The following is a 114,674-nucleotide window of genomic DNA, read 5'->3' on the forward strand; positions in this document are numbered from 1 at the left end:
TTTGATCGCAGCAGATAGACCCGCAGGGCCTGCGCCGACGATGACGACGTCAAACTCCATCGATTCACGTTCGATGTGTTCCATGTAGGACTCCTCATATTACTATTCGGTGGCAACCATAATCGGATGATTGGGTGCTGCCATAAGTGTTCTTGGTTCCTAGACACAAAAATACTGGTGTCTTTGATAATCTGGGCTAGTATAGTTTTAAACCGAGTTTTAGCCAATTGGCTGAAACATATTATTTTTCCGTCATTAAGGTCTTCTTTTATGGATAAGCCAGTACCCAGCAAACATCTGACGAAAAAAGTAACTTCTCCTGATGATAAAAATTTAATGGATATCGCGCAATACTTAAAAGATGCACAGGGCGGTCACAAAAGGTCAATTCCCCCTTTGGAGCAATGGCAGCCAAAGCATTGTGGCACAATGGATCTGAAGGTTTTGGCCAATGGAGAATGGTGGCACGAAGGTCAATTGATCAAACGCCAAGCCATGATTGACCTGTTTGCAACCGTCCTTTGGAAAGAGCAGGGAAAATTCTACCTAAAAACACCGGTAGAAATGATTGAAATTGAAGTGGAAGATGAACCTTTATTGGTCAATCAGGTCGATCAGGTCGAGATTAATGGACTGAGCTATTTGCAACTGGGCACCACAACCCAAGACCTGATTATTGTGGATGCCGAACATCCGATCTTTATGCGTGAATATAAAGATGAGTTGCGACCTTATGTGCATGTACGTTTTGGAATCAATGCCCTGATCCAGCGTGCCGCATTTTTGCATCTGGTCGAGATGGGAGAGCTTGATGAAAATCCGGCAGGTGAAGCTGTTTTAAGTTTGAAAAGTGGCGATTTAGACTTGCATTTGAGCACCTGAGGTTTAAGCTTGGTCGCTAGAGTTTTTGACACCGCAATTCAGACCGTTATGAGCGCCATTCAACCCATTTCCCCGCTATTAGACCCGATGCCCAACGCAACAGCAGATGCGCCGATTGGTATTTTTGACTCGGGCGTAGGCGGCTTGTCGGTGGCTCTGGAAATTGCCCGCCATCTGCCGAATGAACGCTTTGTCTATTATGCCGATACTGCACATGTGCCTTATGGCCCGAGAGATGATCAGGAAATCCGTAGCCTGACTGCTCAGGCGATTGAATGGCTGTATCGTCAGGGCTGTAAAGTGGCAGTCGTGGCTTGTAATACGGCTTCTGCCTTTAGTCTGGATTATTTGCGTGACTATTATGGCGAGAACTTTCCAATTATCGGTTTGGTGCCAGCACTTAAACCTGCAGTCTTGAATACCCGGTCGAAAACAGTTGCGGTCTTGGCAACACCGGCCACTTTTCGCGGGCAGCTGATTAAAGATGTGATCTCCCGTTTTGCCGAACCGGCTCAGGTTAAAGTCCTGCCTGTGACCAGTCTGGAACTGGTACCTTTTGTTGAGGCTGGAGAGCAGATGAGTGAAGCCTGTTTACAGACATTAATAGAGATTTTACAACCGGTTGTGGATCAAGGCGCTGATTATTTAGTGCTGGGATGTACGCATTACCCCTTCCTAAAAGCGTCAATTCAGTATATTTTTGGTCAAAAGCTGACATTAATTGACTCAGGATTCGCAGTTGCGAGACAAACGGCCCGAATTTTAATTAAAAATGAGTTATTATTTGAGCATGAGTGTAAAGAAAGCATGAAAATTGAATTGGTGGTGAGTGGGCAGAATGCTGAACAGCTCCGGCCGGTTTTGCAGCACCTGATTCCTGCCGGTTTAAAATGGCAGATCAGTAATATGAGTGCAGTTTAAAACTCATTTTTATAATTTTAAAAGAACGATATTTTTTCATTTTGGGGTGGTCATATTGTGTCAAAATGCATGAATTCATGCATTTTTTATGCAAATGTACAGGAGAAGAGGATAGCCCATGCTGGATAAACGATACCAAGTGTTCATCTCAACCTCTGGGGCAGAAATGCAGCCGGAACGTATCATTTTGTCTCAAACATTAGTGGGTATGGGGTTCTTCTCTTGGGGACTGGAACAGCGTACGCCGCTGAATACTGCTTTTTCACGCCGCCAGATTGATGATTGTGACTATGTAGTGATTTTGCTAGGCAGTCAGTATGGGGAACAGTCTGTCTCGGGTGTCGGTTATATGCACCTCGAATACATCTATGCAGTGACCAAGCAAAAACCGATTATTGTGTTTATGCATGACGATCCGGCATCACGTGAAAGCTCATTACATGATACCAAGCCGGAATTACGGGAAAAGTTTAAGGAATTTCGTCAATTACTGCAGCAGGAAGTAGACCAGGTCTTTACTTATCGCAGCTTGCGCGATCTGGAAATGGCAGTACGTTTTAATATGCCGCAAATGCTGGAGCGTTATCCGGTGACCGGATGGGTGCGTCCGCAAAATACCCAGGCGCTGCATGACGAGATTGATCAGCTTAAGGCTAAAGTGAGCCAACTGGAGCGTGATGGTGGAACGGCGGAAATAGATCCGTTCCTGAGCCTGCCTAAAGTATCCATGCATGAAGTTTTTTCTTTTGAATACCGGATGCAGGCTTATCAGGATGGAAACTTTAAGGAAATTAAAGTTCAGAAGAAGCTGACTTGGGCGCAATTATTGGCCCTGCTGGGCTCTACCTTTGTCAATCCGACACCGGAAGAGTTTTTCTCCAAGCGGATGAATGAATATTTAAATGAAAACGGTCTGGAAGATGCACGGGCAGAAATGCCACGTGCACATGCCGTGGCTCGTGCCCAGATGAATATTCGTGCCTTGCATAGCTTGAAAATTCAGATGCGCCAGAATGACTGGATTGTGCCATCAGGTCGGGATGACCGCCAGCGCATGCTCTGGCAGATTACGCCGAAAGCTCAAAAATTACTGGACAGCAGTTTGCTGGATTTAGATCGTACTTTTCAATCTAAGTCAGTGTATTAATCCATATAGAGAATCAATCAAAAACTGTTAAAGTACAGGGGTTGATACCATGACGGATAAACTGAATGTCTTCTCCTGCTAAAGCTAAAGTGACGATTATATTGGCCAACTTGGGTACGCCAGATGCGCCCACGATTCCAGCAGTACGCCGTTTCCTGAAGCAGTTTTTGTCTGATCAGCGGGTGATTGAAATTCCGAAACCCATTTGGCAAATAATCCTGCGTTTATTCATTTTGCCATTTCGGCCTAAGCGGGTTTCACAGGCCTATGCACAGGTCTGGGGAGAGGATTCACCGATGCGTGAAATCCTGTTGCAGCAGGTCAATACAGTCAAAACCCATTTGACCCAGCTCTATCCGCAGTTTGAGTTGAATGTGGTGCCAGCAATGACTTATGGCAATCCGAATATTCAGCAGGTTTTGGCCAGAGTGTCTGAACAGCCGCAGGACCATGTGATCTTATTTCCACTATTTCCCCAATATTCTGCTACTTCGACTGCACCTCTCTATGATGCCCTGGCAAAATGGGTGGTGAAGCAACGCAATTTGCCTGGTTTGAGCATCATTCGGGATTATTATCAACATCCTTTATTTATTCAGGCTCTGGCGCAAAGCGTGCGTGACTATCAGGCAGTACATGGTCAGCCGGAAAAACTGTTAATGTCTTTTCATGGTATTCCGCAGCCTTATGCCGACAAAGGCGATCCTTATGCCGATCGTTGTCGTATTACCGGACAACTGGTTGCACAGGCGTTAGGGCTGAGTGCAGAGCAATATGCGATTAGCTTTCAGTCACGTTTTGGCAAACAGGAATGGATTAAGCCCTATACCGATGTTGTGCTGGAAGACTGGGCCAAACAGGGGGTGAAATCCGTGCAGGTGATGAGCCCGGCATTCTCGGCTGACTGTCTGGAAACGCTTGAAGAGCTGGCCATAGAAAATGCCGAAACTTTTAAATCTCTGGGGGGAGGCAGTTATCGTTATATTCCTGCTTTAAATAGCCGTGAAGATCATTTGCGATTGCTGAACAGTTTGCTACAGGCTAATCTGGATGCATTGACACAAACGCTTGCTCATTAATTTTTCCGAGGTTTTTTGCCCTATGTTACAAGTCAAAATTGTTCCGGTTACTGCCTTTCAGCAAAACTGTTCGATCATTTGGGATACGGACACGAAAGAAGCCATTTTGATTGATGCAGGGGGCGAAGCTGAAAAACTCAAAACTGAGGTCGAAGCTCTGGGCTTAACCGTAAAAGCTTTGTGGCTGACCCATGGACATCTGGATCATGCAGGTGCAGTAGGCGCCTTGAAAAAAGCCTGGAATGTACCAGTAATTGGGCCACATAAGGAAGATGCTTTCTGGCTGGACATGATTCAGGAGGTTTCAGCACGTTATGGTTTTCCGATTCCAGAAAAAGTTGAAGTGACACAATGGCTGGAAGGGGGGGAAATACTGAAGCTCGGTGATGAAGAATTTGAAGTGCGTTTCGCGCCAGGGCATACCCCGGGCCATGTGATGTTTTATAATAGCAATCATGCCCTGTTATGGACGGGCGATGTGCTGTTTAAAGGCTCGATTGGCCGTACGGATTTCCCGCGTGGCGATCATCAGCAGCTCTTGGATTCAATTCAGCGTGAATGTTTTAGCCTGCCGGATGAAACCCAGTTTATTTCAGGACATGGACCGATCAGCACCATTGGTTTTGAAAAGCAGCATAATCCCTTTGTTGCAGGCAAAGCGGGTTAAATATCGACGTGAATCAAAGACCAAGTATCCTTGGTCTTTTATTTTGAAAATGGATCACTGCTAAATTGACGGGTTTGCATGTGAATTAGCCAAGCCATAAAAGCAAAAAGCACACCCAGTACAATAAACAAGCTATCTTGTTGGAAAATACCGACTCCCAGAGAGAGAAGTGCCAGTAGACCCACCCCAACTAATATGACTTTTAAAATAATATAGCTCATATTATTGCTCTAAAAATAATGTGAAGATTTAAAGTAGAACAATAATGCTAAGGCACGATGAATGGTGTTAATTCGTGTTGGCTTTTCAGGGTGATTTTATAAACTTTATGTGATTTTTGGCTAATTTTCTACATAGTCTTCAGTTCAGAAATATTTTTTTACTGCACAGAACTTCTAATCCTCAGAAGTGTCCGCCTGCGGTGCATCTTGAGTGGGCAAGCTATATTCTTCATTGGCCCATGCGCCCAGGTCAATCATCTTGCAGCGTTCTGAACAGAAAGGACGGAAATCATTCTCTTCCCAGGTCGTCAGTTTGCCACAGCGCGGACAGTTTAAAGTAGTGGGCATGAGATCAACTCCAAAGAAAAATAAAGCTTCGATTAGGCAAATATAGCCGCACTTGGTAGACTTATGCGGTTTTTATTAGTTTGATCTGATTATGCCGATTCGTCAATTTCAAGCACAGCGTATGCATGCACCCCGTGATTTTCAAAGCATCAGTCCTGAAGCGGTCTGCATCGAAGTCGGGGCGGGTAAAGGCAAACATGCTTTGTTATTTACCAAGACCCACCCCGATACTCAACTGATTGCGATTGAACGTACCCGCGAAAAATTCCTGGCCATGCAAAAACAGCACGGGATTGAAGGTCAGGCCAATTTACAGACCGTTCATGCCGATGCTTTGCCGTGGATCGTGCATGCATTGTATCCAGAGCAGGTAGAACAATTCTTTATTTTGTATCCAAATCCGGAACCGCATAATCCGGCGCAGCGCTGGGTCAATATGCCATTTTTTGAGTTTTTACTTTCCCGTTTAAAGACGGGTGGAACCATTACACTGGCCAGTAATATTCCTGCCTATATCGAAGAAGCGGAACAGCAGGCAGAACAACTGTGGAAATTACCTTTTATTAAAGAAGTCATTGCCCAGGATTCAGCACGCACCCATTTTGAAATTAAATATCTGGAACGTGGGGAATTGTGTCAGCAACTTATTATTACTAAACCTGAAGCTTATGTGACACGGTTTGATGATTTCCAGCCTTTGCAAGGGCAGAATGCTAGCGTCGCGGAATAATCAGATGAGCAAACGTATTGCCATTGTTGGCGCTGGCCCTGCCGGGTTAATGGCCGCAGAAGTCCTTAGTCAGTTTGATTATGAGCTGCACGTCTATGAGCAAAAACCGTCTGCTGCACGTAAATTTTTGATGGCAGGCAAAACCGGCCTGAATATCTCTCATGCAGAACCGGTTGAGCAATTTGTGCAGCGTTATGATCAGGTGGACTGGTTGTCGCCATGGGTCAAACAGTGGGATGCTGTCTGGATTCAAAACTGGATGCAGGAACTAGGCATTGAGCCTTATATTGGTTCATCCGGCCGGGTATTTCCCACAGAGATGAAAGCTGCTCCCTTGCTGCGTGCTTGGCTCAAGCGCTTGGCCAGTCATGGCATCCAGTTTCATTACCGGCATAAAGTCAGCCGACTGCATCAGCAACAGCTTGAGCTGCACGATCTAAAAAATAATGAACTTCGCACTGAAAAATTTGATGCAATTATTTTGGCCTGTGGCGCAATATCCTGGTCAGAACTGGGCAGTGACGGCGCATGGCAAGCCTGGTTAAAACCCGATGAGATTGAGGCTTTTCAGGCCAGTAATGCCGGGGTGGAATATCCATGGTCCAAGTTCATGCAGCCAGTCTTTGGTCAGCCTTTAAAACGTGTAGAAGCCTGGGTCGGGCAAGGTGAAAAAACCACGGGTGACATTGTGATCAGTCATTATGGGCTTGAAAGTGGTTTGATTTATAAGCAGGGAAGAGGTTTACGCGAACAGCTAAAACAAGGTCAGCAAGTGCAACTGAGTCTGGATTTATTTCCTGACCAAAGTGTGGGGCAATTGGCGAAAAAATTACAGCCGACTAAGAAGCAGTCTTTAAGCAATGTTTGGCGTAAAGCCGGATTGGATGGTGCCAAAGCGGCTTTGGTGCGTGAACTGGTGGCCAAGACTTGGTGGCAAGATGCTGCTGAATTAGCCAAGCAGATAAAACATTTGACCATTCCACTTACAGGCTTTCGTCCGATTGAAGAAGCGATTAGCTGTGCAGGTGGCGTCAAGCGTGAAGTGCTGTCGGAACAGCTGCAACTTAAATCCAATCCGTATGTATTTCTTTGTGGGGAAATGCTGGACTGGGATGCACCGACTGGAGGTTATCTGCTGACAGCCTGTTTTGCTACAGGCCGGGCGGCAGGTCAAGGGGTGCATCAGTTCCTAAAGGCCAGCTAAGTCATTTTATGCTGAGGGAGAAAAAGCCCTTATTCTGAAATGCAGACCAAGCCTGGACAGTATCATGCTTATTCAAGGTGCCTGTATGCACCCATTGAGCTTAGATATTCGCTGTGTATTTTAGTCAAGCTGGGTGCAAGCAATGAGCTCCATGGAATTAACTGGCTGGGCGGGCAGGTGCTGTGTTGGCATTCAGATCCGGATATTGCGAACGCCAGCGTTCTAGTTGCTCTTGCGCATGCAGATATTTCCCTAAACCTTTGACACTTTCACTGGCCTCATTCACTGTTTTGGTTTGAGTCTCAGGACTATTTACCAATTTGTCCTGATGTTGCCAATATTGATACATCATGCCCTGAATATAACGGCCCTGTTCGGTTTTCAGTTCTAAATCCTTCAGCATATTCAGGGCTGACTGTACATGATCGCGCTGGCGTTGCTGAATAAACTCCGGACTCAAGCTATCTTCATCACGCATGCTGTTTAATTCTTTTTCCAGCTCTGCACTCATTTCCTGAAAACGTTGCTCATAATCGGTCAGTACTGCAATATCATGTGGATCCTCAGTGGTTTTGGGAAAGTCTTTCAGCGGCTCGGTTTTCAATTCCTGCATCACCTGATCTGAAGCCGTGCTGTCTGCAGCCGGTTCGGTACTTTCCGATGTTTTCTGGTCACATGCCATGAGCAGCATGACTGCTGCAAACAGGGCAGTGCGTGTCATTCCTGATATTTTATGCATGATTGACTCCTGTTTTTAATTAGTTTTTTTAAATACGTATATATGGGTAATATAAGGAAAATCAATCATTTCCTCTATACCTTTGGCTGTATAGTCCCAGATAATCTGTTCAAACTGTTGTTTGAGCTGTGCTTGCCGGGATGCCGGCATGGCTGCAATAAAGCTGGTCGAGAGTAGCCGTTTTGATACTACCTGCTCCACACTGCCATGGTGTTGCCGGGTCATGCTGGTTTCTGCATACGGCTGAAACAGGGTTTGTTGTTCAAACACCTTGCGCCACGCTCCGCTATGATAACGCGGGGTATCACCTTCTAAGGGGGCGATACAATCTGCCAGTGCCTGAACCCAGTCTACCCGGGTATCCCGCTGATTCCAGACCAGAACCAGATAAGCATCGGGTTTTAGGACTCGATTGAGTTCCTGTAAGGTCTCTGCATTCGCAAACCAGTGAAATGACTGTGCACAAAATACCGCATTCAGGCTATGATCAGGCAAGGGGAGTTGATGGCTCAGGCCTTCAACAGCCTCAATGTCCGGATGGGCCAGTTTTAATTGTGCCAGCATTTCCGCAACCGGATCGACAGCGATGATGTTTTTACTGAGCGGGCGTAAATAAGGAATAAACTTGCCGGTCCCACTGCCCAAATCCAAAAGACGCGCATCGACAGGCAAAGTCAAAGTATCGGCCAGCCACTGACTGATCTCTGCCGGATAATCGGGACGCACTTGCTGATACAGCTCGGCAGATGCACTAAAACCCCGTTTTGCTGCCGGATGTAATGATTGTGTCATATTTTGCGCTTTTTAATCTTTTTGATCGATATAAAATAGCATATTCACTTTTTTGACAGCATTCATTGATTGAATTGTTGTGGAAGGGTTCGATTTACCAGCACGGGAAAGTTATGGACAAGCAGATTGTTTTTGAAGATGAGCATATACGCGCGATTTTTATGCCGGGGTCATCTTCAGAATTGATTTTTTCATTTGGCGATTTGATTACCCGTGCCAAGGGCCTCAACATCAATGCAGAAAAGTCGCTACAGAAATTTGAATTCAATGTTCTGGGTATTATGCCCAAGCACAAATCCTGGTTCCCGCAAGGTTCCATGTGGAACATGTTAAAGGCAGTGGCTGAACTGATTGCGCCGTTTCAGCAGCGGGTTGCCTATGGTGGCTCGATGGGTGGCTATGCCGCGATCAAGTATTCCCGCGCCTTAGGCGTGCAGCGCGTGGTGGCGATGGTGCCGCAATATTCGATCAATCCGGATGATGTACACGATGCCCGCTACAATATGTTCTATCAACCAGAGCTGAATGCAGGAATGCGGGTTGAAGCCGAAGATATCGATAGCACGTGCGAATATATTATTGTTTATGATCCGTATTGTGCCGAAGACCGTGCGCATTATCTGAAATTACAGGCCCTGATTCCGCAGCATCATGTGCTGCATTTGCCATTTACCGGACATGATGCCATTGCCGTTCTGGCCAGTTCCGAATTGCTGTATGACTTTTTGGTACATGATTACGAACCGAGTTATTTTTACCAGAAAATGCGTCGGGTCAAGAAAAACAGCAAGTTCTATTATCGCAAAGTCATTGAAAATGTTTTGCCACGCCATCGTATGGCCTTGGGGCGTATCCTGAAAAATAATGATCTGCAACTGGATAATCAGTTTTTTGATGCCAGCCAGAAACAGGTGATCTTAAGAGAATTATTGCAAAATAAACAGGTCGATCAGCATGACCTGCTCAAGCTCGGCATTCATGTCAATTTGCCGCAGGAAAATCGTCAGTTGCTTCTGGATCAATATGGACATGGTCTGGTATTTAATGTCATCAGTCATAAAATCGAAAGTTATGCAGAAGGCGCGATTGCCCTGAACCATAAATTCCTGATTCCGATTTATGCCAAAGGCAATGGCCTATTGAGCATCAGCTTGAATGATGAGCGTTATCTGGTGGTGATGAATGACCGGCATGTCATGAAACTGATCAAGGAGCAGGATGAACTCAGTCTGGGCATGCACCCGATTCTCATGAAACGTTATAGCGATTATTATATGTTCAGCTATAAGCACTTGAATTTAAGTACCAATGAGTATGGCGCTGCGGCCTTTATCGATGAAAGTGACAAAAATACGCAGTTTGTGACGCACAATGAGATAAACTAGCTTTATTTTTTAATAAAAAACAATTACTTGACATGTGATTGGCTAGGCATAATATAGAGATAGGCGGTACAAATAATATCCACCCGTACTGCTCCCGATAGTTGAAACGAACCAGGGGGTCTCTATATGATGCAATCTGCCCAGATGATACAAGTCTGTTTCATGGTCGGTTTAGCGCTGCCCAATCTGGCACATGCAGAAAGTGTACATCCAGCCGTGATTATGATGAGTGCATCGATTATTTTCATGATCATTCTGGCGGTGTATGTGATCTATAAAATCCGGCGTTCATTGCGCAATCATCTCGATAAACCGCTAGATTAAGATTGGCAGAGCGGAAACTGCTTGAAAAGCCTCAATGACTTGTTTTAAATGATAAAGATCAATGGTTCAACAGGATTGAGGGAACAGCCATGAAAGCCGTTTATTTAGACTATGCTTCTCTAGACCAACAGGATTTGGACTTTCAGGCACTGCATGCAGCCTTTGATCCGCTTGTGTTGTATCCAACGACTTCGGCTGCCGAGATTGCTTCCCGCGTGGCCGAGGTTGAGGTCATTATTAGCAATAAAGTACTGATTGATGCTGCGACCATTCAGCAATCTCCTGAACTGAAACTAATCCTGATTTCTGCGACCGGCAGCAATAATGTCGATCTGGCAGCAGCCAAAGCACACGGCATTGTGGTCTGTAACTGTCAGGCTTATGGTACTTCTGCGGTTGCACAACATACTTTAATGTTAATGCTCAATCTGGCCACTTCATTTCTGTCTTATCAACATGCGCTACAACAAGGCCAGTGGCAAAAATCTTCACAATTCTGTTTGCTGGATGCGCCAATTGTCGAGCTGGCCGGAAAAACACTGGGCATTGTCGGTTATGGTGAACTGGGCCATGCGGTGGCGAAACTGGCTGAAGCTTTTGGCATGAAAGTTCTGATTGCGGCGCTGCCAAACCGTCCAGCAGATGCATCCCGTGTAGCATTTGCCGAGTTGCTTGCTCAAGTTGATTTTCTCAGTCTGCATTGTCCACTCACTGAAGACACCCGGCATTTGATCAGTCATGCTGAACTCGAAGCCATGAAGCCAAGCGCATTTTTAATTAACTGTGCGCGTGGCGGAATTGTCGATGAAGCAGCCTTGGCGCAGGCGCTGCGTGAGGGTCAGATTGCCGGTGCAGCGACCGATGTTTTAACGGTGGAGCCACCGAAAGAAGGCAATGTCCTACTCGATGCAACAATCCCAAACCTGATTGTGACGCCGCATAATGCCTGGGGCAGTGTTGATGCACGGCAGCGCATTGTGAATCAGATGGTCGAAAATATTGAAGCTTTTAAAAATGGCCAGCCGATACGGCAGGTGAATTGATTTTTAACCCTTCTCTTGAAGTGAGTATTTTTTGCTGAAAGATAAATAAAAAGCCCATGACGGGCTTTTCTTATAAATCAGTCACTGCATAGCTGGTGGCAGTGCCGGAACCGGATTGAGGTTGCATCTGTGGTGTTGTGGTTTGCTGAGGCGCAGAGGATTCACTCAAAGGCTGTTGCACAATCGGTGCTGCTTGTTGAGGGTTGGCGCGCCACACTTCTTTGGTTTGCTGGATTTTCTGATTGGTTTGTTGGGCTGCCTGTGTGGTTACCTGATCGACTTTCTGCGCGGTTTCTGAAGCCGCTGCCTTGGTATTTCCCCAAGCACGATCTACACCTGGTTTTACTTTAGCAATGCCTTTTTCAGTTACTTCACCGACTTTTTCTGCGGTATTGATGACGCCTTCCTGAGCTTTATAGGCAAAGACATGCAAAAGATTTGGATTGGTGCCATATGGAGCAATTGGCTTACTGGTTTGTGTTTCTGATTCGGTTGCAGCTTGTGCCAGTGCTGGAATGCAGATTAAAAATGCAGTGCCGAAAATAATAGCTTTTTTCATCATCATAATGTGATCGACCTCGAAGTAGTCAAATAGCGATCTTTTGTTTGATTTTGAGTGTAGCGGATAATTTCACGAAAACAATGAAGATCTGATGGATTCGCGAGCGCTTCCAAGAAGTACAATTTAGCTTTTTTGTAATGAAAGACGGCGCGGTGAGATATGAAACCGGTTTTTATTTATTTTAGATAAAGAATTGCCCCATTTTCTGAATAAAAACAGGGCAGGATGCTTAGTCACATTGAGTTAATGCATCTTTGGCAAAGTGATGGCGAAGTGAAATAAAGTTTTTTTGTACATTTTCAGCATGTAGATCAAACTTTTGTGCAGTGCTGGTGCCGTCGCGCTGGAAAGTTGCTGAACCTGCATCCATCAGGGTAAGGCCTTTAAATGACCATTGTTCAACGACACGGTTATTGCCAAGATCGCCGGTAAATTCAATCACGCATTTGTCGAGGAACTTGGTCAGTTTTGCCTTGTTGTTGGTGGTTTCTGGAGATACTTCGAGGTTTTGTACTTCCTGTAAGACGCCAACTTCAAGCTGCGGGATTTTTGGTGCAGATGTACAAGCTGTAACTGCGATACTCGCAAGACCCGTCAAAATAAGAGCTTTAAATTTCATATGATTCTTTCTTGTTGAGTGTTGTTAGGTTGAGTATAGGGAATCTATAGAGAAAAGCATATAGTTTCCCATCATTACAACAAGGTAAGCTAAATTGTATTCATAGGTGTAATAGAAGAAAAAGGCATAACACATTCTTTTTCTAATAATATTGAGCATAGTTGATACAAAAATTGATTAGGAGAGAGATTTACAAACTCACTTACAATTGGCCTTAATGTACCCTGCAATAGTTCATTAGCTTCACTAGGTCTATATCGAGCAACAGTACCAAGATAGAACATACATAATAAAGTATAGGATAAGTGTGGTAATTCGGCCGTTTTTAAATCAACGTAATAACGATATCCAGTATTTGTAAGAATAGGTGCAATATCAAATTTACAATATTCTTTTAGGATATTCTGATAAATCGTATTCATATTTTCTCTAGTATAAGGCTTTCGAGACTTGGATCTGTATACTATTTTCCCTTCACGAGGGAGGCCTTCTTTGAAATAATTTAATCTTTCATTTTTAAGAAATCTGTTTATATCAACTTTGGTTTTTTGTTCATTATCAATAAGAATTTCGGTAAATAATTTATTATGTTCAGGGTTAGTTAAGATTTCTATCTGAATAGGTAGTAATTTTCTTTTAGGTAGAAGTCCTAAGCCATGACATAGACTATGAATTTCGGGAATATTAGTTACGGCTTGGCGAAAATTAATATTAAAAGGATGAGTGATTTTCTTACCTAGAATTTCAGAAAAAGTAGCAAATATATTTACTCCTTCGTTAGATTTTGGCTTTACCTGAATAGTACTGTCTGTGCCAAGCGGTAAATTTAAACCATGATGCTCATGTACGGTTTCTAATTCAATTTTATTATAGGACAAAAAGCATTTTACAAGGTTCAGCATCCCATAATAAAGTAATGTTGCTCGAGTTGGTAAAAGAATACTGTTAGCGGCTTTATAAAAAGATTCAGCTAAAGATGAGAAATATAAAGAACGCTCTAAGAAAATTTTATTATCACCTCTACTTCTTGAAATTTTTTGTTGAAGGTGTGAATTAATTAGAGACCAAGGATCACTTGTTAATATCTGTTGATCTCCAGCTTTTAAATTAGCGAAGGAGAATCTTAATTTATTATATTTAAATAATGCTATTTCACCCTGTTCTAATTTACTCATTTTAAACTCAATAAAAAACCCCACTAATTTATAGCGGGGTTTTGTTTAAACTTCAAGCAATTAAAGCTTAGTGCTGTAACACCGAAATATCAGCCACTTTCGTAAACAAGTCACGAAGCTGAGCAAGCATACGTAAACGGTTTGCTTTCAAGTCAGCATCATCAGCCATCACCATTACACCGTCAAAGAAAGCATCGACTGGCGCACGAAGTGCAGCAAGTGCAGATAACGCAGCAGTGTAGTCTTTGGCAGCGAATAACGGCTCAACCACAGGCGTGATTTTCGCAAGTTCAGCGAACAATGCTTTTTCAGCATCTTCAACCAGGTTTGCTTCAACCACAGCACCTTCAGGTGCAGCTTCTTTGGCAAGAATGTTGGCAACACGTTTGTTGGCAGCAGCAAGTGCAGCAGCTTCAGGAAGCGCGCGGAAGTGATTGACCGCATTTACACGCTTGTCAAAATCAAGTGGAGATTTTGGAGACAAAGCTTGAACTGCTTGAATCACATCAACAGCTACGCCTTGGTCTTCGTATTTCGCACGGTAACGGCCTTCAAGGAATGCAACTGCATCATTTAAAGTCTTGTCGTGATCTTTCAATACATCGCCATAAGCAGCTAAAGCAAGTTTGATTAGGTCTTCAATTGATACATCAAGCTCGTTTTCTGTCACAAGACGCAAAATACCAATCGCAGAACGACGAAGTGCAAACGGGTCTTTCGAACCTGTAGGCGCTTGACCAATACCGAAAATACCCGTCAAAGTATCTAAACGGTCTGCAAGGGCAATGGTTGTACCTGTCTTAGTCTTAGGTAGAACGTCACCTGCGAATTTAGGTAAATACTGCTCACCTAAAGATTCAGCAACTTCATCATTTTCGCCTTCAAGACGTGCGTAGTATGTCCCCGCGATCCCTTGAAGTTCAGGGAACTCACCCACAAGTTCAGAGGTTAAGTCACATTTTGCCAGAAGGGCCGCTTTTTCAGCGTCTTGAGCATTTGCACCTGTAATTGGCGCTAAAGCAACAGCCAATTTTGCAATACGTTCCGACTTGTTCCAAAGCGTACCCAATTCTGCTTGGAAGACCATATTCGCCAATTTCTCTTTACGCGATGCAAGCGGTTGCTTTTGATCTTGCAAGAAGAAGAATTCAGCATCCGACAAACGTGGACGAACGACTTTCTCGTTACCTTCAATAATTTGTGTCGGGTCTTTCGACTCAATGTTAGACACCGTAATGAAGTACGGTTGCAGTTTATTGTCAGCATTCACTAAACAGAAGTACTTTTGGTTGTCCTGCATGGTGGTGATCAATGCTTCTTGAGGAACAGCAAGGAAGCGTTCTTCGAAGCTTGCACGAAGCGCAACAGGCCATTCAACCAATGCTGTTACTTCGTCACGAAGGTCACTTGGTACAATTGCAATGGCATTGACTTCATCAGCCAACGCTTTCACTTGTTGGTCGATAATGGCTTGACGTTCTTCAAAAGAAGCTACAACGTGCGCTGCTTTTAATTTTGCTAAGTATTCGTCAGCATGCGTTAAAGTGATTGCTTCAGGTGCATGGAAACGATGACCGAAAGTCACGTTAGCTGCTTTGTGATCCTGAATGGTTGCATCAACAATATCGTTGTCTTTAAGCAATACCACCCATTTTACCGGACGTACAAATTCAGTACGGCTCGCCGCAGAACGCATGCGTTTTGCAATTGGCAGGTTGTCCAAGGCATTTTGTAAAATTTGCGGGAGTAAAGCGTCTAGGCTTTGACCTTTCACGTCTTTCAAGTAGCACACTTTTTCAACTTTACCGGCTTGGAAAGTCGATACTTGATCAACCGTGATGCCTTGACCACGCATAAAGCCTTCTAAAGCTTTGGTTGGGTTGCCTTCCGCATCAAAGGCTGCTTGCTTTGCAGGGCCGTCGAAACGTTTTTGCGTGTCAGCTTGCGCGCCGTCAACATTTTTAATTTTTAATGCCAAACGACGTGGTGCTGCATAGGCTTCGATAGAATCAAAAGCAAGACCAGCATCTTTTAAGCCTTTTACGGTTTCTGCTCGCAATGCATCACGTAATTTTTTTAAGCTTTTCGGTGGAAGTTCTTCACAGCCTAATTCGAACAAAACGGTATGTTTAGACATTATTTGCTCTCCTTAGATTCAACTTTTGCTTCCGCTTCAACTTGTGCTTTTAACTGCGCTAACACTTCATCACGAAGCTCAGGTTCAGCCATCGGGAAGCCCAATTTCGCACGCGCTGCCACATAGCTGTTTGCAATGGCACGTGCCAAAGTACGCACACGTAAAATATAACGTTGACGTTCAGTCACCGAAATCGCACCACGTGCATCTAATAAGTTAAAGCAGTGTGAGGCTTTAATCACTTGCTCATAAGCAGGCAATGGCAGTTCAGCTTCGATTAAACGTGTTGCTTCAGCTTCGTAGAAATCGAACAACTCAAACATTTTTTCAACGTTTGCATATTCAAAGTTATAAGTTGACTGCTCAACTTCATTTTGATGGAACACATCGCCATAAGTAACCGTACCGAACTGACCTTTGGTCCAAACTAAATCGTAAACCGAGTCTACACCTTGCAAGTACATGGCAAGACGCTCAAGACCATAGGTGATTTCACCTGTTACCGGGTAGCATTCAACACCGCCCACTTGCTGGAAATAAGTAAACTGAGTCACTTCCATACCGTTGAGCCAGACTTCCCAGCCTAGACCCCAAGCGCCGAGGGTTGGCGATTCCCAGTTGTCTTCGACAAAACGAATGTCGTGTACCAGTGGGTCGATCCCAATCGCTTTAAGCGAGTCAAGGTAGAGCTGTTGGATGTTGTCCGGGTTTGGCTTCAGTACCACCTGGAATTGGTAATAATGTTGCAGACGGTTGGGGTTTTCGCCATAACGGCCATCTTTCGGACGACGTGACGGCTGAACGTAGGCTGCGTTCCAGGTTTCAGGCCCTAAAGCACGAAGGAAAGTCGCTGTATGGAATGTTCCTGCGCCCATTTCCATGTCGTAAGGCTGCAAAATTACACAGCCTTGCTCCGCCCAGTAAGTTTGTAAGGCAAGAATTAAGCCTTGGAAGGTATCAATATGCGATATGGCGCGACTCATGGTCATCCACTTAAAATTAGAGAAAAATTGTGCTCAATTATAAGGACTTTGCAGGGGAGTGGCAAAGGGTTAATGTGTGGAACCTTTTTTGAAAAAATCCAGAATACCTTTAAACAAGAAGAGTCATCTATGCATCTGTCGTGATTTCAGCTTTACTGGCCGATTGAGGCTAACTTAAAAATCAAGAATAAATCAGATATATGGCATCCGATTAACCGGAGCATTATAAAGCTCAACTGATCTTATACGATTAGCATCCTAAAATTAGTTTAATATTCACACAATATAATAATGCTTAAAAATAAGGAAATTCATGACCACTTATCAAATTCAATGTCATTTAAAATATAAGGTTGTCCAGACCACAGAATTTGTTTTTCTGATTCAGGCGGCACATCATTCCGATCAAACTATTCTTGAACAACAACTGACATTTAATATGCCTGTCGTATGGCGTGAATTCCAGGATTTAAATCATCAAAATCGTTATATACGTCTGCATGTCCAACCTTGTGATGTCTTTGAAGTGCATTATAACGCGACAGTTGAACGTCATCCGGTGATCAATGCAGATGCGCAGCATAATCTGAATGAAGTGCTGATTCCGGATTTGCCTGATGCGGTGCTGCCTTATTTGCTGGCCAGCCGTTATTGTAATTCGGATTTATTTGCAGAAATGGCCAATCGGTCCTTTGGCTGGATGACGCCGGGTTATGCGCGGGTCAAAGCGATTGAACAATGGATTTATAACAATATATTTTATGTTTCTGGCAGCACGGATCAGTTTAGTACTGCAACAGATGTGCTCATCCATCGGGCGGGCGTCTGTCGTGACTTTGCTCATTTAGGTATTGCGCTGTGTCGCGCTTTAGGCATTCCAGCACGCATGGTGGTCGGTTATGTCGAAATCGAAAAGTTTTTACCCGATTTTCACGCCATTTTTGAAGCTTATTTAGAGGGTGGGTGGGTACTGTTTGATCCGACCCGTTTGGCGCCTGTAGAAAATTTAATTCGGATTGGCACTGGCATCGATGCCGGAGATGTGGCATTTTCGACCTTCTATGGTGAGGTCGAGCTGATTAAAATCGAGCCGATTATTCGATCTGAATCAGATGAAAATCCGTTATCAAAGCCCACTGAAATTACTGCAAAATAACATGATTTTAAACAGTTTTATCAGCTTCATTGTAAGTCACGATGTTGTTGGAATATGCATGAAGTATAAAGCCTCAGCCCTTCAAAACCATTTTGATGATGAGCAATCATGCCGACATTTTTTTTCTAAAAAGTAGGCATACCTGCAGCATTAAAAGATATAAAACAAATATACCTTTAAGGCTGCTTGGTTCTATAATGCGGAAAATCGATAAAAAGTAAATCAGGTAGACTGTGTTTCACTCAAACCTAGACTGGCTCAATACCTTAAAACCAAACTTCAAAGTCCTTCCGCTCAAAGACCGTCTGTTATGCGGCATCGGTGCCCTGATCGGCTTGGCCGTATCCTCATTGCTGAGTTTGTGGATTCTGGGTGATTTTAAGGCCTGGTATATTGCACCGATGGGGGCGTCTTCGGTGTTGCTGTTTGCAGTGCCGGCCAGTCCTCTGGCACAGCCCTGGAATATTATGGTGGGGAATACCATTGCGGCTGTGGTCGGCGTAACCTGCGCATTATTCATGGCCAATCCGACTGAAGCTTTTAGTGTCGCCGTCGCTCTGTCGATTATGCTGATGATGACCACAGATTCCTTGCATCCCCCGAGTGGTGCGGTCGCGATTACTGCGGTCTTGGGCGGAAATGCGGTACATGATCTGGGCTATGCCTTTGTGTTTTATCCGGTGCTCTTAAATTCACTGCTGCTGATGATCATCGCCATTGTATTTAACCGCATGATTGGCAAGAGCTATCCGCAGCAGGCGCAACTGAATACCCGTTCTAAAGATCCAACCCCGACCCAGAAAGTTACCATTCAGCCGCAGGATATTCAGGACGTGCTAGACCAGCAAACAGAATTGCTGGATATCAGTGAATATGACCTGCAAAAGATTATTCTGGAAGCACAGGATATTGCCAATGCGCGGGCGGTGCATGAATTTACTTGTCAGGATATTATGACCAAAGATGTGGTCACGCTGCATGAAAATGACAATATTCATCATGCGCTGGACAAGTTTAAACAGATGAACCTGATGAGCCTGCCCGTGGTCAATGCAGAAGAAAAACTGGTCGGCACTTTGGCCATGTATGACGTGGTGGAATGGTTTAAGCGTGCTTCGGATATTCGCAGCAGTTGGGAAGATCAGGTCAGGCATATTATGAGCTTAAAAGTCGTCACGGTGCAGCCGACCCAGCCGATTCAGGATCTGGTGCCTTATTTTGTTGAACGTTCTTTTAATTATATTCCGGTGGTCAGTCAACAACAGCTGGTGGGAATTATCAGTCGTGCCGATATCATTGCTGCACTGAATCAGGAACTCAATCAACTTAAGATCAAAAGCAGAACTGAATAAGATGATTTTAGAGAAATTATCTGAGTTTAATGCATCTGCTTTGAGCAAGGATTTTGCTTAAAAAGCAGCGATACTTGCCAATAAAAAAGCACGCCAAAACGTGCTTTTTTATTGGACTTGGTTTAGAGGAAGAACCAGTAAATAAACAGTGAAATAATAAAGATACACATAATATTCAGTACAAAACCGACTTTCATCATTTCGCTTTGCTGGATATGACCGGTTCCAAAAACAATCGCATTGGGCGGGGTAGCTACCGGCAGCATAAAGGCACATGAGGCACCAATACCAATGACAATCACCAGAATTTCTTTGGGCATGCCCATCTGATCCGCAATTGCGGCAAATACTGGTACCAGCAGGGCAGCCGAAGCGGTATTACTGGTAAATTCAGTCAGGAAGATAATAAAAGTGGCGACTACAAAAATAATCATCAGCGGGGAGGCATCACCAAAGGCATTGGCCAGAGTTTGCCCCAGTACCAGCGAACTGCCTGAATCCTTCAGAATGGCACTCAAGGTCAGACCACCACCAAATAGGTACAAGACCCCCCAGTCGGTATTTTCTGCAATCTGTTTCCAGCTTGCGGTACCTAGAATTACCACCATACAGGCAGCCGAAATTGCAATCCAGGTATCCGGCTGAGAAATACCAAAAATTTCGGTGAATTTTTTACTGAAAATCCAGGCAATTGCAGTACAGAGAAAGAGGATCATGGTGGCTATACGGGTGCCGGTCCAGGGAATATCTTCGGTCACAAATTGTACTTTGTGATTTAGTTTTGGACGTAGTACCAGATATAAACTGACTAGCATGGCGGGGAGAATAATGAACATCATCGGCAAGCCGATTTTCATCCAGTCGGCAAAATCATAGCCGAGTGCCTTGGCGGCAATGGCATTCGGAGGGGAACCGACCATGGTGCCCAGCCCGCCAATACTGGCCGAATAGGCAATGCCGAGCAGGATAAAGACAAAAGTTTTACGATCCTTGCTGACATCCAGATGTGAAAGCAAGCCTAAGGCCAAAGGCAGCATCATGGCAGCAGTGGCCGTATTGGAAATCCACATGGACAGCAGCCCCGTCACCACAAAAATCGCCAGTACAGAAATACCCAAATGCCCACCAGACATGGAGATAATCCACATGGCAATTTTCCGGTCCAGCTTCTGGATATGCAATGCCGTTGCCAGCGCAAAACCACCAAAAAACAGGAAAATGACAGGATCGGCAAAAGTGGCCAAAGCGGCTTGTGTGGTGATGGGAACCAGTCCCCCGTCAGAGGCCATTGGCATGGCGAGTAACACCGCCATCACTGGAACTAAAAGTGCGGTAATGGTGATATGAATCGCTTCAGTCAGCCAGAGAATACCGATAAAAGCCAGCAGAGCCAGACCCTTATTGGCATTCTGGTCATAGGGCAGATAAAGATAGAGGCTATAGGCCACAATAGCTGCAACAACAATAAGGATCCAGCCTTTGAGCAGCCCTTTAGGCATCGCATTGGTTGGGGTGGCTAGATTGGTCTGAGTCATATGCTCTCCTTGCAAGGTTTTTATTTACGTCATTTTTTTATATCAGCTTTGAATTTGTAATTTTGCTTTGTTTAAAAAATACCCTATTTAAAGATACTATAACCAGATTGTTGCAATAATCCAGCACTTTGCCAGAGGGCATACAGGCCCAAGCCAAAAAGTAAAGCCAGGACAATCCATTTGAAGTGCTGCTGAGATAAACGATGGCGTATTTTGCCTCCGATCCAGACACCAGCAAGGGCGAATAAGCTGATCCCGATCAGAATATGCTGTTGATGGGTTTCCAGTGTGATCAGAATTGGAAATAGTAAAATCAGCTGGATCAGTTTACCGGCAATAAAATTGAGATTACTGATAATAACAATATCTATCTTTGAGAGCTGGCAACTCATCAGATACATCATCAGAAAAGGTGCCATAGCATTGGTCGCACCTCCAATAATGCCGGCCAGTAAACCAAAACAGAGCATGCTGGAAATATGCGGACTAACTTGTAAGGGTCGTGCCCGTAACTGGTCCAAGACATAAAATACAATTACCAGACCCAATAACAGTTTTAAATAAGCCTCATTTAGCCAAAGTAACAGCTTGACCCCGAGTACACTGCCGATCAGGCTACTAAGCATTAATGGCCAATAGCGTTTTATATAATAGCCAATACTATTCAACAGACTATGTGCAGGATCGGCATTCAGCATGATCAGATTCAGCAGCAAACAGGGCAGAATGACAAGGGTAACCGCGATGCTAAGCGGATATGCGCTGGACAGAACAGCCGTACTCATCATGGGAAAGCCAAAGCCGCTTAAACCATGCAGCAGGGCTGCTACGGCACAGAGCCACAGCATCATCCATTCTGCCTGAGTCATCTGACATCCATTTCAAACATTAGAATATTGAATTTATCGCTAATTGAGCTAAAAGATAAAGTAAAAAGCTGTCATACAGCATAGAAATAACAAAAATATAGGCAAAAAAAAGCCACGATAATCTAGGGGAATTATCGTGGCATCAAAATCTCACCCCATTAGACTGGGTGAAGGAGGAAGCACTTCAATACATCTTGCTATAAATTAGGATGCAGATTAATAGCGTTTATCCTGATTGACGGTGCGCACAGGATTTTGATAGTCCTGAACTTGCTGAACCTTGTCCTGTTCAATGCTGTACTGCTTTTTTGGCATGATTAACCACAGAACCAGATAGACCAGAATACCCGGAAATGCAGCACTCATGACCGAAATCACCACAAAGATAAGGCGTAATAAATTTGCGTTCCAACCAAAACGTTCAGCAATACCACCCATCACACCTGCAATCATGTTTGAGCGGTTAGAGCGATATAAACCAACATTGGCCATTAAAATCTCCTGATTAAAAATAGGGTTGAATCCTAAAACAGATCCATACTTCAAAAATGGAGTTGGATCAAATTTTTTAAAGTGCTGATTGCAAATAAATTCGTTAAGTAATGTTAATAAAGATTAAATCCAGCTCTAAGAGCCACTAACATAGTGAAAATTCTATTGAACTCTTGTGTAAAGTTCATTGGCTTGCAATGTGCTCTGTACGTGCTGTGTTTCCTAATTTAGGTATGCTTTAAAATGAAATTGGATGTATCAAGTTGTACATTAAGCAGTTTTTTTAAATTCGGCCTAATGTTGGGGGGGATGGGCATACTACAGGCTTGTGATCGCCATCAAGTCAAGCCTGAGCAGGAGCTTCAGGCAGAATCAGGACAGGAGGGGGTGAAAATTTCCGCTGCGAATGCACAGCCTGATGTCGTGCCGGTGAGTGCAAAATCTTTAACTCAGGTAGCAGGGCAAGCTACCCTTCGGGCAGAAACCGAGTCAAATCTGGCCGTCGTACCAGATTATGCCAAAGATTTTATCGGCCGCTATTATACCGAGATCGACTGTGATGGTAACTTTGCGCCCTGCAATGAGGGTAAGGCAGAATTTATTTTGACCTTAATGCCGGATGGTACGGTGCATCGCAGCATTTTGCAGTATGGCAAAGTGTTTATTGATAATGCCAAAAGTAGCACTGCCAGCAATATCACCTATCGCAAAGACCGTTGGTTTATCAATCCGGAGCGTACCGAGGTGGTGGTGAGTCGTAAAGAAGGGGCGAGCTTTTATTATACGATTAAGGATTCGAACCATCTGGTGATGAATCTGGACAAAATCTATAGTGAAAAGGAAAGAATCAATCGTGAATTATTTGATCGCGGCTATCCTGCACCCTCTAAAGCTTATGAACTGGTAAAAGACACCACATTTGATATTAGAAAATAATGCGATAAGAAACGGCGCTGCTCTTTTTTTTAGAATTGGATTAAAGAAAACTATTTATAACTGTTTAAAAATCAAAACAAGTTTTGAAGACAAATCAGCCTAAAATCCAAGCGTGAACATATAATAGCAGCTGATAGAAAGCAAATCAAAATAGTGTAAGGGATGTTTCAGAAAACATTCTAAGCAAAGAATGGTGGGCCGTCCGCGACTCGAACGCGGGACCAATGGATTAAAAGTCCACTGCTCTACCAACTGAGCTAACGGCCCATTCTGGGTAATCAAAATGAATTTGATTGAGATTTCTAAAACTGATGTTTTAGAATGATGGTGGGCCGTCCGCGACTCGAACGCGGGACCAATGGATTAAAAGTCCACTGCTCTACCAACTGAGCTAACGGCCCATCAAGGGATATCAAAGAAATGGTGGGCCGTCCGCGACTCGAACGCGGGACCAATGGATTAAAAGTCCACTGCTCTACCAACTGAGCTAACGGCCCTGAACCGGCATTCAAACTAGGTTTGAATGTATAGTGCAAGTCAAGCGAAATAGCTTAAAGCACCACTTTGTTTGATGGAGCGTATTGTAGCAAGATCTCATTTCAGCGCAAGCAAAAAATAACAAAGTTGCCCATGTTTGATTATAAATAGAACAATTGTGCTTTATCTAAACAAAAAATAGGCAACTTCAGTACTTAGAAGCGATATTGGTAGGCCTGAATGTTGGCAAAAATCTCTGCTGTGAGCTCAGAATAGGCCGTTGCACCTGGTAAGAGAACCAACAGGCGTTCATCGGTTTTATTCGGATCAAATGCTTGCTCTTTCAACCTGTTTTTCTGGTATTTAAAGGTGCCTGTCGTTTCGACTTGCTGCTGGATACGTAAAAACACCGGAACGGCATAAGCAGGCAAGCACTGTTTAAAGGTGCTGACCATCTGTTGCAGGTCTTCTTGATCCAGTTGCATGTCTGGTTTTAAGGTCAGCGCTGCCATCCCGGCACGACCATTGGTATTGGGGATTTCCACGCCATACACCACCGCTTCAACGATTTTGTCATACTCGGTCAGCATGTTTTCAACTTCAGTCGTGGAAACATTTTCACCTTTCCAGCGGAAAGTATCACCTAAGCGGTCGACAAACTGGGCATGACGAAAGCCGATATTACGTACCAGATCGCCCGTATTGAAATAAGCATCACCTTTGCCAAATACATCCTGCATGATCACGGACTTGTTTTTTTCCGGGTCGGTATAACCATCAAAGGGTGAGCGACGGGTAATTTTACCAATCAGTAAACCTGTTTCACCTTTTTTCACCCGTTTGCAGTGACCCTTGTTATCCCGAACCGGTTCATTTTTATCTTTATCAAAGGCAATAATGGCATAGGGTGTCGGGGAGAAACCGACGGTATTGTCAAAATTGAAAATATTGCTAAAACCGACATTGCCTTCACTGGACGCATACAATTCCAGCACTTCCTGAATCCCAAAACGGGATTTGAACTTGTCCCAGATATTCGGGCGCATGCCATTTCCAATCATTCGGGTGACCCGATGGTCTTTTTCCAGTTCAGAGGGAGGGGCATCCATCAGATAGCGGCACAACTCACCGACATAGCCAATCGCAGAGGCATCAAATTTCTTTACATCTTTCCAGAAGGAGGAGGTCGAGAATTTACGTCGAATCGCAAGCGTTCCTGCACCTGCAATCACGCCACACCAGCACACCACCATGCCTGTGGCATGATAAAGCGGCAGGGTGCAGTACATCACATCATCTTTCTTCAGGTTTAGCACATGGCCATAGGTGCCATAAGCCAGCGTCCAGCGCCCGTTGGTAAAGATGACTGCCTTAGGCAGGCCGGTGGTGCCCGACGTATAAATGTAGAACAGCCCATCTTTGCCTTGCACCGAATGGGTGGTCGGTGGATTGAATTTCGGGGAGAGATCGATTTTTTCAGCCAGATTGATAAAGCCCGCAGGCGCCTGACCCGGATCGGCTTGAGTATTTTGATCGGCAAACCAATGCAGGCGATCACTGCTAATATTGAGGTCATCACGAATCTCGTTGACCGCGTTCCGGCACTCTTCACCGACAATCACCGCAATTGGTTTGACCAGGTTGATACTGTGGGTCAGCACCTTACCCACTTGCGAGGTATTGACCAGTGCCGTGGTGACACCAAGTTTGGCCAGACCGAGCACGCTGGCAATGAGTTCAGGGCGGTTCTCGACCATCAGCGCCACGACATCACCTTTCTTGGCACCCAAGGAAAGATAAAAATGTGCAATCTGGTTGGCCCAGGCATTAAGAGCGGTATAACTATAGCTTTGATCTTCAAAACGCAAAGCGATACCTTCCGGATTACGCTGTGAAGCTTTTTCAAAAGCCAGACCCAGACCGGCCGGTGTATTCGGAGTACGTAAATAGGCCTGTCTTAGCCCAGTCAGCAAATTAGGCACTTTGATTAAGAAGGCCGGGATTTTGGCAGCGACATCTGCAATACCAATAAGATCGTGCGGTTTCATTTGGGTCATGAGAATCCTATTTGTTTTTCGTATCCGATAGGTTTAATTTATATACAGCAGACAAGCTATCCATCTTTTAACGTTAAAAAGCTAGTGCAATCTACCTATTTTGACCAAATCTAGCAAAAAAAACCTAGTCATCGAAATGACTAGGTTTTTTTATGTGACTGCAATTGGGCAAATTATGACTCAGTTGCAGTATTGGCTTTTTTCGGTGGACGGCCACGTGGACGACGCGGGCGAGCAGCTTGCTTCTCGGCTTTTTCCGCTTCGCTGGCTTCAGCTTCCTCTACGGTCGCTTCTGCCACATCTTTGCTTTTTGCCACAGGCGCTTCTGTTTCAGCACTTGCTTCAGCTGGAGCCGCTTCTTCGACCTGAACTTCAGCTGGTGCTGCGGTTTCAGTTGCTGGTTCCGTCGGCTGAGTATTTTCCGTCGTTTCAACCACTGCTTCCGATGCTACAGGTGCTTCAGTTACAGCTGCTTCAACAGGTTCAGCTGGTGCTTCTACTGCTACAGGTTCTGGCACAGTTTCAACCGCCGGCGCGGCTTCTACTTTTGCCTGCTGTTTGGCTTGTTGCAAAGCCTGTTCCGCAGCCTGTTTGGCCAAACGGCGACGCTCACGTGGATCGTTGGCAACACGCTTGTCTGAGACCGGTTTTGGTGGGTTCAGGTCCAGGACTGGAGCAGGCTCTGCTTCAACCTTGGCTACCGTTACTTCAACATCACGGGTGACCGGTTTTTTCTCTGCAGCAGCAGGTGCTGCGGCAGCCACCAGACTCGCGTTGTACTCTTTCGTGAACTTTTCTAAAGCACGGTTGAAGGTTGGTAATAAACCAAACTGTTCAATCAGCACTGAGCAGTCTTCACCATAGACATGACGAATCAGGCTACCAATGGTGAACTGGCCCAAAGTTGGCACTTGTGACGGTGTTAACTGCTGAGCTGCAGGTTGTTGCGACTGTGCTGCACGCTGCTGGCGACGACGCTGACGCGGATCGTTGCTGGCCCGTGTTTTTTCAGACGTTGCTTCAGTCGCTACAATTTCTTCCACAGGAGCTGTCAAGGTGGCTTCAACCACATTTTCAGCTGCAGCCGCTTCAACTGGCGCATCTGCCGGTGCAGTGACTTCAACTGCTGGCGTTGCAACTGTAGCATTGTCATTCAATGCCACGATTTCGCTTTTTGCCTGGTCAATATTTACGACCATTGCTGTTGGCATCACATCCGTACGGGGTGCATCGACCAATTCAACACGAAGCTGCTTGTCATTGACGGCCGGCGCTTCAACAACTGCAGGAGCTGCCTGAGGCGCTTGTTCGTTCAGAACACTTGGATCGCGGTGGCGATTTGGGCGTTCCGGACGTTGCTGGTTGCGGCGGTCACGGCGCGGCATTGCCTGTTGTGGCTGTTGTTCATTGTTCTGAACATCATTTTGCTGCGCTGGCTCGTTGTGATGCTGACGGCGAGAATGACGCTTGTTTTCACGTGCTTCATGGCGTTGTTCTTGACGAGACACCTGAACCACTTCTTCATGCACTTGATGTTGCTGAGGTGCAGGAGCTTCAGACTGAACCTGCTCGCGCGGTTCTTTGTGCTTCGGGTTCGGGTTGCGCGGTTTCTTGTTGTGACGTGGTGCCCTTTCTTCACGCTCTGCCGGTTTTTCTGCCGCATCACGTTCCTGTTTTTGTGCAACAGTCGATGGTGCCAGGTAAGCATTATTGTTGCTTGATACAGCAGCAGGTTGTGCTACGTGCTGTGGCGCTGGCTGTGCAACCGGTGCAGCCACCTGACCGAACTGGCCACGACTTACCGCACCGCCATTGATCATTTGTTCAATCGCTGCTGCAGCATTATTGGCAGTACGTGATGGATCAACAGTCGCTGCCTGTTTTTGTACAAACAGGTTTTCTAACCATGCACATGGGCTGCTTGAAGCTACTGGAGCTGCTGCCTGTACAGGTGTTTGCTGTGCCACTTGCGGTTGAGCCGGCTGGTTTTGTGGATTGCGGCGTTTATTGTTATTACGGCCGTTGTTTTGTTGCGGCTGTGAAGGCGCTGGTGCTGCGTGTTGCGCATGCTGCTCTTCTTCTAGATGCCATTCAGAAGACTCATAGCCCAATTCTTTTTCACTTGAACGGGTCGCTTCGGTACGTTCATAGCTGGTTGGGGCAAAGCCTTCGGCATTATAGGTAATTTCATAATGCGGTGTTTCTAGATGCGGATGCGGCAATACTGTCACACGTACATTCGAGGTCTGTTCCAGATATACCAAGGTATGACGCTTTTCATTCAACATGAATGCAGCAATTTCGACCGGAACTTCGACCTGAACTTCACCTTGACGTTCACGCAGCGCAATCTCTTCCACTTTACGCATGATTGAAAGTGAAAGTGAACGCAAGTCACGTACCATGCCAGTACCATGACAGCGTGGGCAGACATAGCCAGTCGCTTCTTCAAGAGAAGGACGTAGACGCTGACGGCTCATTTCCATCAGGCCAAAACGTGACAATTGACCGAATTGAATACGGGCACGGTCACTCTGGGTCGCTTCACGAAGTTTCGCTTCCACCATACGCTGGTTGCGATCTTTGGTCATGTCGATAAAGTCGATCACCACTAGGCCGCCGATATCGCGTAAACGGAGTTGACGCGCAATTTCTTCTGCAGCTTCAATATTGGTGTTCAGCGCAGTATCTTCAACATCGCTACCGCGGGTCGATTTTGCTGAGTTGATGTCAATCGACACCAAAGCTTCAGTTTGATCGATGACGATCGAACCGCCAGAAGGCAGTTTTACTTCACGTTCATAGGCAGTCTGAATCTGGCTTTCAATCGCGAAATGAGCAAATAAAGGCTCATTTAAGGTATAGGTTTTCAGTTTGTCGAGTTGACGTGGCATCACTGCTTTTACGAAGTTATAAGCTTCGTTATAGGCTTGCTCAGAGTCAATTAGAATTTCCGCAACATCATCACGCAGGTAGTCACGAATGGCACGTGTCACCACACCCGCTTCCTGATGCACCAACATTGGAGATGGGCCAGAACTTGCTGTTTTCTGGATTTGTGCCCAAAGGTCAAGCAGATGTTGCAGATCAAGTTGCAGCTCTTCTTGTGAACGGCCGATGCCGGCAGTACGCACAATCACGCTCATGCCACGTGGTACGTTAAGCGTCGCCAGCATTTCTTTCAGTTCTTCACGCACAGCACCAGAAATTTGACGGCTGATACCACCACCTTTCGGGTTGTTTGGCATTAAAACCAGGTAACGGCCAGCAAGTGAAATAAACGTAGACAGGGCAGCGCCTTTATTGCCACGCTCTTCTTTTTCCACCTGAACCAAAAGCTCGGTACCTTCCGTAATCAGTTCACGGATATTTGAGGTCTGGCGAGGGTCGGCTTTGTAATATGAGTTTGCAATTTCACGCATCGACAGGAAGCCTTGACGACCTGCACCATATTCGACGAATACAGCTTCTAAAGAAGGCTCAACGCGAGTCACGTGACCTTTATAGATATTGGATTTTTTTTGTTCACGGGTACGATTCTCTAAATCAAAATCGTAAAGACGCTGACCAGTGACAAGTGCAACGCGAATTTCTTCGGCATGTGTTGCATTAATCAACATACGTTTCATGGGTGTAACACCTTATAGTGATACACAGCAAAAAATCGCTATACACGTAGCGAACATCACACATCACGGATCAATGGCTCAAATCTGCAATGAATTTCATTGTGGTCTGAGTCTTTTCTTACCGGCTTCTACTTGTATAGATAGGCTTCGGTTTTGATTCACGTATTGATGATGGCAATACGGCTTCAATCTTTAAACGGATTAAAGTCACCTGAACGCTTCACTGGCGGACGAGCGGTGCATTGGATGTATGTAACTTTCACTGTCACATTGCTCGAAGATCATCCCTTCTTTATAGAAAGTGTCTTGATACGGAATTGTCGTCGTATCTTTACAAACTGTGCAGATCCAATGCATCGACGCTGTAGCCTGAAGTCGTCTTCAGGGTGCGACTAATCTGATGTGTATCAGTTTACGTTTAAAAACCAACGAAAGTTGGCGACATATTTTTTAAGACAAACTGATTTATGTACCTGAGGTACAATTAAACGCAACAGTTTGCTTTGTTTGCCGATATAATAAGCCTTCGGCGTCGGCATAATTCTTTGGGGACCTTCCCGTATCATGTGAGTCTTTAATTGAACAATCAAGTTCAGAAAAATCTGAAATGATTCAACTTTTACCCACAAACGATGGTTTCCGTGCGCTGACTATATCAAACCTTGCATCATCTGCCTATGGGCTAAGCTTATGTTTCTTGTGTAAAGCATAACCTAAGTGATCAGTTTTTAATCAATTTTAGTATTTTTTGGGTCATAGTAACTGTATGAATTCTACGCAACAATGGCAAAACGTCACTTGGTTTGAAGTGGATGAACATCAAGATGGACAACGCATCGATAATTTCCTGTTTAGTCGTTTGAAAGGTGTGCCAAAAAGCCGTATCTATCGCCTGATTCGTGAAGGCCAGGTGCGCGTCAATAAAAAACGCATCAAGGCGGAAACCAAACTGGCGATTGCTGATCAGATTCGTGTTGCACCGATCCGTTATGAGCAAAAAGATGAATCTGCTGCGCCCATTTCTGACAAGGTTGCCAATGGTTTGTTGGCCCGCGTGATCTATGAAGATGAAGGTCTGATGGTGGTGAATAAACCTTCGGGCATCGCGGTACATGGCGGTAGTGGTGTCGCATATGGTCTGATCGAAGGCTTACGTGCAGCGACTGGGAAAAAATATCTGGAACTGATTCATCGTATTGACCGTGACACGTCTGGTCTGGTGATGATCTCGAAAAAACGTAGCGTACTGAAAAGCTTACAGGACATGCTGCGTGAACATAAAATTAAAAAAACCTATGCTGCTGTGGTCAAAGGTAACGTAGCACTTGACCGTCAGTTGATTGATGCGCCTTTACATCGCTATGAGCTGGCCAATGGCGAGCGTCGTGTCTGTGTATCGCCGAAAGAAGGTAAAGAGTCGAAGACGCAGTGGAATGTGCAGGAACGCTTTATGCATGCCACACTGGTCTATGCCTCTCCACTTTCGGGTCGTACCCATCAGATTCGTGTACATGGTCTCAGTATTGGTCATCCGCTGGTGGGCGATGAAAAATATGGTCATGAAACTGGTTATAACGGGCCGAAACCGCGCCGCTTGTGTCTGCATGCCATGCGTCTGGAGATTCCGGGTTATGCCATGATTGAAGCACCTTTGCCGGAAGATATGCAGAGTCTGGTGGCGCAGTTAAGAGCACAGAAAGCGGATAAGCCGACGGCTCAGTAAAGACTTATTTTTTTCTTTTAATAAATTCAATCCACCCTAACCCTCCTTTGAAAAAGGAGGGAATTCCCCTCTTTCTTAAAGAGGGGCTAGGGGAGATTTTAGGCATTAAACCTCTCTCTAGCCCTCTTCTACAAGGAGAGGGCTAGAGAGAGGTGGTAAAGCTACCTAACCTTGAATCAAATCTAGGAAATCTTTATGAACTCATCTGTAAAACTGGTCATTTTTGATTGGGATGGCACTTTATTTGATTCGGTCAGTCAAATCGTGGCGAGTTTGCAGTTTGCAGCACAACAGTTTCAACAGCCCTTAAGCGATGAAGACGCGAAAAGCATTATTGGCTTAGGTTTGCCTGAAGTGGCACAGCGTTTATTTCCGAATGTGCCTGAATTGCATGCCAATATTTTACAAAGTTATTCCGAACACTATGTGGCAAACTCTTCCGGAGATTCCTGGTTTGAAGGGGTGGCGCATATGCTTGCGGATTTGCAGCAACACGGCGTGAAATTGGCTGTGGCGACGGGTAAAAGCCGTAAAGGTCTGGATCGTGTCTTGAAGCAGACCAACAGTGAGCAGCTGTTTGTGACCACGCGTGCTGCCAGTGAAACCCGTTCCAAACCAGATCCACTCATGTTAGAAGAAATACTGGCAGAAACAGGTGTGCAGGCCAAACATGCGCTTATGGTCGGTGACACTTCTTATGATCTGGAAATGGCACAAAATATGGCCATGCCAAGTGTCGGTGTCAGCTATGGCGTGCATGAACCTGAGCTTTTGGCGCAATTCAATCCGGTCTGTATCGTGGATGATGTGACCGCTTTACATGCGGCATTGTTGGCTAAAGTCCAATGGAAACAAGTGATTTAATCTATTATCTTGGTTACAGTAAAAAATGGTATTTCCCCGGTTTAAAACTGCCGGGGAGCGCTACAGATTTAAGCATTTGCTCTTATCTTTTAGTCTAAAGTCACAATTATGTTGATTTTATTCGGTCGGATTAGCAGAGTTTTTCTGCTAAATAATGATGTATTTTAAATACTAAGATTTTGTTTTGTCTTGGTTTTTATGGATTTTCTTTATAGATAATAGCTATAGCAAAAAATAAAATAACTATTGGCATAAAAGCCGTATTTTTCCCATTCTAAAACTGTTTATTCCTATGCTCGCTCTGAGAAAGGTAATCCTGACGGATTATCGGCCTGATCATGTCCATATTTTCTGTCCATCTTAGATCTCAGCATAAGCCTAATTTTTGCAGTTTAAGGAAACATTGATGTCGAATTCTGCTGTTGTTGAATCAGTTGCACAAGCCCTTCGTAGCGCTGAATTATCACAAACTGCGATCGCGCCGATTCGCCCAGAACTGGGTGGTGAAAGTGCTGACGTAGATATTGCCTATGCCGTTCAAGAAGTGAATACCGAGCGCGCTTTGTCTGAAGGTCGCCGTCTGGTCGGCCGTAAAATTGGTTTAACCTCTAAAGTGGTTCAAGCGCAACTCGGCGTAGATCAGCCTGACTTCGGTATGTTGTTTGCTGACATGGCCTATGGCGATGGTGAAGTAATTCCTGCAGGTCTGCTGATTCAACCTAAGGTTGAAGCGGAAATCGCATTGGTGATTAACCAGGATTTGACCAAAGAAAAACATACCTATGCTGACATCATCAGCGCGACTGAGTATGCCCTGCCTGCAGTTGAAGTGGTCGATAGCCGGATCGAAAACTGGAAAATCAGTTTAATTGATACAGTTGCAGATAATGCATCTTCCGCAGCATTCGTTTTAGGTTCTCAACCTGTAAAACTTGAAAACCTTGATCTGGTGAACTGCAAAATGGTCATGACCCGTGGTGACGAAGTTGTGTCTCAAGGTGTGGGTAAAGCATGTCTGGCCAATCCACTCAATGCTGCAGTTTGGCTGGCAGATGAAATGGTACGCCGTGGTCGTCCATTACTTGCAGGCGACATTATCTTAACAGGTGCCTTAGGGCCTATGGTTGTGGCTCAACCAGGCGATGAATTCAAAGTTGAAATTGAAGGCTTCGGTTCTGTTACAGCTGCATTTGCTGCTGAATAATCGAGATTCCAAGAGAGTACATTCATGAAAAAGATTAAATGTGCAATGATCGGTCCAGGTAATATTGGTACGGATTTGCTTTACAAGTTACAACGCAGCGAATGGTTAGAGCCAGTGTGGATGGTGGGGATTGACCCGACCTCTGAAGGTCTGGCACGTGCTGCAAAAATGGGTTTAAAAACCACCGCTGAAGGTGTGGATGGTCTTCTGCCTCACGTGATTGCAGATGATATTAAAATTGCATTCGATGCAACGTCTGCTTATGTACATGCTGAAAACAGCCGCAAGCTCAATGAACTTGGCGTACTGATGATTGACTTAACGCCTGCTGCGATCGGTCCATTCTGTGTACCACCGGTCAACCTTGAAGCATTGCTTGCGGGTGGCGAAGTACCAAACGTAAACATGGTCACCTGTGGTGGTCAGGCAACGATTCCGATGGTTGCTGCAGTTTCTCGCGTTCAACCGGTTGAATATGGTGAGATCATTGCAACGGTATCGACTAAATCAGTAGGTCCAGGTACACGTAAAAACATTGATGAATTTACCCGTACCACTGCCGGTGCCATTGAGAAAGTGGGCGGCGCGAAACAGGGTAAAGCGATTATCATCATCAACCCGGCTGAGCCACCACTGATGATGCGTGACACGGTTCACTGTCTGGTAGAAGGTGAACCGGATCAAGCAGCGATCACTGAATCTGTACACGCAATGATTAAAGAAGTTCAAAAATATGTACCGGGTTACAAGCTTGTCAATGGTCCAGTTTTTGATGGCAACCGCGTGTCAATTTACTTAGAAGTTGAAGGGCTTGGTGATTTCCTGCCGAAATATGCGGGTAACCTTGACATCATGACTGCTGCTGCAGCACGTACTGCAGAGATGTTTGCAGAACACGTATTCAATAAAGACGCTTAAGGAGCAACCACATGTCTAAGATTATTGTTCATGATATGACTTTGCGTGATGGTATGCACCCACAGCGCCATCAAACCACTGTTGAGCAAATGATTGCGATTTCAACAGCACTTGATGATGCAGGCGTACCTTTAATTGAAGTCACGCACGGTGACGGCCTTGGCGGTTCATCCGTCAACTACGGTTTTGCTGCTGCGACTGACGAAGAATATTTAACAGCTGTTGTACCACGTATGAAGAATGCAAAAATTTCTGCATTACTTCTACCTGGTATCGGTACGGTTGACCATTTAAAAATGGCGCATGAAATTGGTGTTTCTACTATTCGTGTTGCAACGCACTGTACAGAAGCGGATTGCTCAGAACAGCACATCACTGCTGCGCGTAAGTTAGACATGGACACAGTGGGCTTCCTAATGCTTGCTCACATGGCGACTCCTGAAAAACTGCTTGAAGAAGCAAACAAGATGGTGTCTTACGGTGCAAACTGTATCTATGTCACTGACTCAGCAGGCTATATGCTTCCTCAAGATGTCATCGATCGTGTTGGTCATTTACGTCAACACTTGGACCCAAGCATTGAGCTCGGTTTCCACGGTCACCATAACTTGGGTATGGGTGTATCGAATACGGTTGCTGCGGTACAAGCCGGTGCAGTACGTGTTGACTTGGCATCTGCAGGTTTGGGTGCGGGTGCGGGTAATACACCACTTGAGTTGTTCATTGCGGTTGCAAACCGTATGGGCATGGACACTGGCGTTGACTTGTTCAAAGTACAAGACGTTGCTGAAGATCTGGTCATTCCAATGATGCACAACCCGATCCGTGCCGATCGTGATGCAGCAACTTTGGGTTATGCGGGTGTGTATTCTTCATTCCTGCTGTTTGCTAAACGCGCTGAAGCAAAATATGGCGTTTCTGCACGTGAAATCCTGATGGAGCTTGGTCGTCGTGGTACGGTCGGTGGTCAGGAAGACATGATTGAAGATTTAGCATTAACCATGTCTAAAGCGCGTGAGTTACAAGCTTAACTTTTAATCGCTCAGTATTAAAATAAGTTTGATAAAAAAGCATCCAAATTGGGTGCTTTTTTATTTTAAATGAGACTGATTAATATATTAAAACTCTGGGGTGAGATGTTTTAGTGATAATATTGTAGGGCGATTATTTTGGCTTTATATTTTCCTTAAACATAAAAACGATAAATAAAAAATGGCTGCTGAAAGATTTTAAAAAATTTACTCTTATTAATAGAAGAAACAAAAGTTTGAATTAAATATCTGGTCAATTTTTTATTTTAATTAATCGTTTTAAAATCTAAGCGATTGGTTGCTTGAGGAGAGGTCTGAAATATCGGCCGATGAAAGCAGAAAATCTTAATACTGTGGTCGGATTTTTTATTTAAATCGACTTGCGCATGATGGCGACATAGATTTTATCTGTTAAATGGGGAACTCATGATGCGTCGTCAAAACTTATGGATAGCAATGTTTGCTGCGATAGCAACTTTAGGAACAACTGCAGCGAATGCAGATTTTATTGACGACAGTAATGTGCAATTAAAATTTAAAAATTTCTATTTAGATCGCCAGTATCAAGATGATGCTTCATCACGTAACTGGGGTTCTTGGTCACAAGGGGTGACTCTGGATGCCAAGTCGGGTTATCACGATATTGGCGGTGGGATAAAGGTCGGTGCTGATGTGCTAGTTCAACATGCAGTTAAACTCAAAGGTCGTGATAAGAATCCGGACTGGGTTTTACCGCATGATGGCAAGCAATCAAAAGACCATTTCGGTAAAGTCGGCGCAACCTTAAAAGCCAAGGTTTCAGAAACCGAATTAAAAGTTGGTGAATTACTCCCAGTGTCGCCAGTTTTAGTGTTTGATCCATCGCGTCAGTTGTTAACAACTTATAGCGGTGCATGGTTAGAGTCGAAAGAGCTTAAAGATACTAAGCTTACACTGGCTTATATTGACAGGATTAACAACCGTTATGACAACCAGTTCCGTGATTTAACCAAATTTAATCCACCACAATTTGATAATGGTGCAGAAGCGGATGGGATGTGGATTGCCGGTATAGATCACCAGCTGACAAAAGAGTTGGGTGCAAGTTATTGGTATGCCGATGTTCAAGACATTTACCAGCAGCATTATCTGGGTGTGAATTACAAAATCGGGTTAGGTGAAAAAACCAAATTAGATAGTCATGTGCGTTATTTCAATAACTCCGAATCTGGCGATAAATTATATGGTGAGATCGACAACCAGGCATTATCGGTAGCTGCAAAAATCAATCATGGTGCACATACGGTAGGCGTGGGTTATCAGCAAATGTTTGGTGACAGTGCATTCCCGACATTGGGAGGCTGGGTGCCACAGCCTTATTTGGCGAACTGGGGAGTCTCAACTTTCACAGCGCCGGAAGAAAAGTCATGGCATGTGTCTTATGGTTATGACTTTTCTGAAGTCGGCTTGAAGGGACTAAATGCAACAGCGATTTATTTCAAAGGCTATGATCAGCAAGGTACCGGAGTATATCAAAGTCAAAACTTCAATACGGATGAAGTGAATGCAATCGTCAATTACACTGTGCCAGAAGGTAAATTAAAAGGTTTAGGCGTACAGGGCATGTATATTGATGTGAATTTTGCAAATCCAGCAAAACCAGACCTTCAGGAATACCGTGTAGCAACCACTTATACCTATAAATTCTAATTCTGCTGCCTTGATCAAGAGCGCTATCCGGTGTAGCGCTGTTTTTCTATCTGCACATAAACTAAATCCTGAAAATAAATAAGGGTTTTGATATTAAAATAACCATATAAAACATAAACTTAAATTATATATATTTTGTAGTGTGCAATCGTAATTTTGTATCAGTTGACCCGTCTTGAGCGGTTAAGATAAGGATGTAAAAAAGTCATTTTAATGAGTCAACTTGACGTCGAATTCTTGAAAAGAGAGGGACACGCAAGCGAAAGACTGTAAGAGGAAGTAATATGAGCACTGTTCAAATCCCTGACTATCAAACAGATCCGTTCTTTGGTTTGGAAGACAAATGGATTGAAACTGCTGAAGGTGAGTTGACCCATTACCACGAAATTGGTGAAGGTACACCTATTCTATTTTTACACGGTTCAGGCACAGGTGTATCTGCTGCGGCAAACTGGTGGTTAAACCTGCCACAAATTGGTGAGCAAGCACGTTGTATCGCGATTGATACCATTGGTTATGGCCAAACTGTGGTTGCGCCAAACACTGAATATGGTATTCGTGCCTGGGTAGACCATGCGATCCGTACGCTAGATGCTTTGGGTATCGAAAAAACCTGGTTAGTGGGTAACTCTTTAGGTGGCTGGTTGGCATTCCAGTTGGCACTGGATTATCCAGAGCGCGTTTTGGGTATCGTGTCTATGGGGACAGGCGGTGCGAAACAAACTGCTGCACTCAAAGCGCATGCAAACCCGGTGTTGACTGAAGAAGGCATCAAGAAAACCTTGTCAATGTTTGTGGTAAATAAAGACTTGATCACGGATGAACTGGTTAAAGTTCGCTTTGCTTCTGCTGCAAATGACTATGCATCAAATCGTTTGATGGATGTAGTTGGCGCACGTGACCGTGACCGTTTCGAATTCCCGCTTGATTTCGAAAAAATGAAAGATATTACTGTGCCAGTGTTATTGATTCATGGTACGCAAGACGTGGTCATTCCAGTATCACGTACTTGGGACATCCTGAATGTGGTTCCAAATGCTGATGCGCACATCTTCAGCCAATGTGGTCACTGGTCTCAAGTTGAGAAAGCAGACGAATTCAATACTGTGATCAAAAACTATCTTGCTGTTCACGGCGTAAAATAATTTTACCGTGTTTTAAAAAGGGATGGCTTCGGTCATCCTTTTTTTGTGGGCAAAATATTGAACAGAATGTATTTAAGTGCATATGATTCTCATTTGTATAGGTTGATGTAAAAATCTAATTATTTTTAGCAAGTTATTAAATTTAAGCCGAGAAAAAACTGACTTAACTTTTATTAGACTTAAGTTGTAAATGAAGGGAGTTTAGGGTGAAAAACAGGCAGTATTAGCCTAGATCAGGCGACCAATTAAGGAGCTACAGATTGATCCTTTATCAAAAAATAGAATTTAAAATAAATTTTTTAGCAAAAAATGATAAAACAAAAAAGCACATGCTACTCAAAAGTTGAATGGCATATGCTTGATCGGGGATGGAGCGGGATTAGTCCTGTTCGTCGCGGTTAATGTCCAGATAAAACACCCGAGTTAATAGCTCAAGGAATTTGGTTACCGCATAGGATTTGTTGTTTTTGTGGTAACTGACATACAGATCCAGATATGGCAGTTCCACGTCCAGAGGGCGAATTACGGTATTGTCCATGGTCAGCGGTACAATATAGCCCGGTAATATGGTGCAGCCCAAGCCAATACCAATCGAGTTGATATTGAACAGGATATTATCCGCTTTCTGTACGATGTTGAGCTCAACGTTATTGGCTTTGGCAAAGTCCAGAATGGCATGATGCAAAGTATGTGACTGCTCTGCTGATGGAATAATAAAATCAATACCATTCAATGCTTTAACTGGAATTCTCTCGTATTTTGCCAGAGGGTGATCTTTAGGTAATATAAAAATCAAAGGTTCGCGAATTACAAACTGGCTTTCAATTTCATCACTATTGAAGTTATGACGGGTAAAAGTCAGATCCAGATCGCCTTTTTTTAACAGACGCATTTGTTCATTATTGTTCAGGCTGAGCAATTCAATTTTTAAATCCGGATTTTGCACACGCAGATTTGGCAAGATATACGGGAAGATTTTCATCTCGGCCACCGGAACAAAACCAATCCGTAGCATTTGCTGCTTGGCTTGTGACACCTGACGTGCCATGGCAACGGCCTTGTCTGCTTGTGCCAAGGTCAGGCGCGCCTGTTCCAGAAATACGGCACCTTCTTCGGTCAGCTCCACTTTACGTTTGGTCCGGTTGAGTAGCTTGACGCCGACATCTTCTTCCAGGTCTTTGATTTGCTGGCTAAGTGAGGGTTGAGCCGTATAAAGTTTAAGTGCTGCCTTACTAAAGTTCAGTTCTTCAGCAACGGTGATAAAGTAGCGAAGGTGTCGTAATTCCATGTCATCAGCCCGAAGAGTAATCCAAAAAATGTCTTACTATAATTTCATAGAAGTATAATCTATAAACAACTATGTCGTGAAGGTTATTTTGATATTTAGAAAGTAAATACTCTTGAGATATTTATTAATGTTTTAATATCAGAACAAGCACGTGGAATAATTGCTTAAAGCTATTAATTGAAACAAAAAAAATATTTCCCCAAAATCAATCCAAAATCCATTATCCATTCGAATTGAGTCTATTTACTTTGTGCCTTGATGGGTCACAGGAGAGCTTTTCATGAGTGGAAAAATTGATGTGCGTGAAATCGACGCTTTAGTCGATGCACAAAATGGGCGTATCACTCCATCTATCTATACAGATCCAGATATTTACGAATTAGAACTTGAACGCGTTTTTGGCCGTACTTGGTTGTTCCTTTGTCATGAAAGCCAGATTCCAAAGGCGGGTGACTTCTTCAATACCTATATGGGTGAAGATCCGATCATCGTGGCACGTCAAAAAGATGGCTCAATCAAAGCATTCTTAAACCAGTGCCGTCACCGTTCTATGCGTGTGAGTTTCGCAGACTGTGGTAATACCCGTGCATTCACTTGCCCATACCACGGCTGGTCTTATGGCATTGACGGTTCTTTAAAAGACATTCCGCTTGAAGAACGTGCTTACCCACAAGGTGCATGTAAAGAGCAATGGGGCTTGGTCGAAGTGAATCGTGTCAAGTCTTACAAAGGCCTGGTATTTGCTTGTTGGGATGAAACCACACCTGATCTTGAAGAATACATGGGCGATATCGCCTGGTATCTAGATGGTGTACTTGACCGTCGTCCAGGTGGTACAGAAATTATCGGTGGTGTACACAAATGGGAAATCGAGTGTAACTGGAAATTTGCAGCGGAACAGTTTGCATCTGACCAGTATCATGCCTTGTTCTCTCATGCATCTGCGATCCAAGTCCTTGGCGCAAAACCAGATGATGAAGCATCGAAAAAACTTGGTGCTGCACAAACGGCTCGTCCAGTCTGGGAAACGGCTAAAGATGCACTTCAGTACGGTTCACGTGGTCACGGTTCAGGCTTCTTCTTTACAGAAAAACCAGATGCAAACGTATGGGTCGACGGTGAAGTAGCCAACTACTTCCGCGAAACTTATGAAGAAGTAAAAGAGCGTTTAGGTGAAGTCCGTGCCCTGCGTCTTGCAGGTCATAACACCATGTTCCCGACCTTGTCTTGGTTGAACGGTACGGCAACGCTTCGTGTATGGCACCCACGTGGTCCAAACAAAACTGAAGTATGGGCATTCTGTATTGCGGATGCTGAAGCATCGCAAGAAGTCAAAGAAGCATTTGAACGTTCTGCAACGCGTGCTTTCGGTCCTGCTGGTTTCCTAGAGCAAGATGACTCTGAAAACTGGATCGAAATCCAAAAAGTTTTACGTGGTTATAAAGCCCGTCAAAACAAACTCATTATGGAAATGGGTAAAGGCAACGAGAAAATCCGTGAAGACGGTATTCCGGGGATCACCAACTATATTTTCTCTGAAACTGCAGCACGTGGCATGTACCGCCGCTGGGCAGATTTATTGATCCATGAAAAATGGGAAGACGTTGAAGCAGCAGCTGACGCATACGAGAAGGAGCTTATGAAATGAGTCAAGTGAGTTTAGAACTTCATCATCAAATCAGTCAGTTCTTGTATCGCGAAGCAAAATTGCTGGACGACTGGAAATTCCGCGATTGGTTGGATACCTTGGCTGAAGATATTTCTTATACGCTACGTACCACACCAAACGCGCAAACCCGTGACCGTCGCCGTTCAGTTGAGCCACCGACGACTTGGGTATTCAACGATACCAAAGACCTTTTAGAGCGTCGTGTCGCACGTCTTGAAACTGGTATGGCTTGGGCTGAAGAGCCTCCATCACGTACCACTCACATGGTGAGCAACGTGATCGTAGAGCCAGCTGAAGTTGAAGGCGAATACGACGTATATGTAACCTATTTGCTATATCGTACGCAAAAAGAGAAAGACATTGTCATTTACTGCGGTAAACGCCATGACAAGATCCGTAAAGTTGAAGGCGGCCTCGGCTTCCAGATCTTCAACCGTAAGATCATGCTGGATCAAGCGACCTATAGCTCACATAACCTGAGTGTATTCTTCTAATGAATAAGATTTTTGTTTGCCAAGTTGACGAATTAGACGAAGGCGAAGCGCTAAAAGTAGATTGCGGCGTGAATGGTATTGATGCATTGGCAGTATTCAATAACGGTGGTGAGTTCTTCGCAATGAACGACCGCTGTTCACACGGCAATGCGTCTATGTCTGAAGGTTATCTGGAAGACGACGGTACAGTGGAATGTCCACTTCATGCTGCACGTTTCTGTTTGAAAACAGGTGAGGCACTTTGCTTGCCAGCAACTGATCCAATTCAAACATTCCCAGTAGTGGTTGAAGACGGCGCATTATATGTAGAGATGGCAGGAGAGTAATCATGGGTTGGCTACAAGGCGAAGTTGCACTTATTACCGGTGGTGGTTCAGGCTTAGGCTGGGCGCTAGTGGAACGTTTCCTGGAAGAGGGTGCACAAGTTGCCGTTCTTCAACGTTCAAAAGCAAAAGTGGAGGCATTAAACGAACACTTTGGCGGTAAAGTTCTTGCGATTGAAGGCGATGTAGCCAGCTATGCAGACAACGTTCGTGCAGTGAATGCCACTGTAGAGCGTTTCGGCAAACTCGACTGTTTCGTTGGTAATGCCGGGATCTGGGATCATTATGCCGATATCGTCAATACCTCTGGTGAGCAGCTGGAAAAAGCCTTTGACGAGATTATGGGGATTAATACCAAGTCGCTCATTCTCGGCGCGAAGGCTGCACTGGATGCATTGATCGCTTCTGAAGGTTCTATCATATTTACTTTGTCTAATTCGGCACTGTACTCCGCTGGCGGAGGCCCTGTATATACTGCATCTAAGCATGCAGGGGTGGGTATTATGAAAGAATTGGCCTATGAGCTTGCGCCTAAAGTACGAGTGAATGCGGTTGCACCGTCAGGTATGAATGTGAATATCAAAGGCGCAGCGTCGCTTGGTCAGGAAAATGTTGGCCTGCTCGATGCACGTGATCCTGAGAAAATTGCACGTGGTATGCCACTGAATTTCTTGCCTGAACCGGAAGATATGACAGGTTCATACGTACTCTTGGCATCTCGTCAAAATAACCGTCCTTTGACTGGCGTTCTGATCAATGCAGAATGCGGTCTGGGAATTCGTGGCTTACGTCAGCCCCGTGCCGGTTTCTTTGACGAATAAAAATCTGCTTTTAAAAATCTCCCCTTACCCCTCTTTATAAAAGAGGGGGAAAGAATCTCCCTCCTTTTAAAGGAAGGATGGGGAGGATTTAAGTCTTCCTTTTTGGAGTCTCTCATGGCCGTTAAACTTATTTGTGCATCGCACAGTCCTTTAATGGAATTTGCTTCACCACAGGAAAAGCGTAAAGAACAAGCCGTTCGTGATGCTTTTGAAAAACTCTCTGCTGAAGTAAAAGCTTACGACCCAACCCTGATTATTACCTTTGGTCCTGACCATTTTAATGGTTTCTTCTATGACCTGATGCCAAGTTTCTGTGTCGGTATTCGTGCCAAAGCTGCGGGTGACTGGGATTATGGTAAAGACAATGATCACATTGATGTACCTGAAGACAAAGCATTAGGCTTGGTTCGACGTGTACTCGATGAAGGTGTAGACGTTGCATATTCTTACCGTATGCAGGCGGATCATGGGGTGACTCAGCCATTACACTTCCTGTGTGACGGCAAACTCGATCGTTATCCAACGATTCCAATTTTTATTAATGGCGCTGCAGCACCGATGCCAACCCCCAAGCGTACCATTGCTTTGGGCCGTGCTGTAGGTCAGTTTATTAAATCTTTAAACCTTGAAAATGAGCGTGTCCTTGTTTTAGGTACAGGTGGTCTGTCGCATGATCCACCCACACCGCAAATGGGTTCGGTTCCACCACAAGTAGAAGAATTCCTGATTGCAGGTCGTAATCCAACGCCTGAAGCACGTGAAGCACGTCAGGGCAAAGTCATTGCAGTCGGTCAGAAACTGGCAGCAGGCGATACTTCGGTTGCAGTTCCTTTAAATGCTGAATGGGATCGTGCACTGCTTGAAACCTTCAAGAACGCTGATTTTGCGACCTTAGAAGCCATGACAGAAGATGAAATTCGTCGTGACGGCGGTCGTGGTGGTCAGGAAGTCCGTTCCTGGATGGCCGCATTTGCAGCCTTAAGCGAAATGGGCGAATACGACATGACAACACACTGCTATGAAGATATCAGTGAATGGATTGCGGGCTTCGGCATCGTATCTGCAGAGTTAAAAGGTTAATTGACATGAGCAACATCGAAACCATCGTAATTGTAGGGGCTGGCCAGGCAGGTGCAAGCGCGATTTTAGAACTTCGTGGCAACAAGTACGCAGGTAAAATCATTCTGATTGGTGATGAAACGCATCTTCCTTATGAGCGTCCGCCACTGTCGAAAGATGTGATTCTAAAACCTGAGGACACCAAGATTGAAATTCTGTCAGCAGAAAAACTGGCTGATCTTGGCGTGACCACCATTCGTGGCAATGGCGTGACTCAAATCAACGCGACCGCGAAAACGGTTGAACTTCAAAATGGTGATGTTGTTGCTTATGACAAATTGCTTCTCGCAACAGGCGGTGCCGCGCGCCGTCTGCCAAACTTCGATGCGTTAGGCAAACATGTTTATACGCTTCGTAACCTTGAAGATTCACAAGCCTTGGTTCCTGTATTGCAAGCAGGTCAACGTATTCTGCTGATCGGTGGCGGTGTGATCGGTCTTGAACTGGCATCCTCTGCGCGTTACAAAGACTGTCAGGTGACTGTGCTTGAGCAGGGACCAATGGTAATGGGTCGTTGTTCACCGCGTATTTTAAGTGAATTTCTGCTTGAACAACACCGTCTGGCAGGCGTAGATGTTCGCTTAAATACTCAAGTTGCAGCTTGCCGTTTAGATGGTGAAGAAATTGTGGTGACTTTAGCTGATGGCGAAGAGTTACGTGCTGATGCTGTAGTTTATGGAATCGGAATTGTGCCAAACGCACAGCTTGCCATTGCAGCCGGTTTAGATGCTGATCTAGCGATCAAGGTCAATGAAAACTGCCAGACTTCAAATGCCGATATTTATGCAGCAGGCGATGTCGCGACACAACTTCGTGAAGACGGCGAATTCCGCCGTGTCGAGACTTGGGAAAATGCCAATCTTCAGGCAGGCATTTTTGCGCGTCATGTCATGGGTGTCGAACATCCAAAAGCCAATCCGGCCTGGTTCTGGACCGATCAGCTCAATATCAACTTCCAGTTTGTCGGTGATATGGCAGCGACCCAATGGCTGGTTCGTGGTGACATGGATGCAGCCAAAGGCGCAGACAATTCATTTGTGATGTATGGTGTGACCGATGGTCAAATCGTTGCCGGTATTACCGTCAATGCGGCCAAAGAAATGCGTCATCTGAAAAAAATGATCAGCAAGAATACGGCTTTTGAAGCTGAAAAACATTTGGATCCGGCACAAGACTTACGCAAAATTGCTTAAGTTGTATTGAGATATCTTGGAACAGACCTATGTTTTGCATAGGTCTGTTTTTTTATATTGATCGAATACTCTCTATATGATCACTACCTCAAGTTTCAGTTTTGGTTTGTATTACTTTGCGTAGGTAATGCCTCACTTTTGAGAGATGAGCCATACATGGCGCAAGGTGACAAAAATCTTTTTCTAAACTGAGGATATGTCCATATATCCCAGTTTAGCGGCGGCATCCATGCCGCAATCAGTATTGTCGATTGTGGATTTGAACGAGAAGTTAGTTCAACTCTTTCTGATTAACTTTAATTGAGTCTTTTATGAATTCAAATTCATCTCCCATGCTGGTGACGGCAAGTATTTATGCTTTACTGGTGCTGATTTGGGCCGCAACGCCTTTGGCGATTGTCTGGAGCGTGGCCGAGATTCACCCGATGTGGGTACTGATCATTCGCTATTTTGGCGCATCGATTATTGCGCTATTCCTGCTAAAAATCATGCGTGATCCTTTGCCTTTTGACAGCACCTCAATGAAAAGCTATCTGGCCGGCAGTCTGAATTTAATCGGTGCACAGCTGTTTATTTATCTGGCAGCCAATTATCTGACCTCAGGTCTGATGGCCCTGATTTTTGGTTTTTCGCCGCTGATTGCCGGTCTGATCGGGCATGTGATCTTAAAAACTCATCAGTTAGTGTGGCTGCAATGGTCGGGTATGGCTGTTGCCATTGCCGGACTGAGTTTTGTATTTTTAGATTCGGCAGACAGCAAGGTGAATCCTTGGGGTGTGGTGCTGATGCTGATCAGTATGGTGTCCTATATCAGTTCAATCTTCTGGGTCAAACAGATCAACGCACCTTTAAGCCCAATGTCACAAGCGACAGGTTCATTGCTGCTATCAGCAGCCGGTTCACTGCTCTTGATTCCATTTATCTGGCAGCATATGCCGACCCAGTTGCCTGGCACACAGGCGCTGATCGGGTTTGTATTTACCATGATCATGTCCTCGATTGTGGCGATGCTGTGTTATTTCTGGCTGATTCGGCGTTTAAATGCTTCAACAGTATCTTTGAGTAATGTCATGACGCCAGTCATCGCACTGGTACTTGGTGCGACTCTGAATCATGAAATCATCAGCAGTCATGCCTTTGCAGGAATTGCCGTGGTGATGTTCGGCATCATTATGTACTTTTGGAAAGAGTGGCGTGAGCAATACTTTTCCAAGCGCTAAATCTGTAGCAAATCAAAAGGGCGAAAGCCCTTTTTTATGCTTTAAATTTTTTAGATGAAAGAAGTCTATGGCTACATCCGTTCACAAGAGTTTAAGCAAGTTTATTTAGCAGATTGGCCAAATGTTAAAAATAGTAGATTTCATCGTCCGCACTCTCAATCGTTGCATAACTCAGGCATGCACGATCAAATCAGCACATTATGAGGATAAAATTTTGGCTGAAATCAGCAGAGTAGGGCTTGGTATGATTTTGTATTTTTTAAAAAACTGCATGCATCATGTCTTTCTCGATAGTACCCCTAGTCCGGCCAGCCAGCAGGCTATCAGAGCGCTATTTTTTTGCTAAAATAACAAAAACATACATGATTGTCTGTGATGGATTTCATACTATACTCAAGTGCGCCTGTTTTTAGTTTGTATGCTCATTAAAAGATGCGTCGCCTGACCATTTCAAGCGGTTGCTGTCTTGCATATAGCGAATAATAAATAGTGGATGTTTATGCAAGATCTTCTCAAAACTAAAAAATTTCAGTTAACCACGGAGTCCAGCTGGAAACATCTCTGGTCTAAGCCGGTATTTGAGTATCTGCATTCAGATCATTTCAATGGACAACAGTTTCGTAATCTCGAGCATCCTGCTCGGGCGCACAGTCGTTTTGACTTATATAAATGGCTCATTACCCGAAAATCCAAAAACTGGAATATCAATCTCGATGCAGAACGTGCCGAGTTTTTTGCGCGACCGCGTGCATTGCCACAGCAGCGTCCCGATGCGCCTTTAGATGACTGGCAAATCTGGTTTATTGGTCACGCCACTGTACTCATTCAAATCGGGCCTTATAATTTCCTGACCGATCCGGTCTGGGCTGAATATGCCAGTCCTTCTGCATCCACTGGCCCGCAGCGGGTCATTCCTGCCGGTATTGCGCTAGATGAACTGCCACATATTGATGCTGTGTTGCTCAGCCATAACCACTATGATCATATGGATCTGGCCACACTGGAATGGTTGCATAGCACATTTGAAATGCCAATTTATACCGGACTGGGCAATGCCTGGTATTTGCCAAAGCACTATACCGTGCATGAGATGGACTGGTGGGAAAATGCATTTTTTGAAGAAATCCGCATTGTCTATACGCCGGCACAGCATGCCTCGGGGCGCGGTATGCGTGATCAGAATTGTGCTTTGTGGGGTGGCTTTTCCTTATTGCATGGTCAGGAACATTGTTTCTTTGCCGGAGATAGTGGTTATGCCTCGCATTTTAAAGAGGTTCGCAAGCGTCTGGGTGCGCCCCGAATTGCCTTGCTGCCCATCGGTGCCTATGAGCCGCGTGCACTGATGCGTGCGATTCATATGAATCCGGAAGATGCATTTCATGCACATCAGGACTTGCAGGCCAAATGCTCACTGGCGATTCATTACCGTACTTTCCAGCTCACTGATGAAGATCGGGATGCACCAGAGCATGAATTGCATGAAATTATCAAACATTCTTCCAAGCTGATTAATCCGTTTTACTGCGTACATGAAGGCAAACGGATTATTGTCTAATGGCTTCACGCTGTTCTTGCTTGATGAGTTGAATGGCAAGCACAGAAAGCATCAGCCAAACAGCATTTCACCTATGCCAGAAAATCCAACCAAGACTTTGGCCAGTACCCGCTCAAAGCCCAGGTTTTGCCAGATTGTGATTTCAGCAGGGGACTGAAACAGTATTTTTGGAATCAGTCCTTGATAGAATCAGCGCATTGCCAAGCTTAGCTGAATGTTGCGAAGTGTTTGGGTGAAAACAGGCTCAGAATTCACGAATAGCATTTTCCAGAAAATGGTGTTTATTTTCGCTAGATGGAATCAGGCAATAATCAGTTTTACCAAATAGTTGGTAGCGCTTTAAAGCAACGCCACGATACAGAAAGTCGCGGATAAAACGCGGCACTAAATAGCCTGTACTCATTAAATTCAACGGAAAACCGAGATGCTGCATGACTTTTAACAGGGCAGTGGATTCGGTATAAAGTGTGCCAGCTTGGATGACGAGCATCGTGCTGTAATGTGCAGTGGACATCTGGTAATGCTCGAGCAGGGCAACACCTAAAGGGGATTGGGCAGAGACCAGTTTAAACTGTATCTTGTTATCGTATTGAATCAAAAATCGTGCCCAGCCATTACAGATCACACAAACAGCATCAAATAAAATGATGTCGTGTTGTTGAATGATGTCTTCAATATCTTTGCTCATCGTTATATTTTTTCTAGTGACGTATTATTTGTATACTGCTTGATATCACACTAAAAAACCACCCGAGGGTGGTTTTTTATATATCGCTAAGGCAGCTTAAAGCAAGCTGGCTAAGCCTTTGGCTGGATCGGTTTCACGAGCAGCCTGTGCATCTGCCACTGTCATGCCGAGTGCTTGTGCTACGCCTTCGCCATAGGCCGGATCGCAACTATAACAATTGCGGATGTGACGGTATTTAATGAAATCTAGTGCATCACCCATCGCGCCAGCCGTGTTATTAAACAAGGCCTGCTTTTGTTCATCATTCATCAGGTTAAACAGGGCACGTGGCTGGCTGAAGTAATCGTTATCATCTTCACGAAAATCCCAGAAATCGGCAGCACCGGTGATTTTTAGTGGTGGCTCTCTGAATTCCGGTTGCTCCTGCCATTGGCTGAAACTGTTCGGCTCATAATGTGGCAAGGAACCGTAGTTGCCATCCATACGACCCTGACCATCACGACGGTTAGAATTGACCGGACAGCGTGCAGCATTGACCGGAACCTGTGAGTGATTCACGCCGACACGGTAACGCGCGGCATCGGCATAGTTAAATAAACGTGCTTGTAACATCCGGTCCGGCGAGTAGCTGATGCCCGGTACCAGATTGCTGGGTGCAAAAGCCGCCTGTTCCACATCCTGGAAATAGTTTTCCGGATTGCGGTTCAGTTCGAATTCACCGACTTCAATCAGCGGATAATCACCTTTCGGCCAGACTTTGGTCAGGTCAAATGGATGATAAGGAACGGTTTCAGCTTCCAGTTCCGGCATCACCTGGACATACATTTTCCATTTTGGATAATCACCACGTTCGATGGCATCAAACAGGTCAGTCTGGCTGCTTTCACGGTCTTTAGCGATTAATGCTTCAGCTTCAGCATCGGTGAGGTTCTGGATGCCTTGCTGGGTACGCATATGGAATTTCACCCAGAAGCGTTCATTATTGGCATTGATAAAGCTAAAGGTATGGCTGCCAAAACCATGCATGTGACGATAACCGTCTGGAATACCACGATCCGACATGACAATCGTAACCTGATGCAAGGCTTCAGGCAGCAGCGTCCAGAAATCCCAGTTATTGGTGGCACTGCGCTTGTTGGTTTTCGGGTCGCGTTTAACGGCTTTGTTCAGATCTGGAAACTTGCGCGCATCCCGCAGGAAAAATACCGGGGTGTTATTGCCGACCAGATCCCAGTTGCCTTCTTCAGTATAGAATTTCAGGGCAAAACCACGAATATCGCGTTCTGCATCGGCCGCACCACGTTCACCTGCGACGGTCGAGAAACGCGCAAACATGTCGGTTTTCTTGCCCACTTCCGAGAAAATTTTTGCGCGGGTATATTGGGTAATATCGTTGGTCACGGTAAAGGTTCCAAAAGCACCTGAACCTTTGGCGTGCATACGACGCTCTGGAATCACTTCACGGACAAAGTTGGCCAGTTTTTCATTCAGCCATAAATCCTGAGCGAGTAAAGGTCCACGCGCACCTGCCGTCATACTGTTCTGGTTGTCGACCACAGGCGCACCCGCTTCAGTGGTCAGGTGGGTAACAGGGCATTTTTTAAAATCTTGGCTCATTTTTCCTCTCCAAGTTTTGAATATCTTGTAGCGTTTATCCAGTATTTATAAAATATTGAGTTATCTGCGAAGGGCATCAGGTTTTACTCTATTTTCAATATCTTGATATAAATACTGTTAGCGCACAAAGTGGAATTCACAGGATATAATTGAGTGATGTCACTCAAAAAATATTTTTAAAGTTAATAAAGTCTAAAATATTGAAAATTAAATGGTTACTTTTTAAAAGTAGCCGGTTTTCTACTCTTTGACAATATCAAATTCTCTATATTTTAGATAACTCAAATAATGAATCGGATTAAACGAAAATAACAATCTTCAAGTCCCTCATATGTTTTTATCCAAGGATCAAACTAATAGATGAATCGTGCTGTTTAAAATAAATATTATAACTGATTTATTTTAAATGCTTTTTTTGATCAGGTTTTGTCTGTGTGAAAAACATCATGAAATGCTGAATGTAATCAGCATGTTTTCCGGCCATAGCGCTCATTTTTGTAATACAGAATATCCTGCTTAAATGGTCTTTATTTTTAAAAAAAGCATTGGCAAATATGCTTGAAAATTGTCCAAAATGGCGTATCATTATTTTCCCACTCGCGTGGAAACTCACTAAAATCTAGTTAAAAGGCGAAAGTACAACATGGCCAAGAAGAAAACAGTCGAGCATGTGGTGATCCATAATTTTGTGGCAAAACACATGCATGAAGTCAACAAAAGTCAGGTTTTTGTAGACCGAAAGAAAAATGCAAAACGTGGCTACAACAAGCACAGACAAGGGCGATATTCCATGGAAGATCGCCCTTTTTTAATGGCAGCTTAAGATCTGTAAGGTGGTTGAGGATGACGCGTTGGCTGTTTGGGGTTGGTTCCAAGTGGAGAGAGCGGGGCAACGGGGCGGTTGCTACGATTTTGTGTATTTTGAGTGGAGCGCCGCGATGAATTTGTTGGCTCATCTCGTATAAAATCATTAAATAATTTATTCAGTCTTCCCTGATTTGGCTGTCCATAATGTGCAGGGTGAGGTTCAGTTCTGGCCTGCTGAAAACTGGCAAATTGATCTTTTTGCTGACGATAGAGTTTGGCCGCTATCACAGAGGGATCATTTCGGCCTAAACGCCGTCGCTGGGATGCTGAAATTTCGATGCCCAATAGAGGGGACATTTTAGGCCGATCGGCATAGCCGCTGGCAGGACGTGTATAAGATGAACCGGAATAATCCGCATTTTTCCGGGCCCGCAAGGCAGGTGCAATAATAACAATATAGAACACCGCAATGAGCATGAACAGGATAACCAGAAATTCCATAACCACCTCTACACTCGTCGAGGGACTGGAAAAGTCCCGGATTAGGCACTCACCATACGCGTGGCTGATTTCACCATATCACCCAAACCATGGGTTCTGAAATAATATTCCAGCCAGCTTTTTACCATCAGTGGATTGTCCATTTTTAACACATGCTGTAGCAATTCCTGTGCATCACTCATCGGCACGTGACAAATGGTTTTACGTACCTTCAGGATATTACTCGAACTCATCGACAGGGTATTAAAGCCCATGGCCATGAGCAAAACCGCAGACAGCGGATCACCTGCCATTTCACCGCAGATACTGACCGGTTTTTCATTACGATGACAGTCCTGCACCAGACGGGTCAGGGCACGCAGTACGGCAGGATGTAAATGTGAATAGACATTGGCAACCCGCGGATTATTGCGATCGACTGCCAAAAGATATTGAGTCAAATCGTTAGAGCCAACCGAGAAGAAATCGACCAGTTCGGAAAACTCATCAATCTGATGCAGCACACTCGGCACTTCCACCATGATGCCGAGTTTTGGCTTGTTCACTTTGACCTGTTCTTCTTCCTGAATCGCCGCATGATCACGTTCCAGTAAATAGAGAGCTTCTTCGACCTCACTGACACTGGTCACCATCGGCAGCAGAATATGCAGGTTATTCAGTCCGATACTGGCTTTAAGCATGGCGCGAATTTGTGAAGAAAAAATTTCTGGATGGTCCAGGGTAAAACGAATACCACGCCAGCCCAGTGCCGAATTTTCTTCTTCAATCGAGAAATACGGCAGGTCTTTGTCTGCCCCAATGTCCAGGGTACGCATCACTACCGGTTTATTGGCAAAGTGAGTGAGTTGCTGGCGATAAATCGCGCGCTGTTCTTCTTCGCCCGGGAAGCGGTCGCGTAGCATAAATGGAATTTCAGAACGGTATAAACCAACGCCTTTGGCACCACGTTGCACGCCACGGACCACATCGATCATCAGGCCGGTGTTGACGTACAGTTTTACCGCTACCCCATCTGGGGTAATCGCATCTTTGGTTTCGTACTGACGCAGATCTTTGGCGATCTGTTCTTCTTCTTTTTGAATTTCTTTATAGCGACTGCGCAAACGCCGTGGCGGATTGATGAAGACCCGGCCTTGATGCGCATCAACGATCATTTCTACATCATCCAGGGTATTAATTGGCAGTTCAGTCACACCGACCACAGTCGGAATGCCGAGGGCACGTGCCACAATTACCATATGCGAGTTCATGGCACCTTCAGTGGTGACAATCGCAGCAATTTTATCCACTGGCAGTTCAACCAGAGCTGCAGTGGAAATCTCTTCCCCTATCAGAATACTCTCATCGGTCAGCTCACGATGACTGGCATCAGCTTCCTGTAAACGCGCCAGAATACGGCGGCCCAAGTCTTTTAAGTCTGCCACCCGTTCACGTAAATAATCATCCTGCATCTGGGCAAACTGTGCCACATGACTATCAATCACGATGCGCACTGCACCCTGTGCCCAATGGCCTTCGCGAATGAGCGCCTTGATTTCTGCCGGCAGGGCATTTTCATCCAGCATCCGCAAGAATACGCTAAAGAGGGCGCGTTCTTCGGCCATCAGCGCATCCTGCATCTTGTCATCGAGCGACTGGATTTCTTCACGGACGGAGTTGAGGGCGCTGTCTAATAATTGTAGTTCTTCGCTGATGTCATCGGCTTCACGATCGGGAACGGCGGCCAGATCTGCTGGCGGGTAGAGAATCACGGCCCGGCCCAGGGCAATCCCGCCTGAACCGGACACCCCCTGAAAGGTTTTATAGGCAGGCAGGTTACTTGGCTTGCGGAAGACATCAATATTGCCCACCGCATGGGCATGGGCAATTACGCCAGAGAGCTGCGCGCACAGTGTGACCAGAAATGATTCGGCGGCTTCAGAGAAATCTTGAGATTCTTTATTCTGAACCACCAACACACCCATCACCTTACGGCGGTACATCACCGGGACGCCCAGAAAAGAGTTATACAGCTCTTCACCGGTTTCAGGCAGGAACAGGAAGCGTTCATGTTTGGGTGCATTGTCCAGATTGACAATTTCTTCACGCTGGCCGACCAGACCCACCAAACCTTCGCCAGTCTGTAACGATACGTGACCTACGGACTCAGCCTTCAGGCCCTTGGAAGCCATCAGCAGATAACGCTGGTTACGTTCATCCAGAAGGTAAATAGAGCAGACATCGACATGCATGGCGTCCGCGACATGCTTGACCATGATATCGAGGGATTCATGCAAACTGGCAGATGCATTGATCTCTTGAACAATACGTCTCAACGTGTCCAGTTGCATATTCGACATAAGGTCTGCTCCGTCTATTCAGAATTTCAGTGATACGTTTATTTATAACAATAGCCGACCAAAAAATCTGCATGATTTATGCGATTTTTTAAGGTTTTTGCTGGGGCAGCTGCTGACACAACTCCACCAGAGCTTTGCGATAAACATCACGTTTGAAATTCACGACTTGACCTAATGGATACCAGTAACTGACCCATTGCCATTGATCAAATTCCGGCGGATCAGACAGATTCAACTGAATATGCTGAACGGGGGCCGTGAGTTTGAGTAAAAACCACTTTTGTTTTTGACCGATGCACACCGGATCGGAGTCCGGTCGTATGTATCGATGCGGCAAACGATAGCGCAACCAGCCTTTGGTTTGCGCGATGATCTGGACGTGTTCGGGCAATAAGCCAACTTCTTCTCTCAGCTCACGATAGAGTGCCTGCTCAGGGGTTTCTCCATATTGGATACCTCCTTGTGGAAATTGCCATGCATTATGACCAATGCGTTTTGCCCATAAAACTTGTCCAGCATCGTTTGCCAAAATGATCCCGACATTTGGTCGGAAACCCTCAGAGTCGATCATTTGGCTACCTAAAAATTGTTTAATTTATACCTTTGCCATCGGGGAGCGTTATTTCTTTATCCAACTCGAAAAAAGCAAAGTTTAAAAATGTTAAAATTGCTATGATCTTAACGAATTTCTATCGACTAGCGGAGATAGATTTACAATTTTTTTCTTAAATTTCAGTTTTTACGAGTATTTTCATGAAATTGGCGCTATTTGATCTCGATCACACCTTGTTAAACACGGATTCGGATCATTCTTGGGGAGAGTTTCTGGTCAGCGAGGGCCTGGTCGATCCGGTGCAGCATCGTGCCATGAATGACAAGTTCTATGACGACTATAAAAAAGGTCAGTTAGACCCCTATGCCTATAATGAATTTGTGTTCCAGTTTCTGACCCAACATGAGCATGCTTATTTAACCGAGTTGCACCAGCTGTTTATGCAAAAGGTGATTCGCCCGCAAATGCGTCCAGAAGGTTTTAAGGCCATTCAACGGCATAAAGACGCCGGTCATGCTCTGGTCGGGATTACCGCGACTTCGGATTTTATTACTGCACCAATTTTTCGTGAATTCGGCATTACTGAAATTATTGCCACCAATGCTGAAGTACTCGATGGCAAATATACCGGAAAAGTGATCAATACCGCGTGTTATCAACAAGGCAAGCTGGTGCGTCTGGAACAGTGGCTGCAAGGTCGCGATGTGACCGAGTCTTGGGCCTATTCAGATTCGATTAATGACCGTTTCTTGCTGGAATATGCCGATCATGCCATTGCGGTGAATCCGGATGACCGCCTTGAGGTTTTAGCCAAAGCGCAGGGCTGGAACATACAGGACTGGTCGATTTAACTGATTGCCTTTTATCCATCTGATTGATCCAGCACAACTTCGGTTGTGCTTTTTTATCTGCCCGAATTCAATGTAAGTGTTAATGTTTTTTCACAGTCCGCTTGCCTCGGACATGTTATGCTCAAAAAACAGGACATGAAAATAATGGAAAAGTTTGAGGTGTAATGCTATGACTCACGTTCGACCGCGTATGACACATCTGTTTCAGCAGCTTGGCTTGGATGCCACTCAGGAAGGCATTGAAAAGTTTATTCACGAACATCAACTGCATAAAGATCTGACTTTGCTCGATGCACCGTACTGGTCAGAAGCACAACGTCAGTTTCTAACCGAAAAAATTGCATCTGATGGTTCATGGGCCATTGTGGTGGATCAACTCAATGAATCCCTGCATGAAAACTCAACCAGTGAAGGATGAAATAAAAGCCAATCGAATGATTTAATGCCAGTCAGTTAAGAAATTGACTGGCATTTTCTTTTTTAAATTCATGATCATATTTGACAATTAGAAAAGTTATCCGCAACTGTTTGAGGCAGGGCTAGATTTAAAAATGATTGTTTCTGCGACAAATTTACTAGTCGATGGTGGCTGACGAGTTTTGCGGTGAGGAGTGTTGCTCCGCAAGATGCCTTGCTTGCGAAGCTTCGCTTCTCATTTGGGCGAAACCAAAGTAACAAATAATTTACAAGAATTTGATTTATAAAGTTAAGACTCCGCCGTGAATGACTAAAAAGTTAAAGAGTCTATTTCTAAACTCCTTAACTGATCAGCATTAAATCGAATGATTGGCTTTTTTAGCTTGAAGGCTTTAGTGAGTGCGTCGCCAGATGCTGACTTGCGACAAGCTATGTTGATATTTTCTGGCGGTTTCACGAATAACAAAAGGCACATCCTGAGGCTGGGTCACCAGCTCAAAATGAGCCTTTAATATTTCCGAGATACCCTCCAGTGTAGTGACCTCTCTGTCTGCCTGCTTGAAGCCGCCCAGCCATTCATCACGTGCAGTATGTTCTTCCAGCCAGGTATAAGGCGAACTAAGCAGTAAAATTCCACCCATATTTATCCGTTGATGGATCTGCGTCAAAAAGTCTTTGGGATGATGCAGCCGGTCAATCAGATTGGCCGCCAGAATAAAATCATAGCCACTAAAATGTGCTTTCAGATTACAGGCATCGGCCTGAAAAAATTCCACTTTAGAGGCAAGCTGATCCAAAGCGAAATCCTCAAGCGAGCAGATTTTCTCTTCGCTTAATTCACCTTCTACAGGGAGCTGATAACGGATTCGGTGACCTTGGGCCAGAAAGACGGCTTGCTGAATAAAGCGTGCAGAAAAATCCAGACCGGTGACCTGATCAAAATAGTGTGCCAGTTCAAAGCTGGCGCGGCCAGTAGCACAGCCAATATCCAGAGCACTTTTACATGCAGTTTCCCGGAAATACGGCTGCGCCAGCTGCACCAATGTTTTGGCAAAATTGGCGATGCCAAAGTATTCGGCGCCGTACTGAAACTCCAGATATTGAGACACCAACTGGTCACTTTCATACTGTGAAGGAAACTGTTGCAAGGCTTGATCAGAGGCGACATAGCGGAAGCCAGCGTGTTGAAAGAAATGCCGTCTAAAAGCATAACGTGAACTGTGCAGGGCTTCATTGCCTGCTGAAATCCAGGAGCCACCTTTAATAATATTATGCCGTCCATCAAAGGTCGGGGTGCTAAAATCATCATAAAGAGGATGCACCTGAAAGCCATGAAACGGATAGATTGGCGTTTCAGTCCATTGCCAGACATTGCCCTGAATATCATAGAAATCGCCCTGCTGAAAATGATCGACCGGGCAGGAACTGGTGCCATATTTCAATTCGATATTGGCCTGTTCAGGACTGGGTAAATCTGGATCCAGGTCTGAAACCGCATACAGGCGATACCATTCATCTTCGGTGGGCAGGCGGATGGTTTTTTCAAGCTGTTGCGATTTCCACTGACAAAAGGCTTTGGCTTCATGATAATTTACGTCTACCGGCCAATCCCAGGGCATGGGGACTTCTTCCAGCATCAGGCGCAGTGACCAGCCGAGTTCAGTCTTGCACCAAAAACACGGATGAGTCGCTTGTGAAAATTGTAGCCAGCCTAAGCCTTCTTCACTCCAGTAGTGTCCGGTCTGGTAGCCATCTGCTTCGACAAAGGCCAGAAACTCCTGATTCGACACCAGATATTTTGCAGCTTCAAAGGCTGCAACTTCGGCTTCATGCTGGCCGTATTCATTGTCCCAGCCATAAAAAGGATGGTTAAAATCTTTCTGTAGATGTATCTGGCCTTCAGGCACAGCAATCAAACTATTTTCCGGGGCAATGCCGGTAATGATATTGGCACGCCACTGCGGATGCTGGTGTACATGTTCTAAAGCATGCTGACGAATCAGCACCGATGACGTTTCCAGATGAATCCGTTCATGTTCGATGCCCATAATCAGCGTCCACCACGGATTGTGCCAGTTTAAGGGCAGATTCAGCGGGGCATGCTCAACAATGTTCAGAATCAGCGCGCGTACCTGATGTCGATAATCCCGGACTGCCTGCACAGTCGGCCAGTCATAATGCACTTCATCCAGATCATCCCAACTCATTTCATCAACCCCGATCGCAAAAATACTTTCAAAATGCGGATTCAGACGTTCAGTAATGAGTTTGCTCAGCAGCAGTTTATTGACAAAAAAAGTCGCGGTATGACCAAAATAAAAAATCAGCGGATGACGCAAGTTAATCGGCTTGATAAAAAAAGCATCTTCATGCTTGAGGCATTCAAATAACTGCTCATAGGTATCAAAGGTATTCAGGAAGTAATCACGTAGGCTGTGTCGCGCTGTCTGTTCGTCGGCAAAATCAAGCGCAGGTGTAGGCAACAGCATCGGTTTGGCCGAAAGCCATAGGCTGCTGGCATTTGTTTTATCTTGAGAGAGGGGTTTTAGGGGAGAATCGAGCTGCATCCGTCAGGCTCCATCGAATAATTTTAAGTATTCCTCTGCATCGCAAAAGAATAGATTTATCTTAAAAATACGCGAAAGAAATCCCCAGATGGGTGTATTTAGGTAACAAAATGCTGCACTGTTTTGAATGCAGCATTTTTAGAAATGAATTAAAGAGGCAGGGAACTACTTTGCATAAGTTGAACCAGAGCTTGCGCCGCTTTGGACTGAGTACGACCCGGATGCCAGACCATGCCTAGCCGGCGGTTCATTTCCAGATTGATATCCAGCTGATGCAGATCGTGATTGACCAGAGTTTTTGGCAGCACAGACCAGCCGAGACCAATGGATACCAGCATGCGGATTGATTCCAGCGGATTATTGCTCATGCTGACTTTTGGTTTAATGCCCTGTTTTTCAAACTCGGCCAAAGTAATCTGTGAGGTATAGGTTTGTGAAGACGGTAGCAGGCTCGGGTAATTCAGCAAATCTTCCAGGCACAGATTTTTTTGCTGGGCCAGTGGATGAAAGGGTGCAACTACAAAGACCAGAGGATCATTCCAGATGGTGACATAATTCAGACGTGCATCGCCCCGTGGCGGCAAGGTTAAAAATGCCAGTTCCAGATCGCCGGCAATGACTTGTTCGTGCGCCTGCTCGGAATCGACAAAATGTACATCCAGCCTTACATCCGGATATTCCTGTACATAACGGCGCAAATGACTCGGAAGATGATGCAGGCCAATATGATGACTGGTGCCGATTTTCAATTTTCCCTGTACCTGACCCTGTTCATGGCTCAAGGTATAATGAATATCACCGAGTTCATTCAGCCAGTTTTTCACTTTAGGCAATAGCGAATGCGCGGCATGGGTGGCTTGTACACCACGTCCGGCGGATTCAAACAGTTTGACCCCAAAATATTCTTCCAGACTGTGAATACGTTTGGTGACGGCAGGTTGAGTAATAAAAAGCTGATCTGCGGCCAGAGAAATCGAACCAGTTTCCATGACTTTTACGAAGGCTTCAAAAGCTGCGAGATTCATCTTAATCACCTATAAAGAATTTTTATGTGTAGTTATATTATTGTTATTTTTTAAGAATAAATCAAAGCATAATTCGCTTGCTTCTATTGCATTGCTGCATTACTAAACATTTTCAAAGCCTTGGGATTTAAATAGCGCCAAAAAAAGACCCTCTTGGATGAGATGGTCTTTGGTCAGGAACATCGACAGAAAAGATCAGGCGGTGATGTCCTCATTCTGCTGTTCGATATTGCGCTCCCAAATTTTTTCGTGGAAGAAGAACGCAACTGCCTGTACGGTGGGTTCCAATAAACTTAAGGCAATTGCCATGGCCAAACTGCCAGTCACCAAATAACCGACAATCATCGCCACCGTGATGTGCATAATGTAATAGCTGAAGGTCTTTTTAAACATACGCTGATTATTGTCTACAAAACGTTGGATATGTGCCATGTCGAAGTTCCTCAAAATATAAATCTCTGTCTATGCAGGAATAATAATAATTCTCATTTGATTTGTAAAAACGAATATTTTTAATAAATTGATCGGAAAAGTAGATTTATAGGAATGCAGCGAAAGCATGATTTTATTCAGCTTTTGAAAGATTCCAAAAAGTTTTTTAACTAATAAAAATGATAAATTAGATTTATGTGACAGCAGCGATATAATCAAAATCAGAGCAAGAATTTACCCAGTCCAGTGGAGTACATCGACATGGCAGGCGCAACCCAAACAGCAAAAACATTATATGATAAATTGTGGGATGACCATTTAGTAACACAACGTGATGATGGTTCTGCCTTACTGTACATCGACCGTCACTTATTACATGAAGTAACGTCGCCACAGGCATTTGAAGGTTTACAACTCGCCGGGCGCAAGCCATGGCGTTTAAGCGCAAACATTGCTACACCAGATCATAACGTACCCACCTCGAAAAAAGAGCGTGAACAGGGTGTTGCCGGCATTGAAGATGAAACTTCGCGCATTCAGGTACAAACCTTGGACGACAACTGCAAGACCTTTAATATTGTTGAATTTGATATTAATGATATCCGTCAGGGGATTGCGCATGTGGTTGGGCCTGAGCAAGGTTTAACCTTGCCGGGCATGACCGTGGTCTGTGGTGACTCACATACTGCGACCCATGGTGCTTTCGGTTGTTTGGCGCATGGTATCGGTACTTCAGAAGTTGAACATGTATTGGCGACCCAATGCCTGGTTCAAAAGAAGATGAAAAACATGTTGGTACGCGTTGACGGTCAGTTGGGTCAGGGCGTGACACCGAAAGATGTGGTCTTGGCGATTATCGGCAAGATTGGTACAGCAGGGGGTACTGGTCACGCGATTGAATTTGGCGGTCAGGTGTTCCGTGACATGTCGATCGAAGGTCGTATGACCGTTTGTAATATGGCAATCGAAGCCGGTGCACGCGTAGGTATGGTCGCTGTCGATGACAAAACCATCGAATATGTTAAAGGCCGTCCTTATGCACCGACTGCAGAACAGTGGGATCAGGCCGTAGTGTATTGGAATACCTTACATTCGGATGAAGATGCACACTTTGATACAGTTGTGGTCTTGCAAGGCGAAGAGATCGAGCCGCAAGTGTCTTGGGGAACCTCTCCTGAAATGGTGATTCCAGTGTCTCAGGCAGTACCAACTTTGCAACAAGCCAAAGACGAAGTACAACGCAATGACTGGAACCGTGCTTATCAATATATGGGTTTAAATGCCGGGCAGGCCTTGGCTGAAATTCAATTAGACCGTGTCTTTATTGGCTCATGCACCAACTCGCGTATTGAAGATATTCGTGCTGCGGCTGAAGTGATCAAAGGTCGTAAAGTCGCGGCAAGCATCAAGCAGGCGATGGTGGTTCCGGGTTCGGGTCTGGTCAAGGCCCAGGCAGAAGCTGAAGGCCTGGATAAAGTGTTTGTAGAAGCCGGCTTTGAATGGCGTGAACCAGGTTGTTCAATGTGTCTGGCAATGAATGCTGACAAGTTACAACCGGGCGAGCATTGTGCATCGACGTCTAACCGTAACTTTGAAGGTCGTCAGGGCAATGGCGGTCGTACGCATCTGGTCAGCCCTGCAATGGCAGCCGCCGCGGCAATTGCCGGTCACTTTGTTGACGTGCGTAGTTTCTAAAATCCCCCTCTTGCGAAGCAATGCTTCTCACCTTTTAGAAAAGGGGGAGGTTCCCCTCTTTCATAAAGAGGGGTTAGGGGTGATTTAAAGTGATGATATTCTTTAGGAATAAAGACATGAAAAAATATACCGTTGAACAAGGTATCGTTGCACCATTAGACCGTGCCAATGTCGATACCGATTTAATTATTCCAAAACAGTTTTTGAAATCGATCAAACGTACTGGTTTCGGCGAAAACCTGTTTGATGAATTGCGTTATTTAGATGAAGGCTATTTGGGTCAAGACAACTCAAAACGTCCTTTGAACAAAGATTTCGCATTAAATCAACCACGTTATCAAGGTGCGAGCATTTTGATTTCACGTGCCAACTTTGGTTGTGGTTCCAGCCGTGAACATGCGCCATGGGCCCTGGAAGAATACGGTTTCCGTACCGTGATTGCACCAAGCTATGCCGACATTTTCTATAACAACAGCTTTAAGAATGGCATGTTGCCCGTGATCTTGTCTGAAGAGATTGTGGATCAGTTATTCAAAGAATGCTTTGCAACAGAAGGCTATCAATTAACTATTGATCTGGAAGCGCAAGAAGTACGCACACCAAATGGTGAAAGCTTTCAATTTGAAGTCGATCCATTTCGTAAGCATTGCCTGTTAAATGGTCTGGATGATATTGGTTTAACTTTACAAGCTGCGGATGACATTCGTGCTTATGAGGAAAAAACCAAACAATCACGTCCATGGGTATTTGCCGAAATTCAGGGCTAAATCAGCGAAAATTGTCATAGCATGACTGCGATGCCCTTGCTAATATCGGAAGATTATTGGGTTTTTTGATTGGGTAAGACAGACATTATGGCGAATTATTGGAAACAGTGGCTTGCTTTAAGTACGGTGTCGGTGCTGATGACTGCATGTCAAAGCATCGATACCATGAAGCTCAAACATGCCAAAGAAAATGCCGAAAGCAAAAACAATGCGCTGATTTACTGTAAAGGAACATCGGATTGCCAGTTCGAGCGCTTAAACCAGACCATCATTGTCAATAACGACAATGGCCGCCTCAGTGATGCGGCGCGAAAGCAAAAACTGGTACGTTTGCAGGCTAAGAATTTGAATCAGGCCAATCCGATTTACTTGTCAGTACCCGCAGGACAGCATGAACTGGTGGTGCGCTTTTATCCGATCAGTAAGGATAAGGCAGAAACCTTGCATGTGTTTCACCGCTTTCAGGCCAATAAAGCCTATACCTTAAAAATGTTCCGTGACCGTAGTGCGCGTAGCAGCAGTTTATTAAATGTTTCTGCACCTGATCCACTGTGTGTGGACCTGTTGCAAGAGCAAAAAACCATTCGTCGTTTTTGCAAACCCTATAATGTGGTCAATGGCATTGCAGAGTTTGTAGAAAAGAAAATTTAATCTTTGTCAGATTTGAATCTGGCGCTTTAAACGGAAAATCTCATGTCTAAACAAATTTTGATTTTAGCTGGTGATGGCATCGGTCCTGAAATTGTCAAAGCGGCAGAGCAGGTACTGGATCGTGTAAATGAAAAATTTAATCTCGATTTGACATGGGAACAGGGTTTACTTGGTGGTGCGGCAATTGATGCCCACGGTTCGCCATATCCTGAAGTGACCTCTGAACAGGCCAAAAAAGCCGATGCAATTTTACTGGGTGCAGTCGGCGGTCCAAAATGGGATACGATCGAGCGTGCCATCCGTCCGGAACGCGGTTTATTAAAATTACGTAGTGAACTGAACCTGTTTGCCAACTTGCGCCCGGCGATTCTGTATCCGCAATTGGCTGACGCATCAAGCTTGAAAGCTGAAATCGTGGCCGGTCTGGATATCCTGATCGTGCGCGAATTGACAGGTGGTATTTACTTCGGTCAGCCACGTGGTATCCGTGAACTGGAAAACGGTGAAAAACAGGGCTATAACACCGACGTTTATTCAGAATCTGAAATCAAACGCATTGCCAAAGTTGCCTTTGAAATGGCGAAGCTGCGCGGTGCCAAGGTCTGTTCAGTGGATAAAGCCAACGTACTTGAAGTCACTGAGTTGTGGAAACAAACCGTTACTGCGTTGAAAGAAGAACAGTATCCAGAAATTAACTTGTCACATATGTATGTCGACAATGCTGCGATGCAACTGGTGCGCGCGCCAAAACAGTTTGATGTGATTGTCACCTCTAACCTGTTCGGTGATATCTTGTCTGACGAAGCAGCGATGCTTACCGGTTCAATCGGCATGTTGCCATCAGCCTCGCTAGATGAAAATGCTAAAGGCATGTATGAGCCTTGTCATGGTTCAGCCCCTGATATTGCGGGTCAAAACCTGGCGAACCCATTGGCCACAATTTTGTCTGTTGCGATGATGCTACGCTACACTTTCCGTGAAGAAGCTGCAGCCAAAGCGATTGAAGATGCCGTAGGCAATGTTTTGGATCAAGGCTTGCGTACAGCAGATATTATGTCTGAAGGCATGCAGAAAGTCGGTACAGTTGAAATGGGTCAGGCAGTGGTTGCTGCATTGAACTAAGTCTGTTTTGATTAAAAAAATGATTAAAAAACGCAGCTTTGGGCTGCGTTTTTTTATGTCAGATTTCTCGTATCTGGCTCAGGTTAACAGGTTCGACCTGTAGTACGAACTGCGGTTGCAATATTATCTTTGAGTAAGAAGGTGATCTTACATTGCAGATTGACGTCATAGCCACCTGAAGGACTCACAGGAACCGGAATAGGTACAGCACCGCCTGCTGCCGGAAACTGTGCTACAGGCAAAGGAATTGCAACAGGGCGCTGTACCACATAGCTTAATTGCTGGGCACTGAGTTCAGGCCCACTGACCTGCTGATAACCTAAACGTTTTAGATCTAGAGTTTGATCGATCAGCTGGCTACTTTGTCCAATAAACTGCTGCAAATAGGCTTCGCGGTCAGATTGGCCCATATTGGGGGAATGTGCACAGCCCGCTATTAAAACACTGGCCAAAATACCGAGCGATAGTTGGAGATAGGAAAATCGCATCATTTCACTCCTGCACAGGAACGACTCATCAATAGTGTAGGCAGGAAGTGTGATTAGTATTGTTGTAATTTGACACGCGGTACAGATGGGAGCGAGAGCTAACTCAACATCAATCCATCAAAGAAATTGGACTACAGGATGACAGCTTAACAAGCCCTGCCGGTATAGCGAACGGATTGGACAATTTCATCTTTCAACTCAAACCGGATTTGGCATTTCATCTCGATGCTATAACCGCCATTTGAGGGCGTAGGCATTGGTGCACCGATCGAAATACTCTGACTAATATTCGGTGTGCCCATCGGAATATTCATGTCCCGGAAAATAGTATAGCTGAGAAACTCTGCTGTCTGAATCGGTTGCTGGGCGGTTTTAAATCCCATTGCACTCAGATCAAGCTGGCTGCGAACTTGTGCGGCAGTTTGACCGACATAGTGTTGTAGCGACTGATTTAGGTGATGTTTGCCGCCTGTGGCACAGGCGACGAGGATTAAGCTGCACAGCAGGACCAAGCACTTCATATTCATGGTTTTTAGACATGTTATTTTAATTAAATGAATAGTCATGAGTTTACAGTTCAGTGTCAAATTATTTTATTGTTCAATAAAAAATTAAAGCAATAAAAAAGCCACTAAAAGTGGCTTTTGCTTGCGCTAAAACTTAGCGTGCACGATAGGTGATACGACCTTTGGTCAAATCATAAGGTGTCATTTCAACCTTTACACTGTCGCCAGTTAAAATACGGATATAGTGTTTACGCATTTTACCAGAGATGTGGGCAATCACTTCGTGACCGTTCTCTAAACGTACACGGAACATAGTATTAGGAAGCGTCTCGGTGACAACGCCTTCGAACTCGATGAGTTCCTCTTTATTGGCCATAGCCTACCTGAATGAATAAATTGGAAAGGCGCAAATTATAGTCAATTTTTTTGCAAAATACAAGGTGAAACGGGCGTTAGACTGATCATCTGTCAGTAAAATAAGCGAACGATCAGGATAAACTTTTTAACTAAAAAAATGTCGGTTTCTGTTGTCAGTTTGGTCAATCGCAGTTAATCTAAAATTAATCTTTTTAAGTATAAATGAAGTACATACAAGGAAGGCTTTTGAGTGAGTCAGCTAACGGATGCATCAGTCGTATTGCGTTTGGGCTATCAGGCGATTCGTCGTGCGGGTTTGCCGACAGAAGAACTTTTGACCAAAGCAGGAGTTGCTTTAAATCAGGTCGAGGCCAATGACCGTACGCCGCTGAGTGCCCAGTATGCCTTTTGGGTGGCAGCTGAAGAAGTCAGTAAGGACCCGGATATTGGTTTGCATCTGGGCGAACATTTACCACTGTATCGTGGTCAGGTGATTGAACACCTGTTTGTTTCATCTGAAAATTTTGGTGAGGGACTGAAACGTGCCTTGGCCTATCAACGACTGATCAGCGATGCCTTTGCTGCCAAGTTGGTGATCGAAGATGATCGCTGCTATTTAACCAATGGCGAGCAGCCTTTTGCTGAAAGTCTGGTCAATCGTCATTTTACCGAGTGTGCCATGTCGGGTGTACTGCGTTTCTTTAAATTTATTACCGAAGGACGTTTTGAACCGATTTATATCGATTTTAATTTTTCCAAAGGTGCTCCTGACGAGGAATATTTCCGGGTTTATGAGTGTCCGGTCAGCTTAGGTCAAAAAGAAACCCGACTTTATTTCGATCCAAGTATTTTAGAGTTTCCGCTGTGGCAGGCTGAACCAGAGCTTTTACAATTACATGAGCAGCTTGCAATTGAAAAACTGCAGGAACTGGCGCGTTATGATCTGGTCGGTGAAGTTCGTCGTGCGATTGGCTCTACTTTGGAAAGTGGCGAAACCACACTGGAAACTGTAGCTGCACAGCTAAACATCACGCCACGCCGCCTAAGAACACAACTGAGTGAAGCACATACCAGCTTTCAACAGATTCTGTCGGATTATCGCTGTCGTCTGGCCAAGCGTTTGCTGGCGAGTACCACTGAAAGTGTTGAAAGAATTGTCTATCTGACCGGATTCTCGGAACCAAGTACGTTTTATCGTGCCTTTAAACGCTGGACCAATGAAACGCCAGTGGAATATCGGAAACGCAAGCAGCGTTAAAAATCCCTCCTAACCTCCCTTTAAAAAGGGAGGAATTCTCCTCCTTTCAGAAGGAGTTAGGGGAGGTAAATATTCTAAAAAATTTAAAAATTATTCCGGCAGATTCAGCCAATGCGGCCCCAACGGTAATTTAGGCAATTCAAACTGCTCCGGATAGTCGGCATGAATAAAATATAAACCATCGGCAGGCGCAGTCACGCCAGCAGCTTTGCGGTCTTCGGCCGCGAAAATACTATCAATATGATCGGCAGCATACATGCCCTGACCAATTTCCAGTAGGCAGCCCATGATATTACGCACCATATGATGCAGAAAGCCATCGGCCTGAATATCCAGTACCAGATATTGACCATGCTGAATCAGACGGCAGTGGCTGACATGGCGCACCGGTTGATTGGATTGGCAGGCTGCAGCACGGAAGCTTTCAAAATTATGTGTACCTTCAAACTTTTTCGCAGCCAGCATCATCTGTTCAATATCGAGTGGAGCATAGACATGTGTGACCTGTTTATGCAGCAAGGCAGGTCGCACAGGATGATTATAGACCACATAGCGGTAACGGCGTGCCTGAGCCTTAAAGCGGGCATGGAAGCTGTGATCCATCTCTTTGATCCACTGAATCGAGATATCTTTGGGCAACTGGCTATTGCAACCCATCAGCCAGCCACGTTCAGAACGAATGGCATCGCTATCAAAATGTGCCACCATATTGGTCGCATGTACCCCCGCATCGGTACGTCCGGCACCATGTAGGCTAATCGGTTGATCGGCAACCCGGCTCAGTACCTTTTCAATGGTTTCCTGCACACTTGCAACACCCGGCTGTTGAGTCTGCCATCCCCGATAATGCATCCCACAAAACTCAATTCCCACCGCAAAACGCTGCATAATGACCTCAAAACCTTATTGATCGTACCAATGACGATGCCATTGCTCTACAGTGTCGTATTGTAAATACATTTTCAGTGCTTTTGCATACAGATCCGCATGGCCATAACTTTCATTCAGCAGAATTTTGCAGTGATTGACCCATTCTGCAATGGCATAGCGCTGATCTGTCGCGCCAAAAGGCACCTGGGTGGTCAGTACAGAGAGACAGCCTTGGTCATAGAGTTGATCAATGAGTGCGATCAGGGCCTCATTGACAGCGAGATTACCCGTGCCAAAACCTTGCAGAAATAAAAAATGCGGTGGTCTGGCTAATAAGCTGTGCAGGTTGTTCAGTTGCTGGGCCAGATCAATCGGTTGCATCATGATACTCATGCAGTTAAATCCAGCGGCTTTCCTAATATCTTCAGCTTTGACTTGATAACACTGCTGACTGGCCTGGATTGTAATGTTGGCCTCAAGACCTGAGAAGGCATTTAACTCGGTGGTATGCTGTTTGAGTGCCGTCTGGGCATGCATTAGTTGATGATGAAAAGCCAGATAGACCCCTGCGGTACACATGCTGACAGAATCTAGGGCGAATCTCAGATTATCCAGCGCATCACTAAATTCGCGCTGCTTATTGCCCTGAGCATTCAGCAGCGGATATTGACTACCAGTCAGTACCACATGTGCCGAGTTGCCGAGAAAATGTGCCAGGACTGCACTGGCATAACTCAGCGTATCTGTACCGTGAATAATCACAAAATATTGGATCTTTCGAGATTGTAGTTCTTGAATAAACTGCACCAATTGCAGCCAGTCCGCGGCTGTACAGGCACTACTGTCTTTAATGGCTGGTGCGCGGTGGCATTCAACGAAATATTGGTCTGCGAGTATCTGTTCGAGCTTGGGAATAAATAAATCCGCAGACATCGGGGCAAGTGGATCGCCGACACAGCCGAATGTGCCACCCATATAAATTAATGCAATATTTTTCATCATAAAAAAAGCAGCCAACCCTTGACTGCTTTAGTGTAAATCGAAATGCATCAAGATGCGATTTGATTCAGTAATTGCTCTGCGCGTTGCTGTTGCTCGGCCGTATATTCAGCTTCTCGCTCTGCAATGATCTCACGTGCGGCAACATAGGCACCGAGCTGAATATATTGCTGCGCAAGATCCAGATTCAGACTGGCCTCATTGATGTCCAGTAATTCCGGGAAAGATTGTACCAGTGGATCATGCTGGTCTGTGGCTGTTTGAACTGATGTAGCAGGAATGTCGAAAGTAACACCTGTTGCAGCAGGTTTAGTTTCTGCATGATCTAATTTAAAGTCTAGGCCTGATGAAAGGTCTGTCTGTGTCGCAGATTCACTCACAGGTGCAGCAGCAGAAAGACTAGACAGATCAAACTCAATTGCTGGTTCTGAGGTTTTTTCGGCGACAGGCGCTGGAGTTCCTATAGAAAATGAGAAATCCAGAGGCTTGATCTCTTCAGATACAGCAGCCGCTGTTTCTACTGGAGCAGCCTGCTGCAATTCCAGTTTAAAATCTAAAACAGGTGCGGTTTCTGTTGCTGCCGTAGGTGTAGTTTGCACAACAGCAGATGAAGTATCTTGAAATTCAAAATCTACAGCAGGTACCGGAGTTTCTTCAGATTTTGGCGCTATGACCGGCGTAGTTGTCGGTTCAAAATTAAATTCAAGTGGCTGAATATCCGCAACAGGCTCAATTGCTGGAGCTGGCTTGCTTGGTTGAAACTCTTGTTGCAACTGTTCAAATGCCTGCTCATTTGAAGGAGCGGGAGCGACCAGATCAGCAAAGGCATCGGAAGATGCCGAGGTTTCCTGTACAGATGAAGTTTTAAGCTGTGCACTTGGGAAATCAATCGTATCTTGAACAGCAGATAAAGATTGATCAAATTCACGCTGTTTGGCTTCAGCTTGCGCCAGAATCTCATCTAAATTTAAAGAACGGATATGGTTGAGCAGTTGTGAAATCGCAAACTCATCTTTTTGTAAGATATGAATATCTAATAGCAAAAGATAGAGCTCATGCTGGGAATTGTCGCGATTCAGTGCCTGGTTAATCTGGGCCTCAGCCGCGAAGAAATTGCTTTCCTGAATCAGGCCTTCAATTTTTTTACGCGTTTCTGCGGATAATGGCGTTGCTGATTTTTTTGCGACCCCGACTGGCTCAACTACTTTGGTTTTTTGTGGGGCAGTTTTTGAAGCAGAGCCAGGTTTTTTCGCTTTTACAGTTTTAGTTTTTGCTTTATCTGATTCTTGAGCATCTTGTCGTTTTTTGACGACAATTAATACGATGATCAATATCACTAATGGAATCACATAAATCAGCATGTTTTACCCCTTGAGGATAGAGTGTATTCAATGTTCACTCATCCCAATAAATCGTCATGTGTAACTTTTAATTAACTGGCTTCTTATCTGCTTGTTGGGCTTTAAGCTGTTGTTGCAGCTGGGCCAGACGCGCATTTAATAATTGAATTCTGTGATCCTTCTGATTGAGTGCCAATTCTAATTCGGTTACGTTTCTCTGTAATTTAACGGTTTTTTCTCGGGCTGTCATAACTTTTAATGACAATTCCTTCGATGTTTGATTGTGTTCTGTGTTCTGGTTTGCAGAAAGCTGTCCGGAATCGTGCTGGTTCTCAGCAACCAGACTCATTTCAGCCTGATTCAGACGGTATTTAGTTTTGGTAGCAGGCTGAGAAGGTGTCTGTGCCTGCTTGGCGGCGGTGACTTTGATCGGAGCAGTTACACTACTCATCATAGCTAAATTCAGTGCTGCACCTTTGCGTAAACGATTGGCATTTCCTCCGATAAAGGCATGTTCATTGTTTTGCTTGATTTGCTGCATCACTTCATTAACCGAACGTTGCTGTTCTGCTGCAATTCGTGATGCGATTCCCCACAGCGACTCATTGGACTGAACCATATAAGTGGGTTGAGCTTGGGCTGAGGCACTCTTGGCTGGTGTAACTTTTGTTGTAATTGGAGCTGGGGTCTGTACAGGAGGAGTTGAGCCAGCCGATTTTCTGGCCTGTTCCTCGGCAAATTTCATGACCAATGGATCGCTGGAAGCGCTTTGATGTTCAGAACCAGTCTCAGCCGGTTTTTGCATAGATACTTTATTTTGCTCTGGAGAAACATGATCTGCTGATAACCTGCTCGCTGGCGTATTTGCAGATACAGACTGTGCCGGCGTTGGTTTTACTGTAATAACAGGCGAGGATGGAATCGGCTGCGAAGTATGATGCGTTGAATCTGAAGTGGCCGATGCTGGAGTTTTAACCGTAGTTTGAGTATTGGCAGCAGTTACAGACTCGCTTTTAATTGTAGGAGCGATAGATTGCGCCGGAATCGATGGTGCTGCTGGCGCGAGTGTAGCTTGAGGAATTGAACTGCTAGACAATGTCGGCGGACTAACATGTTGCACAGCCAGCGGCTTTTCTAAAACCGGTTGCTTATTTGAAGTGGCTGGAGAGCTGTTGTAATGGGTAGTCACTGGCAGGTTTAAAGCAATATCTTTTTCACTGACCATGACAACTGGCGCAAGTGGGCGTTCATTCTGTTTTAGACTGGCTTTTAATAAATCGGTTTTCGCTTGCAAAGGCGTGCGGATATGTTGCAAACGTGCAGCATTGCCTTCCTTAATTTTGACAATGATATTCAGTTCCCGATCGGTTATTGGTCGAGACGATGTAATGGTAATGACTCCGGTGCCATTACTACTACGCCGGGTGAAAAAGTTCAGATGACCAGGCGGTTGATGTGATGCACCCATCGAGATTAAATCTTCAGGCGAAGCCAGACTCACCTCAATCGGTAAATTCATATCAGATTGTCGAAAGGTCATTTCAGCATAGAGTAACTCTCCAGGCGCAGACTGGATCTGAACCGGATCTACGTTAATCGCATAAATATTCTGTGAAGCAACAATGGCTAAAATGGCAAGCTTTAATTTGTTATATACAGTCATCTTAATTGTGAGCTCAGTCATTATCGCATAGCGAAAATTATAGATTAACGGGATGTTTCTTTTTTGTAAAATACTTACGCAATAGTTACATAAAAAAGCCGATCAATAAAGATCGGCTTTTTGTTTTATATCCATCTCGGGATATTAAACGTTTTTATAATCAATCAGGATGCGCAGCATACGGCGTAATGGTTCAGCAGCGCCCCAAAGCAATTGGTCACCGACAGTGAATGCACCCAAGTATTCTTTACCCATGTTGAGCTTGCGCAGACGACCCACTGGAACCGATAACGTACCTGTCACTGCAACTGGAGTCAGGTCAGTCATCGAGGCTTCACGGGTATTCGGAACCACTTTAGACCAGTCATTGGCACGTGCAATGATGTCTTCGATTTCATCCAGAGGCACGTCTTTACGCAGTTTTAGCGTCAATGCCTGAGAGTGGCAACGCATGGCACCAATACGCACACAGTGACCATCAATCGGCACGATCTGCTGGTTGCCCAGAATCTTGTTGGTTTCAACCTGGCCTTTCCACTCTTCTTTCGACTGGCCGCTTTCCAGTTGCTTGTCGATATAAGGAATCAGTGAACCGGCCAAAGGCACACCGAAGTTGCTGGATGGGAAGCCTTCACCGCGTTGTAATTCAGCAATTCTCGAATCGATATCCAGAATTGGAGAGCGTGGATCATCGAGTAATTCTTTGGTGTTATTGTATAAATAACCCATACCGCTGATCAGTTCACGCATGTTTTGCGCACCCGCACCAGACGCTGCCTGATAGGTCATAGACGTTGCCCATTCCACCAGATTGTTCTGGAACAGACCACCTAGACCCATCAACATCAAGGAAACCGTACAGTTACCGCCAACAAAAGTTTTGGTGCCTTTTACCAAACCGTCTTTGATCACATGCATATTGACCGGATCAAGTACGATGATGGCTTCATCATCCATACGTAAGGTCGATGCTGCATCAATCCAGTAACCATTCCAGCCTTCAGCTTTCAGTTTCGGGAAAACCTCAGAGGTATAGTCGCCACCTTGACAGGTAATAATGACATCCATCTGCTTCAGACTGTTAATATCTGATGCATCCATAAGTGCTGGGGCAGTCTTACCACCAAATGCTGGCGCTTCACCGCCTGCATTACTGGTAGAGAAATAAAATGGCTCAAAATGAGCAAAATCATTCTCTTCAACCATACGTTGCATTAGGACGGAACCGACCATCCCGCGCCAACCGACCAGACCTACTCTCATGTCACTTTGCCTCGGTGCGTTAAAAATTCTAAAGGGATTCGAGTGTATCAAAAAGGGACTCAACTGCAAGTGCTACACAATCAAAACATCAATATTCTTGAGCGAAATATCTGCTTTATGATACATACAAAATTGATAACGTCATTTTTCTTTCAGAAAAAATAATAACTTAATTAAGAGCACGCTTTATGATATGGGTTATCCAAATTGTGGCAATCATTGTCATTTGGTTAAGTTTCTGGTCACTGATCCCACGCGATGAATGGTGGATTCGAGGTGCGGATTTTCCACGCTTACAAATTCTGGTCTTGGGCTTTATTGCCTTTGTGCTGTTTTTGGTGGTGGAGCATCCCTGGACTGTCTTGAATCAGCTGATTTTTGTGGCCCTGATTGCGGCTTTGGCTTATCAGCTAAAAATGGTATTGCCCTATACCTTTATCTGGAAAAAACAGGTCAAGCAGGTCAAACAGGATCAACTGGATCCGCAGCGGCAAATCTCCCTGATTGTTTCGAACGTACTGACCACCAATACTCAATATCATCGACTGATTGAACAGATCCAGACCCATCAGCCAGACTTGGTGTTAACGCTGGAAACGGATCAAACCTGGCAAAATGAACTGTCGGTGATTGAAGCAGATTATCCTTATCGTGTGCCTGTGCCTTTGGATAACCTGTATGGCATGCACCTGTATAGTAAACTGGAACTTCGCAATACCCAGGTCAAGTTTATTTTAAGCGACGAGATTCCGTCCATTCATACCACAGTGATTTTAGGCTCGGGACAGCCGGTGCAGCTGCACTGTCTGCACCCGAAACCACCGAGCCCAACTGAAGCCAAGGATTCTACTTTACGTGATGCGGAATTGTTAATTGTCGGGGATCAGATCAAAGATTTAGATGAAAGTTGCATCGTCATGGGGGATCTGAATGATGTGGCCTGGTCTCGTACTACGCGGCTGTTTCAGCGCATTAGCGGACTGCTGGATCCACGCGTCGGACGTCATTATGTAAACACCTTTCATGCAGATTATCCTTTTTTTCGCTGGTCGCTCGATCACGTATTTCACAGTACCGATTTTGCTCTGGTCCATATGGAGCGTCTGCCCCATATCGGTTCTGATCATTTTCCGGTTTTTCTGGTTTTACAAACCGGTCGGGTCTTTGAGCATATTCAGGAAGAATTGGAGCAAACCGATGAAGATGAGCAGGAAGCACAAGAGGCCATAGAAGAGGGGATTCAGAAAGCAGAGAAAGAGGAAAAAATAGTGACCGATGAAATTGCCATGGCTTATAAAGATGGCGGCAAAATCTCTTAACTTTTTAAGAGAAAAGTGTAAGAGATTGCTTACATCAGTTTGCGCTTCTTGCGGATGGGCAATCATGAGCAATCCAGGTATTCTAGGTTTATCAGCACAGGGAGTCGAGAAAGGATATTCTCATAAGGAAGACGAAGCTGAATGAAAACATCATGGATATGATGCTGAAAGGGAAATCACAAAAAATAGAACCAATTATAATAGATGAAAGCACAACCTCATTAACCCGGGTTTTACAGGATGTAGAACCCGGGTTAAATTATTTTCAGAGTGAATTTTTTTAAATATTTAATTGATTATTAAAGATAATTTTAGGTTTAAAGCTATATTTTTACAGTGCAGAATGGAAAATGTTATTGCCAGTGATGACTCAGTGAATGGATCAGAAATACTTCAGCTCTATCGTGCCAATCCATGGTCTGGTCACTGCACGTATAAATGGTCAGCTGGTCGGACTGGCGAATGCGATTTCAGATGGCTCTCTGGGGGTGTATTTCCCACACTTATTGATTGATCCGGACTGGCAACGACAAGGCATTGGTCGGCGGATCATGTAAAATATGTGGTAATGTTATTCAGGATTTCATCAGCAGATTTTAGTGGCCGATCAGCAGACAATAGGATTTTATCAGGTCTTAGGCTTCATGCGTGCGGGACTAACGAAAGCTATGTAGATCTATCAAGGTACAGATCATCAACAGGATTTTAAACTATAGGAGCTGTAGCGATTTAAAGTCTAGGATCAAACAGATTTAGTAAATTTCCTTATAACCTTCAGGGCGAGTTTTAAAACGGCGGTGGAACCACATATATTGGGTCGGTGCGATGCGTAGCTGCTGTTCAATTATCAGATTCACGCGAGTAGCATCCTCGACTTCATTCTCACTAGGGAAATTCTCCAGTGCCGGTTCAATCAGTACATGGTAGCGTGGATTTTTGATATCGCCATGACGATAGAAATATAAAGGAATCGCAGCAGCTTTGGTCATTTTCAGTAAACGACGGTGCGCGGTGACGGTTGCCGCCGGTACACCAAAGAAAGGTGCCATCACCCCTTGTTTTAAACCATAATCCTGATCCGGACTGTACCAGATTGCATGGCCTTTTTTCAGATTACGTACCAGACCGCGCATATCATCATGATCAATTTGATGGGCATAAATCGTGGCGCGACAACGGTAAATCAGCATGTCCAAAAGTGGATTATTCTGTGGGCGATACACCACATCCGGTTCAAAATATTGTGCACACAGATATCCACCAGCATCCAGTAAGGTCGAATGCGTGCCTAGTAACAGCATACCCCGGCCTTCGGCTTGAGCATTCTGAATATGTTCCAGTCCTTCAATACTGACGCGATCCTGAAACCATTTCGGACTGTACCAGGCATTTAAGGTTTCAAAAACCCCCAGCATTTGATCGATAAAAACCTGACGCGCATTGTCCTGTATTTGCTCGGCAGACCATTCAGGAAAACAGACTTCCAGATTGCGCAGTGTGGTGTCGCGACGTGAGGGCAGATACTTAAAAGACAGATGGCCCAGCAGATAGGCCAGACGATACTGAATGGCCCATGGTAAAATCGCCAAAATCATCAGGAAAATAATACCCAGCCAATTGCCCCAGTATCGAGGTAACAGGAATGACCATTGAAATTCGCCGGGTTGATATGCAGGCTGGGTACTCATAGAACAATATAGGGCTAAAAGATTAAGTGCAGTCTAACAGAGAAGATTCTTGAAATAAAAAAAAGCATCTGTACGAATACAGATGCTTGAGCAAATACTCGTGGAATATTTAGCCGTTGCTAAGGTTATCCAGCTCTTCCCAACGTTCTAATTTTTCCAGTAACAGTTCATCAATTTCTGATAAACGCTGAGACAGTTGCATGGCTTTATCGGAATCACTGACAAATAAAGAGCCATCAGCCAGTTGTGTATTGATCTCGGCTTGCTCTTTTTCCAGCGCTTCCATTTCAGCCGGAAGTTGCTCGAGCGCGCGTTGATCTTTGTAGCTGAGTTTGACTTTTTTGGCAGCAACGGGTGCGGCTTCAGCTTTGGCCATGGCTTTTTTCACGGCACTTTTTTGATCGACCACGGTTTGATCCGGACGCTGTTCAAGATAATCCTGATAACCACCGACATATTCGTCGATATTGCCTTTACCATCAAAGACCCAAGTGGAGGTCACCACGTTGTCCATAAAGGCACGGTCATGCGAGATCAATAACAAGGTGCCTTTGTAGCCACCGAGCATTTCTTCCAGTAACTCTAGGGTCACCATATCCAGATCGTTGGTTGGTTCATCCATCACAATCAGATTCGATGGTTTCAGCAACAGTTTCGCCAGCAAGATACGGTTGCGTTCACCACCAGACAACGCTTTGACTGGGGTACGTGCACGTTCTGGCGAGAACAGGAAGTCTTGTAAATAGCTATAGATATGACGACGGTTACCATTCACATCCACGTGGTCAGAGCCTTCAGAAACGTTATCTTTGACCGACTTTTCCAGATCCAGTGCATTACGCAGTTGGTCGAAATAGGCTACTTCCAGCTGTGTACCGGTTTTCACCGTGCCGCCATGCTCAAGCTCGCCCAGAATGGCTTTAATCAGTGTGGTTTTACCGACACCGTTATCACCGACCAGACCGATACGGTCACCGCGTAAAACCAGTGCCGAGAAGTTGTTAATGATCGGTGCATTGTCACCGAATTTCACACTCAGGTTCTCAATCTCAAAGACCAGTTTGCCGGAACGGTTGGCATCCTGAGTCGCCATCGCCACTTTACCTTGTTGCGAACGGCGCGCTTTGGATTCTTCACGCAGTGCTTTTAGAGCGCGAACACGACCTTCGTTACGGGTACGGCGTGCTTTGATGCCCTGACGGATCCAGACTTCTTCTTCCGCCAGCTTTTTATCAAACAGCGCATTCTGCTTTTCTTCAGCTTCCATTTGCATGGCTTTGAGTTCTAAGTAACGTGAATAGTTACCTTCATAACTGCGCAATTGACCACGATCCAGTTCCACAATACGGGTGGCGATGCTATCGACAAAGGCACGGTCATGCGAAATGAACAACAGAGTTAAATTGTTTTGATCGAGCAGGAATTTTTCCAGCCACTCGATACTTTCAACATCTAAATGGTTGGTCGGTTCATCCAGTAATAAGACATCTGGCTGAGTCAGCAAGGCACGTGCCAATAGGACACGACGCTTACGACCACCCGACAAATCGGCAAGATCTGCATCTGGGTCCAGACCCATTTTGCTTAAAATCGAATTGACCTTGGTTTCCAGCGCCCAGCCATCGAGCTGGTCCATTTTGTGTTGCAGATTGCCCATGCGGTCACAAGCGTCCATATCGCCCAGTACACAGGCTTCACTGGCTGCATGGTAGGCACGCAAAACTTCCGACGCTTCACCGGCACCGTCAGCCACGATATCCGCCACTCGGCCTGAGTCCATCGGTACATCTTGCGCCAGCATCGAAATCGTGATGCCATTTTGTAATGAAACTTCGCCGCTATCCGGCAGTAAACTTCCTTCAATCAGCTTAAGTAAGGTAGACTTACCCTCACCATTACGGCCAATCAAACACACTCGTTCGCCGCGCTCCAAGTTAAAATTCGCGCCGTTGAGCAGGGCGGGTCCACCAAACGCAAGTTGGACATCCCTAAGGGTAATATAGGCCATAATGTTTCCTGAAATCCCCAATGAGGACTTTAAATGACTAAACAACAAAATCTAAATGATCAGGCGTCATTTTCCGCACCCATTGAAGATTTGCAAGTGCGAATTGCATTTTTAGACGATTTAGTTGAACAGTTGAATGATCAGGTGGCTAAACAGACTCTGGAAGTTGCCGATCTGAAAAAGCAAATGAGCCTGTTATATCAACGTGTTGAGTCCTCAGACCGCTCTGAAGGAATTGCGGATTTTGATCCAGTTGCTGATCGTCCGCCACATTATTAATTTGCAAGCAATCATTTAATAAAACCCTTATATTTGATAAGGGTTTTTTATTGCAGCTGCTATTTCACCGATGATTCGATTCATTTAATCAGCTCTCAGCCTGGAATCTAGCGATTTCTGACCTGCTTGCAGCAAGATCAAATATGTAATCTTCCACTCGGTTGGAATCTGGTAAATCCGCTGCAACCCGAATATTCACCATGAAATTATTTGACCTTTCACTCACTTCCTACTCTAATACTGGCTTTCAGGTACATTTCAGAAGCTTGTCCCATGCATCCAAAAGTTGTTCTACTCGACCTCGAAAATAATTTTCCGACGGCCAAGTTACTGCGTGAAATTGTGACGCATTATTCCAGCCTGTATCTGTTTAATTGTGCCGGAACATTTGAATTTTCATTAGAAGATTTAACCGAGCTGGCCGGCTGGATTGCGAGTGGACAGATCATCATTCTGGATACACCTGAATCGCCCCAGAAAGAATATGAATATGCGGTCATTGTCGGTCAGCTGATGGCGCTGTTGGAGCCGGAAACCGAAGTCGAGTTGATCTCGGCGATGGACCGCAGCGAGATGTTGCAGCAGATGCTGCAAGCCTCTGATATTAAATGTAGCCTGATTCAGATTCAGCCCGATGAAGTCTCTATTCCAGCAGAGTATGTTAAAAATTACCTGCCTAGTCTGGAGGCGATCCGCAACAAACCGGCCTTGCAACTGGTGAAAAAGTACTGTGATGCTCTAGGGGAAATGAGTGGTAAGCCAAATACCTTGGAAACCTTAAAAAATTCAGTTGCCAATATTCTGCACGTCATGCCCGTGAAGGCCCAGCATGTGGTCGGCATGCTGATTAACCTGAAAATCGTCAAACGCTATGATGAGCAGATCAGCTTCCGTAAAAAAGTCCTGAAACAGTGGCTACAGCTCAATCTGGATGAACAAGATCCGCTTGAAAATCCAAAACTGGATCAGGTCCTGTCCCGGCTCAAAGTGGATGATGCTCCAGTTGAATCATTGCAAACTCCGATCCAGTCAGCCCAGCAAGACCTGTTTAAAAACTTTAACCGGATTGATCCGGTGCAACTGGAAGTCGCACGTAAACTGCGTGAATTGCAGGGCGATAAACCCAAAGACATTTATGAGTTACGTGATTTACTGGAACAGTTATTTCCAAAATCGGACATTCGCTTGCTGCTGAAGGAGCTGATCGAGAAGGGTTATATTTACTGGAATGGTCACGAAGTTTTATATAGTCATGAAATGTTCTTGAATTAATTTTATCGTGCAAACTTGCGTTTTATATTGTGCTTATGCAACTCTAATAATAGAACATAAAGGTTGAACTATGGAAAACACTGGAATTTGGGTAGCGGTGATCATCATCATTTTTGTCATGGGGTCAATTTTTGGCTTACGTGTCAGCCCAAGAGAAAAAGCGCTTGGCATCATGCGTGACAAAGCCCGCAAAATGGGTCTGCATCCACGTTTGGTGGTTGCACCCGACTGGACCAAAATTCCAAAGGCCACTGAAAGTCGTGCCAGTATGGTTGCGTACTACAGCGTACTCATGCCAGATGCGCGTTTACCCTTGATGCGTGCCCGTGTTGTCGATAATAAACTCGAAATTGTGCAGGGTGATGAGAAATTTAAAGATTTTCCCATTGCATTAAAAGGCATTTATGCTATTGATATGCAGGCCAACTGTGTCGGATTGTATTGGGATGAACATGCTGATTTAAGAGCAGCCCAACTCGACGATATCAAAGCACTATTACACGCTTTGGCTGAACTTTAATTTAGAAATAAACAGGATTAACGGTTAATTATGGCGAACGCTCCTCGGTCCACATCAAAAAGCAGCACAGCAAAGTCTCCCGACGCTGGAAGTAAGCGTGCCTTAGTGATTGTGGAGTCGCCTGCAAAAGCGAAAACAATCAATAAGTACCTTGGTCCAAACTACATCGTAAAATCATCAGTCGGTCATGTCCGTGACTTGCCAACAGGCGGCTCTGCCAAATCGACAGAGAAAAAGCCGGCGACACGCACCAAACTGACAGATGAACAGAAAGCTGAAAAATCACAGAATGCGTTGATTAACCGCATGGGTGTCGATCCGGAACATGACTGGAAAGCCAAATACGAAGTGCTGCCCGGCAAAGAACATGTGGTTGCCGAACTGAAAAAACTGGCAGCGCAAGTCGATGAAGTCTATCTGGCAACGGATATGGACAGGGAAGGGGAAGCGATTGCCTGGCATTTAAAAGAAGTGATTGGCGGCGATGAGTCACGTTATCAACGTGTGGTCTTCAACGAAATTACCAAAAATGCCATTCAGGAAGCCTTTAAGCATCCTTCACGTCTGGACACCAATAAAGTCAATGCCCAGCAGGCACGCCGTTTCCTGGATCGTGTCGTCGGCTTTATGATCTCGCCATTGCTTTGGGAAAAAATTGCCCGTGGTCTGTCGGCAGGTCGCGTACAGTCGGTTGCCGTGAAGCTGGTGGTCGAGCGTGAACGTGAAATTCGTGCCTTCATTCCTGAAGAATACTGGCAGGTGTTTGCCGATACCAAATCGAAAAAAGATGATATTCGTCTCGAAGCGGTCAAGCAAAATGGCAAGACGCTCAAGCTACGCAACAAAGACGAAACTGATGCACTATTAAACCTGATCAAAGATGCGGATTATACGGTTTCTGCACGTGAAGATAAGCCAACCAAGGTTAATCCAAGCGCACCCTATATCACCTCAACGCTACAACAGGCAGCCAGTACCCGTCTCGGTTTTTCTGTGAAGAAAACCATGATGCTGGCGCAGCGCCTGTATGAAGCCGGTTTCATTACCTATATGCGTACCGACTCAACATTCTTGAGTGATGATGCGGTGAATATGGTGCGTGGGCATATCGAATCTGAATTTGGCGAGAAGTATTTGCCTGCCAAACCAAACCGTTATGGCAATAAAGCCGGTGCGCAAGAAGCGCATGAAGCCATTCGTCCATCCATGGTTGGCTTAAAAGGCGACAGCCTGGTGGGTGTTGAGCGTGATGCACAGCGTCTGTATGACTTGATCTGGCGCCAGTTTGTTGCCTGTCAGATGACACCGGCTGAATACCTGTCTTCAACGATTTTAGTCAATGCCAATGGCGTAGAACTGAAAGCCAAAGGCCGGACGCTGGTCTTTGATGGTTTTACCCGGGTGCGTGGTGCCAACAAAGCGGATGACGATATTCTGTTACCGGCAGTGAAAGTCGGTGAAGTGCTGAAACTTGAGAAGCTTGATCCATCTCAACATTTCACCAAGCCACCAGCTCGTTTTACTGAAGCCTCACTGGTCAAAGAACTCGAGAAAAAAGGCATTGGCCGTCCATCGACCTATGCTGCAATTATCTCGACCATTCAGGATCGTGGTTATGTGAAGCTCGATAACCGTCGTCTCTTTGCCGAGAAGATGGGTGAGATCGTCACCGACCGTCTGGATGAAAACTTCAATAACCTGATGAACTACGCCTTTACTGCAGATCTTGAAGGTCAGCTGGATAAGGTGGCAGATGGTGAACGTAATTGGAAAGAGCTGTTAGACAGCTTCTACGGCGATTTCAAGCAGCGTTTGACTACGGCACAAGGCGAGAACGGTATGCGCCGTAATCAGCCAGTGGAAGTGGATGCGGTACATTGTAAAGAATGTGAGCGTCCAATGCAGATTCGTACCGGAACCACAGGCGTTTTCCTGGGCTGTTCTGGTTATAACCTGCCACCGAAAGAACGTTGCAAGGGAACCTTGAACCTGACCCCAGTCGAGTCTTTGGCTGCACTGTCTGATGATGATGCGGCCGAAACCGCTGACCTGATGTCGAAGAAACGTTGTCCGGTGTGTGAAACGGCAATGGACAGCTATGTGATTGATGGCGGTCGTAAACTGCATGTTTGTGGCAATAACCCGGACTGTGATGGTTATGAACTCGAAGAAGGAGAGTTCAAGATCAAAGGTTATGATGGCCCAACCATTCCATGCGACAAATGTGATGGCGAAATGCAGCTTAAAACGGGTCGTTTTGGTCCATACTTCGCCTGCAACAGTTGTGACAATACCCGTAAAGTATTAAAGAGTGGTCAGCCGGCACCTCCGCGTGTCGATCCGATCAAGATGGAACATTTGCGCTCGACCAAGCACGATGACTTCTTTGTGCTGCGTGATGGTGCGGCCGGCCTGTTTCTGGCGGCCAGCAAATTCCCGAAAGTGCGTGAAACACGGGCACCGAAAGTTGCCGAGATTCGCTCTGTGGCTGAACAGCTAGATCCGAAATATCAGTTTATCTTACAAGCGCCTGATGCAGATCCGGAAGGTAACCCGACTTTGGTGAAATTCAGTCGCAAGAACCAATCGCAATATATTGGTTCTGAAAATGCGGAAGGCAAGCAAACCAAATGGTCTCTGGTTTACCAGAATGGAAAATGGGTTGAAGCCTAAATAAAGTTTAAACTTGAAAAAAATGCTGACGAAAGTCGGCATTTTTTATTTATGATGTGTCGATATTTTAAAAAAATAAATAAGGTTGCTTGGGGATATGTGGAAAAAGATTCGGATTCTGATTTTATTAAGTATTTTATTGATCGTTGCAGTCAATGCCTATCGTGATCAAAATCAGAACTGGTCAAAGCCGGTCATGGTTCTGTTGCATCCGATTAATGCAGATGGATTACCGACCACACAGCAATACATCCAGCAACTGTCAGTTCAGGATCTAGAAACGGCAAGAGACTTTCTACAAAAATCAGCACAGCAATATCGGAATCAACCCACTTATTTTTATTTTAATTTGGGTCGTGAGCTTAAAGTTTTACCGCCTAAAGTCCCTGAGCAGGCCTCAATTTTCGATACTGTTGTATGGAGTTTAAAGTTTCGATTTTATGCCTGGAAACAGCAACAGAGTTCGGACCCTTCTGCCAGTCTGACCCTGTTTTTAAATTATTATGATCCGGCACAAACCCGGCAATTAAAGCATTCAACTGCCTTGCAGAAAGGCCGGATTGGATCAGTGAATTTATTTGCCTCTCAAAAGCAGTCTGAACAAAATAAAATTGTTTTGGTACATGAGTTACTGCATGCCTTTGGTGCCAGTGATAAATATGATCTGGCCACAGGTCAGCCGATTTATCCAATAGGTTATGCATTTCCAGATCAGCAACCTGTGTTCCCACAAGCCAAGGCAGAACTGATGGCAGGACATATCCCGCTGTCCGAAACCACGAGTAAAATGCCGGGATCTCTGGATCAGACCCTGATTACTGAGATCACAGCAATTGAGTTGGGCTGGAAATAAAGACTTGTAGATTCTCTTGGATTTATCCAGAATCTAGACTTTATTGATAGATAAAAATAACCATATGCCGCTTACTTTTGTTCTTGCTCCAGATTCCTTTAAAGAAAGTATGAGTGCTGAACAAGCCTGTCAGGCCATGCAGCGTGGCATTCAAAACGTGTTGCCTGATACTTTGTGCATTCATGTTCCTATGGCGGATGGAGGGGAAGGCACTGTCGATACACTAATCTCAAGTTCAAAAGGACAGCGCATTCCCTGTGAAGTGACCGGCCCATTGCCTGATCAGCGCATCCAGACGTATTTTGGCGTAATTGATGCAGGAAAAACCGCAATCATTGAAATGGCCAAAGCCAATGGCATAGATCTGCTGGAAGCTGCAAGGCGTAATCCTCTGCTGACCTCAACCTGTGGCACAGGAGAAATGATCAAGTCTGCGCTCGATTTAGAGGCCAGTAAAATCATCATTGGCTTGGGTGGCAGTGTGACGAACGATGCCGGTGCGGGAATGGCACAGGCTTTAGGCGCTCGGTTTTTAGATGCCCAAGGATTAGAAATACAGGCTTGCGGTGGAAACCTAGATCAAATCATAGCAATTGATTTATCCGAACTGGATTCACGGCTGGCGGATATTGAAATTATCATTGCATCGGATGTGAATAATCCGCTGTGTGGACCCAATGGTGCTTCAGCGATCTTTGGCCCACAAAAAGGTGCGACACCGGAAATGGTCAAGCAACTGGATCAAAACCTCAGTCATTTTGCCGATCTGGTTGCTCGGCACATTGGACGTGATCATCGTCATGTTGCAGGTGCGGGTGCGGCAGGTGGACTCGGTTTCGGCTTAATGGCATTCACAGCTGCTTCTATTCGATCAGGTGTGGAACTCATCATTCAGCAGACAGATTTAGCCAATAAAATAGCTCAAGCCGATTATGTTCTGACCGGTGAAGGCAAGCTTGATCATCAAACTAAATTAGGCAAAACCCCGTTTGGCGTGGCACAAGTAGCACAAAAATTCAATAAACCGGTGCTTGCATTTGCTGGACTGGTGGGTGATGGGATTGAGTCACTATATGAGTCTGGATTTAGTCAGATTATCGGGATTAATCCACCAGATTTTAGCCTGGAAGAAGCCTTAAAAAATGCGGAAGTGAATCTGGAAAAAGCAGTGTCCAAAACAATTAAAAATATTGAGGAACAGCGTATTTAGTTTTCTTTTACAAGATCGTCATTGCTGCACAAGCTTTACGTAATGGCAGATAATAACGCATAAGCAGATCTTGCTTTTCATGGATGAGAAGCACTGCTTCGCAAGGTAACAGAAATCCTTTGCTGGATTGAGGGTATGTTCCTATATCTCAATCCAGCAGACGGCATCTATGCTGTCGACCCTATAGCAAACAAATCAAGAGATAAAATTTGCTGCTGTTTCAGGGCGGATGAAAAGCCATAATTATAAGAGCGATCTGCTAAACTACAGCCATCCACAAAACGATGAGTGAAAATGAGTTTAGCCAACCTGATTGATGAATTAAATCCCCAACAAAAGCAAGCAGCGACCACAGAAACAAAACATAGTCTGGTGCTGGCCGGGGCAGGTTGTGGCAAAACCAAGACCATCGTGGCACGTGCAGCTTACCTGATTGAGCAGGGTGTACCCGCCAACCAGATTCAGATTCTGACCTTTACCCGCCGTGCAGCCAGTGAAATTGTAGCGCGGGTGGAATTAGCCTTGGGGGATCAAGCCAAAGGTTTGCGTGCCTCGACTTTTCATACTTTCTGTATGTATCTGTTGCGCCGTATTCCGAAGGCCTTTGGTCTGGAACAGTTCTCGATTATTGATCGTGATGATCAGTTGATGATATTCCGTCTGATTCGTGGCCGTGATGACAAGAAAAATCCCAATCATTTGCCCAAGCCACAAGAACTCTGCGATTTATATTCCTTTGCACGTAATACTCGGCAGAAGCTCAGTCTGGCACTGGAAAAGCAGATGCCGGAATATTTGGCGCTGAAAGATCAAATTGCCGAGATTATGAAAGAGTACGAAGCACGTAAGCAGGCACGCAGCTTTCTGGATTATGACGATATTCTGGCGGTGGTGGCGACAGCTTTGGCACAATCAGAAGGCTTGGTCGATTATGTGGCTTCAATCTGTCGACATATGCTGGTCGATGAAATGCAGGATACCAATCCGCTGCAATGGGCTTTGCTGGAGCCACAGAAAGACCGGATCAGCCTGTTCTGTGTCGGCGATGATGCGCAGTCGATTTATGGTTTCCGTGGCGCAGACTTTGAAAATATTCATCATTTCAAAGAACGGGTACCAGATGCGCAGATTTTTAAACTGGAAAAAAACTACCGCTCGACCCAGGAAATTCTGGATCTGTCCAACTGGCTGCTGGATCAGTCTGAAATCAAATATAACAAACGTCTGGAAGCTTATCGTGGCGAGGGCCTAAAGCCGCGCATGCATATATTTCCGAATGAGTTTGATGAAGCCAAATGGATCGCAATTGATATTAAAGAGCGTCATTATCTGCAAGGCAGCAAATGGGGCGAACATATGGTACTGGTGCGTTCCAGTTTTGCTGCGCGGCATATTGAAGCCGCCTGTATCGCGGCCAATGTACCGTATCGATTTATTGGCGGTATGAAGCTGCTGGAAACGGCACATGTCAAAGATTTACTCAGCATGCTGCGTGTGGTCGCCAATCCGCTGGATGATATCGCCTGGATGCGTTTCTTGACCCTGTGGAATGGTGTCGGTGATGTCGGTGCCAGCAAGCTGGCGCAACACATTCTGCTGGAACCTGAAATCGATAAAATCTCCGATAAACTGGAGAAATTTGGCAAGATACCTCTAAATGCGATTCTGATCATGAAGCAGATGAGCGTGCTGAAAGGCGAAGTGCAGGCTTGTGTCAGTCTTGCGATTCAGGCAATTGAAACACAACTGGCAGAGAACTATAAAAAAGACTGGCCACGTCGTCAGGGTGATTTTGAACTGGTGAAACAACTGGCCTCCAAGCACTCACAGCTGAGTGAATTTTTAGAGGAATATGTGCTCGATCCAGTGTCGATTTCGGAAATTGAACGCCAGTCCGATCATGATGTGGTGACCCTGATTACCATTCATTCAGCCAAAGGCACAGAGCAAAATGTCTGTTATGTGGCCAATGTCACGCCGGGAAATTATCCGCATGCACGCGCCCAAGGCGACTTTGATGATGTTGAAGAAGAACGTCGTGTGCTGTATGTAGCGCTGACCCGGGCCAAAAATGAATTGATTTTGACCAAACAGAACCTGAATCACTGGGCGCGGGAAACGGTCGATGCGCAGGGGCGTAAAGTCGCAAGTTATTTCTTGAATGATCTCACCCGGCATTTATGTACCACGGAAACCCATTACAAAACCCGGCAGCAGACCGTGAAAAGTGCCTTAATTGAACGTCAATCGATTAATTTAGATTTTGGCATTGATCTCGATTAAACTATAGCAAAGTTGTTGCATACAAAAAGTAGAGTAGGCGCGTGCTTTTTGATATTTTTTGCCTATCTTCTTAAGGTTATCAGATGAAAATTTTAGTTCGTAATTTAGAACGTACGGTCACAGAAGCCGAGTTGCTGAAGTTGTTCCAGGAATATGGCACAGTGAATACTTGTACTTTGGTGCTCGATGCGGCAACCGGAAAATCAAAAGGCTTTGCCTTTGTAGAAATGCCGCATGCACGTGAAGCCATCAAAGCCATTAAAGGCCTGAATACTTTGCGTTTGCACGGACATGGAATCCGGGTAAAACAAGCAGAAGATAAGCCCGAGGCTTAAACTGGAAAAGGAGCACTTGATATGCTCCTTTTTTATGGCTGAAATTTAGCCTTGTTGTGCTCATGGTTGTACTCGTGCAGGCAGTTAGATTTTCTGGATTTCAGTACTGGATGGATTCAGTTTAAACATGTTTTGATTGCGAAATGAAAGCGAACCTTTTACTTTATAAAAGCCAAAATTTGTTTAAAACCTTAGGAAATATCAATGACCCGTGTTGCTCGCTATCATGCGGACCGTACCAATCAAAAACTGTATTTTGCCCGTCTTGCCTGTCAGCAGGCAGAGCAAACCGAGCATGTGCAACAGGCTCAGGCACAACGTGAGGCGACTGTGTTTCATTTGCATGGCGCTTTATTGGCATTTTTGCAGGAACTGGTGCGTTACTATCGCCTGAATGATGCCAATCCGACGTTAAAATCGATCGAAGAACTAATGGCAGCCAAAGGCCAGATCTCACCCGAAGTAGCCGTATTACAACACTTATCCAAGAGCGGTTTCATTGCTGAACTAAAACGTGCGTATCGTCTGTGCCAGTATGCGCCTGAACCGAGTACACCGGAACCCGAAGACGAAACCTCCTCAAATCTCATCATTAAAGTCACACAGTCTCCACAAGCATGGTTACCTGATCCTGCTATATTAAGAGAATGGCATCGTGACTTGACACAACTCATCGATGGTTTTCGCAATGAGATGATTGAATTTTAATCGGATCGACCGTACTTGAAATTAGAATTTTTAACCCTATATCAATTACTCTAATGATGCAAAGTGCACCCGGCTCTTTGCCACCATGTTGAACATGGAGGATATATGTCTATAGAACAGTTGAAAGACTTATTTGGTAATCAAGACGCGATTTTAGAACTCGTTCAACTTGAAGGTGGTGCCTTGGCTTTACGCAATGCAGGTTCGCATAAACAGCCTTTGGTCATGATTCAGTTTAATGACGAGGTGAAGGCTCTACTCGGAGAGCAGACGCCTGTGATTGCGCAGCAGATGATTCAGGCGGCCCTCTATGGCTTGCTGGAACAGCAGGTCAATGAATGGCAGGCTGAAGTCGTAGATGAAGAGCCGAAGTATATGAGTTAAGATTACAATGTATTCAAAAGCACACTATCGGTGTGCTTTTTGATTTTAAACGGTTGGGGAATAAGTTAGATTTTAAGTACGAGCTCAAGGTGAGTTTCAAGAAATGAAAACCTCGTTTCTTTGATTTTACTCCTGATGATTTGAAGTCAGCTTATTACAAAAAATCTTGTGATTATGCATAAAAAAAAGTTGCCACATTGGGCAACTTTTTTTATGCATAGAGATTAATGAGAAGGGGGATGCTGATGCGCAATTTCGATCTGGTTTAAAATATGATTACTCATATTTTTCGCCATTTCTTCTTTGGCATAATACACCGCGCCGATATTATCACGACGGATCGCTTCAGCTTCTTCCTTGCTTTCGGCACAGACCAGTACCTGAATTTTCGGATTCAAGGTCTTGGCAATATCTACAATTCTATGAATATCGATGATATCCATAGGGGAAATGACCAGTAAGCGCGCATGTTGAATATGCGCCTGGATCAAAACACCAGCTTCAGTCGCAGCGCCTGAAACCGCGGCAATGCCTTTTTCACGCAGATTTTCGACAATATCGCGGTTTTCTTCTGCAATAACCACCTTGATATTTTCTTCCATTAATGAGCGGGTAATACGACGACCCACTTCACCATGACCAATCAGCACCACCTGATCACGCAAGTAATCCTGTGAAACTTCATCGGGTAACATTGCCAATGGATCACCACTGCGTTCCAGTAAGCGTGCCAGGGTCGAGCGTTCCCGAATCCATTTTTGTACCGGTTCAATCGCGGAGAAGATAAAGGAATTAAGAGTGATCGAGATCAATGCACCCGCCAGAATCAGGTTTTGACCTTCTAGTGAAAGCAGATTCAGTGACACCCCAAGTGCTGCCAAAATAAATGAAAATTCACCAATCTGTGCCAGCGAAGCGCCAACAGTCAGCGCGGTATTGATTGGATAGCGGAAGAACAATACCAGTGCCATTGCCGCCAGAGTTTTACCAATCAGAATAATGCCGACGACTGTCAGCACATGGAGTGGCTGTTCCAGTAAAATACGCGGATCAAACAGCATGCCGACAGAAACAAAGAATAAGATTGAGAAGATTTCACGCAGCGGCAAGGTTTCTTGTTCCGCGCGATGACTGAAATCTGACTCTTTCACCACCATCCCGGCAAAGAAAGCCCCCAGCGCCATAGATACCCCAAAAACCTTATAGGCCCCAAAGGCAATCGAGATGGCCGCAGCGACCACAGTCAGGGTAAACAGCTCACGAGAACCCAGACGTGCCACGACTTGGATGATCATCGGCACCAGACGTTTACCAATAATCAGCATAAAGGCAATAAAGCCTGCGACTTTCAGCAGGGTAATGCCTAAAGTGGCCCAGATATTTTCATCGCTCGCACCTTCAAGTGCTTGTCCGCCTAGAAGTAAGGCAGTGGCCGGCAATAATACCAAGGCCAAGACCATGACCAGATCTTCGACCAAAAGCCAACCGACGGCAATCCGGCCATTAATTGAATCGAGCAGACCACGATCACCGAGTGCTTTGAGTAGAACCACCGTACTGGCACAGGATAGGCTTAAACCGAATACGAGCGCAGAGCCAAAGCTCCAGCCCCATAACATCGAGACTCCCACTCCGAGCAGAGTGGCGACTGCAATTTGCAAAATTGCACCGGGCAATGCAATCCGCCGCACCTGCATCAGATCACTTAGCGAGAAATGCATCCCGACCCCGAACATCAGGAACATGACACCTAATTCTGCCAGCTGGTTGGCCAGATGAATATCGCCGACCACACCGGGTGTATTGGGACTAATCAGAATGCCGGCCACCAGATAGCCGATAAGTGGAGGGAGGCGCAGACGTGCAGCGATATAGCCAAAAACCAGGGCTAAGCCAAAACCAACAGCCAATAATATAATGAGTTCTACGTCATGTGGCACTAAATACTCCTTTAGTTAGGTTTGCTGGGAAATAAGCACAAAAAGTGCCAAAACATGTAGAAAGTTTATCAAGTGGGGTAAAAAAAATGCAAAAAAAAACGACCTGAAAGGGTCGTTTTTTTTAAAAAGCCAAAATTATTTGATTTTAGCTTCTTTGAAGATTACGTGTTGACGGATTTTTGGATCAAATTTTTTGATTTCCATTTTTTCCGGCATAGTACGTTTGTTCTTAGTCGTGGTATAGAAATAACCTGTACCAGCTGAAGAAACTAAGCGAATTTTATCACGCATGGTTCAGACTCCTTAGATCTTTTGACCTTGAGCACGTAGGTCAGCAACAACCTTTTCAATGCCCAATTTGTCGATAATACGCATACCTTTAGTGGTTAAACGAAGACGTACAAAACGTTTTTCGCTTTCTAACCAGAAACGGTGGTGGTGCAGGTTCGGCTCGAACCGGCGTTTAGTTTTGTTGTTGGCGTGTGAGACGTTGTTACCAACGACTGGACGCTTGCCGGTAACTTGGCAAACCTTAGACATGGTGTAACTCCATTGATTTAGCCAACAGCAAATCTGTATGGCCAGTCAAAAATAAACGGATTGAAATCATTCAAGGGGCGTTTTATATCAAAAATGCGCTTAAAAGACAAGCGATTTTCGTCAAAACGCAGCACGAGCTATATCGATAGCTCATGCCTTGATCATTTAACGGAGAAGTGTCTTCGAAATCAGCTTGTGAATCGGTTTATTGAACGGCGGCAGAATGTATTTCAAGCTATACAGCTTGGGATTCGACATTACCGAGCGTTCATGCGACAAACTGAAGAAGCCTTCTGGACCGTGATATTTCCCCATACCTGATGCACCGACACCCCCAAATGGTAGATCGTCTTGTGCAACATGGGTTAATACCGTATTTTGCCCGAAATGCCCTGAATGGGTACGCTGTGCGACATAATCGGCACGCGCTTGATCAAAGTCGAAGTAGTATAAAGCAAGTGGGCGTGGACGGCTATTAATAAAGTCGATAACTTCATCAATTTGATCATATTCCATGATTGGCAGCAGTGGACCAAAGATTTCATGCTGCATGATCTGCATGCTTGGTGTGACATTGGTCACAATGGTGGGGGCAATTTTACGCAGATCAGAGGAATTTTCATGGCGCGGATTGATTTCAATAACATGAGCACCCTGTTCACGTGCATCATCCAGATAGCCTTGCAGACGGTTGTACTGTTTGTCATTCACAATCGAGGTGTAATCCTGATTATGAGTGATATCCGGATACATACTTTCTACGCAGGCTTTAAAATGATCAATAAATTCTGCCGTCTTGCCACGAGGCAGGAACATATAGTCCGGTGCGACACAGGTTTGACCGGCATTCCAGAGTTTGCCCACCGCAATCCGCTGCGCGACATCACGCAGATCAATCGATGGATGCACCAGCACTGGCGACTTACCCCCTAGTTCCAGAATCACCGGAACCAGATTTTCTGCTGCGGCTGCCATCACGGTTTTACCCACAGCAGTCGAGCCGGTAAAAATCATTTTGTCGAAGGCTAGACGACAGAAGGCATCTGAGATCACACCGCCACCATTAACCACTGCGACCAGTTCTTTCGGAAAGGCTTCTGCCAAGGCTTTTTCAAGCACTTCACCAAACGCAGCCGATGCGCTAGAAATCTTGATCATGGCGTGGTTGCCGGCAGCCAATGCACAAATGAGTGGGCCAATGGACAGCAACAATGGATAGTTCCACGGTGCAATAATCCCAATCACGCCCAAAGGCTGATATTGCACCCAAGCTTTGGCCGGTTGATGAATAATGCCGACATGACGCTTGGAGGGTTTCATCCATCGGGTCAAGTTTTTGCTATAATATTTGATATGTTCCAGACAGGTGAGCAGTTCACCGATTTTGGTTTCCCCAATCGAGCGGTTACCATAATCTTGATTAATTGCCTCTGCAAATTGATCTTGATACTTAACTAAGATACGCTTAAGTCGAGCTAAACGATCGATGCGTTCCTTTGCCGTCGGCAAAGGATAGTTTAAGTAAGCATGTTTTTGTTGTGCCAAAAGCTCATTTAAGTATTGGCCATCAAAAAAATGGGGTGTCATTGATATTGTTTTTGTGTGACTGTTCATGCCGCACTACCATTATTCAAAAATCGATTAATTAATTTTTAGAGCAAATACTCTAATTAGTCAAGTGACTTTGTGTGTTAGCCTGCTAATGCACGAACTGAATGGTTATTTTAGGATGTCCCAAACCAAAACCTTAAAAACTAAAGAGCGTATCTTGCAGCTCAGTTTGCAGCTGTTCAATGAGCGTGGCGAACGCTCTGTGACCACCAATCATATTGCGGCTGAACTCGGGATGAGCCCTGGTAACCTGTATTATCATTTCCGTAATAAGAATGAAATTATTAAAGAACTGATGGAGGAGTACCAGCAGCAAACTCTGGAAATGCTGGCGCTGCCAGATGATCGTGCTCTGGATGCCAATGACAAGGTGCATTATTTTCAGGTACTGAGCAGTCAGCTGTGGGCTTATCGCTTCTTGCATCGTGATGTCTATCATCTGGTTGAAAATAACGAAGATTTCCGCAAGATGTATCCACGCTTTGCCGGCGAGGTGATGCAGCAAGGTCAGAAAATCTATAAGGCTTTTGTGAATGCTGGCTTGATGGACATGACCGATTCAGAAATTGAAGCACTGATCATTAACCTGTGGATTGTACTGACCAACTGGACCAACTTCCTATATATGTCAGGTCATCTGACCGATTCCAATACGCTGGAAGAAAAATGGGTCTGGCAGGCATTGCGTCAAATGGTGTTCCTGGAAGGGGCCTATTTACGCGGTGAAAGCCGTCAAACTTATGAAGGTTTGCTAAATAGCCTAGGTTCTTCGGAACTTTTTGCCAGCCTGTCATCTGCAAAAAACACAGAAGTCGAGTCGCCTATTCAGAATATCTCGGAAACGCGCTAGAATACTCGGCTTATTTTTTAATTTAACTGATTAGTGACTTAAACCAACATGAATATGACGACTGCTAACACCGCACGTTTATTGATTACTTGTGAAGACAAGCCGGGCATCGTGCAGGCTGTTTCGAGCTTCTTGTATCATCAAGGTGCCAATATTACTGCGCTTGACCAATATGCGACAGCAGCGCAGGGCGGCCGTTACTTCATGCGCGTTGAATTTGAACTGGATCATCTGCAAAGCCGTAAAGAAAGCATTACCCAGACTTTTGCGGTAAATGTCGCAGAGCGTTATGGCATGCAATGGCGTCTGGCTCTGGTCAGCGATGTGAAGAAAGTCGGTATTTTGGTGTCTAAGGTCGATCATGCCTTGCTTGAGCTGTTATGGCGTCATGCCCGTGGTGGGTTGCCATGTGAAATTACCAAGGTGGTATCGAATCACGAGACTTTACGCGAAGCGGTTGAAAACTTTGGGATTCCATTTGAAGTGGTGCCGGTGACCAAAGACAACAAGCCTGAAGCCTATGCAGAAATTGACCAGTTAATGCAGGGCAATGACCTGTTGGTATTGGCACGTTATATGCAGATTCTAGATGAAGAATTTGTAAGTAAGTGGGAAATGAAAGTGATCAATATTCACCATTCATTCCTGCCCGCATTTGTCGGTGCAAATCCGTATAAGCAGGCGCATGAAAAAGGTGTCAAGCTGATCGGTGCGACTGCACACTATGTTACTGCCGATCTGGATCAGGGTCCGATCATCGAGCAGGACGTAGAACGTGTCAATCATGACTTTACCGTTGAACAGTTGCGTGAACTCGGTCAGGACGTAGAACGTAATGTACTGGCACGTGCAGTGAAATGGCATCTGGAAGACCGTATTATTGTCGATGGCAATAAAACTGTGGTGTTCCAATAAAACTTGCATCCCTATTTAAAAAGGCATACTTTTAGTATGCCTTTTTTGTTTTGATGCAAAAAAAGTCAGTGAAAGGCATGATTAGTAGTTGCAAATGAAAACACTTCTCATTTATTATTGGCGTACTTTAATTGTGCTAACCGATGAGCTTGATTGTTTGTTTCACATCATCTCCTCAAGGTAATAGATTTAATGAGTCAAGTTGCTGCTCCCATGCCACCTACACCGCCCAACAAGATGAAAAAGAAAGTCATCTCGATTCTGGCGGCCGTGTTCGTCGGACATGTGGGCCTATTGTGGGCAGTGAGCCAGATGGACGCACCGGAGCTCAAGCCTGTAGAGAAAGAGCCGCTTAAAGTGCGCTTTGTAAAATTGCAGGAAGCACCCAAACCTTTACCGCCAAAGCCGAAGGCCGAGCCACAAAAAGAGCCGCCTAAGCCCAAAGAAGTCAAAATTGTAGATAAACCGCTGCCACCACCACCGAAAAAAGTTGAAAAAATAGAACAGGTGAAGAAGGCAGAAGCACCTAAAGTCGTGAAAGCACCACCCGTTGAAGCTAAACCAACCCCAAGTCCGGTGGTACCGACAGTGGTCACCGAAACCAAAGTGCAACCGGCACCAGCTCCAGTCGCGCCACCTGCGCCTGTAGCACCGCCAGCACCTGCTGCGCCGCCATCACCAAAAAGTGTCTCGATTGGGGGGGGGGTGAGCTGGCAGCGCGCACCGAAAGTTTCCTTGTCTTCAGGTGAGTTAAGAGCGACTTGTTCGATGGTAGTCGATGTGGCGGCAAATGAGCAGGGTAAAGTGGTTTCTGCGACTGCACGTAATTCGGATTGTAGCTCGGCAGTGAACCGTAAAGTTGAAGCAGCGGTACGCCGCGCGCAACTAACCAAATATGTGGAAAATGGTGTGGCTTATCCAACCCGGGTTGAGCAGCCTTTCGATTTTCAAATTACCAAATAACGGCTAACCCATTAGGAGTTCGAAGATGAACTTTTCAGTTTATTGGCAACACGCTGATGCAGTCAGTAAAACGCTGTACTTCGTGTTATTGGCAATGTCGATTGCGACATGGACCATTTTTGTGCTGCGTTTAATGGGCACTCGCCAGCTTAAACAAGTTGCTTATACCCAGCTGTCTCAAGCATTGGAGCAACTGAAAACCAAATTGGCTCCTTTGGGCTTTGAACAGCGTAAGGCAGTGGCAGAACAGGCATTGTTACGTCAGATTTCAGCCGAAAAAGCCAATGCTGAAAAAGGGGTATCCGTCCTCGGTACGATTGCTTCGATTTCACCATTTGTCGGTTTGTTTGGTACCGTGTGGGGTATTTTCCATGCGCTGGTTGCAGTGGGTAAAAGCGGTCAGGCTGGTCTGGCACAAGTGGCAACCCCAGTCGGTGAAGCCTTGATCATGACGGGTCTAGGCTTAGCCGTCGCGATTCCTGCGGTACTGGCTTATAACATCTGTGTGCGTTTCAATCGTGGTTTGGCGCATGAGTTACAAGATCAGGCACATGGCTTGTTGATTGACACCATGTTGCAACAGGAATCTGCTGCAAAAAAGTCTGATGAAAAAGTAACACAACAGAGTTTAGTGGGAGGTCAAGCTTAATGGCTTTTCAACTGGGTGAAGACAACGATGTAGGTATGAATGAGATGAACCTCATTCCCCTCATCGACATTATGTTGGTATTGATGATCATCTTCTTGGTGACAGCGACCGTTGCGAACCCATCAATTCCATTAACCTTGCCACAAACCACTGCGGAGATTATTGATCTGCCGCCTGAAAATGTCACAATCAGCATCAATGCGGAAGGTGAGATTGCCTGGAATGGCAATGTCCTGACCCTAGACGAATTACAGACCCGTTTTAATGAAGCAGGTCAGACTGAACGTCAGCCGACGATTGTGCTGAAAGCAGATAAAGAATCCCGTTATGACACGGTAGCTCAAGTCATGTCGCGTGCGAGTGGAGCCGGACTCAGCGACATTGCCTTTGCAACCGATAACTAAGATTCAGCTAACGAAAAAAAGCGACTGATTTCAGTCGCTTTTTTTATCCCCATTTTTTATGCAAATTAATGGGTTTTTAACAAAGTCATAAATTTACTGCGTAATTTATTCAGTTTTGGCGGAATGGCAAAATTGCAGTAACCTTGGTTTGGATTTTTCGCAAAGAAATTTTGGTGATATTCCTCAGCAGGATAGAAGGTCGGCATCGGGCTGAGTTCAGTCACAATATTCAGGCCTTCATTTTTTAAAGCATCCATGGCTGCTTCTGCCTGAGTTTTTTGTTCAGCATTCAGATAATAAATCACGGAACGATATTGGGTGCCGACGTCATTGCCCTGACGGTTCAAAGTGGTTGGATCATGCGTCGCAAAAAACACCTCAAGGAGCTGGGCATAGCTGATCTGGTTTTCGTCGAAATCAACCAGAATAACTTCAGCATGGCCGGTTTCACCGCCGCACACGGCCTCATAATTTGGCTCAGGGGTATGACCGCCGGCATAGCCACTCAGGACTTGCTGAACGCCCTGAATTTGTAAAAATACCGCTTCGGTACACCAAAAGCATCCACCACCAAAAAGTGCTTGTTGCATGGCTGATTCCTCATTCGATTGAACTGGGCTGATGGTTGAATCCTGGCCCATCAGTATGAAAGATAAAAAAGCCCGCCAATACAGGCTTTTTGTAGGGAAGTCTTAACGTGGCTGAACTGCACTTTCCAGCTGAATTAACACATTACCATGACGATCCAATAGTTTTAGGGTTTTACCAAATACCTGATAATGCGTCACCTTGGCTAAAGCTTCATTAAATTTCTGCTCAAGCTGATCATTATGCATACAGGCCATGCGTGTTGTTGCCATCTGGCTTAAATGCAGGCTGTCTTTGCCTGCGGTATAGCTGCCCATAACCCGGTTACAGCCATCTGAACCGGAAACACGCTGGGTACTGGCATCAAATTGCAGACTTGGAAGATGAGGTGCAGTAGCTGCGGTCTTGATTTCAGTATTGCCAATCTGTGTGGCAATCCAGGTACGATTTTGCAAAAGTTGTAAATGATTCGTGGTTTGTGTGGTGGCGGTATTCGGTACGGTTTCGCAGCCCATTACAGCCAATACTGAACCCAATAGGGCGATTGCAGTTAATTTTTTTAGCATGAAAGATACTCTGATTATTGACTAGCTATTTGTATATAAACAAAAAAATGATCCGGGTTCCAGTCGGTTTTGTATCTTTATTTACAGTAATAAAACGCCAGTTAATGCGTCTGAGGTGCAGGCAGGCCTTGACGAAGTCGCTGCGAATATTCCTGGCTGGACAGATCGGCGCTCTGTTTGACTCGTGGATTCACATGCGCCCGTTGGTACCAGGTGTGCATATCCCAGGATTGATCCAGCACTTTCAGATCATAGAGATAATTCGGTAAATAGCCGGACGCTAACAGTCGATAATCTGAAGGCAATTGTTGTTGCGATACTGCCTGAACCATATCAAAGACTAGAGTGGTGCAATTACTGGTCAGGGTGTTATACCACTTGGGTTCTCTGGCCAATTCATCGGTCTGGGCCAGATATTCTTTGAATAAGGCTTTGGCCTGAGCTTGTGGCATATTTACCGGAAAGAAATACACCTGCTCCCCGCGAATATTACTACGCGTATACACAATATCTTTTTCGTCCGATGCCACCAGACTCAATTCATATTTACGGAAAAACCCACCAATTGCAGAAAACTCTTCATGTTTTTCCTTGCGGATTTCAATCGAGAAAGTGAGAGGTTTTTGATTGGCAAAATCGAAGCTGACCAACGTGTGGGCAATTTTCGGACCCATCCAGTAGGAGGTAATGATATTCACCCCGCTAATCTGGTTCAGGTCAAAACTGCGGCTTTCCCAACGTTCGATATAACGACCATCAGCTTGCCAGTCAAAGTTCCGGATATTGTGCAGGGTGACCTGATCGCCTTGTTGTTCATAGTGCAACAACTGAGCCACTTCAGGATTCCACTCCCGATCCTGACGCGCTTGCAGACTAAAATAGCCCAGCAGACAAAACAGAAAGACCAGAAGATATAGAATGCTATCGACTTTACGCGAGATCAGGTGCCGGGTGAAGTAGATCCCGAGTACCAACAGGGAAAACGTTAACCAAACACCAATCAGGATCAAGCTGCCAATCTTGCCGAGAGGTTGCTGAACCCAGAGCATCAGGCTGAGCCACAGACTCGACAGAATGACAAAGAGGGTAAACAGGCTACCCAGCAGCCACAGACTCCAGTGCTTGGAAATATATTCGCGTCCCTGCATAGTCACTTTTTCATGAGAAATAGGCTTTATTTTCTGTAGGTTGCAAACTCAAAAGCAATCCCGGTTTTGTCGTCAATATGTTGCTCGGTCGCGACTTTTTTAAATTTTGCCGGAATTTCAGGATAATAGGCATGACCTTTTACATCCAGGTCAACATGGGTCAGTTCCAGACGGTCGGCAATGTCCATGGTCTGTTTAAAGATTTCACCGCCACCAATAATGAAAATAGACGTCGGTTTTTCTGAGTTTTGCACATCAGTAACTGCCTGAATAAGCGCATCTTCAATGTTATGAGCAACTTTAGTGCCTTGAAAAGACCAGTCAGGATCACGGCTAATGACCCAGTTCACGCGTTTAGGGAGCGCACGTCCCATCGATTCAAGGGTCTTGCGGCCCATGACAATCACACCGCCCTGAGTGATTTCTTTAAAATGCTTGAGATCGGCTGAGATATGCCAAGGCAGGTCATTGTCCTTACCAATACAGCGCTGCTGATCCATTGCAACGACATGAACGACTTCTAAATCCTGAAATGCCATACCTACACTCAAAAACAAATAAAAATTTGCTCCTATTAAAATGCAAAATCCCACTTTAAGCAAAGTGGGATTTTGATTTTCTTTGGTTTGGGAACATTTACACTGCAACGGGTGCCTTAATCCCCGGATGTGATTCATAACCAATAATTTCAATATCTTCAAATTTGAAGTCGAACAGGTCTTTGATCTCAGGATTCAATTTAAGGTGGCACAGGCCCAAGGGCTCACGGCTGAGTTGTAATTGCGCTTGCTCGAAGTGATTGCTATATAAATGTGTATCGCCACCGGTCCAGACAAAATCACCGACCTCCAGCTCACAGACTTGCGCGATCATATGTGTCAACAGGGCATAGCTGGCGATATTAAATGGAACACCGAGAAAAACATCGGCGCTACGCTGATACAGCTGACAAGACAATTTGCCATTGTGGACAAAGAACTGGAACAAGGTATGGCAAGGCGGTAATGCCACTTGGCCTGCTTCATTCGGGTTCCAGCCAGATACAATCAGACGGCGCGAATTTGGATTGGTTTTAATTTCATTAATCAACCATTTGATCTGGTCAAAACCATCCTGATTATAGCTATTATCTGCATTTTTGCTGGCACCAAAATTACGCCACTGGTGACCGTAAACTGGCCCCAGTTCACCTTCAGGGCGGCCAAAACGCGCGGTCTGTTCGGCGGTTGCCCACTCATCCCAAATCGAAACTTTATGCTCTTTTAAATATTGAACGTTGGTATCGCCTTTTAAAAACCATAATAATTCAATCACGATAGAACGGAAATGAACTTTTTTGGTGGTGAGTAAAGGGAAACCTTGGGAAAGATCAAAGCGCATCTGATGACCAAATACCGAACGTGTCCCTGTACCGGTACGGTCGCCTTTATCGCCGCCGTTGTCGAGAATGTGTTGTAAAAGGTCAAGATATTGGCGCATAGGTCTCTCTATTTAAATCTGTTGAAAATCGCCGTTTTAACAGCAGTATAGATTATTTCAAAAATAATTTGCTGTCGAAAGGGACAATTTAAATTGCGCATATCATAGCATTTTTTGATGAGCTTTCATCGCTCAAACCAGAATAAAAAAGACCTCCTGATAGAGGTCTTTGTACAGTAAATTAAGCCGTTTTATGGCCAGTATGCACGGTGTGAATCAGATCGGACAGATCATAACCTAAGGATTCTGCATAGCTTAAATATTCACGTTGAGTGGCTTCATCTAAAGTCGTCCCGCGATGTAGCAGCCATAAGTATTCTTTACCAGGTTCGCCCACAAGGGCCGTCTGATAATCCGGATCGATTTTTAATACCCAGTAATCGCCCTTGGTAAACGGGATCCAACGCAGGCCTTCGGGTAAAAAGCTGACTTCAAGCTTGGCATGTTCTGCATCAACGATGCTGGCTTCAGCAATGGCTTCATCGAGCTTGCCATCGCCATCCAGACAGCGGTTCTGCACCCGAACTTTACCATTTTCATTCAAGCTATATACCGCAGAAATATCAGTGCTGTCTTCGGGCTGGTGTTTCATTGGCAAACGTGCAATTTCATACCAGGTACCTAAATATTGTTCTAAATTAAAATTTGAAACAGTGGCTAAATCCTGAGTCATTTTTTCTTCTCCGTTAATCTCAATTCAATATTAAAACTACCGAATTAGTTTAATACGAGATTTGCGGCTAAAAATGATGTAGTCCTGTAGTGAAATGTTATCTTGGAATAGCGCTTTGCAATGCATTAAATGTGCGTACCAGATTACCGAAAAAATAGACGAAGAGGATGCTTATTCAGGCATGCTCAGACTTTATTCGTTGTTTGAGTCTTATTTGCTTTACAATTTTTTATAAAGATGATTATTTTTGTAATTACAGTAGAAAGAAAGGCTTAATTTAAATGCTGTAAAAATAGACAAATTTGTTTACATTTTTTATGTGAAAAATAACATTTATCCGGCTAGTATCCTCCGCTTGTTAACAATATGAAAGCCTAAGTTGCAGGCGAGGAGCGGTTGGTAAGGCATGATCTATGATCATCAGGTGAACATGAGCGAAGTTTATGCTCCTGTGCAAGCGAATATCATGGTGCGTTCCCAATCGGAGCAAAGACCTAAAAAGCCAACGCAAAAAGCCACTGTTCGTAATGCTTCAGGCGCAGGCAATGGTCAGCGTATTAATATCGAGAAATTTACCAGTTATCTGCAAGGTATTACCCGAAATACCAGTACACAGAAATGTGCGCGCAGTATTCGTGTCGGTCTGCAATCTTCGGGTGCAAAAATTGTCAATCATCCCGTGGCAGCAGCGGATTGGGGAAATACCCTGATGCAACTGGGTTATAAGAAAATTAATGCTTCTTTTGACCGGCCGAAAAAAGGTGATATCTATATTATTGACCGTACTTCAAATCATAAATATGGACACATTGCGGCATATTCAGGCAGTGCCTGGGTGTCAGATTTCAAGCAGAATAGTCATGCAATCTATCGCACCAAAAACCTGACCTATAGTTACTATCGACTGGAAACATACTTCTAAGAAAATGCTGCGAAGTGATCAGTCCTCAAAGCGCTTCGCACGGTTTTCATAGACCGATACGATAAACAATCCAATCGCAGCAAAGCCAAGACATTGCAAACCCAAGGCAAGTTTCGCCCATGGCTGATGTTGCTCGGGTAAATAACCAAACAGGTTAATCAGTGCAATGATAGGAATGACCCGGCTTAAGGCGCTAAAACCATTGGCATAGGGATTGGACTTCAAGATTTTCAAGCGGAAATGATGCAGTAAATGCACAACAATTCCAATGCCCAGACTGACTGCGACCAACACCGGACCTAATTGGGCCACAGTTGATGCTGCGTAAATGACAATACAGGTCGCAATAATCACCATCAGTTTGATTTGACGGTGACAGCGTTCGGAATACCAAAATTCAAGCATGTGGCGGCTCTGGATCGTGAGAGTTCTGATTGAGCAGCGATAGCGGTGAAAACAGGCAAATCGCCAGTGCCATAAAAGCAATGCCTTGTGCACCCGGAATCAGGATTTCACCCTGCTGCATGTTCATAAAAACTAAAGCAATCAATAAGGCAATTGGAATCCAGGTCAGTAGTCTATACAGTAAACCGGTCGGATTTTTGCTGGCAAAGTGGATTTTGCAGTAACGACAAATCAGAAAAATCACACCCGTACCGACAAACATCAGAATTGCATCCAAGGGCAGTGGTTCCATCCAGTACAACACTGCAGCTGTCACGGCAATCACAATAAAGATCAACAGTTTTTTTAAAACAGACACCTGTGGATTGAACCAGAACTCAAGCATAGTGATGAAGAAATCGAAAAGATAATCGGCACTTTAGCATATTTTGGCTATAAAAAAGCGAGGCCTGTGCCTCGCTCAATTAAGCTGGTTTTAACTGTTTTTCTGTGGACCCCAGTCATAGATTTTCTTTTGGTAGGCATACCACATCATCCACAAGCCAATCAGGATCATTGGCAGGCTCAGGAACTGGCCCTTGCTCATCCAGCCAATAAACAGCTGACCATTGTCCGGCTCACGGAAGAACTCGACCACGAAGCGTGCCAGACCATAACCGATCAGGAACAGTGCAGAGACCGCCATACGTGGACGCGGCTTGGAACTGAACCACCACAATACAATAAACAGAATCAGGCCTTCACACAGCGCCTGATATAGTTGTGATGGATGACGCACCAGCTGCAAAGGATCGGTCGGGAAAATCATGCCCCAGGCAAAGTTGGGATCGGTCACCTGACGGCCATACAATTCACCGCCAATAAAATTACCAATCCGGCCAAACATCAGCCCTGTCGGTACGCAGGGTGCAATAAAATCCAGGGTCTGGAACCAGGTCATCTTGTATTTCCGGCACCACCACAACATGGCCAGAGTGACACCGAGGAAACCACCGTGGAAGCTCATACCACCGGTCCAGATCTGGAACAGCCATAAAGGATCGGCCAGGAACTGGGAAAAACCGTAGAAGAAGACATAACCGACACGGCCACCGATGATCACACCGAGTGCACCGAAGAAAATCAGGTCAGACACCATATCCGGTGTCCAGCCACGTTGTTTGGCGCGAAACGTCGCCAATCCCCAGGCAAATAAAAATGCCAGTAAGTACATCAGTCCATACCAGTGGACTTGTAAGGGCCCGAGCGAAATCGCGACGGGATCAATATTGGGATAGGTGAGCATTCCTGTTCCTTGTGATTCTGTTTTGCACAGATTTTAGCTTAAAGCAAAGAAAAATGTTGTACATTCAATGTGTAAAGATCGAGAGCGTAAATTATGTGTATCGTGGCATTGGCTTGGCGGGTTCTGGATCAGAGCTCATTATGTCTGATTTCAAATCGGGATGAGTTCTATCAGCGTCCTACGCAGGAGCTGCATGAATGGGAGAATAGTCCGATTATTGCCGGGCAGGATTTACAGTCGGGCGGTACCTGGATGGGGATTACTGCTTCCGGTCGCTGGGCGGTGATTACCAATTTTCGTGATGGACAGGACAAAGGGCATTATCCGACTTCACGTGGACATATCATCCAGAACTTTTTAGATTCTGACTTAACACCGATCCGATTTGCCCAAGATCTGGAACAACGCCAGTGTGACTATGCCGGCTTTAATCTTTTTATGGGGGATCAGGATCAGGCGGTGTATATGAGCAATCGCGGTGAAGCACCACAAGTACTGGCGCATGGCGTCTATGTGGTTTCGAATGGCCTGATGAGCGAAGACTGGTACAAGACCCGCCATTTACGTAAACGCTTTACCCAGGAATTTTTACCGATGCTGCAATACCAGGAGATCGCAGAAGCAGATTTGTGTCATGCAGTCTGGGATATTCTGGAAGATGAACGCAAGGTGATTCCGGAGCTGCTGCCAGACACAGGTATCTCCGTGGAAATGGAACAGCTGCTGTCTTCGACTTTTATCCAGAGTCCGGCCTATGGCACCCGCTGCTCAAATTTTTTGAGAATGCAGCAGGGACAATGGCACTGGATCGAGAAGTCACAACAAGGTACAACCGCAGGTCAAACTATTGAGAAAATAATTAGACTAAAATAATCACCGGATATAAAAAATGCCGACAGATGTCGGCATTTTTTAGGTCACTTCAGGGTTTAAGCTTTAGGGGTTTCTAACGACTCACCTGCAATGACACCGCCATCTTTACGGGTAATCACGACTGTTGCTGAGCGTGGACGTGAATACGCACGACCAGTACTGATTAAATGTTCAGCTTGGTTTGCAGGCCAAGTGCCACCTGGATGTTGCACGTTTACAAAAATGGCTTTGTAGTCAGGTGTCATAGTGACCCCTGTAATTTCACAGCCAGCAGGACCAACCAAGAAACGGCGTAGCTTCGAGTCATCGAGCTTCGCACCCATAGGTGTTTTTTGTGTGCCTGTCCCCGCTGTTGCGGTTTGTACAGAACCATCGCTCACTGAACCAGGAAGTGCTGCCAGCATCATGCAGTTGGTTGTATCCGTATATGCACCATCGTCAGTTTGTAACCATAATACGCCTCGGTCATCAAACCACATACCATCTGGGCTAGAGAAGTCATTTGCATCCGTCAAGCCAGAAAGGTTTACACCTGGGATTGAATCTGCTTCGGCACCAAATAGGAAAATATCCCATGTAAATGATGTTGCAGTAACATCGTCGCCTGTTTCACGGAAGCGAATCACGTGACCATTAATATTGCCACGTAGGCGGTTCGTTGTATCATCATCATCTGAATATTGGCGTGGATTAGCTGCATCAATTACATGTGCTGAACCGCGTTGTGAGTTATTGGTTAATGTGACATACACTTCGCCATTATGTGGATTTACCGCAACCCATTCAGGGCGGTCCATTTTAGTTGCGCCCGCTGCATCGGCTGCGATACGTGCATTGACCAAAATATCTGCTCGGTCTGCAAATTTGTATTCTGCATAGTTGGCAATCTTTGGATTAGACAAAGAGAGTTCTAACCATTGGCCTTTAGCTTCGCCCGTTGCTTCATTGAAATCAAATTGAGCAACATAAAGCTTACCGTTATTCATGTATTTGTCGCCAGCTGCATAGCCACCGTTGACATCAGTAGGATTCCATGGAGTATCTGAGACAAATTTATAGATGTATTCGCCTTGTGAATCATCACCCATATAGAATGCAAGTGGTTTACCTGCAATGGCACGGCTAGCACGGCAGTCTTCATGAGCAAAGCGACCTAAAGCGGTACGTTTTACTGGCATACTACGATTATCAAACGGATCTATTTCAACAATCCAACCAAAAGTATTAATCGAGTTGCGATAATCGTCTTGTTCCGATGCACCGCTGATGACCGTGTTCCAACGGCTGAAATAATCTGGCGTAAAGATTTGTGGATTGCTAATGCTTTGCCAGTTATAACCACGTGCGCCATTATTGACTTTATAGCGTTTTAACGCATGTTCGGTATTGGCATCGCGTACATCCCCGCCTTCGGTGTCTTTTTGACGTGCGAGATATTGGTTGAAGTTTTCTTCAGTGGTGAGATAAGTGCCCCAAGGGGTATAGCCGTTACCACAGTTGTTGATGGTGCCACGTGTTTTGGTACCATCTGGGCTAAATGCTGTTTGTACCAACGCATTACCACGTACAGGGCCACGGTATTCCATTTCAGTTGCTGCTGTAATACGGCGGTTAAATGGGGAGTTTAAATCGACCGTTATTTCTTGTGTCTCAGGATTTTTGTTGATTGCAACAATAGAGACACCATGAGAGTTTACTTCACGGATTACTTCATCTTCAGTGATATCATCTTGATCAAATATGCTACCACGAGGGTGTAAGTCATCACGTTGTAAATATTCGTGATTCATCACCAATAAGCCAGTGTCCGATACAGTCGCATCAAAATTTTGCTTGCTGGTATTTAAACCAAAAAAGGTCATACCATCATGGTTGTCACCGACACGGCGTTCGTAGGATACACCACTAGGAATATTGTTTTCATCCCATACAGGTAGGCTTGGGTGTAAAGGATCACCTACCGCATGTAGGACTTTAAAATCATAGCCTTCAGCCACAGTAAATTGCTCTAAAGTGTTTTTATCCACTGGTTTGAAGGTTAATGATTTAGGTGTTGCAGTTAAATCTGGTTCATTCGGTGTTGCAGGTATGCTTGGCGGAGTTGATTCTTCATCATTATCGCTACAGCCCGTAAGTGAGGCTGCTAAGGTTAATGCTACTGCACCACCAGCCGTCTTTTTAATTAAATCGCGACGACTCATCTGTTGGTTAAACAGTTGGTGAAATTCTGGGTTCCCCGAAGTGTTGCTGTCATAATCATCATTAAAAGCAATTTGATCAGTCATATTTTGTTCCTAGCAGTATGTGCTTGGTTGTTTTAAATGGTTATGAGTAAATTAACGGCTAAAAATGACAGGGAAGTGAAAGAATTGTTTCAATAAAATTAAATAAATCAGTATTTTATTGAAAATTAAAAACAAAAAGACAGCAAGAGCTGCCTGAGTAAATCGATATTTTTTTGTTTTGGCTGGTTATTGTTATTCAGTCTTTAACCGACGTTTTTCAATCAGTTTCCCTGCCAGTAAACCCAGTTCAAACAGCAGCCACATCGGGACAGCCAGCATGATCATCGACAGGGCATCCGGGGGCGTCACAAACATTGCTACAAAGAAGCAACCCACAATAATAAAGCGCCGTTTCTCGATCAGAGTCTGTGTCGAAACTGCACCAATCAAGATCAGAACCAAGGTAATAATAGGAATTTCAAAGGTAAAACCAAAGACCAGAAACAGCTTTAAACAGAAGCTGAGATAACTGTTGATGTCGGTCATCGGGGCTACGGTTTCAGGCGAAACACTGATAAAAAAATGCAGAATCGAGGGCAATGCCACAAAGTAGGCAAAGCTGATGCCAGTATAAAACAGCACGATACTACCGATCAGAAGCGGCAAGGCCAGGCTCTTTTCTTTGGCATATAGCGCAGGCTTAATAAAGGTCCAAAGCTGATACAGGATAAACGGCATCGCGATCATCAGCGCGACAAAGAAGTTCAGCTTAAAAGGTGCCATGAAGGTTGCAGTGACATCCGTGGCAATCATGGTTGAACTGGCTGGTAGCTGTGCACGCAACGGTTCGGACAACCATTGATAAGTCTGATTAGCAAAGGGTAATAAGCAGAAAAACAGGCCAATCAGGACCGCAACCACTTTAAACAGATGCTTTCTTAAGATGATCAAATGCTGGGTAATCGGCATGTGTTCAAGGTTCAGCGCTGCAGCATCATTCGAGGCTGGTGTGGTCGGTAAAGATGTCATACGGCCACCTTCATTTCTGTATAGCGTTGTTCTGAAATCATGGTTTGAATTGCTGTAGGCTTAGGTAAATACACGGAGGATACGGGCTGTTGCACCGGCTGATAGCTGAGCAAGGGCTGAGCAGACTGAGGTTTTATTTTTAATTGATCAGCTGCAATCGGCTGCTGCAAATCAGCCACTTGTGCCTGCATCTTGGCTTCCAGTTCCTGAATCCGTTGCATTTCAGCCTGCATCTGTTCACGTAGCTCGGACAGGCGCAATTCACGATCAAGATCATTCTGAACATTGCTCACCATACGCTTGATCTTGCCGTACCATGTTCCGACAAAACGTACTGCTTCCGGAAGCTTATCTGGCCCAAGAACCAAAAGCGCAATAATCCCGAAAATCAGCAGCTCGGTCATTCCGATATTGAGCATAGCGAACTCTTAACTTTTAACCGAATGTTCAGGAGTTTTGACCTGGGCATCAATGGTGCGCGGCTCTGCAAGCTGAGCTTGTTCTGCCTCTTCATCTTTGACTGATTTTTTAAAGTCTTTAATCGCGCCGCCGACGTCTTTACCCAAATTTTTAAGTTTGGATGTGCCGAACAATAAAATCACCACAATTGCAAAAATCAGCACATGCCAAATTGATAATCCTGCCATTATTTTATCCTCTATATTTCATGCACCTATCTCATCAGGCTTGTATGACAGCGCGGTGACGCTTTGATGACAGTTTGCCGACACGGCAGCAGGGGAATGGCTTACTCATATAAAAATTTCATAATTCAATGAAAAGTATGCTGTGCTAGCATACAGCCTGATATGGAAATCTCAGCAGCATTGTCATGGCCTTGATTCTTCCCCTCCTGTCTTTTCTAATTGGTTATTGGGGGGTGCAATTTTTAAAACCGATTCGACCTTTTTTGGCTGCTTTACTGGCACGGATCCTGATTCCGGTACTCATTATCTACAATATGGTATTTTACCAAGAGGGCAGTTTGTGGCTGATTGCCTTCAGCTTTTTCTGTTCCTGTCTGTTCTTTGCCCTATTTTATTTCACCTTGAAAAATAAACTGCGTGCCTTATGCCTGAGTTATTTAAATGGGGCATGGCTGGGGATTCCTTTTGCACTGGCAGTTTTTGGCCCGCAAGCGACCAGTACCGTGGTGGCGCTGTACATCGGTGGTTCCTTGTTTGGCAATGTCTGTGCTGTGATGGCAGTCAGTGAAGCCAGACAAGATAGTGGCTATATTTTAAAAAATGTCCTGCTCTCACCGCCAGTGGTGGCATTGTCAGTAGCAGCACTATTATCATTTTGGGATTTGAGTCACTGGCAGCAAGTCGCTTGGGTGGAGATGCTGTATCAAGCCAATAAAGTGCTGGTCACTTTTAGTGGCATGTGTGTGCTGGGGATGTGGCTAAGTAATGTGCGGATCAGCCGCTTCGATTTAATGTGTAGTCTGCAACTGATTTTTTATAGAGGACTGTTTGCGGTTTTGCTGTGTGTTGTCGCCTATTATTATTTACCTATTCCGCAGCAGACGCTGACTTATGCTGTAATGCTGATGTTCTTTTTATTGCCTCCTGCAGCCAATATTGTAGCGCTGGAAACCCATTATCAGGGAACGGGCCATTCCGCCAAATATATTGCTTCGGGAACTTTGGCCAGTGCGATCTTGATTGCTCTATATGGGGTAATCATGCATGCGTTGATGCCAAGATTATAAAAACATAAAAAGGTCCTCTTGCCCTTAGGGCGAGAGTTAGAGAGGATGTAAAAGCTTTAGAAGAATGATTTTCCCTCTCCTTAAAGGAGAGGGTTAGGGAGAGGTGTATTTTAAAAATCTCTCCCCCCAGCCCTCTCCCAAAGGGAGAGGGCTGGGGGGAGAGGAGGAACTTACTTCTCCAAACTCTTCTTAAACAACTGCATCGCCTGTCCACGATGACTGATTTTATTTTTCTCTTCCTTACTCATTTCTGCACTAGAAATTCCGAGTTCCGGTAACCAGAACAAGGGGTCATAGCCAAAACCATTTTCACCACGCGCAGCTTCCAGAATTTCCCCGTGCCAGATACCCTGAAAGACTTGCGGTAAGGGATCTTCGGCATGTTGAACCAGTGCCAGTACGCAAACAAACATGCCCTCAATCACTTCACCATCTTGGCGTAAGGGTTTGAGATCGGCCAGCAGTTTTTCATTATTGGCGGCATCGTTGCCATGCTCACCGGAATAACGAGCCGAGTAAATGCCGGGAGCGCCGCCAAGAACTGGCACACAAATGCCTGAATCATCTGCAATAGCAGGTTTTCCGGAAATTTTAGAAGCATGGCGAGCCTTAATAATCGCATTTTCGACAAAGCTTAGACCATCTTCGATCGCATCTTCGATATTCAACTTGCCCTGGGCCACGACTTCAACCGGCAGTTGTAGCTCGGCAAACAGTTTTTCAAACTCGGCAATTTTACCTTTGTTATTACTTGCCAATACCAGTGTGCCTTGGGATAACCAGTCAGTTGCAGCCATGTCAAAAACTCATTATTAGATAAAGAATGGGCGCTATTTTAGCAATGGATGAAGAATTTGCGGCAATAAAAAAGCACCCGAAGGTGCTATTTATACCATTCAGCTTATTGTGCCTGAATCCATCTGTCGGCACGATCACGCGCCTGACGGATCTGCTCTTGGGTTAAATTCGCCGCCAAGGCAGTTTTCTTGCCTTCAGAAAGGGTAATCACCTTATTGTCGAGCATGCCATCACGGGTAGAAAGTTCATACCACTGGTAAGCGCCCATATAGTTTTTCTTTTTCTCTTCCATCATTGCCAGGTTAAAGCTGGCACGGTTATCGCCACGGCTAGCCGCTTTTTCAAAATACTGACGTGCCAGCGCTTCATCTTTTCTGGTGCCAATGCCATCGGCCAGCATACGGCCAACATTCAGCTGTGCAACTGCCAGACCTTGATCCGCAGCAGCTTTATACCAGGCAAAGGCCTGTCGTTCATCTTTTTGAATATCTTTACCATACTGGTATTTGGTGGCCAAATAAAACTGTGCACCGGCCTGACCAGCTTTCGCTGCTTTGGTCAGACTGTTGATATCCATGATGGAATACTGAGCCGCTTGACTGGCAACAGATGGACTAGGTGCAACATAATCTGCATGGGCTTGCATGCCAAAAAGTCCCGCCAGTAGCGTCGTACTTAATAATAATTTTTTCATAGCGCGCTCACTCGATAAATTGCGACTTCACCAAATAGATTAGGGAGATGCTTGCTCAGCAAACTATCTTCTTGATTCCCGTTCACAGCGAGTCGATTAATAATTTTGATATTATTTTCCGCACAAAGTGCTTCAAAATCACGAAATGTACATAAGTGGATATTCGGGGTGTTATACCACATATACGGCAAGGCTTCAGAAACCGGCATTCTCCCTTTGATTGCCAAGAAAGACCGGGTCTTCCAATGTGCAAAGTTCGGAAAGGTAATAATGGCCTGTTTCCCCACACGCACCATATCACGCAATAATACGTCAGGTGCATCTACAGCCTGCAAAGCTTGTGCCATGACCACATTGTCAAAAGACTGGTCGGCAAAACGGCTTAAACCGAGGTTTAAGTCCTGCTGGATGATATTTAACCCGCGACTCACCGCAATTGCAATCTTTTCCTGATCAATTTCTAATCCGTATGCACGAATATCGTGCTTTTTACTCATTTGTGCCAGCAGTTCACCGTCGCCACACCCGAGGTCGAGTACGCTAGAACCGGGCTTGATCCACTTTTCAGCGAGTTGTTGATCGATACGCATTATATGGTCTCCTTCGGTGTTGCTTTCAGGTGTTCTTCACCCCCGAGAAATGCACGCAAAGATTTTACATAGAGCGGAATCGGGAACAGGAAGGAGTCATGGCCTTGTTCCGCATCAATATCCAGATAGCTGACAGGTTTGTGATTGCTGATCAAGGCATCCACGATTTCCTGTGAGCGGGCAGGGGTAAAACGCCAGTCAGTGGTGAATGACACCACCAGGAACTTGCACTGGGTATTGGCCATGGCTTTTTTGAGCGACTGTTCATATTCACGCGACGGATCAAAATAATCCAGTGCCTTGGTCATGATCAGATAGGTATTGGCATCAAAGTTACGGCTGAACTGCTCACCCTGATAACGCAAATAGCTTTCGACCTGAAATTCGACATCGAAACCATACATAAATTTACCTGATTTCAAATCGCGGCCAAACTTCTGCTTCATGGCCTCTTCGGATAGGTAAGTAATATGGCCCACCATACGCGCCAGAATCAGACCACGTTTTGGATAGCTGTCATTTTCCAGATAACGGCCATTATGGAAATCTGGGTCTGACAAAATCGACTGACGTGCCACTTCGTTAAAGGCAATATTTTGTGCTGAAAGCTTTGGCGCGCTGGCAATAATCACGCATTTTCTTAAACGGTTTGGATAATCCACTGACCATTGCAATGCCTGCATGCCACCCAGTGAACCACCAATGATGGCATCCCAAGTATCAATCCCTAAACGATCAGAGAGCAGGGCTTGGGTTTTGACCCAATCGCGGACCGTAACCAGTGGGAAATCCGGGCCATAAGGACGGTTGTCATTTTCAGGGTTTGGTGAGGTTGGACCGGTAGAGCCACTACAGCCCCCAATATTATTCAGTGAAACCACAAAGAATTTTGCAGTATCAATGGCTTTGCCGGGACCAATACAGGCGTCCCACCAGCCGGCCTTTTTATCATCTTCATGATGATAACCTGCGGCATGATGATGACCAGAAAGGGCATGACAAATCAGAATGGCATTCGACTTGTCAGCATTTAAGGTACCGTAAGTTTCAACCATCAGTTCAAAACGGGGGAGGATGCGACCGCATTCAAGCTCTAACGGCTCTTCAAATTGGAACTTTTGTGGGACAACAATGCCCACTGAGTCAGCTGGAAAAGACACGGGGAGGATTCGCCTTAAAATCTTGAGTATGAATAATAAAAGGATACCACTAGCGGATATCCTTCTAAAGTCATTTTAGTGCTATGAATTATCGCTAATTCTAATACAGCCGGTTAGACCGCAGCAGCGATTACCTGATCAGTGCTTAATACACCTTGATCAATCAGACGGTTGGTCGATGCAAGAATTGCTTCGATCGAAGAGGTCACGATGTTGTCATGCACACCCGCACCAAAGGCAGACTTGCCAGTGCCTTTGACTTGCAGTTCAATCAAGGCCAAAGCTTTGGCATGTGCACCAGAACTGATGCTGCGCTCTTCATAGTTCACCACATCAATCGGTAACTGAAGTGCATCCAAAATCGCAGAAATTGGACCATTGCCTTCACCACGAACACGACGTGACTGGCCATCAATTTCAAGATCAAGCTCAATCACCTGATTGCCATTGTCATCCGATAACTTGTAGTTCTTAGTTGAGTAATGTACATGTTTAACATCGACATAAGTCTCTTTAAACAACTTCCAGATCTCGGTTGCAGAAATTTCAGTGCCTTGTTCATCGGTACGTTTTTGTACAATTTGCGAGAACTCGATTTGTAAACGACGTGGTAAAGTCACGTTGTAATTCGATTCTAACAAGTAGGCGATACCGCCTTTACCTGACTGTGAGTTAACGCGAATCACCGCATCATAGTCACGGCCCAAGTCTTTTGGATCGATTGGTAAATATGGCATATCCCACATTTCTTGGTCTTTCTGGAATTCGAAACCTTTTTTGATCGCATCCTGATGTGAGCCGGAGAATGCAGTAAAGACCAAATCACCTGCGTATGGATGACGTGGATGTACTGGCAAACCGGTACATTCTTCTACAGTCGCGATAATTTCATTGATATTGGAGAAATCCAGGTTTGGCGCAACACCTTGGGTATACATGTTCAATGCGATTGCTGCCACATCGACATTACCGGTACGCTCACCGTTCCCAAACACACAACCTTCAACACGATCGGCACCAGCCATAATCGCCAATTCAGATGCCGCGATGCCGCAACCACGGTCATTATGACAGTGCACTGAAATAATCACGCCGTCACGACGCTGAATGTTGCGGTGCATCCATTCGATTTGATCGGCATAGATGTGTGGACCTGAAACTTCTACCGTTGCTGGCAAGTTCAAGATCACTTTATTGGTCGGTGATGCTTCCCAGATTTCAGTCACAGCATCACAGACATCTTTTGCAACTTCTAATTCAGTCGCAGTGAAACATTCCGGGCTGTACTGGAAGACAAATTCAGTTTCAGGCTGTTTTGCGGCATATTCTTTGACTTTTTGTGCTGCATTGACGGCTAATTGTTTTGCGCCCGCTACATCTACATTTAAGACTTTCTCGCGGAAAGTCGGTGAATTGGAGTTGTAGATATGCACAATGGCACGTTTTGCACCCTGTAAAGATTCAAAGGTACGAGCAATTAAATGATCACGGGCTTGAACCAAAACTTCGATATAAACATCTTCAGGAATATGATCTTCTTCAATCAATTTACGAGTGAAATCAAAGTCAATTTGCGATGCTGAAGGGAAACCAATTTCAATATGCTTGAAACCGATTTTCACCAACATCTGGAACATCTTGAATTTTTGCTCCATGTTCATTGGCTCGAAGATCGCCTGGTTACCATCACGCAGGTCAGTACTCATCCAGATTGGCGCTTTGTTGATTTCATTGTTCGGCCATTGACGGTCTGGTAAGTCCACACGTTGATACATGCGACGGTATTTTTTACTTGGATCAGCCAACATCATGAGAGAGCTCCTTGTGTAACCTGATAGAGTCTGCGCTTGGTTGAAGCACTGGCAAAGGTTACCGAATAGATTGTGTCTATAATCGTCTACATACAGATTGGAACCAGCATTAAAACTAAAAATCTTCTGGAATATTTGGGATTTAGTTTTAATCAAAAAACCTGCATGATCAACTTATAACTTTAAGTTTAATCCAGTTAAACCGAAAAGTTTTTGCTTTTTTAATAGATTTTAGTCGTATCTTAATAAAGATTTTCTTATAAGCTTTAAGTTTTGAAAAATATTCCCATATATTTTAAGTATAGTGTTTTATATTTTCTTGATTTTGAAATAAGCCGTTATTTTTTACACCCAATCATGCCATATCAGCCTCTATTTTTAGAAAAGATAGCCCTAGATGGTTAAAGACATTTCATCCGGGCAAGCTTTTAAAGCTCGGCCCATTTGCGCATGAGGTTGTGATACAAATTGGTCAGTTTCATAACTTCTGCATGCTGATCGCCCAGTTGCATTCTCAAGTTTTGAATGCTTTGATCCAGATTAAACAGCATATGCCGTTCTGCATCATCACGAATCATGCTTTGTATCCAGAAAAATGAGGCAATTCGGCAACCTGAGGTGATTGGGGTGACTTCATGCAAACTGGTGGATGGATACAGAATCATATCGCCGGCAGGTAATTTTACTTCGTGATAACCGTAAGTGTCTTCGACCACCAGTTCACCACCGACGTATTCTTCAGGTTCACTCAAGAAAACCGTACAGGATAAATCCGTTCTAAGGCGTTCATTGCTGCCGCGAATACGACGAATCGAAT

112 protein-coding genes, 3 tRNA genes and 2 pseudogenes (1 of these 117 cut by a window edge) are annotated in these 114,674 nt (G+C 45.0%); 56 read left to right on the plus strand and 61 right to left on the minus strand.

Going from position 1 to position 114,674, the window contains the following annotated elements; translation table 11 throughout:
* Positions 1-84 (minus strand): annotated as a pseudogene (locus KT990_RS13685) (electron transfer flavoprotein-ubiquinone oxidoreductase); the annotation flags it as partial.
* A gap of 186 nt (positions 85-270) precedes the next feature.
* Between KT990_RS13685 and KT990_RS10955 the strand changes: the two are divergent.
* From KT990_RS10955 to KT990_RS10975, 5 genes are all read left to right on the plus strand, one after another.
* Positions 271-882: a DUF1285 domain-containing protein gene (locus KT990_RS10955; RefSeq protein ID WP_005095365.1), complete on the plus strand. Its 612-nt coding sequence runs from the start codon at positions 271-273 to the stop codon at positions 880-882.
* A 48-nt stretch (positions 883-930) separates the two neighbouring features.
* On the plus strand, positions 931-1,803 hold the full coding sequence (gene murI, locus KT990_RS10960) for a glutamate racemase (protein ID WP_034608802.1): 873 nt from the start codon (positions 931-933) through the stop codon (positions 1,801-1,803).
* 118 nt (positions 1,804-1,921) lie between these two features.
* The gene (locus KT990_RS10965; protein ID WP_005095369.1) at positions 1,922-2,950 is read left to right on the plus strand and encodes a DUF4062 domain-containing protein; all 1,029 of its coding nucleotides are present in this window, start codon (positions 1,922-1,924) and stop codon (positions 2,948-2,950) included.
* A gap of 65 nt (positions 2,951-3,015) precedes the next feature.
* Complete coding sequence (gene hemH, locus KT990_RS10970; protein ID WP_100534672.1) at positions 3,016-4,029, plus strand: ferrochelatase; 1,014 nt, start codon at positions 3,016-3,018, stop codon at positions 4,027-4,029.
* A 22-nt stretch (positions 4,030-4,051) separates the two neighbouring features.
* Positions 4,052-4,696, plus strand: a complete 645-nt coding sequence (locus tag KT990_RS10975; RefSeq protein WP_100534671.1) for an MBL fold metallo-hydrolase — start codon at positions 4,052-4,054, stop codon at positions 4,694-4,696.
* Positions 4,697-4,734: 38 nt separating this feature from the next.
* Here KT990_RS10975 and KT990_RS10980 read toward each other — a convergent pair whose 3' ends face one another.
* Together KT990_RS10980 and KT990_RS10985 are read right to left on the minus strand one after the other, a co-directional pair.
* Complete coding sequence (locus KT990_RS10980) at positions 4,735-4,917, minus strand: hypothetical protein (protein ID WP_005095373.1); 183 nt, start codon at positions 4,915-4,917, stop codon at positions 4,735-4,737.
* Between the two features lie 174 nt (positions 4,918-5,091).
* Positions 5,092-5,265 (minus strand): DNA gyrase inhibitor YacG, encoded by a 174-nt coding sequence (locus KT990_RS10985; protein ID WP_005095374.1) that lies wholly within the window; start codon positions 5,263-5,265, stop codon positions 5,092-5,094.
* Positions 5,266-5,350: 85 nt separating this feature from the next.
* Between KT990_RS10985 and KT990_RS10990 the strand changes: the two genes are divergently transcribed.
* Both KT990_RS10990 and KT990_RS10995 read left to right on the plus strand, forming a co-directional pair.
* Positions 5,351-5,995 carry an SAM-dependent methyltransferase gene (locus KT990_RS10990; protein WP_171255765.1) on the plus strand — a complete coding sequence of 215 codons (645 nt, stop codon included), beginning with the start codon at positions 5,351-5,353 and terminating at the stop codon, positions 5,993-5,995.
* A 4-nt stretch (positions 5,996-5,999) separates the two neighbouring features.
* On the plus strand, positions 6,000-7,199 hold the full coding sequence (locus KT990_RS10995) for a TIGR03862 family flavoprotein (RefSeq protein ID WP_218208780.1): 1,200 nt from the start codon (positions 6,000-6,002) through the stop codon (positions 7,197-7,199).
* Between the two features lie 157 nt (positions 7,200-7,356).
* Here the strand turns inward: KT990_RS10995 and KT990_RS11000 are convergent, their stop codons facing one another.
* Together KT990_RS11000 and KT990_RS11005 are read right to left on the minus strand one after the other, a co-directional pair.
* Positions 7,357-7,938 carry a hypothetical protein gene (locus tag KT990_RS11000; RefSeq protein ID WP_005095379.1) on the minus strand — a complete coding sequence of 194 codons (582 nt, stop codon included), beginning with the start codon at positions 7,936-7,938 and terminating at the stop codon, positions 7,357-7,359.
* A 15-nt stretch (positions 7,939-7,953) separates the two neighbouring features.
* A complete protein-coding gene (locus KT990_RS11005) occupies positions 7,954-8,730 on the minus strand; it encodes a class I SAM-dependent methyltransferase (RefSeq protein ID WP_100355485.1) in 777 nt (258 codons plus the stop codon).
* 113 nt (positions 8,731-8,843) lie between these two features.
* Between KT990_RS11005 and KT990_RS11010 the strand changes: the two genes are divergently transcribed.
* The 3 genes from KT990_RS11010 to KT990_RS11020 all read left to right on the plus strand — a co-directional run bounded on the left by KT990_RS11010 (position 8,844) and on the right by KT990_RS11020 (position 11,482).
* The gene (locus KT990_RS11010; protein ID WP_159516193.1) at positions 8,844-10,115 is read left to right on the plus strand and encodes a hypothetical protein; all 1,272 of its coding nucleotides are present in this window, start codon (positions 8,844-8,846) and stop codon (positions 10,113-10,115) included.
* A 126-nt stretch (positions 10,116-10,241) separates the two neighbouring features.
* Entirely contained in the window at positions 10,242-10,439 is a 198-nt protein-coding gene (locus KT990_RS11015) for a hypothetical protein (protein WP_005172920.1), read from the plus strand.
* An 89-nt stretch (positions 10,440-10,528) separates the two neighbouring features.
* The gene (locus KT990_RS11020; RefSeq protein WP_180049808.1) at positions 10,529-11,482 is read left to right on the plus strand and encodes a 2-hydroxyacid dehydrogenase; all 954 of its coding nucleotides are present in this window, start codon (positions 10,529-10,531) and stop codon (positions 11,480-11,482) included.
* A 70-nt stretch (positions 11,483-11,552) separates the two neighbouring features.
* On the opposite strand, the gene KT990_RS11025 is transcribed toward KT990_RS11020, so the two are convergent.
* From KT990_RS11025 to glyQ, 5 genes are all read right to left on the minus strand, one after another.
* Positions 11,553-12,047, minus strand: a complete 495-nt coding sequence (locus KT990_RS11025) for a hypothetical protein (protein WP_218208781.1) — start codon at positions 12,045-12,047, stop codon at positions 11,553-11,555.
* Between the two features lie 226 nt (positions 12,048-12,273).
* Entirely contained in the window at positions 12,274-12,663 is a 390-nt protein-coding gene (locus KT990_RS11030) for a hypothetical protein (protein WP_100329299.1), read from the minus strand.
* Positions 12,664-12,752: 89 nt separating this feature from the next.
* Entirely contained in the window at positions 12,753-13,838 is a 1,086-nt protein-coding gene (locus KT990_RS11035) for a YaaC family protein (RefSeq protein ID WP_180075943.1), read from the minus strand.
* Between the two features lie 67 nt (positions 13,839-13,905).
* The gene (glyS, locus tag KT990_RS11040; protein ID WP_218208782.1) at positions 13,906-15,975 is read right to left on the minus strand and encodes a glycine--tRNA ligase subunit beta; all 2,070 of its coding nucleotides are present in this window, start codon (positions 15,973-15,975) and stop codon (positions 13,906-13,908) included.
* Positions 15,975-16,958, minus strand: coding sequence for a glycine--tRNA ligase subunit alpha (gene glyQ / locus KT990_RS11045; protein WP_005095400.1), 984 nt, complete (start codon positions 16,956-16,958; stop codon positions 15,975-15,977). Before glyQ ends, glyS begins: the two co-directional genes overlap by 1 nt.
* Positions 16,959-17,271: 313 nt before the next feature.
* Between glyQ and KT990_RS11050 the strand changes: the two genes are divergently transcribed.
* Together KT990_RS11050 and KT990_RS11055 are read left to right on the plus strand one after the other, a co-directional pair.
* On the plus strand, positions 17,272-18,114 hold the full coding sequence (locus tag KT990_RS11050) for a transglutaminase-like domain-containing protein (RefSeq protein ID WP_005172908.1): 843 nt from the start codon (positions 17,272-17,274) through the stop codon (positions 18,112-18,114).
* A 233-nt stretch (positions 18,115-18,347) separates the two neighbouring features.
* Positions 18,348-19,466 (plus strand): HPP family protein, encoded by a 1,119-nt coding sequence (locus KT990_RS11055; RefSeq protein WP_005095404.1) that lies wholly within the window; start codon positions 18,348-18,350, stop codon positions 19,464-19,466.
* A 122-nt stretch (positions 19,467-19,588) separates the two neighbouring features.
* Here the strand turns inward: KT990_RS11055 and KT990_RS11060 are convergent, their stop codons facing one another.
* From KT990_RS11060 to KT990_RS11070, 3 genes are all read right to left on the minus strand, one after another.
* Positions 19,589-21,001, minus strand: a complete 1,413-nt coding sequence (locus KT990_RS11060) for an SLC13 family permease (RefSeq protein WP_218208783.1) — start codon at positions 20,999-21,001, stop codon at positions 19,589-19,591.
* An 83-nt stretch (positions 21,002-21,084) separates the two neighbouring features.
* Positions 21,085-21,870, minus strand: coding sequence for a sulfite exporter TauE/SafE family protein (locus KT990_RS11065; protein ID WP_100329294.1), 786 nt, complete (start codon positions 21,868-21,870; stop codon positions 21,085-21,087).
* A 216-nt stretch (positions 21,871-22,086) separates the two neighbouring features.
* Positions 22,087-22,362, minus strand: coding sequence for a PspC domain-containing protein (locus KT990_RS11070; protein WP_005172901.1), 276 nt, complete (start codon positions 22,360-22,362; stop codon positions 22,087-22,089).
* 243 nt (positions 22,363-22,605) lie between these two features.
* Here KT990_RS11070 and KT990_RS11075 point away from each other — a divergent pair, with 243 nt between their 5' ends.
* Positions 22,606-23,298, plus strand: coding sequence for a hypothetical protein (locus KT990_RS11075; RefSeq protein ID WP_005172899.1), 693 nt, complete (start codon positions 22,606-22,608; stop codon positions 23,296-23,298).
* Positions 23,299-23,489: 191 nt separating this feature from the next.
* On the opposite strand, the gene KT990_RS11080 is transcribed toward KT990_RS11075, so the two are convergent.
* From KT990_RS11080 to KT990_RS11100, 5 genes are all read right to left on the minus strand, one after another.
* Positions 23,490-23,565, minus strand: a tRNA-Lys gene (locus KT990_RS11080).
* Between the two features lie 58 nt (positions 23,566-23,623).
* Positions 23,624-23,699: transfer RNA gene (locus tag KT990_RS11085), tRNA-Lys, on the minus strand.
* A gap of 20 nt (positions 23,700-23,719) precedes the next feature.
* Positions 23,720-23,795, minus strand: a tRNA-Lys gene (locus KT990_RS11090).
* 195 nt (positions 23,796-23,990) lie between these two features.
* Positions 23,991-25,832 carry a long-chain-acyl-CoA synthetase gene (locus tag KT990_RS11095; protein ID WP_005172895.1) on the minus strand — a complete coding sequence of 614 codons (1,842 nt, stop codon included), beginning with the start codon at positions 25,830-25,832 and terminating at the stop codon, positions 23,991-23,993.
* 173 nt (positions 25,833-26,005) lie between these two features.
* The gene (locus KT990_RS11100) at positions 26,006-29,461 is read right to left on the minus strand and encodes an Rne/Rng family ribonuclease (protein ID WP_218208784.1); all 3,456 of its coding nucleotides are present in this window, start codon (positions 29,459-29,461) and stop codon (positions 26,006-26,008) included.
* Between the two features lie 766 nt (positions 29,462-30,227).
* Here KT990_RS11100 and KT990_RS11105 point away from each other — a divergent pair.
* The 7 genes from KT990_RS11105 to KT990_RS11135 all read left to right on the plus strand — a co-directional run bounded on the left by KT990_RS11105 (position 30,228) and on the right by KT990_RS11135 (position 38,035).
* Entirely contained in the window at positions 30,228-31,184 is a 957-nt protein-coding gene (locus tag KT990_RS11105) for an RluA family pseudouridine synthase (RefSeq protein WP_005095416.1), read from the plus strand.
* 195 nt (positions 31,185-31,379) lie between these two features.
* The gene (locus tag KT990_RS11110; protein ID WP_005172889.1) at positions 31,380-32,048 is read left to right on the plus strand and encodes an HAD-IA family hydrolase; all 669 of its coding nucleotides are present in this window, start codon (positions 31,380-31,382) and stop codon (positions 32,046-32,048) included.
* 406 nt (positions 32,049-32,454) lie between these two features.
* On the plus strand, positions 32,455-33,252 hold the full coding sequence (locus tag KT990_RS11115) for a 2-keto-4-pentenoate hydratase (RefSeq protein ID WP_005095421.1): 798 nt from the start codon (positions 32,455-32,457) through the stop codon (positions 33,250-33,252).
* 24 nt (positions 33,253-33,276) lie between these two features.
* Positions 33,277-34,170: an acetaldehyde dehydrogenase (acetylating) gene (locus KT990_RS11120; RefSeq protein WP_004278526.1), complete on the plus strand. Its 894-nt coding sequence runs from the start codon at positions 33,277-33,279 to the stop codon at positions 34,168-34,170.
* 11 nt (positions 34,171-34,181) lie between these two features.
* Positions 34,182-35,201, plus strand: coding sequence for a 4-hydroxy-2-oxovalerate aldolase (gene dmpG, locus KT990_RS11125; protein ID WP_004278525.1), 1,020 nt, complete (start codon positions 34,182-34,184; stop codon positions 35,199-35,201).
* Positions 35,202-35,630: 429 nt separating this feature from the next.
* Positions 35,631-36,890, plus strand: coding sequence for an OprD family outer membrane porin (locus KT990_RS11130; protein WP_218209385.1), 1,260 nt, complete (start codon positions 35,631-35,633; stop codon positions 36,888-36,890).
* A 284-nt stretch (positions 36,891-37,174) separates the two neighbouring features.
* Positions 37,175-38,035, plus strand: coding sequence for an alpha/beta fold hydrolase (locus KT990_RS11135; RefSeq protein ID WP_005095425.1), 861 nt, complete (start codon positions 37,175-37,177; stop codon positions 38,033-38,035).
* Between the two features lie 379 nt (positions 38,036-38,414).
* On the opposite strand, the gene hcaR is transcribed toward KT990_RS11135, so the two are convergent.
* Entirely contained in the window at positions 38,415-39,323 is a 909-nt protein-coding gene (gene hcaR, locus KT990_RS11140) for a DNA-binding transcriptional regulator HcaR (RefSeq protein ID WP_005172878.1), read from the minus strand.
* 280 nt (positions 39,324-39,603) lie between these two features.
* On the opposite strand from hcaR, the gene hcaE reads away from it, so the two are divergent.
* The 8 genes from hcaE to KT990_RS11180 all read left to right on the plus strand — a co-directional run bounded on the left by hcaE (position 39,604) and on the right by KT990_RS11180 (position 47,717).
* The gene (gene hcaE, locus KT990_RS11145; RefSeq protein ID WP_005095430.1) at positions 39,604-40,971 is read left to right on the plus strand and encodes a 3-phenylpropionate/cinnamic acid dioxygenase subunit alpha; all 1,368 of its coding nucleotides are present in this window, start codon (positions 39,604-39,606) and stop codon (positions 40,969-40,971) included.
* A complete protein-coding gene (gene hcaF / locus KT990_RS11150; protein ID WP_005095432.1) occupies positions 40,968-41,486 on the plus strand; it encodes a 3-phenylpropionate/cinnamic acid dioxygenase subunit beta in 519 nt (172 codons plus the stop codon). The genes hcaE and hcaF overlap by 4 nt, the downstream gene beginning before the upstream one ends.
* On the plus strand, positions 41,486-41,812 hold the full coding sequence (gene hcaC / locus KT990_RS11155) for a 3-phenylpropionate/cinnamic acid dioxygenase ferredoxin subunit (protein ID WP_005095433.1): 327 nt from the start codon (positions 41,486-41,488) through the stop codon (positions 41,810-41,812). The genes hcaF and hcaC overlap by 1 nt, the downstream gene beginning before the upstream one ends.
* A 2-nt stretch (positions 41,813-41,814) precedes the next feature.
* Positions 41,815-42,630 (plus strand): 3-phenylpropionate-dihydrodiol/cinnamic acid-dihydrodiol dehydrogenase, encoded by an 816-nt coding sequence (gene hcaB / locus KT990_RS11160; RefSeq protein WP_005095434.1) that lies wholly within the window; start codon positions 41,815-41,817, stop codon positions 42,628-42,630.
* A 114-nt stretch (positions 42,631-42,744) separates the two neighbouring features.
* Entirely contained in the window at positions 42,745-43,710 is a 966-nt protein-coding gene (locus KT990_RS11165; protein WP_074383973.1) for a 3-carboxyethylcatechol 2,3-dioxygenase, read from the plus strand.
* 5 nt (positions 43,711-43,715) lie between these two features.
* On the plus strand, positions 43,716-44,942 hold the full coding sequence (gene hcaD, locus KT990_RS11170; protein WP_218208785.1) for a 3-phenylpropionate/cinnamic acid dioxygenase ferredoxin--NAD(+) reductase subunit: 1,227 nt from the start codon (positions 43,716-43,718) through the stop codon (positions 44,940-44,942).
* Positions 44,943-45,253: 311 nt separating this feature from the next.
* Positions 45,254-46,162, plus strand: a complete 909-nt coding sequence (locus KT990_RS11175) for a DMT family transporter (protein WP_100534656.1) — start codon at positions 45,254-45,256, stop codon at positions 46,160-46,162.
* A gap of 499 nt (positions 46,163-46,661) precedes the next feature.
* Complete coding sequence (locus tag KT990_RS11180; RefSeq protein WP_074383975.1) at positions 46,662-47,717, plus strand: MBL fold metallo-hydrolase; 1,056 nt, start codon at positions 46,662-46,664, stop codon at positions 47,715-47,717.
* A gap of 54 nt (positions 47,718-47,771) precedes the next feature.
* On the opposite strand, the pseudogene KT990_RS13635 reads toward KT990_RS11180, so the two are convergent.
* The 3 genes and pseudogenes from KT990_RS13635 to KT990_RS11195 form a co-directional block, all read right to left on the minus strand.
* Positions 47,772-47,972: pseudogene (locus KT990_RS13635) on the minus strand (DoxX-like family protein); the annotation flags it as partial.
* Positions 47,962-48,405 carry a thiol-disulfide oxidoreductase DCC family protein gene (locus KT990_RS11190; protein ID WP_005172862.1) on the minus strand — a complete coding sequence of 148 codons (444 nt, stop codon included), beginning with the start codon at positions 48,403-48,405 and terminating at the stop codon, positions 47,962-47,964. The gene KT990_RS11190 and the pseudogene KT990_RS13635, both read right to left, overlap by 11 nt.
* A 96-nt stretch (positions 48,406-48,501) precedes the next feature.
* Positions 48,502-50,022, minus strand: a complete 1,521-nt coding sequence (locus KT990_RS11195; protein WP_005095448.1) for a catalase — start codon at positions 50,020-50,022, stop codon at positions 48,502-48,504.
* Positions 50,023-50,665: 643 nt separating this feature from the next.
* Between KT990_RS11195 and KT990_RS11200 the strand changes: the two genes are divergently transcribed.
* Positions 50,666-50,845, plus strand: a complete 180-nt coding sequence (locus KT990_RS11200; protein WP_005095450.1) for a DUF7230 family protein — start codon at positions 50,666-50,668, stop codon at positions 50,843-50,845.
* Here KT990_RS11200 and KT990_RS11205 read toward each other — a convergent pair.
* The 3 genes from KT990_RS11205 to KT990_RS11215 form a co-directional block, all read right to left on the minus strand.
* Positions 50,842-51,330, minus strand: coding sequence for a hypothetical protein (locus KT990_RS11205; RefSeq protein WP_005095451.1), 489 nt, complete (start codon positions 51,328-51,330; stop codon positions 50,842-50,844). The two genes, KT990_RS11200 and KT990_RS11205, sit on opposite strands and share 4 nt — an antisense overlap.
* 41 nt (positions 51,331-51,371) lie before the next feature.
* Positions 51,372-53,669 (minus strand): phosphoenolpyruvate--protein phosphotransferase, encoded by a 2,298-nt coding sequence (ptsP, locus tag KT990_RS11210; protein ID WP_074383977.1) that lies wholly within the window; start codon positions 53,667-53,669, stop codon positions 51,372-51,374.
* Between the two features lie 88 nt (positions 53,670-53,757).
* Positions 53,758-54,240 carry an RNA pyrophosphohydrolase gene (locus KT990_RS11215; protein WP_005095455.1) on the minus strand — a complete coding sequence of 161 codons (483 nt, stop codon included), beginning with the start codon at positions 54,238-54,240 and terminating at the stop codon, positions 53,758-53,760.
* Between the two features lie 182 nt (positions 54,241-54,422).
* Between KT990_RS11215 and KT990_RS11220 the strand changes: the two genes are divergently transcribed.
* Positions 54,423-55,073, plus strand: a complete 651-nt coding sequence (locus KT990_RS11220; protein ID WP_005095456.1) for an HAD family hydrolase — start codon at positions 54,423-54,425, stop codon at positions 55,071-55,073.
* A gap of 169 nt (positions 55,074-55,242) precedes the next feature.
* Positions 55,243-55,491 carry a DUF2789 family protein gene (locus tag KT990_RS11225; protein ID WP_005095458.1) on the plus strand — a complete coding sequence of 83 codons (249 nt, stop codon included), beginning with the start codon at positions 55,243-55,245 and terminating at the stop codon, positions 55,489-55,491.
* A gap of 391 nt (positions 55,492-55,882) precedes the next feature.
* Here KT990_RS11225 and ovoA read toward each other — a convergent pair whose 3' ends face one another.
* The 3 genes from ovoA to KT990_RS11240 all read right to left on the minus strand — a co-directional run bounded on the left by ovoA (position 55,883) and on the right by KT990_RS11240 (position 59,514).
* Entirely contained in the window at positions 55,883-58,057 is a 2,175-nt protein-coding gene (gene ovoA, locus KT990_RS11230; RefSeq protein WP_218208786.1) for a 5-histidylcysteine sulfoxide synthase, read from the minus strand.
* 149 nt (positions 58,058-58,206) lie between these two features.
* Positions 58,207-59,082: a LysR family transcriptional regulator gene (locus tag KT990_RS11235; protein ID WP_005095462.1), complete on the minus strand. Its 876-nt coding sequence runs from the start codon at positions 59,080-59,082 to the stop codon at positions 58,207-58,209.
* 195 nt (positions 59,083-59,277) lie between these two features.
* Positions 59,278-59,514 (minus strand): DUF2061 domain-containing protein, encoded by a 237-nt coding sequence (locus KT990_RS11240; protein WP_005172852.1) that lies wholly within the window; start codon positions 59,512-59,514, stop codon positions 59,278-59,280.
* 261 nt (positions 59,515-59,775) lie between these two features.
* Between KT990_RS11240 and leuC the strand changes: the two genes are divergently transcribed.
* The 4 genes from leuC (at position 59,776) to leuB (ending at position 63,749) form a co-directional block, all read left to right on the plus strand.
* Complete coding sequence (leuC, locus tag KT990_RS11245; protein ID WP_100329282.1) at positions 59,776-61,209, plus strand: 3-isopropylmalate dehydratase large subunit; 1,434 nt, start codon at positions 59,776-59,778, stop codon at positions 61,207-61,209.
* Between the two features lie 116 nt (positions 61,210-61,325).
* Positions 61,326-61,976 (plus strand): 3-isopropylmalate dehydratase small subunit, encoded by a 651-nt coding sequence (gene leuD, locus KT990_RS11250; RefSeq protein WP_218208787.1) that lies wholly within the window; start codon positions 61,326-61,328, stop codon positions 61,974-61,976.
* Between the two features lie 87 nt (positions 61,977-62,063).
* Complete coding sequence (locus tag KT990_RS11255) at positions 62,064-62,627, plus strand: hypothetical protein (RefSeq protein WP_218208788.1); 564 nt, start codon at positions 62,064-62,066, stop codon at positions 62,625-62,627.
* A 42-nt stretch (positions 62,628-62,669) separates the two neighbouring features.
* A complete protein-coding gene (gene leuB / locus KT990_RS11260; protein WP_218208789.1) occupies positions 62,670-63,749 on the plus strand; it encodes a 3-isopropylmalate dehydrogenase in 1,080 nt (359 codons plus the stop codon).
* An 83-nt stretch (positions 63,750-63,832) separates the two neighbouring features.
* Here leuB and KT990_RS11265 read toward each other — a convergent pair whose 3' ends face one another.
* From KT990_RS11265 to infA, 3 genes are all read right to left on the minus strand, one after another.
* Positions 63,833-64,237 carry a hypothetical protein gene (locus KT990_RS11265; RefSeq protein WP_005095474.1) on the minus strand — a complete coding sequence of 135 codons (405 nt, stop codon included), beginning with the start codon at positions 64,235-64,237 and terminating at the stop codon, positions 63,833-63,835.
* Positions 64,238-64,383: 146 nt separating this feature from the next.
* Entirely contained in the window at positions 64,384-64,764 is a 381-nt protein-coding gene (locus KT990_RS11270; RefSeq protein WP_005095476.1) for a hypothetical protein, read from the minus strand.
* Positions 64,765-64,897: 133 nt separating this feature from the next.
* On the minus strand, positions 64,898-65,119 hold the full coding sequence (gene infA, locus KT990_RS11275; protein WP_001284370.1) for a translation initiation factor IF-1: 222 nt from the start codon (positions 65,117-65,119) through the stop codon (positions 64,898-64,900).
* Between the two features lie 231 nt (positions 65,120-65,350).
* Between infA and KT990_RS11280 the strand changes: the two genes are divergently transcribed.
* Complete coding sequence (locus KT990_RS11280; protein ID WP_005172840.1) at positions 65,351-66,358, plus strand: AraC family transcriptional regulator; 1,008 nt, start codon at positions 65,351-65,353, stop codon at positions 66,356-66,358.
* Between the two features lie 90 nt (positions 66,359-66,448).
* On the opposite strand, the gene truA is transcribed toward KT990_RS11280, so the two are convergent.
* The 5 genes from truA to asd form a co-directional block, all read right to left on the minus strand.
* Positions 66,449-67,246: a tRNA pseudouridine(38-40) synthase TruA gene (truA, locus tag KT990_RS11285; RefSeq protein WP_005095479.1), complete on the minus strand. Its 798-nt coding sequence runs from the start codon at positions 67,244-67,246 to the stop codon at positions 66,449-66,451.
* Between the two features lie 15 nt (positions 67,247-67,261).
* The gene (locus tag KT990_RS11290) at positions 67,262-68,230 is read right to left on the minus strand and encodes an asparaginase (RefSeq protein ID WP_005172835.1); all 969 of its coding nucleotides are present in this window, start codon (positions 68,228-68,230) and stop codon (positions 67,262-67,264) included.
* A gap of 47 nt (positions 68,231-68,277) precedes the next feature.
* Positions 68,278-69,588: a fimbrial protein FimV gene (locus KT990_RS11295; protein WP_218208790.1), complete on the minus strand. Its 1,311-nt coding sequence runs from the start codon at positions 69,586-69,588 to the stop codon at positions 68,278-68,280.
* 67 nt (positions 69,589-69,655) lie between these two features.
* Complete coding sequence (locus KT990_RS11300) at positions 69,656-71,251, minus strand: FimV/HubP family polar landmark protein (RefSeq protein WP_218208791.1); 1,596 nt, start codon at positions 71,249-71,251, stop codon at positions 69,656-69,658.
* 123 nt (positions 71,252-71,374) lie between these two features.
* Positions 71,375-72,493 carry an aspartate-semialdehyde dehydrogenase gene (gene asd / locus KT990_RS11305; protein WP_100329275.1) on the minus strand — a complete coding sequence of 373 codons (1,119 nt, stop codon included), beginning with the start codon at positions 72,491-72,493 and terminating at the stop codon, positions 71,375-71,377.
* Between the two features lie 188 nt (positions 72,494-72,681).
* Between asd and KT990_RS11310 the strand changes: the two genes are divergently transcribed.
* Both KT990_RS11310 and KT990_RS13540 read left to right on the plus strand, forming a co-directional pair.
* Positions 72,682-73,812, plus strand: coding sequence for an endonuclease/exonuclease/phosphatase family protein (locus KT990_RS11310; RefSeq protein ID WP_218208792.1), 1,131 nt, complete (start codon positions 72,682-72,684; stop codon positions 73,810-73,812).
* 377 nt (positions 73,813-74,189) lie between these two features.
* Positions 74,190-74,369: a GNAT family N-acetyltransferase gene (locus tag KT990_RS13540; protein ID WP_228730805.1), complete on the plus strand. Its 180-nt coding sequence runs from the start codon at positions 74,190-74,192 to the stop codon at positions 74,367-74,369.
* Positions 74,370-74,564: 195 nt separating this feature from the next.
* Here KT990_RS13540 and KT990_RS11320 read toward each other — a convergent pair whose 3' ends face one another.
* The gene (locus tag KT990_RS11320; RefSeq protein WP_005095497.1) at positions 74,565-75,500 is read right to left on the minus strand and encodes a hypothetical protein; all 936 of its coding nucleotides are present in this window, start codon (positions 75,498-75,500) and stop codon (positions 74,565-74,567) included.
* A 109-nt stretch (positions 75,501-75,609) separates the two neighbouring features.
* The gene (locus KT990_RS11325) at positions 75,610-77,508 is read right to left on the minus strand and encodes an ATP-binding cassette domain-containing protein (protein ID WP_005095500.1); all 1,899 of its coding nucleotides are present in this window, start codon (positions 77,506-77,508) and stop codon (positions 75,610-75,612) included.
* 33 nt (positions 77,509-77,541) lie between these two features.
* On the opposite strand from KT990_RS11325, the gene KT990_RS11330 reads away from it, so the two are divergent.
* From KT990_RS11330 to KT990_RS11375, 10 genes are all read left to right on the plus strand, one after another.
* Entirely contained in the window at positions 77,542-77,787 is a 246-nt protein-coding gene (locus KT990_RS11330; RefSeq protein WP_218208793.1) for a SlyX family protein, read from the plus strand.
* 273 nt (positions 77,788-78,060) lie between these two features.
* Entirely contained in the window at positions 78,061-79,059 is a 999-nt protein-coding gene (locus tag KT990_RS11335; RefSeq protein WP_218208794.1) for a hypothetical protein, read from the plus strand.
* 70 nt (positions 79,060-79,129) lie between these two features.
* Positions 79,130-79,579 carry an ammonium transporter gene (locus KT990_RS11340; RefSeq protein WP_005095506.1) on the plus strand — a complete coding sequence of 150 codons (450 nt, stop codon included), beginning with the start codon at positions 79,130-79,132 and terminating at the stop codon, positions 79,577-79,579.
* 30 nt (positions 79,580-79,609) lie between these two features.
* Entirely contained in the window at positions 79,610-82,252 is a 2,643-nt protein-coding gene (gene topA / locus KT990_RS11345; protein WP_218208795.1) for a type I DNA topoisomerase, read from the plus strand.
* Positions 82,253-82,349: 97 nt separating this feature from the next.
* Positions 82,350-83,105 carry a hypothetical protein gene (locus tag KT990_RS11350; protein ID WP_218208796.1) on the plus strand — a complete coding sequence of 252 codons (756 nt, stop codon included), beginning with the start codon at positions 82,350-82,352 and terminating at the stop codon, positions 83,103-83,105.
* Between the two features lie 64 nt (positions 83,106-83,169).
* Complete coding sequence (locus KT990_RS11355; RefSeq protein ID WP_218208797.1) at positions 83,170-84,315, plus strand: glycerate kinase; 1,146 nt, start codon at positions 83,170-83,172, stop codon at positions 84,313-84,315.
* A 294-nt stretch (positions 84,316-84,609) separates the two neighbouring features.
* Positions 84,610-86,598 carry an ATP-dependent helicase gene (locus tag KT990_RS11360; protein ID WP_218208798.1) on the plus strand — a complete coding sequence of 663 codons (1,989 nt, stop codon included), beginning with the start codon at positions 84,610-84,612 and terminating at the stop codon, positions 86,596-86,598.
* Between the two features lie 83 nt (positions 86,599-86,681).
* On the plus strand, positions 86,682-86,933 hold the full coding sequence (locus KT990_RS11365; protein WP_005095517.1) for an RNA recognition motif domain-containing protein: 252 nt from the start codon (positions 86,682-86,684) through the stop codon (positions 86,931-86,933).
* A 204-nt stretch (positions 86,934-87,137) separates the two neighbouring features.
* The gene (locus tag KT990_RS11370) at positions 87,138-87,641 is read left to right on the plus strand and encodes a DUF6586 family protein (RefSeq protein ID WP_074383987.1); all 504 of its coding nucleotides are present in this window, start codon (positions 87,138-87,140) and stop codon (positions 87,639-87,641) included.
* 105 nt (positions 87,642-87,746) lie between these two features.
* The gene (locus tag KT990_RS11375; protein ID WP_004278462.1) at positions 87,747-88,025 is read left to right on the plus strand and encodes a hypothetical protein; all 279 of its coding nucleotides are present in this window, start codon (positions 87,747-87,749) and stop codon (positions 88,023-88,025) included.
* A gap of 224 nt (positions 88,026-88,249) precedes the next feature.
* Here KT990_RS11375 and KT990_RS11380 read toward each other — a convergent pair whose 3' ends face one another.
* From KT990_RS11380 to KT990_RS11395, 4 genes are all read right to left on the minus strand, one after another.
* The gene (locus tag KT990_RS11380) at positions 88,250-89,965 is read right to left on the minus strand and encodes a cation:proton antiporter (RefSeq protein WP_218208799.1); all 1,716 of its coding nucleotides are present in this window, start codon (positions 89,963-89,965) and stop codon (positions 88,250-88,252) included.
* A gap of 135 nt (positions 89,966-90,100) precedes the next feature.
* Positions 90,101-90,256, minus strand: a complete 156-nt coding sequence (gene rpmG, locus KT990_RS11385; protein WP_001205031.1) for a 50S ribosomal protein L33 — start codon at positions 90,254-90,256, stop codon at positions 90,101-90,103.
* A gap of 12 nt (positions 90,257-90,268) precedes the next feature.
* The gene (rpmB, locus tag KT990_RS11390) at positions 90,269-90,505 is read right to left on the minus strand and encodes a 50S ribosomal protein L28 (RefSeq protein WP_000048256.1); all 237 of its coding nucleotides are present in this window, start codon (positions 90,503-90,505) and stop codon (positions 90,269-90,271) included.
* 165 nt (positions 90,506-90,670) lie between these two features.
* On the minus strand, positions 90,671-92,119 hold the full coding sequence (locus KT990_RS11395; RefSeq protein ID WP_159516213.1) for a coniferyl aldehyde dehydrogenase: 1,449 nt from the start codon (positions 92,117-92,119) through the stop codon (positions 90,671-90,673).
* Positions 92,120-92,234: 115 nt separating this feature from the next.
* Between KT990_RS11395 and KT990_RS11400 the strand changes: the two genes are divergently transcribed.
* From KT990_RS11400 to KT990_RS11420, 5 genes are all read left to right on the plus strand, one after another.
* A complete protein-coding gene (locus tag KT990_RS11400) occupies positions 92,235-92,966 on the plus strand; it encodes a TetR/AcrR family transcriptional regulator (protein ID WP_218208800.1) in 732 nt (243 codons plus the stop codon).
* Between the two features lie 48 nt (positions 92,967-93,014).
* Positions 93,015-93,881: a formyltetrahydrofolate deformylase gene (purU, locus tag KT990_RS11405; RefSeq protein WP_005095527.1), complete on the plus strand. Its 867-nt coding sequence runs from the start codon at positions 93,015-93,017 to the stop codon at positions 93,879-93,881.
* A gap of 192 nt (positions 93,882-94,073) precedes the next feature.
* The gene (locus KT990_RS11410; protein ID WP_100355795.1) at positions 94,074-94,844 is read left to right on the plus strand and encodes a TonB-dependent receptor; all 771 of its coding nucleotides are present in this window, start codon (positions 94,074-94,076) and stop codon (positions 94,842-94,844) included.
* A 25-nt stretch (positions 94,845-94,869) separates the two neighbouring features.
* Positions 94,870-95,493, plus strand: coding sequence for a MotA/TolQ/ExbB proton channel family protein (locus KT990_RS11415; RefSeq protein ID WP_005095531.1), 624 nt, complete (start codon positions 94,870-94,872; stop codon positions 95,491-95,493).
* Positions 95,493-95,897: an ExbD/TolR family protein gene (locus tag KT990_RS11420; RefSeq protein ID WP_005172785.1), complete on the plus strand. Its 405-nt coding sequence runs from the start codon at positions 95,493-95,495 to the stop codon at positions 95,895-95,897. Before KT990_RS11415 ends, KT990_RS11420 begins: the two co-directional genes overlap by 1 nt.
* Before the next feature lie 65 nt (positions 95,898-95,962).
* Here the strand turns inward: KT990_RS11420 and msrA are convergent, their stop codons facing one another.
* The 6 genes from msrA to KT990_RS11450 all read right to left on the minus strand — a co-directional run bounded on the left by msrA (position 95,963) and on the right by KT990_RS11450 (position 100,351).
* Positions 95,963-96,487: a peptide-methionine (S)-S-oxide reductase MsrA gene (gene msrA, locus KT990_RS11425; protein ID WP_005095533.1), complete on the minus strand. Its 525-nt coding sequence runs from the start codon at positions 96,485-96,487 to the stop codon at positions 95,963-95,965.
* Positions 96,488-96,589: 102 nt separating this feature from the next.
* Positions 96,590-97,051 carry an META domain-containing protein gene (locus tag KT990_RS11430; protein WP_218208801.1) on the minus strand — a complete coding sequence of 154 codons (462 nt, stop codon included), beginning with the start codon at positions 97,049-97,051 and terminating at the stop codon, positions 96,590-96,592.
* Between the two features lie 101 nt (positions 97,052-97,152).
* Positions 97,153-98,199: a DUF4105 domain-containing protein gene (locus KT990_RS11435; protein WP_159138511.1), complete on the minus strand. Its 1,047-nt coding sequence runs from the start codon at positions 98,197-98,199 to the stop codon at positions 97,153-97,155.
* A gap of 26 nt (positions 98,200-98,225) precedes the next feature.
* Positions 98,226-98,738: a dihydrofolate reductase gene (locus tag KT990_RS11440; protein ID WP_005172777.1), complete on the minus strand. Its 513-nt coding sequence runs from the start codon at positions 98,736-98,738 to the stop codon at positions 98,226-98,228.
* A 97-nt stretch (positions 98,739-98,835) separates the two neighbouring features.
* On the minus strand, positions 98,836-99,678 hold the full coding sequence (gene thyA, locus KT990_RS11445) for a thymidylate synthase (protein WP_180101285.1): 843 nt from the start codon (positions 99,676-99,678) through the stop codon (positions 98,836-98,838).
* Positions 99,679-99,859: 181 nt separating this feature from the next.
* A complete protein-coding gene (locus KT990_RS11450) occupies positions 99,860-100,351 on the minus strand; it encodes a lipocalin family protein (RefSeq protein WP_180049860.1) in 492 nt (163 codons plus the stop codon).
* Between the two features lie 406 nt (positions 100,352-100,757).
* Here KT990_RS11450 and KT990_RS11455 point away from each other — a divergent pair, with 406 nt between their 5' ends.
* Positions 100,758-101,273: a hypothetical protein gene (locus tag KT990_RS11455; RefSeq protein ID WP_005095543.1), complete on the plus strand. Its 516-nt coding sequence runs from the start codon at positions 100,758-100,760 to the stop codon at positions 101,271-101,273.
* Between the two features lie 18 nt (positions 101,274-101,291).
* Here the strand turns inward: KT990_RS11455 and KT990_RS11460 are convergent, their stop codons facing one another.
* From KT990_RS11460 to lgt, 3 genes are all read right to left on the minus strand, one after another.
* Positions 101,292-101,678, minus strand: coding sequence for a hypothetical protein (locus KT990_RS11460; protein WP_218208802.1), 387 nt, complete (start codon positions 101,676-101,678; stop codon positions 101,292-101,294).
* A complete protein-coding gene (locus KT990_RS11465; protein ID WP_005095547.1) occupies positions 101,671-102,063 on the minus strand; it encodes a hypothetical protein in 393 nt (130 codons plus the stop codon). The genes KT990_RS11460 and KT990_RS11465 overlap by 8 nt, the downstream gene beginning before the upstream one ends.
* A 90-nt stretch (positions 102,064-102,153) precedes the next feature.
* Positions 102,154-102,963, minus strand: a complete 810-nt coding sequence (gene lgt, locus KT990_RS11470; RefSeq protein WP_218208803.1) for a prolipoprotein diacylglyceryl transferase — start codon at positions 102,961-102,963, stop codon at positions 102,154-102,156.
* A 93-nt stretch (positions 102,964-103,056) separates the two neighbouring features.
* On the opposite strand from lgt, the gene KT990_RS11475 reads away from it, so the two are divergent.
* The gene (locus KT990_RS11475) at positions 103,057-103,836 is read left to right on the plus strand and encodes an NRDE family protein (protein ID WP_218208804.1); all 780 of its coding nucleotides are present in this window, start codon (positions 103,057-103,059) and stop codon (positions 103,834-103,836) included.
* Positions 103,837-103,892: 56 nt separating this feature from the next.
* On the opposite strand, the gene KT990_RS11480 is transcribed toward KT990_RS11475, so the two are convergent.
* The 4 genes from KT990_RS11480 to tatA all read right to left on the minus strand — a co-directional run bounded on the left by KT990_RS11480 (position 103,893) and on the right by tatA (position 107,737).
* On the minus strand, positions 103,893-106,121 hold the full coding sequence (locus tag KT990_RS11480) for a PhoX family protein (protein WP_180075914.1): 2,229 nt from the start codon (positions 106,119-106,121) through the stop codon (positions 103,893-103,895).
* A 192-nt stretch (positions 106,122-106,313) separates the two neighbouring features.
* Positions 106,314-107,090 (minus strand): twin-arginine translocase subunit TatC, encoded by a 777-nt coding sequence (gene tatC / locus KT990_RS11485; RefSeq protein WP_218208805.1) that lies wholly within the window; start codon positions 107,088-107,090, stop codon positions 106,314-106,316.
* Positions 107,087-107,509 carry a Sec-independent protein translocase protein TatB gene (gene tatB, locus KT990_RS11490; RefSeq protein ID WP_129716361.1) on the minus strand — a complete coding sequence of 141 codons (423 nt, stop codon included), beginning with the start codon at positions 107,507-107,509 and terminating at the stop codon, positions 107,087-107,089. The genes tatC and tatB overlap by 4 nt, the downstream gene beginning before the upstream one ends.
* 9 nt (positions 107,510-107,518) lie before the next feature.
* Positions 107,519-107,737: a Sec-independent protein translocase subunit TatA gene (gene tatA / locus KT990_RS11495; RefSeq protein WP_005245949.1), complete on the minus strand. Its 219-nt coding sequence runs from the start codon at positions 107,735-107,737 to the stop codon at positions 107,519-107,521.
* Positions 107,738-107,922: 185 nt separating this feature from the next.
* Here tatA and KT990_RS11500 point away from each other — a divergent pair, with 185 nt between their 5' ends.
* Complete coding sequence (locus KT990_RS11500; protein ID WP_218208806.1) at positions 107,923-108,804, plus strand: permease; 882 nt, start codon at positions 107,923-107,925, stop codon at positions 108,802-108,804.
* Between the two features lie 170 nt (positions 108,805-108,974).
* Here the strand turns inward: KT990_RS11500 and rdgB are convergent, their stop codons facing one another.
* From rdgB to KT990_RS11530, 6 genes are all read right to left on the minus strand, one after another.
* Positions 108,975-109,601, minus strand: a complete 627-nt coding sequence (gene rdgB, locus KT990_RS11505) for an RdgB/HAM1 family non-canonical purine NTP pyrophosphatase (RefSeq protein WP_005245951.1) — start codon at positions 109,599-109,601, stop codon at positions 108,975-108,977.
* A 104-nt stretch (positions 109,602-109,705) separates the two neighbouring features.
* A complete protein-coding gene (locus KT990_RS11510) occupies positions 109,706-110,296 on the minus strand; it encodes a tetratricopeptide repeat protein (protein WP_213686425.1) in 591 nt (196 codons plus the stop codon).
* Positions 110,293-110,886, minus strand: coding sequence for a methionine biosynthesis protein MetW (gene metW, locus KT990_RS11515; protein ID WP_004278415.1), 594 nt, complete (start codon positions 110,884-110,886; stop codon positions 110,293-110,295). Before metW ends, KT990_RS11510 begins: the two co-directional genes overlap by 4 nt.
* Positions 110,886-112,046, minus strand: coding sequence for a homoserine O-succinyltransferase MetX (gene metX, locus KT990_RS11520; protein ID WP_218208807.1), 1,161 nt, complete (start codon positions 112,044-112,046; stop codon positions 110,886-110,888). The genes metW and metX overlap by 1 nt, the downstream gene beginning before the upstream one ends.
* A gap of 113 nt (positions 112,047-112,159) precedes the next feature.
* Entirely contained in the window at positions 112,160-113,857 is a 1,698-nt protein-coding gene (leuA, locus tag KT990_RS11525; RefSeq protein ID WP_180096750.1) for a 2-isopropylmalate synthase, read from the minus strand.
* Positions 113,858-114,285: 428 nt separating this feature from the next.
* Positions 114,286-114,674, minus strand: partial view of a Fe2+-dependent dioxygenase gene (locus KT990_RS11530; protein ID WP_218208808.1) — the 3' portion only. 295 nt of this gene lie beyond the right edge of the window; the window shows 389 of its 684 coding nt (coding positions 296-684); the start codon falls outside the window, past its right edge; the stop codon is at positions 114,286-114,288.

The organism is Acinetobacter sp. F9, assembly GCF_019195275.1.
Classification (GTDB): domain Bacteria; phylum Pseudomonadota; class Gammaproteobacteria; order Pseudomonadales; family Moraxellaceae; genus Acinetobacter; species Acinetobacter pseudolwoffii.

Excerpts from the sequence above, each read along its gene's own strand:
- KT990_RS11460 (WP_218208802.1), bottom strand. The coding sequence starts at position 101,678 with ATGCTTGAATTTTGGTATTCCGAACGCTGTCACCGTCAAATCAAACTG.
- hemH (WP_100534672.1), top strand. The coding sequence starts at position 3,016 with ATGTCTTCTCCTGCTAAAGCTAAAGTGACGATTATATTGGCCAACTTG.
- ovoA (WP_218208786.1), bottom strand. The coding sequence starts at position 58,057 with ATGCAGCTCGATTCTCCCCTAAAACCCCTCTCTCAAGATAAAACAAAT.
- KT990_RS11435 (WP_159138511.1), bottom strand. The coding sequence starts at position 98,199 with ATGCAGGGACGCGAATATATTTCCAAGCACTGGAGTCTGTGGCTGCTG.
- KT990_RS10975 (WP_100534671.1), top strand. The coding sequence starts at position 4,052 with ATGTTACAAGTCAAAATTGTTCCGGTTACTGCCTTTCAGCAAAACTGT.
- dmpG (WP_004278525.1), top strand. The coding sequence starts at position 34,182 with ATGTCTAAGATTATTGTTCATGATATGACTTTGCGTGATGGTATGCAC.
- KT990_RS11240 (WP_005172852.1), bottom strand. The coding sequence starts at position 59,514 with ATGGCACATATCCAACGTTTTGTAGACAATAATCAGCGTATGTTTAAA.
- msrA (WP_005095533.1), bottom strand. The coding sequence starts at position 96,487 with ATGCAACAAGCACTTTTTGGTGGTGGATGCTTTTGGTGTACCGAAGCG.
- KT990_RS11455 (WP_005095543.1), top strand. The coding sequence starts at position 100,758 with ATGATCTATGATCATCAGGTGAACATGAGCGAAGTTTATGCTCCTGTG.
- KT990_RS11255 (WP_218208788.1), top strand. The coding sequence starts at position 62,064 with ATGGCGAATTATTGGAAACAGTGGCTTGCTTTAAGTACGGTGTCGGTG.
- rpmG (WP_001205031.1), bottom strand. The coding sequence starts at position 90,256 with ATGCGTGATAAAATTCGCTTAGTTTCTTCAGCTGGTACAGGTTATTTC.
- KT990_RS11235 (WP_005095462.1), bottom strand. The coding sequence starts at position 59,082 with ATGAATCTCGCAGCTTTTGAAGCCTTCGTAAAAGTCATGGAAACTGGT.
- hcaB (WP_005095434.1), top strand. The coding sequence starts at position 41,815 with ATGGGTTGGCTACAAGGCGAAGTTGCACTTATTACCGGTGGTGGTTCA.
- KT990_RS11110 (WP_005172889.1), top strand. The coding sequence starts at position 31,380 with ATGAACTCATCTGTAAAACTGGTCATTTTTGATTGGGATGGCACTTTA.
- KT990_RS11225 (WP_005095458.1), top strand. The coding sequence starts at position 55,243 with ATGACTCACGTTCGACCGCGTATGACACATCTGTTTCAGCAGCTTGGC.
- hcaR (WP_005172878.1), bottom strand. The coding sequence starts at position 39,323 with ATGGAATTACGACACCTTCGCTACTTTATCACCGTTGCTGAAGAACTG.
- KT990_RS11300 (WP_218208791.1), bottom strand. The coding sequence starts at position 71,251 with ATGACTGAGCTCACAATTAAGATGACTGTATATAACAAATTAAAGCTT.
- KT990_RS11060 (WP_218208783.1), bottom strand. The coding sequence starts at position 21,001 with ATGACTCAGACCAATCTAGCCACCCCAACCAATGCGATGCCTAAAGGG.
- KT990_RS11365 (WP_005095517.1), top strand. The coding sequence starts at position 86,682 with ATGAAAATTTTAGTTCGTAATTTAGAACGTACGGTCACAGAAGCCGAG.
- KT990_RS11035 (WP_180075943.1), bottom strand. The coding sequence starts at position 13,838 with ATGAGTAAATTAGAACAGGGTGAAATAGCATTATTTAAATATAATAAA.
- KT990_RS11290 (WP_005172835.1), bottom strand. The coding sequence starts at position 68,230 with ATGATGAAAAATATTGCATTAATTTATATGGGTGGCACATTCGGCTGT.
- KT990_RS11480 (WP_180075914.1), bottom strand. The coding sequence starts at position 106,121 with ATGACTGATCAAATTGCTTTTAATGATGATTATGACAGCAACACTTCG.
- KT990_RS11190 (WP_005172862.1), bottom strand. The coding sequence starts at position 48,405 with ATGAGCAAAGATATTGAAGACATCATTCAACAACACGACATCATTTTA.
- leuC (WP_100329282.1), top strand. The coding sequence starts at position 59,776 with ATGGCAGGCGCAACCCAAACAGCAAAAACATTATATGATAAATTGTGG.
- KT990_RS11325 (WP_005095500.1), bottom strand. The coding sequence starts at position 77,508 with ATGGCCTATATTACCCTTAGGGATGTCCAACTTGCGTTTGGTGGACCC.
- KT990_RS11070 (WP_005172901.1), bottom strand. The coding sequence starts at position 22,362 with ATGGCCAATGTTGGTTTATATCGCTCTAACCGCTCAAACATGATTGCA.
- KT990_RS11205 (WP_005095451.1), bottom strand. The coding sequence starts at position 51,330 with ATGGAATTTCTGGTTATCCTGTTCATGCTCATTGCGGTGTTCTATATT.
- KT990_RS11030 (WP_100329299.1), bottom strand. The coding sequence starts at position 12,663 with ATGAAATTTAAAGCTCTTATTTTGACGGGTCTTGCGAGTATCGCAGTT.
- KT990_RS11510 (WP_213686425.1), bottom strand. The coding sequence starts at position 110,296 with ATGAAAAAATTATTATTAAGTACGACGCTACTGGCGGGACTTTTTGGC.
- topA (WP_218208795.1), top strand. The coding sequence starts at position 79,610 with ATGGCGAACGCTCCTCGGTCCACATCAAAAAGCAGCACAGCAAAGTCT.
- rdgB (WP_005245951.1), bottom strand. The coding sequence starts at position 109,601 with ATGGCTGCAACTGACTGGTTATCCCAAGGCACACTGGTATTGGCAAGT.
- KT990_RS11330 (WP_218208793.1), top strand. The coding sequence starts at position 77,542 with ATGACTAAACAACAAAATCTAAATGATCAGGCGTCATTTTCCGCACCC.
- KT990_RS11265 (WP_005095474.1), bottom strand. The coding sequence starts at position 64,237 with ATGCGATTTTCCTATCTCCAACTATCGCTCGGTATTTTGGCCAGTGTT.
- KT990_RS11500 (WP_218208806.1), top strand. The coding sequence starts at position 107,923 with ATGGCCTTGATTCTTCCCCTCCTGTCTTTTCTAATTGGTTATTGGGGG.
- KT990_RS11130 (WP_218209385.1), top strand. The coding sequence starts at position 35,631 with ATGCGTCGTCAAAACTTATGGATAGCAATGTTTGCTGCGATAGCAACT.
- KT990_RS11020 (WP_180049808.1), top strand. The coding sequence starts at position 10,529 with ATGAAAGCCGTTTATTTAGACTATGCTTCTCTAGACCAACAGGATTTG.
- KT990_RS11440 (WP_005172777.1), bottom strand. The coding sequence starts at position 98,738 with ATGGCATTTCAGGATTTAGAAGTCGTTCATGTCGTTGCAATGGATCAG.
- glyS (WP_218208782.1), bottom strand. The coding sequence starts at position 15,975 with ATGTCTAAACATACCGTTTTGTTCGAATTAGGCTGTGAAGAACTTCCA.
- tatA (WP_005245949.1), bottom strand. The coding sequence starts at position 107,737 with ATGGCAGGATTATCAATTTGGCATGTGCTGATTTTTGCAATTGTGGTG.
- KT990_RS10985 (WP_005095374.1), bottom strand. The coding sequence starts at position 5,265 with ATGCCCACTACTTTAAACTGTCCGCGCTGTGGCAAACTGACGACCTGG.
- KT990_RS11025 (WP_218208781.1), bottom strand. The coding sequence starts at position 12,047 with ATGATGATGAAAAAAGCTATTATTTTCGGCACTGCATTTTTAATCTGC.
- KT990_RS11430 (WP_218208801.1), bottom strand. The coding sequence starts at position 97,051 with ATGCTAAAAAAATTAACTGCAATCGCCCTATTGGGTTCAGTATTGGCT.
- leuB (WP_218208789.1), top strand. The coding sequence starts at position 62,670 with ATGTCTAAACAAATTTTGATTTTAGCTGGTGATGGCATCGGTCCTGAA.
- hcaC (WP_005095433.1), top strand. The coding sequence starts at position 41,486 with ATGAATAAGATTTTTGTTTGCCAAGTTGACGAATTAGACGAAGGCGAA.
- rpmB (WP_000048256.1), bottom strand. The coding sequence starts at position 90,505 with ATGTCTAAGGTTTGCCAAGTTACCGGCAAGCGTCCAGTCGTTGGTAAC.
- KT990_RS11215 (WP_005095455.1), bottom strand. The coding sequence starts at position 54,240 with ATGATCGACTCTGAGGGTTTCCGACCAAATGTCGGGATCATTTTGGCA.
- leuD (WP_218208787.1), top strand. The coding sequence starts at position 61,326 with ATGAAAAAATATACCGTTGAACAAGGTATCGTTGCACCATTAGACCGT.
- KT990_RS11400 (WP_218208800.1), top strand. The coding sequence starts at position 92,235 with ATGTCCCAAACCAAAACCTTAAAAACTAAAGAGCGTATCTTGCAGCTC.
- KT990_RS11360 (WP_218208798.1), top strand. The coding sequence starts at position 84,610 with ATGAGTTTAGCCAACCTGATTGATGAATTAAATCCCCAACAAAAGCAA.
- KT990_RS11375 (WP_004278462.1), top strand. The coding sequence starts at position 87,747 with ATGTCTATAGAACAGTTGAAAGACTTATTTGGTAATCAAGACGCGATT.
- lgt (WP_218208803.1), bottom strand. The coding sequence starts at position 102,963 with ATGCTCACCTATCCCAATATTGATCCCGTCGCGATTTCGCTCGGGCCC.
- KT990_RS11350 (WP_218208796.1), top strand. The coding sequence starts at position 82,350 with ATGTGGAAAAAGATTCGGATTCTGATTTTATTAAGTATTTTATTGATC.
- thyA (WP_180101285.1), bottom strand. The coding sequence starts at position 99,678 with ATGCGCCAATATCTTGACCTTTTACAACACATTCTCGACAACGGCGGC.
- KT990_RS11340 (WP_005095506.1), top strand. The coding sequence starts at position 79,130 with ATGGAAAACACTGGAATTTGGGTAGCGGTGATCATCATCATTTTTGTC.
- KT990_RS11065 (WP_100329294.1), bottom strand. The coding sequence starts at position 21,870 with ATGACTCAGGCAGAATGGATGATGCTGTGGCTCTGTGCCGTAGCAGCC.
- KT990_RS11475 (WP_218208804.1), top strand. The coding sequence starts at position 103,057 with ATGTGTATCGTGGCATTGGCTTGGCGGGTTCTGGATCAGAGCTCATTA.
- KT990_RS11010 (WP_159516193.1), top strand. The coding sequence starts at position 8,844 with ATGGACAAGCAGATTGTTTTTGAAGATGAGCATATACGCGCGATTTTT.
- KT990_RS11370 (WP_074383987.1), top strand. The coding sequence starts at position 87,138 with ATGACCCGTGTTGCTCGCTATCATGCGGACCGTACCAATCAAAAACTG.
- KT990_RS11115 (WP_005095421.1), top strand. The coding sequence starts at position 32,455 with ATGTCGAATTCTGCTGTTGTTGAATCAGTTGCACAAGCCCTTCGTAGC.
- KT990_RS11195 (WP_005095448.1), bottom strand. The coding sequence starts at position 50,022 with ATGAGCCAAGATTTTAAAAAATGCCCTGTTACCCACCTGACCACTGAA.
- KT990_RS11465 (WP_005095547.1), bottom strand. The coding sequence starts at position 102,063 with ATGCTTGAGTTCTGGTTCAATCCACAGGTGTCTGTTTTAAAAAAACTG.
- KT990_RS10965 (WP_005095369.1), top strand. The coding sequence starts at position 1,922 with ATGCTGGATAAACGATACCAAGTGTTCATCTCAACCTCTGGGGCAGAA.
- KT990_RS11005 (WP_100355485.1), bottom strand. The coding sequence starts at position 8,730 with ATGACACAATCATTACATCCGGCAGCAAAACGGGGTTTTAGTGCATCT.
- asd (WP_100329275.1), bottom strand. The coding sequence starts at position 72,493 with ATGAGAGTAGGTCTGGTCGGTTGGCGCGGGATGGTCGGTTCCGTCCTA.
- tatB (WP_129716361.1), bottom strand. The coding sequence starts at position 107,509 with ATGCTCAATATCGGAATGACCGAGCTGCTGATTTTCGGGATTATTGCG.
- tatC (WP_218208805.1), bottom strand. The coding sequence starts at position 107,090 with ATGACATCTTTACCGACCACACCAGCCTCGAATGATGCTGCAGCGCTG.
- glyQ (WP_005095400.1), bottom strand. The coding sequence starts at position 16,958 with ATGAGTCGCGCCATATCGCATATTGATACCTTCCAAGGCTTAATTCTT.
- leuA (WP_180096750.1), bottom strand. The coding sequence starts at position 113,857 with ATGATGTTGGCTGATCCAAGTAAAAAATACCGTCGCATGTATCAACGT.
- hcaF (WP_005095432.1), top strand. The coding sequence starts at position 40,968 with ATGAGTCAAGTGAGTTTAGAACTTCATCATCAAATCAGTCAGTTCTTG.
- infA (WP_001284370.1), bottom strand. The coding sequence starts at position 65,119 with ATGGCCAATAAAGAGGAACTCATCGAGTTCGAAGGCGTTGTCACCGAG.
- KT990_RS11200 (WP_005095450.1), top strand. The coding sequence starts at position 50,666 with ATGGCCAAGAAGAAAACAGTCGAGCATGTGGTGATCCATAATTTTGTG.
- KT990_RS11105 (WP_005095416.1), top strand. The coding sequence starts at position 30,228 with ATGAATTCTACGCAACAATGGCAAAACGTCACTTGGTTTGAAGTGGAT.
- KT990_RS11000 (WP_005095379.1), bottom strand. The coding sequence starts at position 7,938 with ATGCATAAAATATCAGGAATGACACGCACTGCCCTGTTTGCAGCAGTC.
- KT990_RS11295 (WP_218208790.1), bottom strand. The coding sequence starts at position 69,588 with ATGCTGATTTATGTGATTCCATTAGTGATATTGATCATCGTATTAATT.
- KT990_RS11095 (WP_005172895.1), bottom strand. The coding sequence starts at position 25,832 with ATGACCCAAATGAAACCGCACGATCTTATTGGTATTGCAGATGTCGCT.
- KT990_RS11100 (WP_218208784.1), bottom strand. The coding sequence starts at position 29,461 with ATGAAACGTATGTTGATTAATGCAACACATGCCGAAGAAATTCGCGTT.
- KT990_RS11015 (WP_005172920.1), top strand. The coding sequence starts at position 10,242 with ATGATGCAATCTGCCCAGATGATACAAGTCTGTTTCATGGTCGGTTTA.
- truA (WP_005095479.1), bottom strand. The coding sequence starts at position 67,246 with ATGCAGCGTTTTGCGGTGGGAATTGAGTTTTGTGGGATGCATTATCGG.
- KT990_RS10995 (WP_218208780.1), top strand. The coding sequence starts at position 6,000 with ATGAGCAAACGTATTGCCATTGTTGGCGCTGGCCCTGCCGGGTTAATG.
- KT990_RS11135 (WP_005095425.1), top strand. The coding sequence starts at position 37,175 with ATGAGCACTGTTCAAATCCCTGACTATCAAACAGATCCGTTCTTTGGT.
- KT990_RS11075 (WP_005172899.1), top strand. The coding sequence starts at position 22,606 with ATGAAATTGGATGTATCAAGTTGTACATTAAGCAGTTTTTTTAAATTC.
- hcaD (WP_218208785.1), top strand. The coding sequence starts at position 43,716 with ATGAGCAACATCGAAACCATCGTAATTGTAGGGGCTGGCCAGGCAGGT.
- KT990_RS11270 (WP_005095476.1), bottom strand. The coding sequence starts at position 64,764 with ATGAATATGAAGTGCTTGGTCCTGCTGTGCAGCTTAATCCTCGTCGCC.
- KT990_RS10980 (WP_005095373.1), bottom strand. The coding sequence starts at position 4,917 with ATGAGCTATATTATTTTAAAAGTCATATTAGTTGGGGTGGGTCTACTG.
- KT990_RS11420 (WP_005172785.1), top strand. The coding sequence starts at position 95,493 with ATGGCTTTTCAACTGGGTGAAGACAACGATGTAGGTATGAATGAGATG.
- KT990_RS11050 (WP_005172908.1), top strand. The coding sequence starts at position 17,272 with ATGACCACTTATCAAATTCAATGTCATTTAAAATATAAGGTTGTCCAG.
- KT990_RS10955 (WP_005095365.1), top strand. The coding sequence starts at position 271 with ATGGATAAGCCAGTACCCAGCAAACATCTGACGAAAAAAGTAACTTCT.
- KT990_RS11355 (WP_218208797.1), top strand. The coding sequence starts at position 83,170 with ATGCCGCTTACTTTTGTTCTTGCTCCAGATTCCTTTAAAGAAAGTATG.
- KT990_RS11120 (WP_004278526.1), top strand. The coding sequence starts at position 33,277 with ATGAAAAAGATTAAATGTGCAATGATCGGTCCAGGTAATATTGGTACG.
- KT990_RS11320 (WP_005095497.1), bottom strand. The coding sequence starts at position 75,500 with ATGAGTACCCAGCCTGCATATCAACCCGGCGAATTTCAATGGTCATTC.
- KT990_RS11450 (WP_180049860.1), bottom strand. The coding sequence starts at position 100,351 with ATGACTCAGGATTTAGCCACTGTTTCAAATTTTAATTTAGAACAATAT.
- KT990_RS11180 (WP_074383975.1), top strand. The coding sequence starts at position 46,662 with ATGCAAGATCTTCTCAAAACTAAAAAATTTCAGTTAACCACGGAGTCC.
- KT990_RS11395 (WP_159516213.1), bottom strand. The coding sequence starts at position 92,119 with ATGAACAGTCACACAAAAACAATATCAATGACACCCCATTTTTTTGAT.
- metW (WP_004278415.1), bottom strand. The coding sequence starts at position 110,886 with ATGCGTATCGATCAACAACTCGCTGAAAAGTGGATCAAGCCCGGTTCT.
- murI (WP_034608802.1), top strand. The coding sequence starts at position 931 with ATGAGCGCCATTCAACCCATTTCCCCGCTATTAGACCCGATGCCCAAC.
- KT990_RS13540 (WP_228730805.1), top strand. The coding sequence starts at position 74,190 with ATGGATCAGAAATACTTCAGCTCTATCGTGCCAATCCATGGTCTGGTC.
- KT990_RS11415 (WP_005095531.1), top strand. The coding sequence starts at position 94,870 with ATGAACTTTTCAGTTTATTGGCAACACGCTGATGCAGTCAGTAAAACG.
- KT990_RS11220 (WP_005095456.1), top strand. The coding sequence starts at position 54,423 with ATGAAATTGGCGCTATTTGATCTCGATCACACCTTGTTAAACACGGAT.
- KT990_RS11410 (WP_100355795.1), top strand. The coding sequence starts at position 94,074 with ATGAGTCAAGTTGCTGCTCCCATGCCACCTACACCGCCCAACAAGATG.
- KT990_RS11310 (WP_218208792.1), top strand. The coding sequence starts at position 72,682 with ATGATATGGGTTATCCAAATTGTGGCAATCATTGTCATTTGGTTAAGT.
- purU (WP_005095527.1), top strand. The coding sequence starts at position 93,015 with ATGAATATGACGACTGCTAACACCGCACGTTTATTGATTACTTGTGAA.
- hcaE (WP_005095430.1), top strand. The coding sequence starts at position 39,604 with ATGAGTGGAAAAATTGATGTGCGTGAAATCGACGCTTTAGTCGATGCA.
- KT990_RS11175 (WP_100534656.1), top strand. The coding sequence starts at position 45,254 with ATGAATTCAAATTCATCTCCCATGCTGGTGACGGCAAGTATTTATGCT.
- ptsP (WP_074383977.1), bottom strand. The coding sequence starts at position 53,669 with ATGTCGAATATGCAACTGGACACGTTGAGACGTATTGTTCAAGAGATC.
- KT990_RS11335 (WP_218208794.1), top strand. The coding sequence starts at position 78,061 with ATGCATCCAAAAGTTGTTCTACTCGACCTCGAAAATAATTTTCCGACG.
- KT990_RS11165 (WP_074383973.1), top strand. The coding sequence starts at position 42,745 with ATGGCCGTTAAACTTATTTGTGCATCGCACAGTCCTTTAATGGAATTT.